Here is a 115,343-nt window from a genome sequence, read left to right as displayed (position 1 = left end):
GGGCACCGTGCGTCGAGTTGAAGTACTCGAGAACGGTCAGGCCTTCCTTGAAGTTCGAGATGATCGGCGTCTCGATGATCTCGCCGGACGGCTTGGCCATCAGGCCGCGCATGCCGGCCAGCTGCTTCATCTGGTTCTTCGAACCCCGGGCGCCGGAGTGGGCCATCATGTAGACCGAGTTGACCTCGGAGACCCGGCCGTCTTCGCCGATCGTGGTCTTGGAGATCTCGTCCATCATGGCGTCGGCCACGTTGTCCGTGCACTTCGCCCAGGCATCGACGACCTTGTTGTACTTCTCACCCTTGGTGATCAGGCCGTCGACATATTGCTGCTCATAGTCGGCGACGAGCGCACGGGTGGCGCCCACCAGGTCCGCCTTGGCATCCGGGATCAGCATGTCGTCCTTGCCGAAGGAGATGCCGGCCTTCGCCGCTTCCTTGAAACCCAGACCCATGATCTGGTCGCAGAAGATCACCGTCGCCTTCTGGCCGCAGTGGCGATAGACGTGGTCGATCAGGCCGCCGATCGCCTTCTTCGTCAGCAGTTCGCCGACGATTTCCGGCTGCATCTTGGCGTGCTTGGGCAAGAGGTCGATGATCATCTTCCGGCCCGGCGTGCATTCGATCACCTTCGTGATCGGCTCACCGTTCTCGTCGATGCCTTCCCAGCGCGCCTTGATCTTGGCGTGGAGCGAGACGACACCGCTTTCCAGCGCGGCTTCCATTTCCGCGCGGGACCCGAAGGCCATGCCCTCGCCCGGCTCGTTCGCATTCATGACCGACAGATAGTACAGGCCCAGAACGATATCCTGGGACGGTACGATGATCGGCTTGCCGTTGGCAGGCGAGAGGATGTTGTTGGTCGACATCATCAGCGTGCGCGCTTCCAGCTGGGCTTCCAGCGAGAGCGGCACGTGAACGGCCATCTGGTCACCGTCGAAGTCGGCGTTGAAGGCCGCGCAGACCAGCGGGTGCAGCTGGATGGCCTTGCCCTCGATCAGCTTCGGCTCAAAGGCCTGGATTCCCAGACGGTGCAGCGTCGGCGCCCGGTTCAGCATGACCGGGTGCTCGCGGATCACCTCGTCGAGCACGTCCCAGACTTCCGGACGCTCTTTCTCGACCAGCTTCTTGGATTGCTTGACCGTACCGGAAAGCCCCTTGGCGTCGAGACGCGCATAGATGAAGGGCTTGAACAGTTCGAGCGCCATCTTCTTCGGCAGGCCGCACTCGTGCAGCTTGAGGTCCGGACCGACCACGATGACCGAACGGCCGGAATAGTCGACGCGCTTGCCGAGCAGGTTCTGGCGGAAACGGCCCTGCTTGCCCTTCAGCATGTCGGACAGCGATTTCAGCGGACGCTTGTTGGCACCCGTGATGACGCGGCCGCGGCGGCCATTGTCGAACAGGGCGTCGACCGATTCCTGCAGCATCCGCTTTTCGTTACGGATGATGATGTCCGGTGCACGCAGCTCGATGAGGCGCTTCAGGCGATTGTTCCGGTTGATGACGCGGCGGTAGAGATCGTTCAGGTCCGACGTCGCGAAACGGCCGCCATCCAGCGGCACGAGCGGACGCAGTTCCGGCGGAATCACCGGAATGACCGTCATGATCATCCATTCCGGCCGATTGCCGGACGAGATGAAGTTTTCAAGCAGCTTGAGGCGCTTGGCATACTTCTTCAGCTTCAGTTCCGAGCCGGTCTCCTTCATGTCCTCACGGACCTTCGCGGCTTCCGCCTCGAGGTCCATGGCAATCAGGATTTCGCGGACGGCTTCAGCGCCGATGCCGGCGGTGAAGGCGTCTTCGCCATACTCGTCCTGCGCATCCATATACTCTTCTTCAGAGAGAAGCTGGAACGGCTGCAGCGGGGTCAGGCCGGGTTCGATAACGACATAGTTCTCGAAGTAGAGCACGCGCTCCACATCCTTCAGCGCCATGTCGAGGATCATCGCGATCCGCGACGGCAGCGACTTGAGGAACCAGATGTGGGCGACCGGTGCAGCGAGCTCGATGTGGCCCATGCGCTCGCGACGGACGCGGGCCAGGGTCACTTCAACGCCGCACTTCTCGCAGACGATGCCCTTGTACTTGATGCGCTTGTACTTGCCGCACAGGCACTCATAGTCCTTCACCGGGCCGAAAATGCGGGCGCAGAACAGGCCGTCGCGCTCCGGCTTGAAGGTCCGGTAGTTGATGGTTTCGGGCTTTTTGACCTCGCCGAAAGACCAGGAAAGGATCTTTTCCGGGCTCGCGAGGGCAATCCGGATCCGGTCGAAGGACGGGCCTTCGGCAGCCGGATTGAAGATGTTCATGACGTCGTGATTCATGTCGCCGTCTCCCAAAAGGGGCAAGCGGGACAGGGCCAGGCCTGTCCCGCGATATAAGGTTCGGCCTTAGCCGTTTTTCAGTTCGACATTGAGGCCGAGGGAACGCATTTCCTTCACGAGCACATTGAAGCTCTCCGGAACGCCGGCTTCGAAGGTGTCGTCGCCGCGCACGATGGCCTCATAGACCTTCGTCCGGCCGGCCACGTCGTCCGACTTCACCGTCAGCATTTCCTGCAGCGTGTATGCCGCACCATAGGCTTCCAGGGCCCACACTTCCATCTCACCGAAGCGCTGACCGCCGAACTGCGCCTTGCCGCCCAGCGGCTGCTGGGTCACGAGCGAGTACGGGCCGATCGAGCGGGCGTGGATCTTGTCGTCCACCAGGTGGTGCAGTTTCAGCAGGTGCTTCACACCCACCGTAACCTTTCGGCGGAAGGGCTCACCGGTCTGGCCGTCATACAGGGTGACCTGACCCGACGGATCGAAACCGGCCTTCTCCAGCATGGCGGACACGTCCGGCTCGCGGGCACCGTCGAAGACCGGAGTCGCGATCGGCACGCCATTGGCCAGGTTGCGGCCCAGCTCGGCGATGTCGGCATCCGTTTCCGGCAGCTCGTCGTCGCCGTAGACACGCTTCAGCTCGGACTTCAGCGCTTCGACCGAACCGTCGCGCTGATAGGCTTCGTACGCTTCGCCGATCTGGCGGCCCAGACCACGGCAGGCCCAACCAAGGTGGGTCTCCAGGATCTGGCCGACATTCATGCGCGACGGCACGCCCAGCGGGTTCAGCACGATGTCGACGGCTTCACCGTTTTCCAGGAAGGGCATGTCCTCGATCGGGTTGATCTTGGAGATAACACCCTTGTTGCCGTGACGGCCGGCCATCTTGTCGCCCGGCTGAAGCTTGCGCTTCACCGCAACGAACACCTTGACCATCTTCATCACGCCCGGCGGCATTTCGTCGCCCCGCTGCAGCTTGTCGACCTTGTCCTCGAAGCGGCGGTCCAGGCGGGCCTTGCTGTCGTCGTACTGCTTTTGCAGCGCTTCGACTTCGCCCATCGCCTTCTCGTCATCGAGACCGATGCGCCACCACTGCGAACGCGGGGTCTCGTCGAGGGCTTCCTGGGTCACCTTGCCCTTGGCGAAGCCGCGCGGACCGGAGACCGCCGTCTTGCCGAGCAGGAGATCGCCCAGACGCTGGTAGATGTTGCGCTCGAGAATGTGCAGCTCGTCGTCGCGGTCCTTGCCGAGACGTTCGATTTCCTCACGCTCGATCGAGATGGCGCGTTCGTCCTTGTCGACACCGTGGCGGTTGAACACACGGACTTCCACGACCGTACCGGTGGCACCGGACGGCATGCGCAGCGAGGTGTCGCGAACGTCGGACGCCTTCTCGCCGAAGATGGCGCGCAGAAGCTTTTCTTCCGGCGTCATCGGGCTTTCGCCCTTCGGCGTCACCTTGCCGACCAGGATATCGCCCGGACCGACCTCGGCGCCCACCGCCACGATACCGGCCTCGTCGAGATTGCGCAGGGCTTCCTCGCCGACATTCGGGATGTCGCGCGTGATTTCCTCCGGACCCAGCTTGGTGTCGCGGGCCGCGATCTCGAACTCTTCGAGGTGGATCGAGGTGAAGACGTCGTCGCGCACGATGCGCTCGGAGATCAGGATCGAGTCCTCGAAGTTGTAGCCGTTCCAGGGCATGAAGGCGACGACCACGTTCCGGCCGAGCGCGAGCTCGCCCAGATCGGTCGACGGACCGTCGGCGATGATGTCACCGGCCCTCACCTCGTCACCCACACGCACGATCGGGCGCTGGTTGATACAGGTGGACTGGTTGGAACGCTGGAACTTGGACAGGCGGTAGATGTCGACGCCCGACTTGGCGGCATCGAGATCTTCCGTGGCCCGGATAACGATACGGGTCGCATCGACCTGCTCGATCACACCGCCCCGGCGCGCCGCAATGGCAGCCCCGGAGTCGCGGGCCACGACGCCTTCCATGCCGGTGCCGACCAGCGGGGCTTCCGCCTTCACGAGCGGCACGGCCTGACGCTGCATGTTCGAGCCCATGAGGGCGCGGTTGGCGTCGTCGTTTTCCAGGAAGGGAATCAGCGCCGCAGCGACCGAAACCACCTGCTTCGGCGACACGTCGATATATTCCACGTCCTCACGCGGAACGAGCGTCACTTCACCGCCGATGCGGCAGTTCACGAACTCGTTGTCCAACTCGCCATTCTCGTTCACGTGTGCATTCGCCTGGGCGATTGCGTAGCGCGACTCCTGCATGGCGGAGAGATAGTCGACCGTGTCGGTCAGCTTGCCGTTCTCGACCCGGCGGTACGGGCTCTCGATGAAGCCGTACTTGTTGACGCGGGCATAGGTCGACAGCGAGTTGATCAGGCCGATATTCGGACCTTCCGGCGTCTCGATCGGGCAGATCCGGCCATAGTGGGTCGGGTGCACGTCGCGGACTTCGAAGCCGGCACGCTCACGGGTCAGACCTCCCGGGCCAAGCGCCGAGAGACGGCGCTTGTGCGTCACTTCGGACAGCGGGTTGGTCTGGTCCATGAATTGCGACAGCTGCGAGGAGCCGAAGAATTCGCGCACCGCGGCCGCGGCGGGCTTGGCGTTGACCAGGTCATGCGGCATGACCGTCTCGATATCGACCGAGGACATGCGCTCCTTGATCGCACGCTCCATGCGCAGAAGGCCGATGCGATACTGATTTTCCATCAGCTCGCCGACCGAACGCACACGGCGGTTGCCGAGATTGTCGATGTCGTCGATTTCGCCGCGGCCGTCGCGCAGATCCACGAGGGTCTTCAGAACGGCCAGGATGTCTTCCTTGCGCAGCGTGCGGACATCGTCCGGACAATCCAGGTCCAGACGCATGTTCATCTTCACGCGGCCCACGGCCGACAGGTCGTAGCGCTCCGGATCGAAGAACAGACCCTGGAACATGGCTTCGGCCGTTTCCGGCGTCGGCGGCTCGCCCGGACGCATGACGCGGTAGATATCGACCAGCGCCTGCTCGCGGCTTTCATTCTTGTCGACCGCCAGCGTGGTCCGGATGTAGGGACCGATACCCGTAGCCGGGTCGATGTCGAGCAGGTTGAGAACCTTGACGCCTGTTTCCTTCAGCGTGTCGAGAATTTCCTGAGTCAGCTCGTCGCCGGCTTCCGCGAAGATCTCGCCGGTTTCCAGATTGACCATGTCCTCGGCCAGATAGCCGGACAGCAGGAACTCGTCGGAAACCAGCAGGGCTTCCAGACCGTCCTCGGCCAGCTTGTTGGCCGCGCGCGCGGAAATCTTCTTGCCGGCCGGAGCGACGATGTCGCCCGTCTTGGCGTCGACCAGGTCGCGCACCGGCTTGGCGCCGCGCCAGCGTTCCTTCACGTAAGGAACGGTCCAGCCCTTCTTGGCGAACTTGTACTCGACCGTGTTGTAGAAGGTCGAGAGGATCTCTTCCTTGTCCAGGCCCAGCGCATAGAGCAGCGTCGTCGCCGGCAGCTTGCGGCGGCGGTCGAGGCGCATGTGGACCACGTCCTTGGCGTCGAACTCGAAGTCGAGCCAGGAGCCGCGATAGGGAATGATCCGCGCGGCAAACAGGTATTTGCCCGAGGCATGGGTCTTGCCCCGGTCATGGTCGAAGAAGACGCCCGGCGAACGGTGCATCTGGGAAACGATGACCCGCTCGGTGCCGTTGACGACGAAGGTGCCCTTGTCCGTCATGAGCGGGATATCACCCATATAGACGTCCTGCTCCTTGATGTCCTTGACCGAACGCGCGCCGGTTTCCTCGTCGACATCGAACACGATCAGACGCATCTTCACCTTCAGCGGTGCCGCGAAGGTCATGTCACGCTGCTGGCATTCCTCGACGTCGAACTTCGGCGCTTCGAATTCGTAGGACACGAAGTCCAGCACAGCACGCTCAGCGAAATCCTTGACGGGGAAGACCGACTTGAAGACGGCCTGCATACCCGTATCGCCCCGCTCGCTTGACGGGACTTCCTTCATCAGGAAGTGCTCATAGGAGCTTTTCTGAACTTCGATGAGGTTCGGCATCGCGACCGTTTCCGGAATGCGACCGAACGTCTTGCGAATCCGCTTCTTGCCGGTGAACGACAGACCCATGTCGGCTCCCTTCGCAGACAGCACTGCGCCATAGATGCGGGGTTCGTCCCCGCCCGGCCGCTCCTTTCGGTCCGGTCCGGCCTGCCCGTCTGGCAGATCGGACCGTTCCCGTTCTTGACGGCCCCGCCTGGAACGGCAGCGGAGGGACCGCGAAACGCAAAGACGGGCTAGCGGACGCGCAGGTTACCCCGCGCGCCCGCAGCACCGTTCAGGTCACGCCGGAGCGTGATTATTTCAGCTCGACCGTAGCGCCGGCTTCCTCGAGCTTCTTCTTGATCTCTTCGGCTTCGGCCTTCGGAGCACCTTCCTTGACCGCCTTCGGAGCGCCTTCGACCAGGTCCTTGGCTTCCTTCAGACCCAGGCCGGTGATGGCACGGACTTCCTTGATGACGTTGATCTTCTTGTCGCCAGCCGAAGCCAGGATAACGTCGAATTCGTCCTTCTCTTCGACAGCCGCACCACCGGCGTCGCCGCCGGCCGGACCGGCAACCGCGACAGCAGCCGCAGCCTTGATGCCTTTTTCTTCGAGGAGATCGTTCAGTTCCTTGGCTTCAAGGATGGTGAGCGAGAGAAGTTCTTCGCAGAGTTTAGCTACATCAGCCATTTGTTCAATTCCTTGTCGTGTTCAGTGTGTCAGTTCGTTAGCGGAGAATGACGTTACGCTTCGGCTTTTTCGCGGATGACCTCGATGGCGCCAGCCAGACCCTGGCCCGGGGCCATGATACGCTGGGCAACCTGCGAAGCCTGACCCGTGAGACGGGCCGCGATGGTGGCGATAAGCTCTTCGCGGGACGGCATCTTGGACAGGGCGTCGATGCCTTTGGCGTCGAACACTTCCTCTTCCATGAAGCCGCCGAGAATGACGAGCTTGTCGTTGGATTTCGCGTAGTCCACCAGCACCTTCGGCGCTGCAACAAAGTCTTCCGAGTACGCGATGGCGACCGGACCCGAGAACAGGTCGGAGGCGCCTTCACCCGGCTTGCCTTGCAGAGCGATCTTGGCGAGGCGGTTGCGAACCACCTTGAATGTGCCGCCGAGCTCGCGGAGCTTGGCACGCAGATTCGTCATTTCCGCAACGGTCATGCCCGTATAGTGGGCCATCACCACGGATCCAGCGTTCGAGAAGATGCCTTCCAGCTCTTCAACGGACGCTTCTTTTTGATTGCGATCCATTTAGCGGACTCCCTGTTTGAACCGTCCACCACGGACGGTCCGGTGAAAACGCCGTCGGGCGCCTTCCCCGTTTCAAGGGTTCGGGCGCGCCCACGGCGCGTCCTGTCCCAGGGCTTGAACCAACAGACCTTACGAACAAGGCCATATTGTTCATGCTCTGTCTCACACAGGGCCCGAACTGGATTAAGGCAGAACCTTGAAAAGGCCCCGCCCCCTGCGATCTCGGACAGGTCCGGTCTTCACCCACAACGCGTGGTGAAGAACCGGATCAGCCCGGCCGGATAAAGCCTGCCGGGCTGAAACTCAAGTGTCTTTTACGTCGAATTAGGCCGCAGAGGCTTCCGACGTGTCGATTTTCACGCCCGGCCCCATGGTCGAGGACAGCGCGATCCGGCGGATATAGGTGCCTTTGGCGCCCGACGGCTTCGACTTGACAATGGCGCCGATCAGGGCGCGAACATTCTCGACCAGCTGCGCTTCGGTGAAGCTCGCCTTGCCGACGCCGGCGTGCACGATGCCCGCCTTCTCGACACGGAACTCCACGGCACCGCCCTTGGACGCTGCAACAGCCTTGGTCACGTCCATGGTGACGGTACCGACCTTCGGGTTCGGCATCATGCCGCGCGGGCCGAGAACCTTACCGAGACGGCCGACGAGCGGCATCATGTCCGGGGTCGCGATGACCTTGTCGAAATTGATATTGCCGCCCTGGACCTGTTCCATCAGGTCTTCGGCGCCCACAACGTCGGCGCCGGCCTTCTTGGCTTCTTCGGCCTTCGGGCCCTTGGCGAACACCGCGACGCGGACCGTACGGCCCGTGCCGTTCGGCAGTTCGCAGACACCGCGGACCATCTGGTCGGCGTGACGCGGGTCGACACCCAGATTGACGGCCAGCTCGATCGTTTCGTCGAACTTTGCCTTGGCATTGGCCTTCACGTGCTTCACCGCTTCATCGACCGTGTAGAGGTGATCGCGGTCGATGGTTTCACGCGCAGACGCGAGACGTTTTCCGATAGTCGCCATGATCCCTACTCCGTCACTTCCAAACCCATGGAACGGGCCGAGCCGGCGATGATCTTCGTCGCCTGGTCGAGGTCGTTCGCATTAAGGTCCTTGAACTTGGCTTCCGCGATCTCGCGGCACTGCGCCATCGAGACGGAACCGGCCGAAGTCTGGCCCGGGGCCTGGCTGCCCTTCTGGATCTTCGCGGCCTTCTTCAGATAGAAGCTCGCCGGCGGCGTTGCGATCTCGAAGGTAAAGGACTTGTCCGAGAAGACCGTGATGGTCGTCGGGATCGGCATCCCTTTTTCCATCTCCTGGGTCTTCGCGTTGAAGGCCTTGCAGAATTCCATGATGTTCACGCCGCGCTGACCCAGGGCCGGGCCGATCGGCGGGGACGGGTTTGCAGCGCCGGCAGGCACTTGCAGCTTGATATAGCCGTCAATCTTCTTGGCCATGTCTCCACTCCATCAACAGGACGCGACCATCGCGTCCTCGGGGGTTTGCGGTACGGCCCGGCATGGACTTGGCGCCGGCACCTCCCGCACGTCACACGCGCTACTGGGTCTTTTCGACCTGCGCGTATTCCAGCTCGACCGGGGTCGCCCGGCCGAAAATGTTGATGGCCACCTTGAGGCGGCCGTTCTCGTCGTCGACTTCTTCCACGACGCCGTTGAAGCTGGCGAAGTGACCGTCGATGACATTCACTGTCTCACCGATCTCGTAATTGACCGTCGGACGCGGACGCTCTGCATCCTCTTCCATCTGGCCAAGGATCCGCTTCACCTCGTTCTCGGAAACCGGAATCGGCTTCTTGCCGGAACCGAGGAAGCCGGTGACCTTCGGCGTCGACGTGACCAGGTGATAGGCCTGATCCGTCATGTCCATCTTCACCAGGACGTAGCCCGGGAAATACTTGCGCTCGGCATTCACCTTGCGGCCCTTGCGGACCTCGACCACGTCCTCGGTCGGGACGAGAATCTCTTCGAACTTGTCTTCAAGCCCCTGGATCGCGGCTTCGGTCCGGATCGCCTCGGCGACCTTCTTCTCGAAGTTCGAATAGGCGTGCACGATATACCACTTGGCAGACATACAAGCCTCCTCCTACGAACCGAGCGACAGCAGGAACTGGACAGTTTCGCGGATCGCGAAGTCCACGCCCCAGAAGAACAGCATGGCAATGGCCGAAAGGATCAGCACGAGGATCGTCGAGACGATCAACTCCTGCCGCCCGGTCCAGGTCACCTTGCGGGCCTCCTGACGCACCTGCGCCAGATACTGGAACGGGCCGGCCCGGCGCTTTTTCGGCGCCGCCGCTTCCGCCTTGGCCTGCGCCGGCGTCTTGTTATTCGCGTTCCGCGTCATTCGCTTCCATCTGGCCCCTCGGGGCCCTGTTTGCAATCGGCGCCACGGTCATGCGGCGCAAAATTCCGTCAGAGCGGCATGGCAGGGGCGGAGGGACTCGAACCCCCGACCCTCGGTTTTGGAGACCGATGCTCTACCAACTGAGCTACACCCCTGTACCACGCGCGCGGAGTAGCACGGCGACCCAGTCACCGCCACATCCGAAGCGCAGCTGTCTACAATGCAGAGCGCCATAAGAAAACAGCTAAAACGCATATTGCTGCGCTTATTCGCAACCCGGCTTCAGGACACGGAGCCCCGCTGCGCATCGACGACCCATGCCAGCGCTCCGCTTTGCCCGGGAGCCTCCAGCACGGAAAGGGCCTCCACCGTCAGGCCCGCCGCTTCCAGACGCCCTATGACAGCGCGCATGTCGTCTTCGGACTGGGCGACGTCCAGCATCGAGTTCATGCGATACAGGAACGCTTCCGTGTCCGATTTCTGGCCCTTTATCCAGGTGGATACGTCGCCGGGAGCATAGTGGCCCAGTCGCGCCGCCAAAGTCTGGCAATCCGTCACCAGGCGAGCGACATGCTCGCGAGCGGGCCCCGGACTGGCAACCGCCAGAGCCTCACCTACGGCGTTGAGCGCGCTGCGCAGACGGTCGACGCATTCGCGCGCGCGGGTATCCGGTATGGTTCCGGCAGCAGCTTGCGGAATGGTCTCGGCATAGTTGGCCATTCGCCCGAAAAGACCGCTATCGATCACGGCGGACAGGAGCCCCGCCACGTCCCCGCACGCCCTCTCGACAACACCGCCACGACAATGAACAAGCGCGTGCAGCCTGCCACCCTCACCAATGACGCGAGCAGCCTCGAAAAATGCCGCCTGTCCTGCATATTCCAGCCCGTATTGGCTGACGGCGCAGAAGACAGCGGCATCCGCAAAGGGCAAAGCCGCACTGTCGGCAGCAACAGGCAGCGCGTTGAGAGCGCCCGAAGCCATGCCTACCGCCGCGGGAGCGATGTCGCAGCAGAACGCCTTTGGCGACTCCTCTGAGCGCTGTGCAAACACCTGATCGGCGAAACGCAGGACTTCGCCCTCGCCGCACGCCAGGTCGAGCAGGGACGGGACGCCGCCCTCTTCTATCCTGTCGGAGAAGTATTGGCACCAATGCGCTTCAAGCACTGCCGCAACCCCGGGGTCACGATAGCGATGCTCGTCGCCTCGCCTGCGTCCGGTCCAGAACTGCCTCCAGGCAGTCACTTCGCTCGATAGAGTGCAATCCCCCGACATTACGAGCATGTTAGGGATGCACTTCGCGAAGACAACTCCCGCACTGCGTCTGGTCGCAGGGCTAAACCCCAAAAGGAAAAGGGCGGGTCCGAAGACCCGCCCTTCCCGATTTGTATCAAGTCTGTCGACTAGAAGCGCAGGTTGGCGCCCAGGAACAGACGACGGCCGAACGGATCGTAGGTGGCCGGATAGGTGTTGGCCTGCTCGGACGAGGTGGAGGTCAGAACCGGCGGCTCTTCGTCCATCACGTTTTGCAGACCCAGCGAGACGCGGACGGTTTCGCTGACGTCGTAACCGAAGGTCACGTCGAAGTAGTTGTAGGAGTCGATCGACAGCTCGCGATCCGAAACGAAACCGGCGTAGGACGGCTCGATATCGACACCGCCAATGTGGCGCCAACGCAGAGAGGTCGTCAGGTTGCCCCAGTACCAGCTCGCCTGAGCGACGTGCTTGTATTCCGGGGTCGGCTCGCCGCACTGACCGGAGAACTGGCCTTCACAGGCGACGAAACCAGCGACTTCAGACGTCTGGTAGCCATTGCCGATGGTGAAGGTCGAGTAGTAGTTCACCGAGAAGGAGCCGAGGTCGGGCGACAGGCCCATTTGCTCGGCATCCCACATGTAGTCAACGCGGACGTCGACGCCTTCAGCTTCGAACACAGCGAGGTTCGAAGAGAACAGTTCCGGCATGTACGGGTTGGCCATTTCACCGGTGCTCGGGTTACGAGCGCCTGCGAAGAAGGCACAAGCCGACTGGATGTCCTGGCGATAGCACTCGTCCAGCAGATTCTGCAGGGACGGGGTCGCAATCGCGTCTTCGATTTCGATGTTGTAGTAGTCGACTTGCATCGTGAAGCCGCTGATGAAGTTCGGCTGCCACACAGCACCGATGGTGAAGGTGTCGGCAACTTCTTCGTCAACGTTGGCATTACCGCCAAACAGGGCTTCGATCTGCGCGTTCGACTGGAACGGCGTACCGACCGACGCTGCGGGAACGCCCGAAGCGATACAGTTGGCAACGATCACGTCACTGTCGAAGGAACCCAGACCGCCGGAGCACGGATCCGTCGCGCCCGGGAAGCCGTTGGTGGCCGGCGAGAACAGGTCACCCACGTTCGGCGCACGGACAGCGCGGTTGTACTGCGTACGGATACGCAGGCTGTCGACCGGTTCCCAGCCCAGGCCAGCGGCGTAGGTCTGGGTGTTACCGACCGTCGAGTAGTCCGACATCCGGAAGGCGCCGGTGAAGTTCAGGCTCTGGATGCCCGGACGGTCCGTGATGAGCGGGACGTCGACTTCGGTGAAGAATTCGTAGACGTCGAACGAACCTTCGATCGGCAGCGACTGGTTGAAGCCGCGAACGTCCGGACCCAGCACGGAGTCAGGGCGGATCGACGCGGAGTTTTCACGATACTCGACACCGAGCACGAGCGCCGGCGCAATGTTCGCCATCGGAGACGCCATGTTCGACAGCTCGCCGGACACGGAGGCCACAGCCTGCGTGGCTTCGATCACGTCGATCTGGGCGCCGGTACGGGCGATGTAGTCAGCCGCTTCTGCGGACACCGAGTTGGCACCGTTCCAGATATCCAGAGCCGGAGCCGTACAACCGCTTGCCACTGCCGTCGGGCCGCCATCGCAAAGGATAGCTTCCTGGAAGGCCGCAACAGAGATATTGCCCGACAGGATCTGCGAAACCGCCGAACGCGAGTAGTTGTAGAAGACGTCGTAGGACCAATCGTTGTTGATGTCGCCACGGAAGCCAAGAACGCCCTGGAAGGTGTTCGTGTCGCGCAGCGAGTTACGCGTATTGATCTCCTGCATACGGCGGGCGATACGCACCGTCGCCGTACCGTCGCCATTGTTGGAGCTGGCATCGTTGGCAAACAGGTCACGCAGCTCGGTCGACAGCAGCGGGTTGTCGAGATTCACGTCGATGGTCAGCGTGCCCGTCGGGGTCGGGGCGAGCTGGGAGTCGACGACGTTGTTCGCGTAGATGCCGCGAGCATACATCTCGATATTGTCATTGATCTCATAGGTGGCGAAAGCCGAGATCATGTGACGTTCCTGCGGCAGCTGCAGGTAGTTGGTCGGGGCGTAGTTATACACCTGACGCTCGGCGATAGCGCCGCCCGGCTGGGTCATCAGGAAGTACGGGTCGCCGCTGGAATCGACCGGGTTCGTGTCGAAGTAGTTGCCGGCGGCCGGACGAATCCAGGTTTCCGGAATGCTCGAGGAACCACCCGGGATGTACGGGTCGGTACCCGGGCCAGGCGACCAGTAGGCCACTTCCGAGAATTCGCGCGACGCCTGGAAGACAGCTTCACGATTGGTGTAGCCGAAGGACAGCACGGCGTTACCGCGACCGTTGTCGAAGTTGCCGCCCAGCGTGACGGAAACGTCGGAAATGGCCGCATCGCCTTCGTCCATGGAGAATTCGTGCGAGGTGGAAACTTCCACACCTTCGAAGTCGTCACGCAGGATGAAGTTCACAACACCGGCAACAGCGTCCGAACCGTAAACGGCCGATGCACCGCCGGTCACGACGTCAACGCGCTCGACCATGGCGGCCGGGATGTTGTTCAGGTCGACGACCTGGGCAGCGCCGGAGCCGACGAAACGGGTGCCGTCAACCAGGACCAGGGTCCGGGACGTGCCGAGACCGCGAAGCGACACCGTCGCCGTGCCGTCGCCCGGGTTGTTCGACGTGGCATCGAAAGCCGGGATCAGCTGCGGCAGGGTGTTCAGCAGGTCTTCGGTGTTGACCACGTTGTTCAGCTCGAACAGCTCTTCGTTAACCGAAGTGATCGGGCTCGGGGCCACCGTGTCGGTGCGTTGAATGCGCGAACCGGTGATGACGACCACGTCATCATCAGCGGCGCCTTCTTGTGCCATCGCCGGCGCGGCTACAGCCAGGCCACCGATGAGCGTGCTCGCCATGAGGCAAGCCTTCAAGGAAGTCGGTCTCACTCTAAATCCCTCCGAGTAAGGTTGTAATGGGAAACCCGCCCGCACTTGATTATTCAGGCAGCATCCCCCCGGCTCGGCGGAGCTCACGATTCCCCGCCTTATCTGCAAGGTACCCATGCAGAATGCGAAGGGTCAATGACACACGTCCGTCACATCCCCATGCCAAGCGTCATTCACGCTGCACTGTTGCGCATTTGCCGCAGACCTTTCGGCAAGACCTGATTTTACCAAGCCTTTTCGCGGGAATCGGGCGTCACAATACACCGTACAAATAGCTATTCCGGCAGCAGGTCGAAGGGTGCCGTCACGCGCACATCCTCGCTCTCGAACGGCTCGACACCGTGCCACATGTAGGAGGGGAAGAAGATTGCCGCGCCGGCCTCGGGACAGATATAGCGTTCAGCCGGCAGGTCGAGACCGGGCAGGCCCGGAGCCCCCAGACGCAGCCATCCGGCACGCTCGCCGCGCAGCACCGTCTCGGGAACATGGACATAATAACTGGCGCTGATCCATCCGGCTGGATGGATATGGTCGACATGACCGCCCCCCGAGCGCAGCCTGACGGACCAGGCGCCGGTCAGTTTCAGCCGGTCGGACTTGCGTGCGAGGAAGGGGTGCTCGGGATCGTCCGGCAGATCGGCGACAAAACGCTGTGCGGCGGCCTGCAGCGCCCGGGCAAGCGCCTGGATGACCGGATCGTCGCTATCCCACAGACGCCCCGGCGACTGGGTGCCGCCGAACAGGGTCTGCTCGATCGGCTGGGCCTGCGTGGCATGAAGTGCGGCGATCCGCTCGGCCAGGGCCTCGTTGAACGCGTCAAGCGATGTGTAGCCGGCGGGCGTATCGATGAACCGCTTCGCCGTCAGCCGGTCGTAGTCATACAGGCGCGTGTATCGATCGTCGCCCGCGCAGCGCCAGGCGGTCGCCTGCAGGGCGACATGCTTTTGCAGATGCTCCGCGGGCGGGTCGGCGCGAAGTGCGTCGACCGCCTCTTCGATGCGGCCGTGCGTCAGGCACGCCTCGACCAGCTGGTGACGGATCTCGAAATCGTCGCCACCGCTTGCAGCGAGGGCGGCACGCAGGTCGGCAAGCCCCGCCTCCCCATCGCCCTGCTTGCTCCGGATCTCCCCGCGCAGCGCCAGGGCCCGCGCATGTGCCGGCTCGCTCCCAAGTGCGACTTCAAGCGCTTCGAGCGCATCGTCAGGATAGCCGGTCCGCAACAGAACGCGGGCTTTGGTATAGGCCAGCTCAGGATCCGCCTGACTTGCCAGAACGGAGTCCAGGGCGGCAGTCGCACCGCGCCCCTCTCCCAGCTCCCAGAGCAAGCTCGCCAGGTCCCTGTGGATATCTGCCCGCAAGGGCGCACACCGCGACGCCTGCCAGTAGGCTTCCCGCGCCTCGGCGGTGCGCCCGAGCGTACGCAGCGTATGGCCGCGCTGGAAGTGGGCCTCTGCCTGGCCCGGCGACAGCCGGCAGGCCGTGTCGAGGTCCTGCAGGGAATCCGCAAGCCGATTGACCGACCGCAGCACGCTGCCCCGGTTGATGCGTGGCATCGCCGCCCGGGGAGTTGCATCGATGGCGCGTGAGTAGAAGTCCAGTGCGCCTGCCTCGTCGCCGGCCCGCGAGCGCAGATTGCCCAGCCCGTTGAGCGCAGCCGTACTGTCGGGCACGGCCTTGAGAACATCGCGGAAAGCGGCTTCCGCCTCCTCGCTGCGGCCCAGATCCGACAATGTGATGGCCAGATTGGTCATCGCGTCAGCGAAGTCCGGCTTGCGCGCCAGGGCGGCACGGTAAGCCTCTACAGCCCCGGCGAGATCCCCGGCCCTGCGCTTGAGATTTCCCAGATTGCCGAGGACGGCAAACGGCTGGTGGTGCCGCTCTAGAGCGGCCTCAAGATCGGCAATGCCGGCCGCAAACCGGCCCAACCGGCCGCGGACGACACCGCGCAGATGCAGCGCCTCGACATCATCCGGCCGCGTCGCGATCACGGCGTCCAGCCTGGCCTCCGCCTCCCCGGCCCGGCCGCTTTGCAGCAATTGCATCGCGAGCTGGAGATCGGCACTCATGACCGGTCCCGCGCACGGCGGCCCGACAGGACCCGCTGCATCAATCCGCCAAGCCCCGGCTTCGGGGCCGGCTGGTCCGGATCGGGGGCTGCATTGCCGTCGCATTCCACCCACATACCGGTTTCATTGTCGACACATTGGCGTGACAAAGCGGCATCGAACGGGCTCAGGAATGTCGCGTAGGGCGAGGTCGAGTCCAGGTGCTCCTTTGACGGCGGCCGCCGGACCTGGGTCGCACTGAACGTCATCACCGTGCGCTCGACATCGTAGTATTCGAGGCACTTCCGGCTCCAGCTCAAGCCGCACCGCGCGAGCACGAAACGCAGCCGCGCTTCGAAATCACCGACCAGCGCCTCGTACTGCAGGGGCGTGACATGATCGGGATAGGTCTCGGCCCAGTGCGCGCCCAGCCGCGCCTGAAGCGCGTAGTAATGCGCGATATCGTCGAGATCGTGCGCGAACGGCCACATGCGCGAGAAATTGCGCCGGAAGATCGAGAACGCCACCTCCACCGGCTTGCGGCGGATATGGATGACCGGCGCCTTGGGGAACATCTGTCGGATCAGGCCAACGGCCAGGAAGTTCGCCGGCTGTTTGTCGGTGACGTAGGGCGTGCCCGTGAGGCCGTATTCGCGATACTGCGACAGGTAGCGCTCGCGCCAGGGTGCCAGCACATCTTCGGGAATTTCGCCGCCAGACCAGCCGGTCTCCCGCGCCCAGCGGATGAAAGCCTCGAACAGGACCGGCATCATGCTGAGCTCGCCGCCGGCCTGGACGTCGTCATGGGCAGCGATGGCGGCCTCGATGAGTGTCGTGCCGGAGCGCGGCATGCCGACGATGAAGATGGGGGCCTGCTCAAGCGCCGGGGACGGCTTGGCGACCGGTCCGGCAAACACCTGTGTCAGCCATTCGGTGCGCCGCTCCTGCTCGGGGCGGTCATAGGCCGACACGACGGCGCCGTTATGCTGGAGTTTCTTGGTGTCATTGGCCCGTGACCAGGCCGCAAAAGCGGCCTCTCGCTGACCGCGCCGGTGCCGGGCATCGCCCAGCGCAAACAGGCCGATCGACAGTCTGTCGGCCGGCATGCCGGGCCGGGCCGCTTCGGTCTCCAGGCGTTCGACCTCTTCATCGGTCAGACGGCCCCCGGACACTTCGGAGAGCTGGCCATAGGCCTCGAAATTCCCCGGATCGATGGCCAGCGTCCGCCGGCACATCTCGATCGCCTTCTCCTGCTCGCCACGGAAAGTGTGGATGCGGGCGAGCCCGAAACAGGCTTCGGCACAATCGGGATCGAGCGACAATGCCTTGTCGAAGGCGGCGCGCGCGCCGTCGATATCGCGTGCGCCGAGGATCAGCCGGCCCAGCGCCGCCCAGTTGTCAGCGGTGTCCGGATCGGCGTCGACGACCGGCCGGTAGATCCGGATCGCCTTGCGGTAATAGCCCTGCTGCCCCAGCCCCATGGCCAGCGCGCCCCGTGCTTCCATGTCCTGCGGATCCAGCGCGTGCCAGGCTTCGGCGGCGGCGGTCAGCGCGGTGAAATCGCCGGCGAACCGGGCGAGATCCGAGCGCAGACGCAGCACATCCAGAGAACCGGCAAGCCCTTCGGCCTCGGCGATGTCCAGAGCGGCGGCGGCCGCATCGAGACGCTTGCATTCCAGCTCGGCCCCCGCCAGCCGCAGCGCGACATGCGGGCGGGCCGGATGACCGGCATCGGCGGTCGACAGCGCCTTGTCGAGCGCGCGTGCAGCCGTATCGAAATCTGCGGCCCGTCCGGCCAGGTCGCCATAGCGCCCCCAGACATCGAACCGCTCCGGCGACAGCTCGCTCGCCCGCTGCGCAGCGGCCAGAGCGGCGGGAAGATCTCCTTCCGCCTCGTGGAGAATGGACCGGTATAGCGGAACCAGGCCGAGACCGGGATCGGACGCTTCGGCCTTGTCGAGCCAGTCGCGGCCGCCGGCAAGGTCACCGGTCTCGACGGCACAGACACCCAGCAAGGCCATGGCCCCCGCATCGCCAGGCCGGTCGGCGAGCACGGCCTCGCACAGGGCGCGGGCCCCGGCGAAATCATTGGCCAGGCGCAATTGCCCGGCTTGAGCCAGCCGCGTGTCCTGCATCATGTTGTCCGGTAAGGCGGATCGTTCCGGAACCAGCCGGTAATCTGGTGCCGCGCACCGCCGGCGAAGGGCGACACCGCGCTGACCGAATGGATGCGCCGTCCGTCAAAGATCGACAGCACGTTGAAGCGCGGCAGGAAGGCACGGCTGATGTCCAGATTGTCGTCGAGCAGCATCAGGAGACCGCCCCAGTCGGGCTGCCAGTTGCGCGTGAAGCCCAGCGTGTAGGCCGCAACGCGTTCCTTGTCGTGGCCCTCGTCGATATGCCGCGTCAGGAAGTGGCCCCGCGCATAGCGGGTCGCCTGGGCATCGGCCTTGGTCACCAGCGGTGCCCCGGTCACGGTCTTGCCCAGTTCGAGAAACTCCGGCGAATTGATGAACTCGGTGAGCTGGTGGATCGGATGGCCCGCATCCCAGCCCGACGTATAGGCCTCGATCATCGGATAGCTGTCGTAGAGATAGCCGTAATTGTCGCGCGCCCGTTCCATGACATGGCCGATCTTGGCACCGATGGCCTGCCGCCCCATCGCGGCAATATCCTGCTGCGTCAGCTTGGAAACCCGTTCCCCGCCCGGTGCCGACGGATCGGCCTCGGCGAAGACCAGGCGCCAGTTCAGGGTACGCGCGAGAAGGGTTTCGATGTGCTCGGCCAGCGCCGGCTCGAACACGTCGGGGATCCGGACGAGCCGGTCGCGCGCATAGATCTCTGCCCATTTCTGCGCGTCGAGCGCCGGGTTCAGTCTCAGTTCGAGCGTTTCGGCCATGATCGCGGATACTTCCTCAGCCCAGGGCGAAAGTGGTACCGGCGGCCTCCGGGCGTGTCCATACGACGGCCTGTCATGCGACAGCGCACCGCAGTCCGGCACATCAGCCCGCAGCAATACAGGCACAAACGAAAACGGCGGACCCGAAGGCCCGCCGTTTCAGCATCGGTATGGATCGGGCGATTACTCGACGATCTTGGAGACGACGCCTGCGCCGACGGTACGGCCGCCTTCACGGATAGCGAAGCGCAGCTTCTCTTCCATGGCGATCGGCGTGATCAGCTCGACATTCATTTCCACATTGTCGCCCGGCATCACCATCTCGGTGCCTTCCTTCAGCGTCACGACGCCGGTCACGTCGGTCGTGCGGAAGTAGAATTGCGGACGGTAGTTCGTGAAGAACGGCGTGTGACGGCCACCCTCTTCCTTCGTCAGGATGTAGGCTTCGGCCACGAACTTCGAGTGCGGCTTGATCGAACCCGGCTTGCACAGAACCTGACCGCGCTCAACGCCTTCACGGTCGATACCGCGCAGCAGAACGCCGACATTGTCGCCGGCCTGGCCCTGGTCCAGCAGCTTGCGGAACATCTCCACGCCCGTGCACGTCGTCTTCTGCGTGTCACGGATGCCGACGATCTCGATTTCCTCGCCGACCTTCACAACACCGCGCTCGACACGCCCCGTCACAACCGTACCCCGGCCCGAGATCGAGAACACGTCCTCGATCGGCATCAGGAAGGGCTGGTCAATCGGACGGTCCGGCGTCGGGATGTATTCGTCCACAGCCGCCATCAGCTCGAGGATCTTCTCCTTGCCGATGTTCTCGTCACGGCCTTCAACAGCCGCCAGAGCCGAACCCGCAACGATCGGAATATCGTCGCCCGGGAAGTCGTAGGACGACAGAAGTTCGCGAACTTCCATCTCCACCAGCTCCAGGAGCTCCTCGTCGTCGACCTGGTCAACCTTGTTCAGGAACACAACCAGAGCCGGAACGCCAACCTGGCGGGCCAGCAGGATGTGTTCACGCGTCTGCGGCATCGGGCCGTCGGCCGCGTTCACAACCAGGATCGCGCCGTCCATCTGCGCTGCACCCGTGATCATGTTCTTCACATAGTCGGCGTGACCCGGGCAATCCACGTGCGCATAGTGACGGTTCGCCGTCTCGTACTCGACGTGGGCCGTCGAGATCGTGATGCCGCGCGCCTTCTCTTCCGGCGCAGCGTCAATCTCGTCATACTTCTTCGCCGTGCCGCCGCCCTGCTCGGCCAGCACCATCGTGATCGCTGCCGTCAGCGTCGTCTTGCCGTGGTCAACGTGACCAATCGTGCCAATGTTCGCGTGCGGCTTAGTGCGCTCAAACTTTTCCTTCGCCATCGTGTTTTCCTCTTGGACGCCGACCTAATCGCGAAGATGGGCTATCGACGTGGATGCAAGTGAAACTGTTCGGATACGGCCGTACCCGAAGGACCGGGCGCGGGATAGCGCCGGTTTTACCCAAAGGCAAGAGGCAAGCGCGGGATGATGCGGCTGTGCACGGCAGTCCCCGCACGCAGTCATGCCGGCATTTCGCGGACTGGCCGAAGATGCTTGCGTCGGGGCGGCTGGAGGAGAGCATGTCGCGGCCAGTGCCCCTGCGCCAAGGCTTCGGGCGACACCTCTTCGCCCCAAGTGCGCGCTGCGGGTGGCCTGCCACCCGAAGCCCGCAGGGCGAAGGGTGGAGCGGGTAGCGGGAATCGAACCCGCATCCTCAGCTTGGAAGGCTGCTGCACTACCATTGTGCTATACCCGCATCAGGGCGCTGGTGTTTACCGGTAACCGCGCCAAAGGTCGAGAGAGCAATTGAACACCGCTGCAGTGGCGGGCGCCAAACAGGTGAAGCCAGACGAACCGCTACGAACCCGAAGGGTTCGCAAGCGCGACCGCGCGCCGGGCGGTCAGCCCGCCCCATCGGAGGCGCGAGCGAAGCGAGTTGCCGTGAGATCAAACGACCAGCACCCGAAGCCCGCAGGGCGAAGGGTGGTGGAGGGGGCTGGATTCGAACCAGCGTACGCATAGCGGGCAGATTTACAGTCTGCTGGATTTAACCACTCTCCCACCCCTCCACAGGGTGCCTTCATGTCCGGAAATAACCGGCGGAAGGATGTCCTGCAACGAAGTCTCTCAGCTTGGCTTCAGCCGTGCTATGGCAGGCCTCACCGGGCGGAGCCCCGAAACAGGAGCGCGGACTATAGTGACGAAGAACCCAAGGCGCAACAGCCCCAAACGCCCCGATTACAGCCGCGGCTCCAGGCCTGCTGGCACTGGCGATTCGGGGTGGATCTGGGGGCGTCACGCAGTGCTCGCCGCTGTCGCAAATCCGCGCCGGAAAATCCTCGAGCTGCGTGTCACCCGCAATGCCGCGCGCGAACTGCCCGAAGGGACACAGGCCAACACCGTCGAACCGCGCGCACTCGACAATGACCTGCCGCCCGGTGCGGTGCACCAGGGCTTTGCTGCCCGTGCCGCCGCGCTCGACGCAGAGCCGGTCGCAGGCGTCACGGATCCCACCCATGGCGCCCTGCTGGTGCTCGACCAGATCACCGACCCGCACAATGTCGGCGCGATCCTTCGCTCGGCTGCGGCGTTTGGCGTGCGCGCCGTCGTGATGCAGGACCGCAAGGCCCCGCCCCTCTTCGGCACGGTCTGCAAAAGCGCTGTCGGTGCCGCCGAGCGGGTGGCGCACGTGCGCGTCACAAATATCGCCGACACGCTGACCGAGTTCCGCAAGGCCGGCCGCTTCGTGCTGGGTCTGGCCGGCGAAGGCGAGACAGAGCTGGCGGCCGCGCTGGCCGGGCCGGACGGCAAGGGGCATGGCCCGGGTATCGTGCTGGTGATGGGCTCGGAAGAGAAGGGATTGCGGCCGCGCGTGGCCGCGTCCTGCGATCAGCTGGTGCGCATCCCGATGACGCAGGCGGTGGAAAGCCTGAACGTGTCGAATGCGGCCGCGATCGCCCTGTACGAAGCTGCAAAATGGCGCCCGGCCCGGCCGTGAGGCCGGACCGGACCGGGACGCCACCTGCTGGAGCCTATTTGCTGCCGCCGGAGCGCAGCACGGTGCGGCCATTGCGGCGCCAGTCGACCGAGCCTTCGATCTCGGCAATCTCGACATCGCCGCCACCGCCTTCGCGGATGCGCACGTCGGTCGCCGTACCGCCGAAGCTGATATCGCCGGAGCCGTTGATATTCGCCTCGAAGGGCTGTGCCTGACCCCGGCGTACGATGATGTCGCCGGAACCGGCGATGCCGGCGTTGAAGGCACCGTCCATGCTGCCGACGGCCACGTCGCCGGAGCCCGATATATCGACATCGAGACCGGCAACACGCGCGAACTCGACGTCGCCGGAACCGTTGATGTCGACTTCGCCGTCGCCGGCAACCTCACGGGTTTCCACATCGCCCGACCCGTTGATCCCGACATGGATGCGGCCACCGATCGTACCGGTCACAACATCACCGGAACCATTGATGCCGATCTCGGCATCGCCGCCGATATCCCCGACGGTCACATCGCCGGAACCGTTGATGCGGATGTCGGCCTCGCCGGCAATCGCTCCGGCCTCGAAGCGGCCGCAGCTGTTCATCGACAGGTTCAGCGCGCCCAGATCGCCGGCCTCGCCGACAAAGGCGCTGTCATCGAGTTCGAAGGTGATCGTGTCCGGCGCCGTGATGACCAGGGTCGGATATTCGTCGATGGAATGCGAAGCGAAGCGCCGGCCGATGAGGATTTCGTTGTCGCGGGTGCGGCAGTTCAGATTGCGCACGCTCTGGCCGCCATCGATCGTCACGCCATTGCCGGCGCCGCTGGCGACCGGATCCCCGGCGACATCGCCCGGATTGCGGATCTCGACGCGGATGTCCGATCCGCCGGTGCGGATTTCCACCCGGCCGATGAAATTCTCGACGCGCACATGATCGCCGTCATAGCTCTGACCGCCGCCCGACTGGGCATTGGCCGCCATCGACAGCGCACCGATACCGGCCACCGTTGCCACGGCACCGGCCACGATTTTTCCGGTGATGGTTCTGTCAGTCATGGAACTCCCTCCAAATTCGCTTTCCCCCCTACGATGCACGGGAGGTCCCTGTCGGATGCAGTCTATGACAGTCCGCATCCTTCGGGCAGCTGAAGGCGGTGTGAAGCTCGCGTAATGTCGTGCCGCGTGTCAGCCCGGCCAGAACTCGAAGACGAGCGTCGCGATGGGCGTGCCGATGGCATAGCCCAGTACACCGACCAGAACCCCGGGCGTGACCAGATCCTTCCAGCCCTTCGCCGCCGCCAGGGCCGGCGCCGTCGTGGCGCCGAGAATGGCGGCATTGGACGCCGTGATCAGTTCCGGCAGGGACAGGCGCAAAAGGCTGCCCAGACCGAACAGCACAATGGCGTGCACCACCAGAAGAATGCCGATCAGCAGCATCAGGACCGGTGCGAGCTGCAGCAGCGACACCACATCGGCCCCCGCCGCGATCATCGCGAAGAAGACAAAGCTGAGCGCGATCCCGATCTCGTAGCCGCCGCGCAGGCGCCCCATCGTCTTCGGGAATGCCGTGGCCGGGATCAGCGAGAGCACCGAGATGATGGCGAACTTCCACTTGCGGCCGGCATCGTCCCAGACCTGGTCGAGAAGGTCGGCCACGAGGGAGCCGAGCGCGACCACCACCAGGGCATAGGCCATGGACAGGGTCAGCGAGGCCGGCGAGATCGGATCTTCCCCGGCAACCTCGATCTCGCCCTGGCTGTGATCGCGCTGGACGAAACGCGAGGCGATCCAGCTGACGCCGGGAATGATCGCCAGCAGCGCCAGGAAGAAGCCGGAATAGAGATTGTCGACAGCCGTCATCGCCGAGGCAAAGCTGGGGTCTGCAGCGCCGAGCCCGGTGGAGCTCATCAGCGCGCCGTAATTCACCGAGCCGCCGATATAGGTCGCCGTGAAGGCGCCGGCCGCGGCGGCCTGGCGCGATCCGTATTCCGCGGCCACAGCGCCGGCCTCGTAATCGCCGACATGGATCAGGGAGAAGGCGATGACCGCACCGATCACGGTCGCCGCCGAGGCGAGCATGAACGCCGCCGCCATGCGGGTGGTCTCGAAGAAGATGCGCTTGAGGTCCGCCTTCATCAGGAAGAGCGGGATCAGGACCGGGACGAAATAGGTCCAGACGAAATCATAGGCCGGGGCCGAGCTGGGTATGATGCGCAGATTGGCCGCCAGGATGGCGATGAAGATCGCCGAGACCGTGCCGGTGACCAGCGCGCCGATGCGGGTCTTCTCCAGAAGAAACGCCACCGCGGCGATCGTGAACAATGCGGCCATGACGGCCAGATGATTGTCTGCCGGAATCAGCGACATGCCTCACCCCTCCCCTTGATCGGCCCCCAACCTAGTGAGCCGGCCCGGCAGCGGCAATTCGCCAGCTGCCGAAGCCGGACACCGGTCTTGTGCCTATTCGCCTTCGGCAGGCGCCAGGATGTCCAGGGCGACACTGGTCATGGCTTCGGCCGCCTGGGTGATCGTGCCTTCCGGATCGTCGGGCGCGAAGAAGGGCGAGTGGTTGGACGGCGGCACCTGGCCGTTGGCGGTGTATTCGTCCAGCCGCGCCTGGGTCGTGCCGCCGACCCAGAACATGAAGGTCGGGATGTCGTGTTCGGTACGGTGGTATTGCGAGAAGTCCTCGCCGCCCATCACCGGATCGGTCTCCACGACGGCCTCATTGCCGAAACGGGCGCGCAGGGCGCCGACGGCGCGGCTGGCCAGATCCGGATTATTGTAGAGCGCCGGCGTATAGGTCTCCTCGATCTCGATGCGCGGATACTCCGCCTCGGTCAGCCCGTAGGCCTCGGCCTGGGCATTGGCGATGCGCTGGATACCCGTGAGCAGGTGATTGCGGGTCTCGTCGGAATAGGAGCGCACGGTAAGCTGCAGATGCGCCTCGTCGGAGATGATGTTGTGCTTGGCGCCGGCATTGAAGGCGCCGACCGTCACCACGCCCGGCTCGAGCGGCGACAGCTCGCGCGAGATCAGCGATTGCAGGCCGACCACGATCATCGAGGCCAGATAGATCGGATCCTTGGTGGTGTGCGGATAGGCGCCGTGGCCGCCACGGCCGCGCACATAGATGTCCACCGAATCGACATTCGCCATCGCATAGCCGGGCACATAGGTGATCGTGCCGGTCGGAATGGCCGAGAAGGTGTGGAAGGAGATGTTGAAGTCCGGCGTCGGGAAGCGTTCGAACAGACCGTCCTCGATCATGGCGATGGCGCCCTCGCCCAGCTCCTCGGCCGGCTGGCCGATCAGCACCAGCGTGCCCGACCAGTCATCGGTGCGCTCGACCAGCTGCCGCGCCGCGCCGACCAGGGCGGTCATGTGCGTGTCGTGGGCGCAGGCGTGCATGGTGGGATTCTCGACACCGCGATGATCGACGCCGGTATCGGTCGAGGCATAGGACAGGCCGGTCTGCTCGCGCACCGGCAGACCGTCCATGTCGGCCCGCATCATCAGCGTCGGCCCCTCGCCATTCTCCATCACGGCGACAATGCCCGTCCCGCCGACCTGTTCGGTGACCTCGAAGCCCAGCGCGCGCAGCTCCCCGGCGAGGCGCGCCGCGGTCTCCACCTCCTGGTGGGACAGTTCCGGATGGGCGTGGAAATGCTGGTAGAGCGCTTCCAGGTGCGCATCATAGTCCGCCGCGATCGCACGGCTGAGCGCATCCTCGCTCTGGGCCAGAACGGCCGGCTGGGCAGCGAGCGTCAGGCCGAGCACGGCCGTGGCGGCGAAAAGATGGCGTTTCATGACAGGCTTCCCCTCTGAGTGATTTTCGCCATTCGAACGGGGCCCAGCGCAAACGTCAATCGATGATCGTGCGGACAGGCTGGGTCTCGCCCTCCCCGGTCGTGCGGGATGGAGGTGCGGATTTTCCCCCTGTGCTGCTGGACAGGCGCCGGACAGTCTGGCCGGACTGGACAGGAGTCTCTGCCAAATGACCGAATTGCCCCTCGATATCCGCGGGCTTGCCAAGCGCTATGGCCGCGTCGATGCCGTGCGCCGGGTCGACCTCGCCGTGCCGCAAGGCGCGATCTACGGGTTTCTCGGTCCCAACGGGGCCGGCAAGACCACGACGATCCGCTGCCTGCTGGGCCTCATCCGGGCGGACGCCGGCACGGTGCGCGTTGACGGTCACGACATCCGGCGCAATCGCCGGGCCGCCCTGGCGCGCGTCGGGGCCGTCGTCGAGACACCGGCGCTTTATCCCAACCTCACCGGATACGAGAACCTGCAACTGGCCTGCCGCTATCTCGACCTGCCCAAAGCGCGCATCGGCGCCGTGCTGGAGACGGTCGAGATGACCCGCGATGCCCGGCGCAAGGTGGGCCAGTACTCGCTGGGCATGCGCCAGCGCCTCGGCCTGGCCCGCGCGCTGATCGGTGAACCCCGCCTGCTGATTCTGGACGAACCGACCAACGGGCTGGACCCGTCCGGCATGCGTGACATGCGCGCCCTCATCCGCGACCTGCCGGAGCGCACGGGTGCCACCGTCTTCATGTCCAGCCACCTCCTGTCCGAAGTCGAACAGATCGCCACCCATGTCGGCGTGATGCGCCAGGGCGAGACCGTGTTCGACGGTGCCATCGGCGCGCTCGCAGCCCGCACCGGCCAGCGCCTGGAAGTCCGGTGCGACAAGCCTGACGCGGCCATCGCACTGGCCGGCGCGCAGGGCTTCGCAGTGTTCAGCCGCGACGATGCGACGGGGTCATTCATCCTGTCAGGCGATGGCGATCCGGCCCGGCTCAACGCCGCCCTTGTCGGCGCCGGGATTGCCGTCAGCGCCCTCGCCCCGCTCCGCGCGGATCTGGAGAGCCTGTTCCTCGACCTGACGTCCGCACCCCGCAAGGAGGCCGCCGCATGATCCGCGCTATCGGATGTGAAATCCTCAAACTGCGCCGCTCGCTCGTCCTGCTCGTCGCGGCGACACCGGCCGTCATGGTGTATCTGCTCGGCGTGCTGGCCATGACCAGCGGCCATGGCGCCGGCGAGTGGACCGTACTGGTCATGTCGGGCTCGGCGATCTGGGCCTATTTCCTTCTGCCCATGACCACGATCGGCCTGGCTGCATTGATGGCCCAGACCGAACACGGTCCGGGCACCTGGTCCTGGTCGCTCGCCCTGCCGGTGCCGCGCTGGCAGATCTTCACCGCCAAGATCCTGGTCCTGCTGGGCACGATGGCGCTCGTCTCGGCCAGTGTGGCGCTGGCTGCCTTCGCCGCGGCGTGGACCGCGCTTCTGATCGATCCGGACCTTGTCATTGCAGGCGCGCCGGACTGGGCGCTGGCGTTTCGCCTGCACGGGCAGATGTGGATCGCCGGGATCTGCGTCGCCGCCGTGCAATGGGGCATCGCCCACCGTTTCCGCAGCTTTGCCGCCCCGGTAGCAATCGGTATCGGCGGCACCTTCGTGGCCGTCGCGGCGACGAGTTCCGAATACGGGATATTCTTCCCCTGGCTGATGCCGGTGAACATGCTGGCGGCGGATCCGGAACGCGCGCAGATCGCGCTCGCCCTGGGCGGCGGCGGTGGCGCGCTTCTCTTCGTCCTGCTGGTAATCTGGCTCAGCCGCCGCGACTGGGCATGAGGCCCGCAGCCGTCAGCTGGTGAACAAGGGCTCGTAGCGCGCCGCGACATGGCGCAGATCGATCTCGTTGAGGAAGGTCGAATAAGCCAGGTAGGACAGGAGATAACGCAGATCCGTCGCCCAGGGCGGCATGAAGGCCGGCTCGACGATCAGCCCGCCCTCGCGCAGCTGTTTCATCGCTTCCAGATCCATCAGGTCGATCTTGCCCACGAACAGGAGGCGGATCAGCGCGATATCGCCGGCCCGCACGGCCGTGCGCAGATAATTGTGCACTTCCAGAAGCCCGCCCAGATAGATCGAATCCTTGGTGAAGGGCGCGCCACCGCCCGCCACCCCGCCGCGCACCACGCGCCGCGCGCTCTCGAAGGCCTCGATCGGCGCGTCGCGATCATTGCGCTCGCGGAAGAAGCGGTAGAGCTCGATGAAATCGGCGCCCCGGGCCGCCATGTCGATGGCAATCACCCGGTCGGCAAGACGCCGGAAGCGCCGCGGGTCGAGCGCGCCGGAGATGAATTCGGCGAAGACCGCCAGGCCTTCCTGGGTGCGCGCATTGCCGGGATGGCTTTCCGCGAGCACCGGAAAGTGCGTCTGGCGCAGCCCGTTCTGGCTGGTCGCGATATGGATGAAGGCCTCGTGCTGCAGCAATTGCACCACGTCGAGGTCGGAAAAGGCCGCGTCTGCACGCAGCTTGATATAGTCGCGCCCGGCCGCGGCCTTGGCGGACACATCCAGCGTCACCTCGACCCGCGGCGCGACCGCACCGAAGGCGGCCGGCAGTTCGGCATCCAGCCGCGCCTTGAGATCGCCGGCCGTCAGCACCTCCGGCGGTTCGAGCCGCACCGCCGCGCCGTCGAAATCGGCGAGCACATCGTCCAGCCGGCGCGCCAGATCGAGCGCTGTGCGCTTGCCATCGGCAATCGGGCTGGCCGGCCCGCCATAGAGCCGGCTGGAATAGCGGTGAAAGTCTGCCGTCCCGACCGCCTCGAGCATGTGTGCGGTATCGGCGACCGTCTCGCTGAGGCGCAGCAGCCAGTCATGCACCGGGCTCGATCCGTCGATCAGGCGGCGCGCTTCAGCCACGCGCTCCAGCGAGGGCTCGGGATCGATGTGCGGATAGACCGGACGCGGCAGTTCGCGCTCGCCGCTCTCGAAGAAGGCATCGGCCAGCGACCGGTCCCAGGCAATGGTCTTGAGAACGGGCAGACGGTCTTCGGCTTCCAGCAACAGCGCCGCCGCCCGTTCCAGACAATCCAGTTCTGCCGCTGAAATATCCGGCTGCCCCATCACACGGCCTCGGCCTTGAAGGTCGCGATATCGCTTTCGGCATCCCCCAGCGTTCCCGCCAGCACATCGGCGTGCGAACTCGTCCGTGCGGCAAGCCAGACGCGGGCCTTCAGATCGGCCGGGTAGGTCCGGAAGCGGCGCGCCATGTGACCGATCGACAGAATGCAGGCATTGAGCACCCAGCGGTCGTCCGACCCCAGCGCGGCCTCGATCTCGGCAATGATATCGCCCGGTGCATCGGCGTGCAGCGCCGCGCCGATCATCGACAGGACAGTATCTTCGGTATCGCTCATCCGGCGCGCCTCACGGCCGCGGGCATGTGGCAGGCCTCGATCACGGCCGGCGGCGTTTCAAAGAAGAAGGGATGGGTGCGGTTGCGGCGGGCCGCCTTGGCGTCGTGGAAGGCCTGGCTGTCCGTGCGCATGATCTCGTAGGCGGGGCGAACGGCTTCGGGCAGGTCGGCCGCCACACGCACCGACAGGATCGTGTCCCGTTCAGCCGGGTCGGCGATCACGCCGGAATTCACCGCAGGGTCTCCACGGTGCAGCGCCTGCACATGCTCCATGCCGTCAATGACACGGCCGAAGACCGACATGATCCGATCGAGATGGCGCGGCCCCTGCCCGATGACGATATAGAATTCCACATCGCCACTGTCCGGCTCATTGCCGCGCGCCATGGCGACCGTGCCCGGGCAATGGATCGGCCAGACCTCGCTGCCCGCTTCGTTCATCGCCGCGGGAAAACCGTCGACATGGCCGACGGTCGGCGCATAGAGGTCGGCATCGGTCATCGGTGTGAAGGTGACGCTGCCGGCCGGCACGGTGAACTCGCCCGCCAGCGCCGGATATTGCGGCAGCTCGATCGAATCGGCTTCCTCTCCGCGACCCGCCTGGGCCACGAAGCCGTCGATCACGCGATAGAAGTCCCGCCCGTCGAAAAAGCCGTCACGCGCCGCCTGCCGCATGCGGGCGGCATGGTTCGGTGCGATCCAGCCGGCCAGTTCGATAGCGATCATGCCGTCCTCGACCTCGATGAGGAGCAGGTCTTCCGGGTCGACCGCACGCCAGTCGGAGCCGGTCTGGGCCATCGCGGCACCGGTCAGACACCCTGCCGTCACGAATGCCGCTGTGATGAGTGACTTCATCGCATCAAATGAGAGCGTGAAAACGCCCTCTCCCCCATTGATCTCTTGTCAGCCAGTGGGCCTCGGGACGAAAGGTTCGTCAAGGCCACCTTCGGTGCCGCAAAGCGGGTCTGCGCCTTGACGAAGCTTTCGTCCCGAGGCGAGGTCCCGGCAAGAGCACAATGGATGTCCGTGTCTGCAGGCAGACGCCGTCCCGGTCTAATCGTCAGAGCCCCCGAAACGCTCGGTCCATTCGGCGACCTGCGCATCCTCGATCTTGGCGAACAGCACGTCCGGCGGGGTCACAGCGTGGCCGTGCGGCAGCGCGTCCAGCAGGTCCGCGGCCGGGCCATCGAACGACCAGTAGCGCTTGTCGGCCGGAACACCGACAGCGTCGAGGATCTTCGCAGCCGCTTGCGGAATGAAAGGCTGGGCCAGAATGCCGAACAGCGCGACCAGGTTGAGCCCGGTCCGCACACCGACGGCTGCCGCATCGACATCGGTCTTGTACTTCACCCAGGGCTCGGCCCGGGTGAGATACTCATTGCCCGCCGCCCAGATGGCCCGCACTTCGGAGGCCGCCTTGCGGAACTCCATCGCTTCCATATTCGCCACCACCGCCGGCAGACGGGTCTCCAGCTCGGCCGCCATCCAGGCCTCGGCCTCGCCGGGCTCACCGGCAGACGGCACCTGTCCGTCGAACTTGGAGGCCGTGTATTTGGTGATCCGATTGACGAAATTGCCCAGCACATTGGCCAGGTCGGAATTGATCAGCGACTGGAAATGCTCCCAGGTGAAAGCCGAGTCCGAGCCTTCCGGCGCGTTCGCCGTGAGATACCAGCGCCAGTAATCGCCCGGCAGCAGATCGAGCGCCTGGTCCATGAAGACGCCGCGCTTTTCCGAAGTCGAGAACTTGCCGCCATACCAGGTCAGCCAGTTGAACGCTTTCAGCTTGTCCACCGTCTTCCAGGGCTCTTCGGACCCCAGAATGGTCGCCGGGAAGGACACCGTGTGGAAGGCGACATTGTCCTTGCCCATGAACTGGACATAGGTCACGTCGTCCGCGCCCTTGTCCGTGCGCCACCAGCTTTCCCAGTCCCCGCCCGTGGCGTCGGCCCATTCGACCGTCGCGCCGATATAGCCGATGGGCGCATCGAACCAGACATAGAAGACCTTGTTCTCGAAGCCCTCGCGCGGCACACCGTTTTTCGTCACCGGCACGCCCCATTTCAGGTCGCGCGTAATGGAACGGTCGCGCAGCCCCTCGTCCAGCCATTTATAGGCGATCGACTTGGCCAGGCTGGGCCATTCGGTGGAGGCGTCCACCCAGTCGCGGATCCTTGTTTCCATCTTCGTCTGCAGGAGATGGAGATGCTTGGTCTCGCGCACTTCCAGATTTTTCGAGCCGGAAATCTTGGAGTACGGCTCTTTAAGGTCCGTCGGCTCCAGCAGGCGGCCGCAATTATCGCACTGGTCGCCGCGCGCGCGCTCGAAACCGCAACGCGGACAGGTGCCCTCGACATAGCGGTCCGGCAGGAAGCGGTCATCGTCGATCGAGAAGACCTGGTGCTCGATACGTTCCTCGATCAGCCCCCTGGCCTCCAGCACTTCGGCGAAATGCTGGGTCAGGGTGATATTGGGCTGGCTGGAGGTACGGCCGAACACGTCATAGCTCAGGGAAAAACCGTCGCCGGCGCGCTTCTGGATCTCGTGCTGCTCGTCGCAGTATTCGCGCACGCTCTGCCCGGCCGTTGCTGCCGCCAGCTCGGCCGGCGTGCCGTGCTCGTCGGTGGCGCAGACATAGAGCACGTCATGACCCATCACCCGCTGGAAGCGCGCATAGACATCGGCGGGCAGCATCGAGCCCGCGAGATTGCCCAGATGCTTGACGCCATTGATGTAGGGCAGAGCGCTGGTGATCAGTATCCGGGCCATTTCGACTTTCTTCTCTTGCACGGCGATTGGAGTAGAATGTTCGCGTCAGGGGCGAGCCAAAGGGGACTCGTCCCGGGGCCGTGAGACATACAGGCCCTTCAATGGGGAGGAAACACCAAATGCCGCGAATTCTCGGGCTGAACCTTGTGGCACTCATCGTCGCCACGCTGGCCTTCTACGCTGTGGGCGCCGTCTGGTATGGCGCGCTTTTCGCCGAGCTCTGGACAGGGCTGTGGGGCTTCACCGACGCCCAGATGACCGCCGCCGAAGCGTCCGCCGGACCGGCCATGGCGATGGGCTTTGCCATCACGCTGGTCACCACGGCGTTTCTGGGCCTGGCCCTGAAGGCGCTGAAAGCCGGCGGCCTTGCCGGCGCCGTGAAATGGGCCGTCTTCCTGTGGGCCGGCTTCGTGGTGACCACCATGGCCTATGACATCGCCTACGCCATGCAGCCGATGATGCTGCTGGTGCTCGATGGCGCGCATACGCTGATCGGCTTCGTGATCGCCGCCGCCATCCTCACCGCGATGGACGGCGTCGCCGTCAAGGACTGATCCGCGACACGGCCGGCGGACGGGACAGTTCCGATTGCATCAGGGACTTGTCCCGCTCCCCGGCCCCGCGTATCAGGTCGCCCTTGGTTGCCGGCTTAGCTCAGCTGGTAGAGCACCTGATTTGTAATCAGGGGGTCGGGGGTTCGAGTCCCTCAGCCGGCACCAAATTTGTGTTTACTTACAACTTCATAGACCCAATCCATGGGCGCGGTGCTTTTTACCGATCAGAGTTGGAAGCATATTGGAAGCAGCGCAACACCCGCGGCGACACCTCCGTGTGTTACCGATTCTGCAAAGAGACTCGATGAAAGATGGGTGATCACGTCAGGGGGGCCATTCAGCCTGCCACACGGATGGTCGCGCGGGTCCTCAGAATCCGTCAAAGCACAACAGCTGAGGCTAAGCGCTCCCTAACTGGATCGTGAAAGCTTGGCGATCCGCGCGACAGCGGATCTGAGATCGAGGCGGTGCACCGGTTCGCTAAAGTCCGCTGTCTCGCCAGAGTGAACAACGAAGCGGTCTTCGATGTCGAGCGCCTCGCAGCCATTGTAGAAGCCCCTTTTGGCCTTTCGGTCGGGGCCAACCTTTAACTCAATTGCGACCAAGCGGCCTCCTTGAGATGGGAAGCGCAGGATAAGATCAATCTCGTCCTCGCCGTTATCCCCCTTCTCTCGATAGAAATACGCGTCACCCTGCCCTTCCGTAGCGAGAATGAGCGCTTCCGTCGCATAGCTTTCAAAACTCCCCCCGATGGCTTGGCTCGCTCGAAGTATGGTCAATGTCTCGATGCCCAGCGAAGCGTGGAGGAGGCCGGTATCCCGAACGAAAAGCTTTTGCTTCCGGTCCATGCTAGTATTGCTGCTAACTGGATAGGCGCGTAACCGCCGGATGAGGCCGAGTCGTTCTAGGACATAGACGGCGGATTTCAATTCCTGGCGCTTCGCAAACCCACAACTGTTCTCGTCCAGCTCCGCACTGTTTTGGTTCGAGAGCCAGCCAAACAGCTCGGCCAACGGGAAGGCACGCTCGATGCCCCACTCGGTGTAATTTCGCGCGAGGAGCCCATCGAGCATGCGACGACGCCACAGCAGGCTCTTTTGGTCGTCCTCGGCTAGCAGGCTGCCAGGGAAACCTCCCCGTAGCCAATGAAGGTTGGGGTCGGCAGTCGGAGCCGTTGCGGGGATTGCGGCAAACATCGCCACATGATCAGGACCAGATGCCATTTGATCCTGCCCCACCGCAGCGACAAGCTCCTCGAGCCGTACTGGTACAATTTCAACCGTTTCAACGATACCGGGCAACGTTGTGCGGAGCCGCTCGGCGGCAACCAGATCGTTAGGGGCCACCACCAGACGAGTGCGAGATTTCGCCTCCTCGGCCGCGCGGACAATGCGGATGATCTTGTCGATCTCGCAATCATCAACATGATCGAGAACGAAAACGCCTGGCTCTAGTCTGACATCTTCTATTTGGTGGCAGCGTATCGCGTCAGTTCGTCGATCTTTCCAATCATCAAGGAACCAAGAGCGACCAACGCGCGGCAGCCCCCTCAAGATCGTAACTTCACTCCGCTTCACCGCAGCATCGAGCTGAATCAAGGAGGACTCACGCCGGATCATGCGGGACGCGTGATATCTAGCACAAAGATTTCCGTCCGCCCCTCGCGTGTCGTCGCACTCTGCTCGGCAAGGGCAGTCTGCAATTGTTCGGCTGTTACAGGCGTATCGACACCAGAGGGAGGCTGTTTCAGCTTCTTGGCGGCCGTCAGGCCAAACCACAGGACAAGATAAATGCCTCGTTCTGCGCGCCAGTCGTTTGTGTAGAGTAGATCGAGTTGTCGGTCCGCCGCGGTCCAAAGGTCTTTGTGCCACTGCCCCTTGACCTCAATTGGAACCATAACGCCAGGAAGCGTACATTCGATGTCGCATCTCTTGTCATCGGCGAGATGGCCTTCCGGCGAGGCTTGGATGCCAAACGGAAGATTCCCGAACATTTTTAGAATGGTGTCGCGACAATCTTCTTCGCCCTTCGGTGCACCGCTCTCGTGGAAGAAGTCCTTGTACCAATCGCGTGGGTCTCCAGTGATCTTCGCCTGCACCAGCTTGAGTTCTTCGAGCATCACCGCTTGAAGCTGCGGCGCGGTGGTGGGCGCTAGGTCTGTGACAGCGGCGGCGAAGGTCGCGATATCAGGGGTGAACCATTCTGCCTCAACCCTCTTGCGCTTTTGCTCGGCCAACGCGACCCGCAGGTGATAGGTGTACCCGTCACGAGGAGCATCGCGCAAAGCGACCAACGCGGCGGTGGCATCTGCGGCAGTGTCGTCGCCAAGCCGATTGATTAACGCCACAAGATATTCAGTTGCCTCCCACTCGTTGCGGTCTCCCGTCCACCCACCTGTTGGGCGATCCGTATATGGAAATAGCGATCTGAACGTCTCGATTATCCAAGCTAGCTGAGTGGAGCTTAGCGAGCGGATCGGCTGTGTTGTTCCTCTGTCGCTAAGTCGCGCGCGCAGGTTCCAGAACAAATCCTGATCAACCGAGCCCGCTTGGCCTAGTCTGGCGCGCGTGGCCTCGAAATCGAGGATAATCCCAATTGCGTCCCATACGTGGCGCCGTTCTCTAGACATGCTTTCGACGAGACGTTTAGGTAGAAGCGCACGAAGCGTCCTCGAACCGACCGAGCTCGACAGCATCCGATCGACGATTTCCCTTTCGGCTTCATCAGACATCTGGGGAAATTTCGGCAACCACTCGGCGCATAGCTTATCCACCAATGCCCCGTCTTCTTCACTTCCAAGAAAGCTATATAATCCGGATACATGCCGACGACCGGCAACGAGCTGCGGTTCAAAGAGAAGCCGGAGTGTGGCTTCCCATTTCTCCCGTCTTCGCAACTCTTTCGCAAGCAGCGAATGAAGGGCGTCAATCTCGGCACGGTCGCGGATCGAGTTCAGGTAGAGTTCGACGTATCCCGCCATCACACAGTCATCCGCTAGATCGTCGAAGCCCCTCTCGACACGTACGCGCTCGGCAAGAGCGGCGACGATGACAAACGCAGCTTCCCAATGTCGACCTTCGGCATAACTCGTAGATATATCAGTGGCCGTAGGCTTTAGCGGCTGACGTTTGAGAAATGCCTCGAATCCTTCCAAGGCGGCATTCTTCAGCTCGGCCCCAAGCCATGCCTCGATGCGCTCCGGACCGTCCTTGGACTCATCTCGCATGTCTCCAAAAAGACCGAGATAGGCCTTCGCGGGATTTGCAATCAGCCGATACTCACCAGCCCGCAGGCCATCGATACTGGCTCCGAATTCTGTTCTGTGTCGTTCCCAATCCGCGGCCTTCCTAGAGGCACGCTCACGCTCCTGGCGCTCCTGTTTTATTTGCCATTCGGGGACGCGTGGCCTGGCAAGCTCGGCAAGCCAGTTCCTAGCCTCGTCGTTAGTCGCAAACCGTTCTGCCGCTGACCTGACCTTCGCCCCCTCTTCGGGACCATGCCTCGATAGATCAACAAGTTCCCGCCAGCGCGGATCGCTGTCCTCGATTTGGTTGAGGAGCCAGAGCAAATCGTCCTCATTCGGACTAAGGCCAGGTGCAGCCTCGCGCATTCGGAGAGTGCGCTGCCAGACATTCATGTCGTTTTGGAGCTCTAAAAGCACATGTCGTTGAACCGATTGGCGAAGTTCCTTGTCCGCCGCCAACGCCGTGGAGATCGCTTTGCGCGACTCGCGCTCCACGCCGCGGCTGAAGTCGAACGGACAGAGCCACGACCAGAGCTGGTCGGCGCGAGGGGGGGAGCCATCCAACCGCCTCGCTATAAGCGCGAACGCTAGGTCGGCGACCGCGTCGTTGATCCGAGGCTCAAGACTATCACCCAATGAATCCCTAAGCGCCGGGAGGCCATCAAGCAGCGTTTCTAGTCGGTCTTGGGGGAACTTGTGCTGAAGGCTGAAATAGACGCCAACTGTATGCTCTACCCGCACCAAATTGGACCGGATCATATCAAGGACGAGTGCATCGTCGAATTGCGCGTAGCCGAGTTTGTGCATCAGCTCGCTAGCCAGACGAGCGCTGCTTTCCCCCGCTTCGTCTACGAGATTGCGGACGATCTCAGGCCAGTCGGTCGCGCCTGTCACCTCAATCAGCCTGTCTCCGGCCTCGCTCCTGAGCGCAAAGATCGCGTCTTTGTCGAGTAGCAAGGCAAGCAGTTCAGCATGCAACAGCGGAGTAAGGTCGGATCCTTCTAGAGCCTGAAGGACAAGCAGGCGAAGGCCGAACTCGACACTCGCATCTCGCACGACGTCCCGAACCTCTGCGAGCATGCCCGCTTGAGCAAGACCTCTTACTCGGTACTCCGACCACCCCCGGAATCGCGGATTCTCATTCGAGAGTTCAAACAGCGCATTAAGCAGCGCGCGACCTTGCTGTGCGGTGAGCGTGTCCGCATCGCCATATTCGATGACACCCATCGGATCCGATGCGATGATCTTGTCGGCTAGAGCTGGCGAGTGCCAGGCAAGCCAAGCGTGAATCCCGCGCAAACTAGCTGGCACCAAAGAAGGGCTGTTTAGCAATTCGAGGATGCGTCGTTGCTTACGCGGCGTGTCTGCCTGCTCGGCCAGCCAACGTGCGCCAAGGAATTCACCAAGTGCACGATGCGCATATGTGAACCGATCAGGCGAACGCGCTTCGAATAGACGGGAATCCAATACGTCGTTCAACCGCGCCGCGGCTGGCAACGCAGAAGCTTCGGCAAGTGCGGTGTCAACGTCAGAAGGCGGGGTCTCTCGAGAAAGAGCCTCCTTACCAGCGACGATCAGGGTCGCGAAACCGGCACCGGCGGCGTCTAGCACTTCCTTCTCAGGCAAATTCGCCAAGGGGGTGACGGATTTTTCTTTGCGATGTTCGATGCGCAACAGTTTGGTTGCGTCTGAAAAAAGCTGCCCCTTAGAGTCGGGGAGCTGGCCTCGCTCTGCGACTTTTGAGACGAGTTCCAATGTCTGCGGATTGCGCCATAGCCCGCTCAGCCCCCGCTCTTCGAAGTGCTGGATCGCTCTTTCGGCCTCTTCGTTGCCAATCGAATGCGACAGGTACTCAATGGCATCAGCTCGATTCAGCGGATCGAGATGCAGTTCTAGCGGCGCGGAATCATAGATGTCGGCAATTCCTTGGATCGCGGTCGCGCTGCGCCAGTCTGAGACTCGGCAAGATAGGATAAACCGAGGTAGACCAAGTTCAGCGAGGCGTCGCAGCACCGAGTCGACCGCATCGCCTTCACGCTGAGCTGGGACTTCATCGAGCGCGTCGATGACCAAAGTGGTGGCGCTGCCCAGCAATGACTTTGGGTCAGGGGTAATGAGCAGCTTGCGCGCAGTGCACAGCGCGTAGCCTTCAACATCCTTGAGCTGCAACAAGAGGGTAGATTTACCCATTCCTGCTTCGCCGAGGACAACAAGCGACCGGCTCTCGGTTGTCAGAATATCTTGATCGACGACTGGTCGGTCGCGAAGATCCACATACCAGAGCCGACGACGGAGAGGAGACTCGTTCATGCGCGCAGTTTGCAGATTTCCCGAGAGCTATCCAGCTGCGTGTGCCCTTTCGTCCTGCGCAAGCGACCGGCCCAGAGGGATTGAGGTTGCCTCCAATACCATGCCCAATGTCCGCAATCGGAATCCTTTAGCCATACTTCGCTCGAGTGGCGCATCGTCTTTTTCGGAAAATCTCGGCCGGCGAGTCTCCGCACCGATTTAAAGCGTCCTTCAAATCAAAGCCGATTTGCTCCAGCATCGCAGGAATGTCGTCCTCCCCCAGGCCAAAGGCGCACATTTGAGAGAGGATCAGGCCGGTGGTCTGGCTGCCAATGGTGCAAAGGTATTCTGACCACAGAGCTTGCTTAATGGCCTCGACGTCCACGTTGGAGGTGTACGCCAACTCGATGGCAGCGAGTCGCGTCTGGCATGTTTGCCAAATCACCGCTGACGGCCACCGAGCGCGGTTGATATCCGGCTGGGGCACCGTAAGCCGAGTTTGGGCGGCGATCTTTTGAAAAGCCATGTTGGGAGCGGACGCGAAAGCCTCCCAAGTTTTTCGACGATACGTTTTTTCCAGAAAGTTTTTCCCGGCGCGGAATTCGAATCGCCAGATTGGAGAATTTTTCGAAAGGACGGTCTCCGCTTTGTCGGCCTTTTCCTTCCAAAGGTCCCACCAATAGCGTTTCTTTGTGTCGATAACTTCACGTCTTTTGTCGTAAACTACCACCTCGGAATTCGCCGCCGTTCCAATTCGGATGTAGCTAACGCGGTCGCCGCAATAATTCGCCGCGTATTCCCCATTGATCGATTTCTTTTTTTGCGAATGACAAACGAATTGTGAGGGATCGATTGAGAATTCCGGCAATAGGAAATCCAATGCGTAATCAATTCGCGAAAGGCGACGATCTATTTCGCTAAAGGTCATTCCTAAAGCGATTAGGAAACGATCCAGATCGGCCTTAACCGCCTCAATGCCTTTAATTGCCAAAGGAAGGGCGCGAGAGGAAACACGCGCGCCCCATGGATCGCGTGTACCTGGTTCTTTAAACCACCAGTTCGCGCCCATTATGCCGGTATCGACTGAAAAGGCATAGCCACCTGTGCCGCCGTGCCCGTTCACAAGAAATGTCTGGCCGCCGAACGTAAGCGGGATGGCGCGCCGTGCTTCGAGCGCCTCCGCTTTGGCAGCTAAGAGGCTCGTGTGCAGGCTTTGGGGGAGCGTCACACGGTAGGCCATATCCAGGTTGTCGAAGCCGCTGTGCAGTAGAAGTGGTTCGGTCATTGGATGCCCCGATGTATTTCTGTGAGGGGGTGTTACATGGACCCCCTCACAGGCCTCGAGTGTCACGCGGACTGTTCCTGGCGGCGTCGCCAGGTCGCCGATGCGACGTCGCCATCTTTGAAGACGGCGAAGTTGAGCGGATGGGGAAAGCTGGGATCGTCCAGCGTCACGGACAGGAATTGATCGCCCGCATTGGGGCCGCGATTGATGTCGCGTTTCCAGGCGCCGCCCAACTCCATCATTTCGCCTTCAGCGTCCCGAACATAGACGCGGTGCGTCGGTGCGTCCGGGTTGGCGGATGGGTCTGAGATAGCCGCGATCCGGATGTTGGCTTTGAAGCTCAACGTGCGGATATCGCCCCGTAGGTCGGACCAGAAATCGCCAGGTCCGGTCGGCTTTAAGTTTCCAATTTTGGACATTGCGTCCTCCAAGTTTCGAGTGGGTGAAGGTGCGCGCTTCGCGCTGAGACCCCTTTTTGTTTTTGGAGAGCGAGCGCACTTCTCCCGAGCGGGGCCGGGACAAGTCCCGGCCCCTTTTCGGGGAGCCATGCTCTCCAAAAATCCCCAGCGGTGGGGTCAGCCCCGCCGGGGCAAAAACTCAAAGTTCAAATGGAGACAGTCCGAGGTCAGAGGTGTTCCGGCGCGTGCGCTCGGCCGCCCAGTCCTCGATATCGGAAATCCGGTAACGGATGCAGCGAGCGGATACCCGAACGAAGCGGGGACCACCCCCACGGGTACGCCAGTTCCGGAGCGTTCTCTCCGAGATGGACAGTATGCGCGCCGCGTCCTTTTCCGTAACAAGTTGCGGCTGTCTCGACGTAGATTGGGTCAACGAAATCACCTCCTTTCAGGCTGGAAGCGGCCAAGAGCGGCCGTCTTGACTCCCAACCTGGCGAAAGCGGTGCGAACGGGCACGCCCCGGAACGCAAACTAAAAATTTTGGATTTCAGACGTTGACCTCAGCCGCGATTTCTGTTCGGCGCTGCGGCGTTAGCTGGCCCATCAGCTTCTTGATAGCGCCCGGTTTAACATCTGGATCGATGGCACCAACCAAAGCCAGAACAAGCCGCGTCGCCAGATTCGGCTCACCTGTGTTGATATTCTGGTAGTAGCTGAACTCACCGTGGCGCTCATCGTCCGGCAGCTTAAGCCAGAAGCGAAAGATGTTTTCGACAAGCTGACTGAGGCCGGGGTTATGTTGGTCGACCAGCCTTCCCGACCGATACTTTTTCGCGCGCTCGTCCAATGCATCTGCACAAGCTGCCAAATCGCGCATCACATCAGCTAGCGAAGCTGCCGAGGCAGACTCCGTTAGTCCGCTAGCGCCCATCTGCTTGACCACGGCGCGTCCCATAAGATCGTTGAAGCGCATATGGACGAATGCGGCGCCTGGCTGTCCTTCGTCTCCAAGCAGTAGTGCCAGTTTTCGGATTGCCCGTGACACCCGCTCCATCTCCTTTTTTCGCTGAGATGGGGTGGTTTCCTGAAGAATGGCGTTCGCTTGGCGATAACCAAATGCCGCGAGTTGGAGAAACTCGTAGAGGTCTTCCGTTGTCGAGACCCCGACCCGTTCATGAAGGGCCTCAAGATCTTCACATGAGATCTTGCAGTCGGGCTCGATATGCGGCGGACCATAGACGCATTGGGAGAGAATTATGGGCATCAGGATTATTCGACAACTCGCAGTTTGGGAGTGACTGCTTCGGCCGCCGCGGCCAATGCATTGCCTTCAGTCACAAACCCGCTGATCAATCCATCCACATCATCCGCCGCATTCCGCGTCACCGCGTCGGCCAGGTGGGCATACCGCGCCGTGGTCTGCGCCTGGGTGTGGCCTAGCAAATTCCCAATCATGTGCAGGGAATGCCCGGCCATGGCGGCAAGCGAAGCGTAGGTGTGGCGAAGATCGTGGATGCGCACATCGTCCAGGCCCGCTTCCTTACGAATGCGGCGCCAGGGTTTTTGCAGGTTGATGGCGTGTTGGCCCTCGACCGTGCCGACAACCACGAACGGGTTTTCGTCAACACATGGCAGATCGGCGAGAACTTCGCTCGCGGACTTGCTCAGCATAACCCGGCGGGGTCCGGTCTTCGCATCGGGCAGCCAGATCGTGTTGCCGCGCACATAGGACCATTGGAGGGTCTGGATTTCCGATAGGCGACAGCCGGTCAGCAGGAGGAGCTTGAAGGCTCCGGCGACGTGAATGGTCACATCGCCGGTCTCCACCATCCGGTCCAGAGTGACCCATAGGGTTTTCAGCTCGTCCGGCGAGAGAAAACGCTCGCGTTTCTTTTCAGCGAATTTTTGTACATGGCGCGCTGGGTTGGAGCCGTCCGGGCGAAGCCCCCAGACTTCAGCCAGATTAAACATTTTTGAGATCACCGCGAGCACCCGGTTCGCTTGATAGGGCTTCTCGCGAAGTTTGTGGTGGAGCCGCGCAATGTCGGTGCGGGTCACGTCCTGGACCTTCATGGCACCTAGATGGGGCCGAACATACTTGGCACAGGCGGTACCGTAATCACGCTGCGTCGTGGCCTTACACCGGGACGCCGCGTGCTCTTTAAGAAACCGGTCGCACAGAGCATTGACATTCGGCGCCCGGCGATCCCGCTCGCGCTCGCCCGCCGGGTCCTTGCCCTGGGCGACTTGGGCGAGGGTTTGTTGCGCGAGGCCGCGCGCCTCATCCGGCGTGATCGCGCCGTGAACGCCCAGGCTCACCCGCCTGGTTCGGCCGCCCTTTCGATACTGCACTGTGTAGGTCTTTCGCCCCTTCGGCGACACACGCACGCCGAAACCAGGCATTTGGGTATCCCAGTGAAAATAGTCCGACGCCTTCGGCGCGAGAACATCGACGGAACGTTTTGTGATCTTTGGCATGGGGCGTCACCGGATTTGGAAGCACATTGGAAGCATTTGGAAGCGCTTCACCGAGTATGGACGGTGACAACCAGAGTCGTTCAAGTCAATTGATATTCCTGATTTTGTTGACTAAATGGCGTCATAGCGCGCTTGAGAGCCAACGCGGGAAACAAGCCGAAAAGATTTTGTAATCAGGGGGTCGGGGGTTCGAGTCCCTCAGCCGGCACCATTTTCCTTTGTTCCCGCTCCGCTCGACCCGAGCCTGTCGCCGCAGTCAGTGTCGGGGTCGATGCTCACATGGAACGCGCTCAGGGCTGCGGGGTTTGAGGCTGGTCCGACCACCCGCACCAGAAAATCAATCCCTTTTAAAAATATCGATCCGCCCGTAAAGCGCTGCGAACCCCGGCTCACCTACGCTCTCTCGATCAGGCTTTCCGCTCGTCCTCGGACAAGGTCTGCAAACCTGCCCATCGCCAGGCGGGAATCGCGCGGCACGTCAAATTGCTTCACCACGACCTCCGCCATGCCCATTACGCTCTCCGACAGGGCGAGGACACGTCGGCGGATGTAGGGCTCGGACATGCCGGTTTCCTCTGCAAAGACCTTCCAGTCTGCCGGCCGGATTTCCTCAAGCGTCGTCCGCTTGGCGATCTTCATCGCCAGCCCCGGCGCAAGGTCGGGATAGGCCACGGTCGAAAGAAGGTCATAGAGCGGCGCCATCACGGTTTCGCCCGCCCGATAGAGAAGGCTGAAATTCTTGCTGTGCGCGTCGGCGTTTCCGACAATGAGATTGAAAATGGCCGCATCGAGCAGCTTCAGCAGTTCCCGGGCCGGACGCGTAGAGGTCGCTCGGAGTAGCTGGAAGCAATCGCGGAAGACCGGCCCGCCTTCCGCAGCATATTTGCGCTCCGGAAAACACCCCAGGGCCTGGCAGAAATCCTCCTGGTGAACCCGCCGCAAGCATCCATCCGGCGCCCGCTCGCGATCGTACCGCTCGACCAGAAGGAAACAATACCCTTCGGCCCATCCGATCTCGACCGGCGCGACATCGAGACCGGTCTCGGCGGCCAGGCGCATGATGAAAGCCTCGTTTTCAGTCGTATGGTCAAAGCGATGGATGGGAGGCTTCAGGATATGTGTCGTCGGCGCTCCGGGGGCAGGCAAGCCGATACCCTCCTCGTCCTTGATGACGGGAAGCTTGGATTGCGCGCCCGCCAGGGAGAGGCGCAGCTCGCCCTCACCGGCGAGCAGAGGCCGCACGGGCAGACGCTCAATGATGCGGGCCAGCTCGCCTTCGCTCAGGCGCTGCATCTTTCCGGGTGATGTGCCGTCTGGCGGTGGCTCTCCGACCGGCCAGAGTGTGAGGGCGCCCGCCACCTCGCCGCCGAGTTCTTCGAGCAGCTTGAAGTGATTGCCTTTCGACACTCCAAGTGCAGCCGCAACGGCGTCGCGCTGGCCCTCTTCAGGCAGTAGCCCGTCGAAGAAGGGCCGGGATTCGCGCTGCGTAAAAGGTGCCTCGCGAAGCGGCAGGGAGTGCGAGATCGGCAAAGCGCCGTCGCGGAAAAGCCACGTATCGAGATACTGGAACTGTGTATCGCCGCTGCTGTCAGTCGAAAGCACGCCGACTTGAACGCCTTCCCACCAGACCGCCAACCCCCTCACCGGATGCATCAACCAGCCTCCGGCGTCAGGATTTGCACTTTGCAGCCCAGCGCTGCGAGCACATCCAGCACTTTTCCGATCCGGGCCGTCGGCTTGCCGGCCTCCAGCTCAATCAGGAAGCGCAGCCCGACACCGGACGCCGCCGCAAGCTCGGCCTGCAACAGCCCTTGCCGCTTGCGCGTATCCCGTATCAGGGCGCCGATTTCGGTTGGTGTCATGATGCACCTCAAATTCCCGATCGGGAATATATGATCGCAAAACCGCGAAATCAAGCAAGACATTCCCGATCGGGCATATTACGATCGGACGCGATGAATCTCCGGGTTTTATTCCCGAACGGGAACATTGCCCTCAAGACTATAGCTGGACGAACTGCAAAACAGCCCAACTCGCCGCACACTCTTCCTCCAAGCTCCGACGCTGCCCCCAAAACTCCGTTCGTCGCACCGGATTGTGCCCTAACGGCACCACAAACACCGTGAACGCCGCATATCTGCGACAAACGCCATGATAAACCCGACGAACGACGAGCGCGCCGATTTGGGCGGCGCAGGGGCGCGACTAGGCTGGACGCATGTTCAGTGCACCGCCTCTCTCGCCGGCCCCGGACGCCTTCAGAAGCGACCGTCTCGCCGCACGCCACCTCGCCATCGCCCTCATCCTGTTCTGGTGCGTGATCGCCTTCTTCAACCTCGTGGCCGACTGGAACGAATTCGTTGCCCGTCCGGGGCTGCTGCCGCGGCTGGTGCCGGTTTCCACGGCAGGGGGATTGCTGTCCTTCATGCTGACGGACCTGATCCGCCGGACGCGCGAGCTGCCGGCTGTGCGCCGGTTCACCACCCTCATCATCGCCATCGCCGCGACCGCACTCGTCTTCTCCGTCGTCAACCTGCTGTTCACGGCGCGCGAGGGGACCGGCGGGATCGAACGGGACATGCTGACCCGGGTCGGCCAGCGCTGGATGATGGATGTCTGGGTGTTTGCCGGCTGGTGCGCGCTGACCTGGCGTCTCGACCAGAGCCGGCGGCCGGACCCGGCGCGCCAGCGCGGCCTGCAATCGCGGCTCAACCGGACGCTGGGATCGGCGAACCGGTTGCCGACGACGACCATCGACGGTGCCAATGACGGCATGCGGGCTGCAGTATTCTGGCGGATGCAGATCGTCTTCTGGACCTGCAATCTGCTGTTCACCGTCCTGACCAGCATCGCGATGATCGAGGACGTCTACAATCTCTGGCGCAATGTCGTCATCGAGGCGAGCGGGCTCGCCGCCACCACGCTGATCCACTATGCGGTGCTGCGCCCCACGCGGCAGCTCGACCTGTCGGCACGCTTTGCCCTGATCATGGGCAGCTCGATGCTGGCGACCTGCTTCTACATCGTGATGATGTGGCTGATGTGGTACGAGGTCTTCCCGACCGAATTCACCAACAGCCGCATGACGACGCGAGGCTGGGAAGGCCTGACCCACATCGCGCCGCGCTGGTTCGTCTTCAACATGCCCGCCTTCATTGCCTGGTCGGCGATCTATCTGGTGATCGAGGCTTTCGGCCGCATCCGCGCCCAGGAATGGCAGCTCTACGATTCCGCCGTGCTGGCCCAGGAAGCCCAGCTGAAAATGCTGCGCTTCCAGCTCAACCCGCATTTCCTGTTCAACACGATCAACGCCATCTCCTCGCTGGTCATCGACCGGCACAATGACGAGGCCGAGACCATGCTGGGCCGGCTCAGCGATTTCCTGCGCTTTGCGCTGCAGACCTCGCCGGACGAGCGTGTGCCGCTGGACGAGGAACTGGCCGCGCAGGATCTCTATCTCGGGATCGAGAAGGCCCGTTTCGACAGCCGGCTCGAGGTCGAGCGCGACATCGACCCGGCTGTCCGCAAGGCGCTCGTCCCCTCGCTGATCCTGCAGCCGGTGCTGGAGAATTCGGTGAAATACGCCGTCTCGAGGTCACGGGTGCAGGTGCATATCGCCATCCGGGCCCGGCGCGAGGGCGAGATGCTGGTGCTGGACATCACCGACAGCGGCGGGCCGGTCCCCGCCACGCCGCCGGAAGGCACGGGCGTCGGGCTGAACAATATCCGCGCCCGGCTGGAAGTCCTTTACGGCAGGCACGCCGATCTGGCGGCCGGCCCGGTCAAGGGCGGCGGCTTTGCCGTGCGTATCCGCCTGCCGCTTGAGGTCGGCGAACCGGTGACCGCCGCGGCGACCGAAACAGACACAGGACAGACCCAGGGAGGGAAGAAGGATGCGCATCCTGATCGTTGATGACGAGCGGCTGGCCTCGCGCCGGCTGGAAGTCCTGCTGGCCCGCCGGCCGCAATACGAAATCGCCGGTGTGGCGCGTGACGGCGACGAGGCGATGGAGATGATCGCGGCGCTGCGCCCGGACGTCGTGCTGCTCGACATTCACATGCCCGGCACGGACGGTCTGCTGGTCTCGCGCCAGCTCAACGGGCCCGATGCCCCGGCCGTGATCTTCGTTACCGCCTACAGTCATCACGCCGCCGAGGCCTTCGAGGAAGCCGCCGTCGACTACCTGCTCAAGCCGGTGAAGCCGGAACGGCTGGACACCGCCCTCGCCCGCGCGCGCAGCCTGCTGCGCCTGCAGGACGCCCAGTCACGCATCGGCGAGCTGGAAACGGTGATCGACGCCCTGCGCGGCAATGGCACCGGAGCCGACGATGCGCTCTGGGTGAAGGGCCGCGAAGGCATGGTGCGCGTGCCCAAGCGCACGATCGACTGGGTCGAGGCCGAGGGAGATTATGTCCGCCTGCACTGCCGCGACCGGTCCTGGCTGCACCGCGACACGCTGACGGCGATGGAAAGCCTGCTGGACGAGCGCATGTTCATGCGCGTGCACCGCTCGGCAATCGTCAACAAGCAGCGCATCACCATGTCCTCGACAACCGAGCATGGCGGCCGTCTCGTGCACCTGGACAATGGCCAGATCGTGCGTGTCGGCCGGTCCTATGAAGGCGCCCTGCGCACCGCGCTGAGCCAGATCGCCGACTGACCCTTCCCCCGTATTCAGCCATGAAAAAGGGCGGCGAACCCACCGGTTCGCCGCCCTTCCCCTGTCACGCAGCCCTGCCCGGCCAGAGACCGGGCAGGTGCGTCTCCCCTCACTAGTAACGCAGGGCGATCTGGCCGAACACACGGCGCCCGACGACGTCGTACAGCGACGGGTCGGTGCCCGACTGCACGTTCGGTGCGTATTCCGGCGGCTGTTCGTCGAACAGGTTGTTCACGCCGAGACGGATCGAGGCGTTGTCGGTGATGTTCCAGGTTCCGGCCACATCCCAGTACCAGACAGCGTCGGTACCGGTGAAGCTGGTCTCGACCGGGAAGATCACGCTGGCACGGTTGTCCATCGACGCGATGTACTGTGCGCGCACATCGAGATCGAAGTCCGCCACGGTCCAGCGCGTGTTCCAGACAGCCTTCCATTCCGGGAAGGAGGTGCCCAGACCTTCGCCGAAGAAGGACACCGTACCGGCATAGTCCAGATCCGGCAGGCTGTTGAGGTCCTGCTGTTTCCACTCCAGCAGATGCGTCAGCATCACGCTGGTGGTGACGCTGCCGGCCCAGGACGGCGCACCGAGCCATTCCGGCTCGAAGCCCCAGCCAAAGGCGATGTCGATACCGGAGGCCTGTTGCGAACCCCCGTTCAGACCCGGATAGAGCCCGTTCGGATCGTTGACATCGGCAACGCCGAAAATGTCACCGCCGCCGCGCACGATACCGGCACAGGAGTCCCGGTTCACATCATAGGTCGGATTGGTGCCGTAGTAGTTGTAGCAATCGGCAATCAGCTGGTTCACACCCGGCGCCAGGATCGGCGACGAGATGTCGATGCGCCAGTAGTCGATCGTGCCCTGGAAACGGTCCAGCCAGCGGTTGGAGACCGGCGACTGGAACACCGCACCGATGGTGAAAGTGTCAGCCGATTCCGGATCGAGATCCGTATTGCCGGTCGTGGTCACAGACGCCTGGGTACCCGGCGTCTGGACATAGGCATCCGGAGAGGCCACGCCCGTTGCCGCGCACAAGGCCCGCATCTGCACCGAATCGGGTCCGGAGCGCTGGACACCGGTGATCGAGCACGGATCGAAGTATTGCGGCGCAGAACCGCCACCGCCGAACAGCTCGCCGAAGTTCGGCGCGCGCACGGAGTGCTGGTAGGACGCCCGGAAGCGTGCATAGTCCAGCGGCTCCCAGCTCAGCTCGGCCTTGTAGGCCGGATCGTTCGAGCCACCCGTATCACCGGTGATACCGTCGCGGAATTCGCTGCGCGAGACGCGATAGCCCAGGCTCAGATCGATCGCGCCGAACGGTGCGTCGTCGCCCGCCAGCGGAATCAGCGCCTCACCGAACAGGTCTTCGAACGAGTTCGTGCCCGAGTTCGGGTTTTGCGCATTGAAGCCGGAGATGGGGCCGCCGCCCGAACCGGGATCGAAGTCGAACTCGAAGCCGCGATATTCGGCACCCAGCACCATCGACACCGGACCGGCCGGCATGTTGAAGGCGTCGCCGGCAACATAGAGCTGACCGACCGTCTGGGAGAACTCCGTCGACGCGGTCGAGGACACCTCGAGATAGTCGATACATTCCGCAGACAGCGGCTGGCGGCCGAACGGATTGAAACCGCCGGAGCAGATGCTGTCACCGCCATCGGCGGCCTCCAGCAGGATCTGCAGGCGATCGGTATCGATATTGCCTTGCTGGTTGCGGTCGATTTCGGTGTCACCGCGCGAGACATAGGCATGCCAGGTCCAGCCGCTGGAACCGATCGGGCCTTCGGCACCGAAGGTGTAGCTGGTCACGGTGTTCTCGAAGTTCGACTGGCGCAGACCGGCGGACAGGGTCCGCTGGCGCATCAGGAACGGCTCCAGGGCACCGGCACCGACAAGGTTCGGATCATCGCCGGTCCGGCTCGCCAGGATGGCCGCCAGATCGGTCGGGATGAACGGGTTGGTGACCGGAATGATCAGCTGGTTCGACACGGTACGGCCCGGCTCGACCAGGGCCGAAACGGCCTGAATGGTCGAGTTCTCACCCGGCGCGCGCGTCTGCACGGTCGGGATCGGGGTCGGCGCCAGGGCCTGGGCGGAAGAATATTGAGCCCAGGAGATATTGCCGAAGATGTTGACGCCATTGTCGAGATCATAGTCTGCCCGGGCCATGAAGCTGTCGCGCTCCATCGGCAGGGTGAGCAGGTTCACGAAGTCGAAATTGTAGGAATAGGCATCCGGGAAGATGTTCTGGTTGACGTTGCCGTCGATATCATACCGGAAGTTTTCCACGTCGGACGGGTGGTTGAAGATACCCGCCGAGAACAGCGTGCCATCCAGGTTGAAACCGAAGCGGTTGCCGACGCTGACATTGGCCGGGTCGACACCGTAGCCGGCGAAGACCGCATCGATCGAGGCTTCGGTCGGGCGGTTGGCCGCACCGAAGAGCAGCGAGCCGGCCGGGAAGAAGCTGGTCGTCGCCGTCGCCTGTTCGGCGAAAGGACGCTGGCTCTTGATCATGCCCTCGCGCACGGAGCGGTCGAATGCGATCACGGCATTGCCGCGGCCGTCATCGATATTGCCGCCGATCACCAGCGACACGCCATACTCCTGGGCATCCCAGTATTCGGTGGAGTTCTCGTAGGTCGCGCGGAAATCGACGCCCTCGAAATCGTCCTGCAGGATGACGTTGACCGCACCGGCCACGGCGTCGGCACCGTACACGGCACCGGCACCGCCGGTTGCGACCTCGATCCGGTCGATCAGGGCGGCCGGAATGGTGTTGAGGTCAACCGTCAGCCCCGCGCTGGACGGCATCGCACGGCGGCCGTCGATCAGAACGATGTTCCGGTTGGCGCCGAAACCGCGCAGGTCGACATTCGCCTGACCGCCATTGCCCGGATTGTTGGACGTGGTGGTGCCGGCCGGGTTCACCTGCGGCAGCGTGTTGAGATAGGTATCGATCGTGATGTCCGCATTGGCGACGACCTGGTCGCCGGTCACGGAGACCAGCGGGCTGTCGGCGACATAGTCCTGGCGCGCAATCCGCGAGCCGGTGATCACGATCACCTCGTCGTCCCCGGCCGTATCCTCTTGCGCGAAGGCCGGTGCCGACACGGCCGCAAGGCCTGCCAGCATCGTCGCGCCCAGCAAAGCGGATCGTCCCAGACCGCTGCCGAATGACCTGAATGCTTGATTTTTCATGCCGATTTACTCCCCGGCTTGGATATCCCCTCACATGCGGTGACCCGCATGCACGTTTGAATGCGCACGAGCGCATCGAATGGGGTTACGGGGAGGCCGGACCGGCCGACAGCGGAATTCGGCCTGCGCCAAACCTGGTCGGCGAATGACAGAATGCCGGTGAATGGCGGATTTTGCGGGGCGGATGACAGCCAGCCTGTCTGGCAAGGTCGGCCGCCGCCTTTCGCATCGATTTCCCGGCCGTTTGTCGCACTGATGCGCGTTCGCAACGCCGGGCCGCAACCTGGATCATCGGACTGTCAGTGTGTCCGGCCATTTCGGCCTTCTCCCCTCAAGCGCCCGGAATCGCGGGCGCCTTCCGGTGTTCCGGCGCGTCGTCAGACGCCCGGAATAGCGGACTTCAACATACGAGACCGTCGCCTTCTGGACGGCGGTCCAGCTCCTTGAGGGGATTACATGAGCAAAGACGATTTCAAGACGCGAATCCTTCGATCGACCGTGATCGCGGGTTTCGCTGCCACCGGCCTGGCGATGTCGCCGGCCTTCGCCCAAGACGACACGGACGAAAGCACTGACGAGCAGGACGTGGTCGTTGTCACTGGGTCGCGCATCGCCCGTGACGAGTTTTCTTCGTCGTCGCCGGTCCAGGTGATCACGCGCGAAGAAGCCACCATCGCCGGCCTGACCGGTCTGGACGACATCCTCCAGGACAGCACGATCGCGATGGGTTCAACCCAGATCAACGACTTCTTCGCCGGTTTCGTCACCGATGGCGGTCCGGGCACGAATACGGTCTCGCTGCGCGGCCTGGGCGCCACGCGCACCCTGGTCCTGCTCAATGGCCGCCGACTGAACCCGGCGGGGACCCGGGGTACGGTTGCCGCGGTTGACCTGAACGTCATTCCGTCCGCCATCGTTCAGCGCGTGGAAATCCTCAAGGACGGCGCGTCCTCGGTCTACGGTTCCGACGCTGTGGCCGGCGTGGTGAACATCATCACCAATTCCGAGTTCGACGGCGTCACCCTGAATGCCAGCACGTCGCACACGTTCGAAGGCGGCGGCAATGTCTACGGCTTCAACGCCTCTATGGGTGAGCAATTCGACCGTGGCTCCTTCCTGGCGACCGTATCCTACGAGGAATACCAGGAATTGACCGCTGGCGACCGTCCGAACTGGGCGCTCTGCCAGGAGCAGCGCTATTTTGACGATGCAGGCAACCGCACCGACGTCATCGATCCGGCGACGGGCGAGTTCAAATGCTTCAACACGCCGATCTATGCGATCGACCGTGAAACCAACACCCGCTACACGCCGGATCCGACGGCCTCTGACGACGGGTTTGCCGGCTGGCGCAATGTCCAGACGTCCCTCGCCGGGCGCCGCTGGTTTGCCAACGGGATCGAAGAGACCGCGTCGATCATCCAGCCGTCGCGCCGTCTGTCCTTTGCAACCTTCGCCGACTATCAGCTGACGCCGTCGATCGAGGCCTATAGCGAAGTCCTGTTCACGAACCGCAACTCGTCCTCGAACGGCCTGCGCCAGTTCTTCCCGGACATTCCGGGCGACCACCCGGGCAACCCGTTCGGTCATCGCGCCACGGCCCTGACGCCGGTGGAATCGGACAGCTCGCAGGAAGTCAACACGCTGCGGACCCTGGTGGGCCTGCGGGGCGACCTTTCCGTATTCGGCGATTTCTTCTCCGAATGGAACTGGGACGTCTACTATTCCTACGGGCACTCCAATGGCCGCTATGGCTATGACATCTGGAACTCCGAGCACGTGGAAGATGCGATCGATCTCGTCGAGACCTCGCCGGGCGTCTATGACTGCCGCGTCAATGTCGAAGGCAATCGCGGTGCCGAAGGCTCCCGGGCCTGCGTACCGTGGCTGGACCCGTTCAACCCCGCCTTCCTCGATGGCTATATCGATCCGGCGGCCCGTGCCTACATGCAGACCTACGAGTACGGCACGACGACCTTCGACCAGCACCTGTTCAACGGCTATATCTCCGGCCCGCTCTTCCAGCTGCCGGCCGGCCCGCTCGGCGTGGCACTGGGCTTTGAATGGCGGAAGGACACCATCGACGATCAACCCGGTCCGGCATCTGCCGGCGGGTTCAGCTGGGGCTTCACCAGCGCGGGCCGCACGGCCGGCGATGACGAGGTCTCGGAAATCTACGCCGAGTTCGATATCCCGCTGCTGTCGGGTGCACCGCTGGCCCGGTCTCTGGACCTGAATATTTCCGCGCGTACCACGGAATATGAGTCCGGCCACTCGGGCGAAACCTGGAAAGTCGGCCTCTACTGGCAGCCGATCGAGCAGGTCACCCTGCGTGCCACGCAAGGCACGTCCTTCCGCGCACCGGCTCTGTATGAGCTCTATCTGGGCGGACAGACCTCGTTCTACTCCGGCTCGGATCCGTGCGACACGTCGACGGGCGCACTGACGCCGGTTGTCGCTGCCAACTGTGCAGCCGATGGTCTCGACACCACCCCGCTGACGGGCTTCCAGGGCTATAACAACACCCCTGAAACCGTCACGCTGGGCAATGGAACGGGTCGCCTGGAAGCGGAAACCTCTACCGCCACCACGATCGGCCTGGTTGTGCAGCCGGATTGGGACCTGCCGGTCCTCAACCTGCTGGACGGCCTGTCTGTCGCCGTGGAGTACTTCCGCTACGACATTGAAGACCAGGTCAACCGTCTCGGCGCATCGGGCATCCTGACGCAGTGCTATCAGGATCCGCTGTTCCGCACACCGGGCACCATCTGTGACTTCGTGCCGGAGCGCGACGCCGTCGGGAACTTCAACGGCCGGCTCAACGACTCCTATTTCAACATCTCCACCCAGGTGCAGGATGGCTTCGATGTCACCTTGCGCTACCAGCGCGAACTGCCCTTCGCCGACATGGTGGTCAACTGGTCCACGACCTTCACCGAGATGGACGAGTTCCGCCTCACCGAGGATTCGGTTCCGGTCGACAATAACGGCACGATCGGCGATCCGAGCCATGTCTCGCAGCTGGACTTCAGCTTCTACCGTGGCGACGCGACCTATTATTTCGGGGTCAACTACATCCCGAAAATGTCGGACAACTCGCTCTACGGCCTGAATGTGGCTGACTATGGCTATGATGTTGTAACGGAAGCCTACACCACGTTCGATGGCTCCGTGCGCTATGACGCGGACGACTGGTCGCTGACCGTGGGTATCCGGAACCTGCTCGACGAGCAGCCGCCGACGGTGTCTTACGAGTACAGCTCCACGCAGGGCTCGGCCGCATTCGCGACCCAGTTCGATCGTCGGGGTCGTACGGCCTTCATCGACATCACCAAGAACTTCTGATCACCGAGGGGGCCGGGGGGCCCCGGGGGCCGCTTGTTCCGAGCGGACCCCTTTCGGAAGTGGGGAGGCGGCCTGGACCTTGTCCGGGCCGCCTTCTTTTTGTGCAGCCGGTGGCAGTCTGTCGCACCCCGCAGCGGGCGGATTGCGCTATATGGGGTTCCAGCGTTTTGGAGAACTGGAGGATTCCGGCATGCTGCGCAGTCTCGTTCCACTTGCAGGCGCCCTGATTATCGCGGCCTGCGGCGGTGAAACCGGCGATACCGCCGATGCGGCTCCGGCCGTGTACAACGAAGCCGCGGCGCCCGCCGCCGAACCGTCTGCATCAACCCCCTCCGCTGCAGCGGGCGCATCCGGCGGCCAGGCCGAAGAAGCCGAGGACGGCGATGCCGGGGCGATCCTCGCTGCCCTGGGCGGCGACTACGCCAATGCCGACCTGACCAATGGTGCACGCCAGTTCCGGCGCTGTCAGTCCTGCCACACGCTGAATGAAGGCGGCCGTCACACGGTCGGCCCCAATCTGCATGGCATTGTCGGGCGCGCAGCAGCCTCGGCCGAGGGCTTCAACTATTCCCCCCAGCTGACGGAGGCCGGCCTGACCTGGGACGTCGAGACCCTGGACGCCTGGATCGAGAATCCGCGCGCCATGGTGCCCGGCAACCGCATGAGCTTTGTCGGCCTGCGCGATGCTGCCGACCGGCGCGATGTGATCGGCTACCTCGCTGTCGAGACGGCTGATTAGAGCATTTTCAGCAAAAGTGGGTACCGGTTTTGCGGTTCGAAAATGCGGTCGCTAAGGATCCGGCATTTTCAGCAAAAGTGGGGACCGGTTTTGCGGTTCGAAAATGCGACCGCAAAAAGCAGAGCGATTTCATCGACCATAATTGCGATGAAATCGCTCGGGCCCTAGAAGCGCCGCCAGACCGACAGGAAGATTGCCCGCTCGTCCAGCGTATTGCGGCCGGCGGGCGTGAAATACACGCCGGCATGGTATTCCATGCCGGCGATTTCACGGCCGAGCGAGAGCTGCAGCTTGTGCTGGCTGAAGGCCGGGCGGATCGGGCTCGCCGCTTCCGCATTCCAGACCGACAGGGACTGGACGATGACCTGCCAGCGCGGCGCCGGGCGCCAGCCGGCGCTGATATCCAGCCTCACCTCGTCCAGATCCGGTTCCGCCCGCCAGCGATGCGCCAGCTGGATGTCCGCAAACCGGTCGTTTCCGAACGACTGGCCCCATAGCGCGCGCACTTCCCACGCCTCGCCGCCGGCGCCGAGCGGCTGGTTTGACACATTCTCGCCGGCGCCGGGCAGGAGCGCCGTCACCTGCAGTGTCGCGATCCGGCCCGCATCCTGCCACACGCCCGCGCGCAGACCGATCTCGCTCGCGGACAGTCCCTGCGCCGCGTCATGGATCGCGCCCTGACGGCGCTCGACGGATTGCCAGGCGATCCGCGCCACCGCCGTCAGCCGCGCCGTGATGCCGTATTCGGCATAGAGTGCCGTCTCGTCCTTGTAGAAATAGCCGTCATCGATCCGGTCGCCGCCGGCATCGAAACGCTGCTCGGCCCGGTCGGCCAGCGTCGTGACGATCGCCAGCCCCTCGCCCCTGCGCTGCAACCAGGCACCGGCCTCGGCCGGCCCGGGCGTGAGCGCGATCGACATGATGGCCAGCAAGCTTGCGGCGCATGGCCGGTGGCAAGACTGTTTTCGCCATCCCATCGGGCATCCTTCCCGATTGCGGCCGCGGCTGCACAGACGCCCCGGCGGTCAGGGACAGCGAATATACCCGCAAAACGGGTTCTTGCAAATAAATACTACCAGTAATTGTCTTCTCTGAGTGGAACAGAAAACGCCCGGCAGACAATCATCCGCCGGGCGCGACCTTGTTCGCTCAGCTGTCGAAGCCGGGGCTTTCGCGACGGACACGATCCAGAACCGCCGCCCAGGCGATTTCCTTGAACAGATCGTTCGAGGCAATCTCGGAGGACTGGCCGAAAACGCGATCCTGCATCTTCTCGTCCCACTCGATCAGCTCCCCGCCGGCCTGCGCCTTGATCTGGATGCGGCAGGCCTTTTCCAGGAGGTAAATCCGCACATAGGCCGAGAACGGGTGATCCCCGACCGCCAGCGTGCCGTGATTGCGCAGGATCATCAGGTTCTTCTCGCCCAGATCGGCGACGAGGCGTTCGCGCTCGTCATGATCGAGCGCGATACCCTCGTATTCGTGATAACTCACATCATTGTAGACATTCATCGCCAGCTGCGAGATCGGCAGCAGGCCGCGCTTCTGGGCGGCCACCGCAACACCGTCGTCGGAATGCAGGTGCAGGGCGACCTTCACATCCGGACGCGCCGCGTGAATGGCGGAGTGGATCGTGAAGCCGGCCGGATTGATGCCGTAGCGCGAGGGCGGCAGGACATTGCCGTCCAGATCGACCTTGACCATGTTCGACGCCGTGACGTCTTCATAAAGCAGGCCGAACGGATTGAGCAGGAAATGCTCGTCCGGTCCGGGCACACGCATCGAGATGTGGGTGAAGAAGAGATCGTCCCAGCCGTGCATGCGCACCAGCCGGTACAGCGCCGCCAGATCGCAGCGCGCCTTCCATTCTTCCTCGGAGACCTGGTCCTTGACCGAGAGGTTTGCTTGATCGTCCATATTTGAACTCCCCGGGGTTTTCTTTATCGCCAACCCGTCAAGTATTGGCCCTCGCCCCGGCGCCGTCAAACCCTTCCGCGGCAAGGTAAAAGGGGGCAGAAACGCGGCCCAGGACCATACATCCTGTGCTTGCTTTTTACTCTGCATCTACCAGTAGAGAGCACCCAATACAGGGTTAATCAAGTCTTTGAAATCACCCGCAAATTGTTGTCAGCGCCGATTAACAAGTTTTCAAGGCGTTTCTGACTTAATGGCAGGCAACGACAATCAAGAAGCTGCGTCTCCATGCCTGCCAATACCGCGGAAACTCTCAATGTCCTGGCCAAGATGAAGGACCCCGGCAAGCGCCGGGAACTGGCCATGGGTGTCGTGGATCTGTGCCTGGCACAGCCCCTCAGCCCGACCGCCGATCCGGTCGCCGGGGAGCTGCTCGTCACCCTTTCGGCCAGGAGCGACACCGAGACCAAGGCGGAAATTGCCGCCAGGCTCGCACCGTGCGACTGGGCCCCTCACGACATCATCCGTTTCCTGGCCTTCGAACCGATCGAAGTCTCGGCGGTGATCATCGAGAAGAGCTCGAAACTGACGCAGAAAGACATGATCGAGCTGGCGGAGACCGGCACGACCGAGCACCGCAAGGTGCTCGCCATGCGGGCCAATCTCTGTCTCGCCGTCAGCGACACGCTGGCCCGCCCCGGCGAAGCCATCGTGCTGCGCGCCCTGGCAAACAATTCGACCGCCGAGATTTCCGAGAACACGCTGGATATCTGCCTGACGGTCGCGCGCGACAATCCCAAACTGCGCGAGGCCCTGGCCCGCCGCCACGACCTGACGACCGATTTCGCGACCCAGCTTTGCATCATGCTGCCGGAGAACTGGCGCGAGGAACTCTATCGCCGCTTCGGCCTGGACAAGGACAAGGTGGAGGCGCTTGCTGTCGAGACGGCCCTCTCCGCGACCCCGGAAGATGTCGACAAGGAAGCCGCCAAACGTGTCAATGACGCGGCCAAGGACGGCAAGCTGGACGGCAAGTATGCGCTGGATGCGCTGGTGCGCGGCGAGGAAGCCGTGTTCGATCATGCCATTGCGCATCTGTGCGGCATCAAGGTGTCCCAGTGGCGGATTGCCCTGGCCATGGGCGGTGTCCGCGCCGCGGCGATGGCCTGCCAGGCCGCCAATCTGGAACGCACCGCCTATCCGGTGATCCACAAGGCACTGCAGCGTTCAGGCCGCATGCACCAGGCGCTGGAAGGCGACGCCATGTCGGCCGCGGCGAACGTGTTCCGCATGTACGGCCCGGAGAAGGCTGCGAAGGTCTTGCGTCAGATGGGTTCCAGGGGTTGAATAAAGACGTGTTCGGTAACGTCTTTTTCCCAGAGCCCCGCGATCTCCGATTCATTTGCCTTCCTGGCCAGTCCCAGGCCTGAAGCCAAGGCTGCCAAAGCACGCCTTGAAGAGCTGTATGGCTGCGTCCCGCTGGACGAGGCCGACACCATCATCGCCCTGGGCGGCGACGGGCTCATGCTCGACGCGCTGCACACCTCGATCAAGACCGGGGCCCGCGTCTACGGCATGAATTTCGGCTCCGTCGGCTTTCTGATGAACGAATTCCGGCCGGACGGTCTGCGCGAACGCATCGCGACAGCCGAGCATGTGCGCATCCATCCACTGCGTGCCTGGGGCGAGGATGTGAACTGCCGGCCCTTCGAGGCCCTGGCGATCAACGAGGTCTCTCTGCTGCGCGAAACCCGCCAGACTGCCAAGATCAAGATCACGATCGACGGTCGCGACCGGATGGGCGAGCTGCAGGCCGATGGCGTTCTGGTCGCCACACCGGCCGGATCCACCGCCTATAACCTGTCGGCCCATGGTCCTATCCTGCCGCTCAATTCCAAGGTCCTCGCCCTCACCCCGATCAGCGCCTTCCGCCCGCGCCGCTGGCGCGGGGCGCTGCTGCCGCACACCGTGCGGGTGGGTTTCGAGATCGTCGAGCCGCGCCTGCGGCCCGTCTCGGCCGTGGCCGACAATCGCGAATTCCGTGAGGTTGCGCGCGTGGATATCGTCGAGGCAAATGACGTCACCCTCACCCTGCTGTACGATAAGGGGCGTGACCTGGCCGAACGCATCCTGATCGAGCAGTTCGAAAGCTGACCGGTTTAGGCTGACGTTAAGCAAGCCCGGCTAGTATTCGAGTCGAATTGACCCGAACCGGATTCGCCGACGCCATGACTGCACCCGAACTGCCCACCGATCTGCGCCGCCTGCGCGTGCTGCTGGTCGACGACAACGCAGCCCTGCGCGGCGCGCTGCGGGTGTCCCTGAATGCGTTCGGCTGTGCCCAGGTCATCGAGGCCGACACGGTGGACCGCGCCCTCGATGTGCTCGCCAGCCGTCCGGTCGATCTCGTCATTACCGACTGGAAGATGCAGCCGCGCGACGGGCTGGACTTCGTGCGCACCCTGCGCCGCAAGCCCGCCAGTCCGACCGCCTTCATCCCGGTCATCATGCTGAGCGGTTATTCCGATCGCCAGCGCATCGCCGAGGCCACCGCCGCCGGCGTCGACACCTTCCTGGTCAAGCCCTTCACCGCGGCCTCCCTGGCCGGCGCGCTGGACGAGACCCTGAGCCGTTTTTCCGGGCATGCCGATGCTGGCCATGCCGCCCATTCCCCCGCGAACTGAGAGGGATAAGACCATGGCCAAAACCAACGATGCTGAAGTGATTTCGGTGCCCAACCTGCTGCAGGCCAAGGTGGGCGGCCCGATCAGCCAGGCCGACATGCACATGATCGAGAAGGCCGAAGAGGCCCTGAAGGATCTGCGCGCCGATTTCGGCCAATGGCTGGAAGAGGAAGTCGGCAAGCTGGAAGCCGCCGCCAAGGTGGTCAAGACGGCCGGCCTCGCCGGTCCGGAAGGCGAAGAACTCTTCGTGCGGGCCCATGACCTGCGCGGTCTCGGTTCGACCTATGAATTCCCGATCGTCACGCGCCTGGCCGGCTCTCTGACCAAGATGATCGACATGCAGGAGAAGCGTGACAAGGCCCCGCTGGCCCTCGCCCTCGCCCATGTCGGTGCGATCCGGGCCGCGCTGTCGCAGAACATCCGCAATGACGAGGATGCCGTGGCCTCCGAACTCGCCGGCGAGCTGGAAAAACAGTCCGCCGCCTTCGCCGAGCCCTGGAAGGACTGATCCCTTCCGCATTGCCAGACACAAGAAAGGCCGCCTCTCCGGGCGGCCTTTTTCTTTTCACGTCCGCAAGGACAGGAAAAACTAGCCAGCCCGGGCCAGCTGTTCGTCGTCATCCTCGAAGCGGGACAGGATGTAGTCGAGATCGTCCTCGGGGATGCCCTGGAAGCGGGTGATGGCGCGTTCGGCAAGGGCGCGGCGGAAGCGTTCGCGGCCGGCCGTGTCGTGCGGGACTTCCATCGCGTGCAGCACGTCGAAACAGGCCCGGATCGCCGGATAGAGGCGCGAGGGCATGCCGGTGCGGTCGTAGACCGCACGCAGGCCCAGCGGCCCGGCATCGTGGACCAGCAGCCAGGCCTTGGCATGGGTGATACCGGCCAGTTCCGCAAAGGCGTGCTCGACAAAGGCGACATGGCCGCGCAGCAGGGCGCGCAGGATGAGCGAGGGCGTCAGGCGCGCATTGAGGCGCAATTGCTGCACGAAATGCTTGGGATCGTGCGCCAGGCCGGCCTGGTCGACCAGGTCGAGCGTCGCGCGCTCGCGGGCGCCCTCGGCGATCTCCACGGCGACTTGCGGCGGCAGGGCGTGGTGCGAGACCAGGCGCTGCAGCGCGGTGTCGGAAATGTGCGAGATCAGGCGTTCGGTCACATCCAGCGGCAATTGCGAGCGGGCGACGAAAGCGTCCATCACCACCGGGTTCTCGCAGAATTCGGCGAAGGCGCGCTGATAGGCTGCGTCGTCGAACCGGGCGCCGTCATTGGCGGCGGCGATCGACACGGCCCGCTCGTCGCGGCTGTCGAGCAGTTCGTGCACGATGATCGGCGCGACATGCGGCCGGCCGGCAATGGCACAGCGCTTGCCGCTGCCGGCATGTTCGAGCACGCGCAGCAGGTCCTCGTCTTCCAGGACCGGGGAGCTTTCCAGAACCGGCAAGGCCACCGCATCGACATCCATCGCCAGTTTCACGGCGATATCGCGCGGCAGGTTGCGGGACTGTTTGAGGGTGACGGCCATCGCCCGGCGCACCAGTTCGGCGGCATCGCGGGCGATCAGGTCGAGAATGTCACGGGCTGCACCGCGCTCGGCATCGGTCAGATTGGCCGCATCCATGCGGCGGCAGATCTTCTGCGCGGCCGAGGCGCGGACTTCCTCGTTCTCGCCCTTTACCAGACGGCGGATATCGTCCTGGGTCAGTCGATTGCGCAGCGCGACGACGCTCATGGCAGGTCCATCATGTTGAATGTATCGACCCTGTTTCTAGGCCCGGTATGCTTAACGAAAGCTTGCAACCCGTTTCGCAGGTTTACGAATTGCGGGCGCGTCCGGCCGAGCGCGGGGCGTCCAGCGAGGCCAGGATTTCCACCAGTGCCGGCGACAGCTCGCCATTGCCGACCCGGTGGCTGCCCGGCGCGACAGGCGAGGTGTTGCGGGCCGGCGTATAGCTGCCGGCGAGGCGGATATTGCCGCTGTCATCGAGATCGGGCGAGGCCGCAGCGGCGCGGTTCGCGGATGCCGGGATCTGCGGCGCCGGGCGGTCCCCGGTCAGCGAGGCCAGGACTTCGCTTGTCGAGCGGGCGCGGCCGTCCTCGTAGAAGATGGCGCGGTTGGCGCGGGCAGCCGCCGGGAAGAGCTGGTCGGCGCGGCCCTGCGGATTGTTCTCGGCGGCCTCGATCAGGCTGGCAGCCCCCTGGGCGCCCAGGAAGTGGGCGGCATAGAGCTCGCCGCCGGAGGCCGGCCGGCCGATCCGCGTCTGGATGACGGCGGCGTTCTCCGCAGCCAGCTCGCCGGCCATGCGGGCGGAGGCCTCGGCATCGAAACGCAGGTCGAGAATGCGCTGGCGCTGCACCGGATCCTCGACGACATAGCGGCCGTTGGCATCGCGGCTGATCGCGGCAGCGGCGTCTTCATAGCCGTGCTCGGCGCCGCGGCGCTGCATCACGCCCAGCCAGGTCTGCTCGATGAACTGGAACAGACCGGTCGCCGAAGACGTCGAGGCCTCGGCGCGCACATCGAAATTGCTTTCCCGTGCAGCGGTGCGCAGCAGGAAGTTGAAATCCGTGCCGGTCTCCTGCGCGGCCTGGCGCAGGGTGCGGGTCATGAAGTCCTGGTTGTTGGCGTCGACGGGGCTGACCAAGGCGGGCTCCGGAGAATCGGTTGCTGCGAATCGACGCCCAGACTCGCGCCTCATGGCTAATCCGGCGTTAACGATGCGGCGCCGTGCCGCCGGGAGGACGGTTGACGGCACCCCGCAGAGCGCCGATATCCTTGCGGGAGCGAGGGATCCTTTGAACGGATGCATAAAGGATACGCCATGACACGCCTGACATTCGCACGCCTGACATTCGCCGGTACCGCCGCGCCGCTGATGGCCGCGGCCGGAGCGCTGGCCCTGATGGCGGCGCCGGCCGCCACCGCCCAGGATATCGATCCGGAGGCCGTTGCGGCGGCTGAAGCCTATCCGCTGGAACCGGCCACCGACCGGATCCGCGTGGTCAATATCAACGGCTATTCGGTGATCGACCGCGAGCACCTCGTGCTCAATGGCGGGGCCCGCCGCCACTATCTCGTCACGCTGCGCCATCCCTGCCCCGAGCTGCGCTCGGGCATACAGATCGGCACCAGTTTCGGCGACACGGCCACGCTCTACCCGCCGCTGGTGGAGTATATCCATGTCGGCGAGCCTGAAATGCGCTGCTCGATCTACACGGTCGAGGAAATCGACAGTGTCGAGACGGCCCGCGCCCTCGTCCAGCGCCGCAATGCGGCGGAAGAGGCGGCGGACGGGGACGACACGCCCAGCCAGCGCTGATCGCCACGCCTCAGTCATCGCCCCGCAGGGCACCGGACAGCCAGTCGGCGATCCGGTCCGGTGCCTGCATCGGGGCGAGATGGCCCAGATCGTCCATGCGCGTCAGCCTGGCCCCGTAGCGGGTCAGCGCGCGCGGGCGCATCAGGGTCGAGCCGTGCCCCGCCTGCAGCACGTGCGCGCGCCCGGCAACCTGCCGGGCGGCGGCGTCGGGATTGTGGGCCTGGGCCTCGTAATTCGCAGCCTCCCAGGCGGGGTCGCAGGCGAGGACAAGTTTTTCTTGCCCCTCGCCCTTCCCGGCCCCGGCCGCCTTCAGGCCACCCTCCAGATAATCCTCCAGAACGCCCGGCGCCCAGCGGGCAAAACCGGGGTGTTTGGCATAGCGCTGCCGGGCCGCCTCGCGGTCCGGCCAGCCATTGCGGCGGCGGCGCGCCTGGCGGGCGATCGGCATGCGATTGCGGTTGAGCGCGAAGAAGGGCGAGCGGGCAAGCCAGTAGACCGGGCGCGGCAGGATCACCGGTTCGATCAGGGCCAGAACGGGGACAGGCTTGCCCTCGCGAGCCAGGCGGGCTGCGGTCATCAGGGCCGTGGTGGCGCCCATGGAATGGCCCGCCAGCGCATCCGGAACGAAGCCCAACTGCCCCCACAAGGCCATCATATCGGTAACATAGATGCCCCATGAGCGGTGCATGTCTGCGTCGGCCGGCAGCGTTGTGGCGCCGTGACCGCGCAGATCCGGGGCCCAGATCTCGTAGTCTCCGGCCAGTTTCTCGAACACCTGGCGATAGGCCGAGGCGCAGAAACCATTGGCGTGCAGGAAAGCCAGGCGCGGCTTGCCGGGATTGGACCAGACGCGCAGCGACACCGTCCCGCCCGGCAGGGATACCGTCTGCACCGTCAAATCCGGACCCGTTCCGTCCATTGCATCCGCCTCCTGCCGGCTCTGCGGCCAGCTCTGCCAACCGGCGCCAGCCTAACCCGATCCCCCATTATCGCACGGGCCGCAGGGCAGTGGATAAGTTGATGGCGGAAATACACGGCCGGAGGGGGAAGCGGACGCGCGGGCGTGACAACAACTACTCTTGATTGTATATTGTCACCAGCACACGGAAACCGCATGCCGGTCAGCAGCAGGGACATTATCCGGCGCCTTGAGAAGGCGGGATGGGTGAAGATTGCCCAGAAGGGCAGCCATACCCAATGGAAGCATCCCGACCGCCCCGGACGTGTCACCGTGCCTCATCCCCGCCGCACGCTTGCCGCGGGAACGCTGAAATCGATCTGCCGTCAGGCGGGCTGGGACAAGCTGTAGTCTCCCATCGGCCGTGATCGTCACCAGCCGCAATGCCCACCGATTGAGAAATACACACTCAGTGTGTATATTGTCGCCGAGCCGGAATGCCAGCCCCGGACAGGAGACGCGGATCATGTATGTCGCCCTGGTCCACAAGGACCCCCAGTCGGATTTCAGCGTGTCCTTTCCGGACCTGCCGGGATGCGTGTCGGCGGGAGAGACCGTCGAGGCTGCGCTCGAGGAGGCGCGAACCGCCCTCGCCCTGCATCTGGAGGGGATGAAACAGGATGGCGAGACCGTCCCCGCTCCGCGGGCGATCGGGGCGCTGCTTGCGGATCCGGAGTTTCTGGAGGACCGGCGGGACGCCGTCCTCACCCCGCTGATCGCGCCCGCCATCACCAGCGGCCGCACCACCCGCATCAACCTCTCCATCGACACCGGCCAGCTCGCCCTGATCGACCAGGCCGCCACCCGCGCCGGCATGAGCCGGTCGGCCTTCATGGTGTCCGCGGCTGTGGGGCGGGCGGGGGTTTAGGGGGAAGAGCCACTTTCCGAAGAGGATTCACTACTCTCAGCCGCGGGCGGCGAATCCTGAGCGGAAGGCTCCATCGGTGCATCGTGTGCTCCGGATACAGTCGCGGCTTTGATTACGATAAACACGGTTCGATAAATATCGTGAAGGACAAGCCCATTAATTATCGTCACCTCGACGGCAACAGCGTGAACGAACGCGACGACGTGATCGTTGTCATCAAATTGCCCCTTCACAACGAGCGATATAGCGCACACGACGAACGCCCAGAACAATAACCAAGCGCTTGAGTTAAGATCGGCGCGAAGCGGCTCCGCATACTCTTTATCCACCACCGCACGGCGCTCGGGCGAAGTCACGAGACGTTCGATTGTGCGAGCAAGAGAAAGGTGCAGGTTAGCAACCGAGGCAAATGTGATCGTAAGTACAACGATCAAAAAAGCCATGATTTCGTGTGATACAAATGAATCTAGAAATGAATTCTCTGACAACCAAGCTGGACGGCAAATAGCTGCGGAACCTAGAAGCGCAGAACTCACAAATATCAGACCAAGACGATAAATTTTCATCGATCGAATAGCCTCGAAATTACCCGGTTCAGAAAGCTCGGATTCTGCACATCAGGCATATCTTCCTCTGGCACCTCTTCGACGATGCGCCCATTTTTTGAAGAGTATAAGATCCTGCCTTTCTCAGCATATAACTCTTTCTCCCCAGCGCCCTTCTCCGCAACTTCAGCGCTTGCCTTCATCATCGGGCCATCCAATTTGAGTTTACCGGGCGGAGCCTTGAAGGTCTCCTCAAGCGTCTCGTTCTGGGCCTCATTCTGAATCGCCGTATAGAATTTCTGCGCCAAGGCATCCCCTTCAAAAGCATTGGGAGGTACGAAACGGAATGTCACCTTGGCAATTCGAGAGCGATGCCGTTCTACCGCTTCCCAATAGCTTTCAGGGTTCTCGAAATGCCGGACAAAAGCTTGCCAATCTGAAAGTGGGCCATTTACGTCCAACCCGCCAAAAAAAGCCTCTAAGACTGACCTTGGCGAGCCAACGGCTCGGTTATGCTCCATCCAAACAATCTGATCGCGATCCATAGAAAGAATGAACAACGAGAGTTCGAAATTCTCTGCCATGTATTCTGTGAAGTCTTCATGCATCAGAAGCGCGGGGCTTTCCTTCGCAAAGAAGCCAGCGACGAAACCCTCGCGAACAGACTCCAATGGAGTATAAACGATCCGTCGCCTTCCTCGCCCCAGAAACATGCGACGCTCGCCGAACACTCGCGCAAGAAAATCCGACCGGGACAGATGACTGTCGGGAATTCCCGCGCTCTCAAAGAGTTCGCCCGGCCTCGAACGATGAAGCGATATTCTCAGCTTTTCAAACTTTGGCATTGCACCCCCCTGCAACACTTCTTGAGCGTGTAGTGCCACAATGCGCAGGGCAGATCAAACAAGCGGCTCCCTACTCAGAGGTTTCCAGCAACCACTTCCTAGGGCGACGCAGAACTTACCGCTCTCGCTTCTTCCTGTGCAGAGAGTCTGAAGCGCCACTGATGCGAAAGAAAGAGAAGGAAAAATGGTACCGCCTCCCTGGTTTGAACAGGGGACCTCTAGATCCACAATCTAGCGCTCTAACCAACTGAGCTAAGGCGGCACTCGGGTGTCACGGTCCGCAAAGGGGGCGTGAGGCGCGGGAAACTAGCGTCCCTCCCGCGCGCTGGCAACTGCTTCGTCAGGCGATTTGCAGGCCGCTGTGCGGGCGGGCTGCGGCGGGCGGGAAAGGGCTGATCCCGAGCGCTTGCCGGTCCTTCCCCTTGATGGGGAAGGTAGGCCCTCCGCAGCCTTGGCGAAGGAGGGGTCGGAGGGGGGGAATCCCGGTGCTGGCCACGGCGCACACCGGGATTCACACCCTCCGTCCGGCTGTCGCAGCGGCCCTTCGTCGCGTCGAACAGTCCCCCGGACTGTTCTTGGGCTCCTCAGCCCCCATCAAGGGCGAGGATGGCGCTCTACCCGTCCCGCCAAATTCCTTACACCCCTAAGAGATATACCCCCGCGCCCGCATGTGCTGGCGCATGGCGGCGATGCGGTTGGCGTCGGAGGGGTGGGTGGAGCCGAATTCGGCGGTCTGGCGCTGGTTCATGGCGGCCATGCCCATCCAGAAGTCGAGCGCGTCCTGGGGATTGTATCCGGCGCGCACCATGTAATCGACGCCGATCCGGTCGGCCTCGTATTCGTGCTCACGCGAATAGGGCAGGATGATGCCGTAGGTGGCGCCCATGCCCAGCGCGGCGCCGATCTCCTGGCTGTACTGGCTGTACTGGCTGTTGCCCAGCGCGCCGGTGACCAGGGAGATGCCGACCTGGGAGGCGAGCTGCTGGCTGGCGCGCTCGGCCGAGTGGCGGCCGGCGATATGGGCGATTTCGTGACCCAGCACGGTGGCGATATGCCCGTCGCCCTCCATCAGGTCCATCAGGCCCTTGTAGAAGGCGACCTTGCCATTGGGCAGGACCCAGGCATTGCGTTCGTCGCTGTCGAAGACGACGTATTCCCAGTCATACCGGGTGAGGCCGGAGGCCGGGACGATGCGCGCGCCGACCCGTTCCAGCCGGCGCTGATAGCTGGGATCGCGCAGCACGCGCTCCTCGCGCAGCGTATCGTGCCAGGCCTGGTTCGACATCTGCGCCAGCTGGCCGTCGGAGACCAGCATCAGCTGGGAGCGGCCCAGCGCGGCATTGTCGGCACAGCCCGCGGCCAGCGGCAGCACGGTGCCGGCGGCCAGGCCGATGATGAGTTCGCGGCGGCGCACAAGGCCGCTGGCGGATGCGGTGCGGTTGCAGCAGGTGTCCGGCATACCCTTCCCCTTTGGTTTTCCGACACATTCTCCTTTACAATAACGCACAGCCGCCTGCCCGTCTTGCCAAGAAAGCGACAATCGCAGGTGCTAGTGTGCGTCCGAATCCTTTTGGAGCCTGTCCCCCATGAAACGCCTCGGCCTCATCCTTCTTGTCCTCGTCGCCCTCGTCGTGGGCGCCGCCTTCATTCTGCCCGCCGTGATCCCGGCCTCGGCCTATCGCGACCGCGTGGAGGCCGCCGCCGGCGACGCGCTGAACCGGCCGGTCGCGCTGGCCGGCGATGTCAGCCTGACCATCCTGCCGCGGGTGCAGGTGGTGGCGCGCGACGTCACCATCGCCAATGCCGAGGGCTTCTCGAACGAGCCCTTCGCGCAGATGGGCGAGATGCGGGTCGGCCTGGAACTGATCCCGCTGCTGTCGCGCCGGGTGGAGATCACCGAGTTCGTGCTGGTCGACCCGGTGATCCGGCTGGAACAGCGCGCCGGCGGCAATAACTGGACCTTTGCCGATCTCGACGCCGCCCCTGCCCCGGCCGCACCGGCGGGCGACGGTTTCGTGCGCCAGCCCGGCGCCCTGCCGATCGATGCCAGTTTCGGCGATGTGCGCATCGAGAACGCCTCGATCTTCTACAGCGATGGCAGCCAGAGCCGCGAGATCACCGGTCTGGACCTGGCCATCGCCCTGCCCTCGCTGGACGCGCCGACCGCGATCGACGGCTCGCTCTCGGCCGATGGCGAGGCGATGACCTTCGATGCCGAGCTGGGCTCGATCCGCGACTTCTTCGAGGGCCGCGCCACGCCGCTCACCCTGTCGCTGGGCGGAAACCTGGTCGATGTCAGCTTCGACGGGGAAATCCCGGCCTCCCAGGATATCGAGTTTGCCGGCGACTTCTCGGCCGATATCCCGTCCATCCGCGCGCTCGCCGCCTTTGCCGGCAGCCCGCTGCCGCCGGGCGAGAACCTGCAGCGCTTTGCCGCGCAGGGCCGGATCGAGGGCACGACTTCGCGCCTGGGCCTGACGGCCCGTTCGATCCGTTTCGACGAGATCCGCGGCTCGGGCAATCTGGCCGCCGACCTGTCGGGCAGCCGGCCGCGCCTGACCGGCCGTCTGGATCTGGACGAGCTGAATGTGAACCCCTATCTGCCCGCCCCCGCCGAGGATGCCGCCCCGGCGGCCGGCGGCGGCATCCCGCCCTGGAGCGAGGAAGCGATCGATTTCGCCGGCCTGGGTATTGCCGATGCCGATCTGTCCCTGAATATCGGCCGGCTGCAGGTGCGCGATATCGAGGTGACCGATGCGGCCCTGCGGGCCGTGGTCGAGAACCGCCGCCTGCAGGCCGTGCTGGAGCGGATCTCGCTGTATGAAGGCCAGGGCAATGTCACCATCGTGGCCAATGCCCGCACGGCGACGCCCTCCTTCTCGCTGGATGCCAGCCTGGCCGGGCTGGACGCCCTGCCCTTCCTGGACGCGGCGGCCGGGTTCGACCGGCTGGCCGGGACCGGCGCCATGACGCTGTCGCTGGCCACCTCCGGCAACAGCCAGGCGGCAATGATGCGCAATCTGGGCGGTAATGGCGAGTTCAACTTCGCCGACGGCGCCATTGTCGGCATCAATATCGCCGAGACGATCCGCAATGTGTCCGGCTTCCTCGACCGCGCCGGCGGTGCACAGGCGGCCGAGACCAGCGAGGACGACAGCGAACAGGCCAGTGTCGGCGAGCGCCAGGAGACCGACTTCTCCAGCCTGGGCGGCACATTCGCCATCGCCAATGGCCGGCTGACGAACAACGACCTCCTGATGCTCTCCCCGCTCCTGCGCGTGGAAGGCCAGGGCTGGGTCGATCTGCCCGGCCAGACGCTGGACTATCGCCTGCGTCCGCGGGCCGTTGCCTCGATCGAGGGCCAGGGCGGTGCGACCGACCTGCAGGGCATTGTCGTGCCGATCCGCTTCCGCGGCGATTTCAACAATGTCGGTTATGGCGTCGATACCGAGGCCGTCACGCGCGCCCTGCTGCAGGGGGCGCTGAGCAATACCATCGGCGGCGACCGCAACCAGTCGCCCGAGGATGCCGCCCGCGACGCGCTGCGCAATGCGCTGGGCCTGGGCAATAAGGACAGCGAGGACACGGCCGGCGAAGAGGGCCAGACCGACGAGGAAGAGGTCGATCCGGCCGAGCAATTGCTGCGCGGCCTGTTCAACCAGCGCCGCGACCGCTCGCAGTCCGAAGAGACGGACGACAATTCCGGCGATCCCAACTAGGTTCGCCATCGACACCGGCACCGCCCGGCGGTGCCCGAAAGGGGGATGCGGCTGCGGGCCGCGCCCGGGCCATGAACCGCGCATGAACCTGTCGCTTCGCTCGGGTTCAGGCTGGCTCTGGCAGGGTGAAGCTCGCACCGCATTGGCAAGAGGGAGAGAACCCATGTCCATCCGTACCGCCACGCTGGGCGCCGCGCTGCTCGCCGCAGCCTGGCTGCCCGCCGCCGCACCGGCCCATGCCCAGGAAATCATCCTGTATGACGGTCCGAACTATACCGGCCAGCAGGTCCGCGTGACCGGCGCCGACCGCAATCTGTCGAGCCGCCGTTTCAACGACCGCACCTCCTCCTTCCGGATCGTCTCCGGCGAGTGGGACGTGTGCCAGCACGACGATTACAACGGCACCTGCGAGACCCATCGCAACGACCAGCCCTCGCTGGGCCGGATGGACAACCAGATCACGTCCGTTCGCCCGGCCTATCTGGGCCGCCCCGATCCGGGCTATCCGGGCCGTCCGGGACGCCCCGGCGAAAGCTCGATCACGCTCTATTCGGGCTATAACTATACCGGCCGCTCGGTGACGATCACCGATACGGTGAGCAATCTCCAGCAGCTCGGCTTCAACGACCAGGCGCGCTCGATCCGCCATTCCGGCCGCCGCTCCTGGCGCGTCTGCCAGCACGCCAATTTCGACGGCGCCTGCATGGAAGTGGATCGCGACATCCCCTCGATCGGCGGCGGCATGGCGGCGCAGATCTCCTCGGTCGAACCGGATTACGGCAGCCGTCCGGGCCGCCCCGGCCGGCCGGGACGTCCGGGCAGCGACAACCGCCCGCGCAGCGGCGTCTTCCTCTATGACGGCCCCGACTTCACCGGCCAGCGCGTCGATGTGAGCTGGGATGTCGCCAACCTGGCCAGCCAGGGCTTCAACGACCGGGTCGACAGCCTCGTCGTCGCCCGCGGCGAGACCTGGCTGATCTGCCAGCACGATGATTTCGGCGGCCGCTGCGAGCGCGTGCAGGGCGAGGTCAACGATCTGGGCCGTTACGGCATGCGCAACGAGATCACCTCCCTGCGCCGCATCGACAACGGCTATGGCGGCGGTGGCGGCTGGGACAATGGCGGCTATCCCGGCGGCGGCTGGGACCGCCGCGGCGAGATCATCCTGTACGACCAGTTCAGCCAGCGCGGCCGTTCGGTGCGTATCGAGCACGAGATCGACAATCTGGAACGCCTCGGCTTCAACGACCGGGCCCTGAGCCTGGACGTGCGCGGCTATGACCGCTGGCTGGTGTGCGAGGATGCCGGCTTCCGCGGCCGTTGCGAGGAAGTCTCCGGCGAGGTGGACAATCTGCACCTGCTCAACCGGGAAATCTCCTCGGTGCGCCGGCTGGGCCGCTACTGAGCGGACCGGCAGAGCCACACTGAAAGCGGGCCGTCCGGACACGCCGGGCGGCCCTTTTTCATGGGGGCTGACGGGGTGCATGACAAAGTCTGCACGCGCCTCTTGGGTGAAGCGCCGATCAGGCGTATATTTAGTTACAAATGAAACTAGTTACACGCCGGATGACCCGTCATGCCTGTCAATGACCCGATCGTGGCGGAACAGACCCCCGCCGCCGACTTTACCATCGACCAGAAATGGGACCGCTACACGTCCGAGGAACACGCCATCTGGACGACGCTCTACGAGCGCCAGATGGAGGTGCTGAAGGGCCGCGCGGCGCCGGAACACTTCAAGGGTCTCGAACTGCTCAATCTCAATGAGGGCGGCATTCCCGATTTCCGGCGCGTCAACGAGAAGCTGGAAAAGCTGACCGGCTGGACCGTGGTCACCGTGCCCGGCCTGATCCCGGAAAGGGATTTCTACGAACACCTGGCCAATCGCCGCTTCGTCTCCGGCCGCTTCATCCGCGACGGGGAGAAGCTGGACTATCTGCCCGAGCCCGACATCTTCCACGATGTGTTCGGCCATGTGCCGCTGCTCACCCAGCCGGTGTTTGCCGACTATATGCAGGCCTATGGCCGCGGCGGGCTGCGCTCGCTGGAGTTCGACGCCATCAAGCACATGGCGCGGCTCTACTGGTACACGGTGGAATTCGGCCTGATCAACACGCCGGAAGGCCGCCGCATCTACGGCGCCGGCATCGTCTCCTCGAAAGCCGAATCGATCTTCTCGCTGGAGGCGCGCTCGCCCAACCGGATCCATTTCGATCTGGAACGCATCATGCGCACCGACTACCGCTATGACGATTTCCAGCAGACCTATTTCGTCATCGACAGCTATGACGAGCTGATGGAAGCGACCTATGAGGATTTCGCGCCGATCTATGCCCGCCTGCCCGGCATGGACGAGCTGAAACCCTCCGACACGGTCGAGGGCGACAGGATCTATACCAGGGGAACGCAGGAATACGCCCGGGCCGGCGGCCTGCCGGCAAAGGCCGAAGCGCTCTAGGCCGCGGCGCTGTCCGCGGGGCGCAGGTGCAGTTCGCCGGTCTGGCGGTCTTCTTCCAGGCACACCGCGCCGAGCCCGGCGATCATGCCGGCGAAATTCTCGCGGGTGACCGGCTTGACGATATAGAAGCTGGATCCGGCCTCCCGGCACTTCGCTTCCATCTCCGGATTGCGCGCACCGGAATAGACACCGACCGCACCGCCGCCCAGCAGCGGCTGGACCGAGGCGATGAAGTCCAGCGCATTCGCGCCGGCCAGGGAAAGATCGGTGAAGACAACGGCCGGACCGTCGCCATTGTCGCGCAGATGAGCGAGCGCGTCTTCGGGGCGGGTGAACGCCGCAAAACGGAACCGAACGCCGGCGTCTTCCAGATCCGCCTGGAACAGGAAGTGCTCGTCCGGGTCATCGTCAACCAGAATGACGGAAACGCTCTGGCTCTCGCTCAACTTCTGCTCCCCACGATCAGACGGGGCGAAACCTATCATGATTTGCCGGTTTGAATAGTAGGAAGCGAACGTCTCGCAAAAACGCGGTTAAGCAAGCCTAGCCCCACTGGAAGGGGTAGTAGTCCCCACCGAGACCGAGAATCCCGGTCAGCGCGTCCAGCGCCTCGCGGCTCTCGCGCAGCAAGGCCGGGTCGGCCAGATCATTCGGCTCCAGCCGGTCGCGGTAGTGCTTGCCCGCCCAGGCCACCAGCGTGTCATAGAGCGTGTCCGACATCAGCGCCTGCGGCGCCACCGCGGCGCGTTCCTCGTCCGTCAGCACAACACGCAGGCGCAGGCAGGCCGGTCCGCCGCCATTGCGCATGGACTGGCGCACCTCGACGAACTCCACCCGCCCGATCGGGCCATTGCCCGCCGTCATCGCCGCGCAGTAGGCGCGCGTCGTTGCGGTTTCCTCGGTCTCCTTCGGCGCGATCAGCACCAGGCGGTCCTCGCCGGGCCATTCCAGCAATTGGGAATTGAACAGATAGCTGGTGATGGCATCGCCGACGGGCACCTCGGCCTCGGGCACCTCCACGAAGTCCGGCTCGAACAGGCCTTCGGCCGCCTTGCGGATATCGGCCAGGGCAGCCTCGCGGTCGGCAAAGGCCAGTTCGTGGAAGAAAAGCGTGGTGCGCGTGCCGACGCAGACGACGTCATTGTGGAAGGCACCGGCGGCGATCGCCTCGGACGACTGGCGGATGAAGACGGTGCGTTTCGGGTCGAGCCCGTGCGAGCGGGCCACGGCCTGGCAGGCTTCCAGCGTCTGGCGTGCCGGAAACCTGCCGCTCCACGCCTCGCCGGCCTCGCGGCCATAGACGAAGATCTCGACACCCGGCCCGCCCTGCTCGGCGCACAGGCGCACATGATTGGCCGCGCCCTCATCGGCAAAGTCAGGCTGCATGGGCAAAACGTCGTGCACGGCGAAACGGGCCGCGTCCGGGAAGGCCCATTGCAGGGCCCGGCGGGTCTGCTCGCCCTCGATGGAACGGTGCAGCGTGGTCAGCAGATTGGCCGGAGTGAGATGCAGGCGGCTGTCGGCCGTATCGGCCGACGGCGACACGGTCGCGGCATTGGCAGCCCACATGGGCGAGGCCGAGCAGGCCTTGCGCAACAGGCCCGGCGCCGTCTTCCAGGCCGCCTCGACCACCGCCGCGTCGGACCCGGAAAAACCGGCCCGGCGCAGCAGCGGCAGATAGGGGCGCTCGTGCGGCGGCAGCAGGCCCTGCACCAGGCCGCTATCGGCCAGGCGTTTCATCTTGGCGAGGCCTTCCAGCACGCCCTGGCGCGGCGAGGAGACCAGACCCTCATTCCTGGCGCTGGCCAGATTGCCTTCGGACAGGCCGCCATAATTATGCGTCGGGCCGACCAGCCCGTCGAAATTCGCCTCGACCGCGCGCGCCATCAATCCACTCCCTTGACCGGCATGCGCTCGGCCTTCGACTGGGCCTGCGTGGCGACCGGATAGGCGCAATAGTCGGCGGCATAGAAGGCGCTGGGCCGCAGATTGCCCGACTGGCCCGGCCCGCCGAAGGGCATGTTGGAGGCCGCACCGCAGGTCGGCCGGTTCCAGTTGACGATACCGGCGCGGGCTTCCACCCAGAAACGCTCCCAGAGGGCTTCATCGTCCGAGACCAGCCCGGCCGAGAGGCCATAGGCGGTATCGTTCGCAGCCGCGATGGCATCGTCGAAGGAGGCAACGCGCACGATCTGGATCAGCGGGCCGAAGACTTCCTCGTCCGGCACATCCACACCGGTGACGTCGATCAGGCCGGGACGCAGGAAGGCCTCGCCCAGTTCCGCGACGGTCACGGCCTTGCGGATCGCTTTCGCGCCGCGCGACAGGAGATCGTCCTGGGCGGCCAGTACGCCGCGCGCAGCCTGGGCGGAGACCAGCGGTCCGATAAAGGGTTCCGGGTCGGCATCCCAGCGGCCGATGCTCAGCTGGCCCGCGATGCGGTCGATCGCCTCGACCACGGCATCGCCGGCTGCGCCCTCGGGCAGGATCAGGCGGCGCGCACAGGAACAGCGCTGACCGGCCGTGATATAGGCGGAATGCACCGCCACCCGCGCAGCCGCTTCGGCATCGGCGGCATCCCAGATAACGAGCGGGTTATTACCGCCCATTTCCAGCGCCAGCTGGATACCGGTGCGGCCCGCGAACTTCTCGTGGATGAACTTGCCCGTGCCCCAGGACCCGGTGAACAGCACACCATCCAGATCGGCATGATCCAGCGCAGCGGCGCCCGTCTCGCGCGCGCCCTGGACCAGGTTCAGCACGCCCTTGGGCAGACCGGCGGCCTCCCAGGCCTTCGCCATGAACTCGCCCACGGCCGGGGTCATCTCGGACGGTTTGAAGACGATCGTATTGCCCGCCAGCAACGCCGGCACGATATGGCCGTTCGGCAGATGGCCGGGGAAATTGTAGGGCCCGAGCACGAACATCACGCCCAGCGGTTTGTGCGCCAGGGCGGCATATCCGAAAGCGGTGTCCGACGCGTGTTCGCCCGTACGCTCGGCATAGGCGGTCTTGGAGATCGCGATCTTGCCGATCATCGCGCCGGCTTCGGCCAGGCCTTCCCAGCGCGGCTTGCCGGTTTCTCGCGAGATCAGCTCGGCCAGCGCGTCCTTGTTCGCCTCGAGATAGGCCTGGTAGGCCTCGACGATGGCCACACGCTCGGGATAGAGGCAGCGCCCCCAGGCCGGGAAAGCCGCCCGCGCGGCCTTGAAGGCGGCGTCGACATCGTCCGCCGTGGCGGCCTTGCCGCTCCACACGCGGCTGCCATCGGCCGGGTTTTCCGAGTGCATGTCAGCGCCCTTGCCTGCGCGCCATTGGCCATCGATCAGCAGCATGAAATCACCTCATTCGTCGCCAGAAGCGGGCGCGATCGCCTTCGGCCAGATCGAGCGCCTGCATGGTTTCGTAGGAAATGCCCAGAATGTCGCCATCATCGACGACCTGGGCGTGACAGGTCCGGAAATCCGGGAAGCGGTCGGTCGACAGGATGCCGTCGACACCGCCCGTCGTCGTCGCCGCCCGCACGGTCACCTCGCGGCTCTCGCGCAGGGTGCGGATATTCTCGGTCCAGGTGGAGACCAGCGGCCCGCCATCGAAAATGTCGACATAGCGGTCATAGTGGAACCCCTCCCAGAGCAGGAGGTTGTAGGCCCCCTCCCCGTGCGGATGCGGCTTGCCGATCACCTCGCGCACCGATTGCGGCAGCAGGTCGATATAGATCAGGTGCTGCGGGCCCAGATCGAGGATGAACTGGTTGTCGGTCGATGCGGACAGCCGGTCGGCATCGTCGAAATCCATCCGGAAGAAGGGGCGGGAGACCGCATCGAAGAAGGGCGAGGACCCGTCGTCATGGACCACACCGCGCAGCTCGGCCAGCACACGCTCGCCAAAGCGCGACCGGTCGGCCGCCATCATCAGATAGCGCGACTGGGCGACAAGCCGTCCCGCGCCGGTACCGCGTCCGGCCTCGGAGACGAACAGCGTGCCGACTTCCGAGGCCCCCGCGAAGTCATTGACCAGCAGCATGGCATCCATGTCGAAGCGGCGGTCAGCTTCCAGCGAATGCTGGGCCAGGGTGATGATCTTGAAATCCCAATAGGGTTTCGACACACCCACCATCGCCTTGATGGCCGAACAGCCGACGATCCGGCCGGTCCCGGTGTCCTCCAGCATCAGCTGGTAGGCGTCCTCGGTCTGGCCCGGTTCCGGCGTGGAAAAGATCGCTTCGGACTTCTCCAGGCGCGCCGCCAGCACATCCGCCGGCACAGCCAGGGATGTGAAACCGGTTCCCGCTTCCTGCGCCAGACGCACAAGGGCGTCCGTGTCGGTGCGTTTGGCCGCACGTACAATCAGCATGCTCTTCCCCCGATCATGCCTGTGTCTATTGGGTCCTTGCCAGGGCGCGCGCTTCCTTGGCGTTGAATTCGCCCCGGGCAAACTTCATCAGCATCACCGCCGACAGCTTGGCCCGTTCGGCAAAGCTCGACAGTTTGACGATCTCGCGATCGGAATGGATATCGGCGCCGCGCACGCCCAGCGTATCGACATTGGGGCAGCCGGCCGCCCACAGATTATTGCCCTCGCACACGCCGCCCGTGTCCTGCCAGCGGATGTCCAGGCCCAGCGCACCGCCCGCCGCCTTCGTCCATTCGAACATGCGGGCATTGGCCGGGCTCATGGGTTTGGGCGGGCGGGTGAAGCCGCCATGCAGCTCGGCCGCGATGCCGTCGCGCACGCGGATCTCGTCGAGAAGGCGTTCCAGCTCGGCCTCCACCCAGGTGCGGTCATTCTCGGTCTTCACGCGCACATTGAAACGCGCCACCGCATTGTCCGGCACGACATTCGGCGGGCCGCCGCCATCGATGCGGGCCAGGTTGAAGGTGACGCCCTCGCGCCGGCCGTTGAGCTCGTCCAGCCCCAGCCCGAACTGGCAGGCTGCGGCCAGGGCGTTGCGGCCCAGATGATGTTCGCGCCCGGCATGGGCCGCGCGGCCGGAGACTTTCAGCGACCAGTTGCCCGAACCCTTGCGAGCCCCCGCCAGCGAACCGTCGGCCAGGGCGGGCTCGTAGGTCATGCCGATATCGGCACCGGCGCCCAGATCGGCAAGGATCGGGCCGGAGCCCAGCGAGCCGATTTCCTCGTCCGGACTGATCAGCACATCGACGCCGATCTCGTCCTTCCAGGGCGAGCGCTCGAGGCCGAGAAGCCCGTGCAGCATCACCAGAATGCCGCCCTTCATGTCGGCGACGCCGGGACCGTTCAGCGTGTCGGCATCCCACAGCTCGGTCGACTGGAAATGACTGTCCGCCGGGAAGACCGTGTCGTGATGACCGGTCATGACGATGCGGATCGGCGCCTGCGGCCGCAGCCGGCAGTGGAAGGAGGGCGTGAATGCCTGCTCGCGCACCGTTCCGTCGGGATCGACAATCGTCGTCGGCGGCAGATCGATGGCGGATATCTCGCCGCCCAACTCGCCGAACGCGGTTTCCAGACAGGCGCGCATGCGCTCCAGACCGTCCGCGTTGCGGCTGCCGGAATTGATCGCCGACCACGCCTTGACCGTGTCGATCATGTGATCGGCGCGGCTGTCGATCCAGTCGAGCACGGCGCGCTCGTCGGGGTTGAGATCGAGTTTGTCCTGCATGTCCCAGTGATAGCCGTTTAAACGGACGGGTCTACCCCCGCGCGGCAGAGACCGCGCGGGGATGGTGCGAGACGGTTCGGGATCAGGCGTGTTCGAGCGCCTGCTTCAGGTCGGCGATCAGATCGTCCGGGTTCTCGATACCGACCGAGATGCGCACCAGGCCGTCGGAGAAGCCCTGGCGCTTGCGCAGTTCCGGATCGACACCGCGGTGAGTGGTGGAGCCCGGGTGGCAGATCAGGGTTTCGGTACCGCCGAGGCTGACTGCCAGCTTCATCACCTGCAGCGCGTTGAGCATGCGGAAGGCTGCGGCCTCGCTCTCCAGATCGAAGGCAAAGGTGGAGCCGGCCGAGGAGGACTGGGCCTTGAAGACATCGCCGTCGCGCGTGCCCTCTTCCAGAAAGCCCAGATAGCGCACCCGGTTGACCTTGGGATGATCGCGCAGGAATTCGGCGACCTTGCGGGCACCGAGAGCGGCCGCTTCCATGCGCAGTTTCACGGTTTCCAGCGAGCGCAGCAGCATCCAGCAGGTGTGCGGGTCCAGATTGGTGCCCAGATAACCGCGCAGGCCGCGGATCTGCGCCATGGCTTCGGTCGTGCCGGAGGCCGAACCGGCGATCAGGTCGGAATGGCCGCCGATATATTTGGTCAGCGAGTAGACGACCACGTCGGCACCAAGCTCCATCGGCTTCTGGCCGACCGGGCCGAGGAAGGTGTTGTCGACGACGAGATAGGGGCGCTTGCCCTGCTTTTTCTCGATCAGGTCGACGAGGCGGCGGCAGACATTCAGATCGACCTGGTCATTGGTCGGATTGGTCGGCGTCTCGGTGTAGATGACCGAGACCTCGCCCTTGGCCAGCGCCTCGTCGGCGGCGGCATGGATCTCGTCCTCATGCGCACCGGCAAAGAAGTCGACCGACTGGATGCCGTAATTCGGCAGGAATTTGCGGATCAGGCTTTCCGTCCCGCCATAGAGCGGCGTCGACTGGAGGATCACCGAGCCGGAATGCGCCAGGCCCATCAGCGTGGTGGAGATGGCCGCCATGCCGGAGGAGAAGACGCAGCATTCCTCGGCACCGTCATAGAGGGCGAGCCGGTCTTCCAGCACTTCCATATTGGGATTGTTGAAGCGCGAATACATCAGGCCTGCGGCTTCCGGATCGCCCTCCTCGGCCTGGCCGAGCGTGACGCGGAAAAAGGCAGCGCCGTGCTCGGCACTTTCAAAGGCAAAGGTCGAGGTCAGGAAGATCGGCGGCTTGATCGACATTTCCGAGAGCTTCGGATCATAGCCGTAGCTCATCATCTGGGTTTCCGGGCTCAGCGTGTGCCCGGCGATCTCGCGCTTGCGATACGGCTTGTCCGGCTTGCTCATGGAAGTTCTCCCTTGTCTGCAGGTGCGGTCAGGCCCCTGCCGCCGCGTTGCATCCGGTGTGAACCGGCGCTTCGAACGGGTCAAGCGCAGCCTCAGCAGGACGGAAAAAGCGACCAGATCGCCCCCGAAACAGCCCGCTCCGTGCACTATTTTGCCAAAACCGCGACACCGGGCCGGAACCGGCCTTCAGGCAAAAGAAAAGCGGCCCGGCAGATGCCGGGCCGCAATCCTTCGATCCATCAGATCCGGACCTAGTCCAGAACGATGACCACTTCCGAACGACGGTTCAGCGGTTCGCGAACACCGTCAGCGGTCTGCACCGCCGGGCGGGTTTCGCCATACGCTTCCATCGAGATCGTGCTCGCCGGAACGCCGAGGCGGACCAGCTCGTCGCGGACGACGCGGGCACGGCGCTCGGACAGACCGACATTGTAGGCAGCAGCGCCCGAACGGTCGGCGTGGCCGGCGACGGACACGCGGGTCACACCGCAATTGCCGCGCTGGTTGGCAGCCTGGGCGATCACGGCCCGGGCCTGATCCGTCAGATCCGCGCGATCCCACTCGAAGTAGACCGGGAAGCTCACGTCATCGCACGACGGCGGCGGCGGAGGCGGCGGCGGAGGCGGCGGGGGCGGCGGGGGCGGAGGCGGCGGCGGCGGGGGCGGCGGCGGAGGCGGCGGAGCCGCGAAGGAATACCGCAGTCCGATCCAGGCCTCGTGACCGGCCAGAGCGTCAACGCTCACGCCCGGGGCGTAGTCCGTGCTGGAAGCCGAGAAGTAACGATACTCGGTGTCCAGGGTCAGCTGTTCGGTGAGGTCCCAACCGATACCGGCGAGGATTTGCCACACGAACGGATTGTCGCTGTCCTGAGCGACAACATAATCGGCCGGCGTCGGGTTCGGCGGCATGGTGCCGGCCGAGAAGCCCGTCAGGGTGCCGGACACATCGCCCAGACCCAGACCGACACCGATATACGGGTGGTAGGCGCCATCCGGATTGAAGTCGAAGATGGCGTTGGCCATCAGGGACCAGATCTGGAAGTCGCTCAGGCTGTGCTCGAAGCCGCCGACCGCACCGGTGTCATTGTAACGGTGAGCCAGTTCGCCTTCGAGGCGGAAGCCGTCAGCCCATTCATAGCCAAGAGCTGCCGCTTCGCGCCAATTGCCCTTGCCGTTGATTTCACCATTCAGCGAGCCGGAAACGTCGGTGTCGCCCGGGCCGCCGTAACCGACTGCACCACGGACATACCAGCCTTCGTCAGCGAACGCGGGACCCGCTGCCAAGAAGGCCCCAACGGCGACCGCCGTAAAAAGCCGTTTTTTCATCATTCCCCCTCCAGAGGCTCGCGCCTCCTTGGTGTGACTGACCATGCCCGGCACGGTGCCGGGCGCGAAGAATCGTCCTGACGGACGCTCCTAGTACGACCCCTACTACAATTACATCGCGAGCGCCATAGGCCAGACAGGTAAAGCCCCGATAAGACCCGAATATTTTGTCGCGTTGCAGCAAGGATACAGTGCGTCCCGGGACCGGGCCACACATCCCCGTACAACCGGACAACGCAGAAGCCTCACGATCGGTTCCCGCTTTTTTTTGGAGAATGCCGAAACTCCTAATCAGCGCAGGGCTGCAGTCGTGTCGAACACCCCTGCCCGGCCGGTGTCACCCGCTGCGGTTGCCGTCGCGAACGCCTGCGCATACGCAGCAACCAGCCGCCCGTCACGGCGGTAGAGGTCGTGCAGGTAGCGCACCGAACCGTCCGCCTCCCCGACGACCGTCCAGTAGGCGATATGGACCGGGATGCGCCGGTCCAGCCAGACCACGGTCGGGGTATTTCCGGACACCACCTCGTCGATCCGCGCCCGCGACCAGTCCGCCTGGCCCGCCAGCACCCATTCGGCGAGGGCGAGCGGATCCTGCACGCGGATGCAGCCGGCCGAGAAATCCCGGCGCGTGCGCACGAAGCGGTCACGCTCGGTCGTGTCGTGAATGTAGATATTGTGCCGGTTGGGGAAGATGAATTTCACCTCGCCCATCGGATTGGTCGGCCCGGGCGGCTGCGACAGCCGGTAGGGCCAGCGGTCATTCCAGCGGCTCCAGTCGACCTCGTAGACCGAAACCGGCTCGCCGGCCGAATTGTAGATGCGGAAGCCGTGCGAATTCACGATACCCGGATTGCGCCGGATCGAGGCGAAGCGCGAGCGCGCCGAGCTGGATGGCAGCCCCCACCAGGGATTGAGGACGATGTATTGCATCTCCTCGGAGAATTCCGGTGTCGAGGAGGTCTGGCCGCCGATCATCACCTCGTGCTCGCGCGCCAGCCGGCCGTTCTCCCAGACTTCGAGGTGGAAGTCCGCAAGATTGACCCAGATATGCCGCTCGCCCAGCTGCCGGGTCCGCCAGCGCCGCTGTTCGAGATTGGCGCGCAATTGCGCGATGCGTTCCTCAGGTGTGATGTTCAGCTGGCGCAGGGTCGGCCGGTCGAGACGCCCGGTCGGCGAGAGGTTCACCCGCCCCTGATAGCGCCGCAGCGCGGTTTCCAGCCGCATGTCGAACGCATCGCCGCTCGCCCAGCCCGGCGCCAGGAGCCCCTCGGCCGCCAGCCGCGCACGCAACTGGTCGACCCGCACCCCGGCATCGCCGAGCGTCAGCGTATCACCGCCCCCGATCTGCGGCCAGATCGGGCGCAGCGTCATCAGGCGCAGCATTTCCCGGCGCAGGATATCGTAATCGCGCACGGCCGGCAGGCTTTCCGTAATCGCCTGTTCGATATGCCCCGTGTCCAGCGCGGTCACGAGGCGTGCGACCAGCCGGGACGCCTCATTGTCCGTCAGCAGGCGCAGCGTCAGCGTGTCCTGGTCGATCAGCCCGTATTCCAGCCAGGCGGTGTATTGCAGCGCCGCCCGCGACGCTGCCGCAGCCCGCGGTTCGAACGCCACATCCGGATCGAGCAGATAGTCGGCAATCCCGTCCAGCGCCGGCAGTCCGTGCCCGGGTGCCTCGTAGAGAAAGCCGGCCAGTTCGGCGACCGATTGCGGCGTCCAGCCGGTGACCTGCAGCGCCCAGCGGTCGAGATCGGCCGTCCGCACGGGCTGAGGCTCTTCGGGGATCTCCGATGCAATCACCGGCTCGTCGTCAGACGCAGCAGTGGCCACGCCTGGCAGCACGGCCAGCAGAATTGCCAGAAGAAAACGTCCCAAGCTTGTCCCCGAGTCGAAAGCGGGCCGACATTAACCATTAAGGATGCCGGACGAAACCGTGTTTCGGTCGCCGGTGCCGCTCAGGACAGCGGGTCGCGCTCGTCTTCCGGATCGGGTTCGCCGACATCCTCGGCCATCAGCTCGGCCAGCGACACGACGCGCGACCGCGCCCGCTCGATATAGGCCTCATTGTCGAAGACATCGATCTCGGAATCCCAGACCTCGAACAATTGCCGCAGGCTTTCCTCGTCATGATGGGCAAAGGCCTTCGCCTTCTTCTCGGCACGTTCACGCGTCTCGCCGAGCACTTCGAGCGACTGGGTCGCCGCCTCGAGGGAGGAGCCGAACATCTCGCGCACCGCACTGTCCGCGCCGGCCGCACGCAGCTGGTAGACATGTTCGCGGCTGGCGGCGCGGGCGATGACGTGCACATGCGGGTAGCGCTGCTTCACATGCTGGACGAGTTCGACGGCCCGCTCGCGATTATCGGTGCACACGACCAGCAGCTTGGCGCGGGCGATGCCCGCGGCTTCCAGCAGCCCCGGCCGCAGGGCGTTGCCGTAATAGACCTGGATGCCGAACTTGCGCAGCCCGTCGATATGCTCGGCCGAATTGTCCAGAACGATCGGCTTGTAGCCGTCCATCACCAGGAGGCGATGCACGATCTGGCCGAACCGCCCCATGCCGGCGATGATGACGGGCCCCTCCTCCTCGATCGTGTCCTCGTCGCGCTCATGCCCCGCCTTCCGGCCGACCCGCGGCGAGACAAAGCGCTCGAAGGCGATCATCAAAAGCGGCGTCGCCATCATCGACAGGGCCACCACCAGCGAGGCGACGGCGGCGATCTCGTCGGGGATGACGTGCAGGCTGGTCGAGAAGGCGAGCAGCACGAAGCCGAACTCGCCGCTCTGGGCGAGGGCGAAGGTGAACAGCCAGCGGGCCCGCCCCTTCATCCGGAACAGGGTCGCCAGCGCCAGCAGGATCGCGCCCTTCACCAGGATCAGGCTGAGCGTGAGGCCGATGATGAGGCCGAATTCCTCGCCCAGGAGGGCAAACTCCATGCCTGCACCGACCGTGATGAAGAAGACGCCGAGCAACAGGCCCTTGAAGGGTTCCAGATCCGAGACCAGCTCGTGGCGGTATTCGCTTTCAGCCAGCAGCACACCGGCGAGGAATGTCCCCAGCGCCGGCGACAGGCCGACCATGCTCATCAGCACGGCGATGCCGACAATCAGGACCAGCGCCGCGGTAAAGAAAAGTTCGTGCAGGCCGGTGCGCGCGATGATGCGGAAGGCGGGTCGTGTGAGATAGCGGCCGCCCAGGATCACGCCGGCGACGACGGCCAGCGTCATCAGCCCCTGGGCCCAGGCCGGCCAGGCTGCGAACGGCGCCGGGCCGCCATGGGCACCGCCGCCATGCGCCGCACCGGCGTCTACCCCCGCTATCGCCAGGAAGGGCAGAAGGGCCAGCATCGGGATGACGGCGATGTCCTGGAACAGGAGGACCGAGAAGGCCGATTGCCCGCCCTCGGTGCGCAGCCAGCCCTTTTCGCCCAGCGTCTGCAGGACGATGGCGGTCGAGGACAGCGCCATGATCAGGCCGAGTGCCAGCGCCAGCCGCCAGTCCAGCCCGAAGCCCAGGCACGCCACCGCGACCACCAGCGCCGTCACCGCCACCTGCAGCCCGCCCAGCCCGAACAGGCGCATGCGCATGTCCCACAACAGGCGTGGCTGGAGTTCCAGGCCGATCAGGAAGAGCATCATCACCACGCCGAACTCGGCGAAGGTCTGGACGTTCTCCGGGTCCGACCCCATCCAGTCGAGCAGCGGGGCGATGGCTACGCCGGCCAGCAGATAGCCCAGCACCGATCCCAGCCCGAGGCGGTGTGCGATCGGCACCGCAATCACGCCGGCGCCGAGATAGATCACCGCCTGCAGGAGAAGCTCGTTCATGGTCGGGCCGCCGAATCAAAGACGCGTTGAAGGGATGGACGGCACCAGAATAGCGCGCGGCGCCCCCAGCGCCATGCCCTGGCCAGAACTTCCTTCAAGCGGCTTGGCCCGCCTCAACAATCCATGCCGTTCTCGAAAGCCTGCGCGATGGCGGGCTGTCGGCGCATGATCCCGGCCGCCACCGCGCAACGCCCGGACGGCTGCAGACGGGTGTCGGCCGCAAGATCGGCGGCGATTGCGGCCGGTGTGTCCCGCCCGGTCATGACTTCCGGACCGCCGTCCGCCGGCGTGTCGAACCGCATCAGCCGGGCCGTCTCGCCCCAGCGCGGCCACTCCGGACCGGCGCCACCGCCCGTGCCGGGCTCGCCCGTATGGGCAAACTGCCCCCAGTAACCGCCCATTGCATCGGCGAGCGCCGCGCGGCCTTGCGCATTGCGGTCATTGAACAGGACGCGATCGAACGGGCCGAACAGCTCGAAATGGTTGAAGACGAACGGGATCTCCATGGCGTGCGAGGCCCCGAGCAGAATGCCGGTATCGGTCAGCAGAACCTTGCCGCCCTCGTCCCAGTCGAACCGGTAGGCCCACAAATCCTCATGGCCGGCGGACCGCAGACGGTCGAGCAGGTCATCGACCGCCCCGACGCGCCAGCTGCGGCTGGGATATTCGACCGCGGCCTGGTAACGCGCCACGTCGCGCGGCCAGACCAGCGGTCCCAGGCGCCGCGTCAACTGCGGATCGAAGGCGGTGTAAAGCTTCATCTCGTCCCGATTGGCGCCGGTGATCAGCGGCACGGGCGCGAAACCGCCCGGCCGTGCCGCCGCGCCCAGTATGCCGTCCTCGGGCAGGCTCACCCCGTCCTCGATCATGCGCGGCAGGGAGGTGAAGGCACCGCTTTCGTCGCGATAGACCGCGTAGACATCCTCCAGCGGCACCGCCCGCATCGCCGCCCCGTCCGCATCGGGCCCCGCAAAGGCAGCCACGGCTTCCAGGGCGGGATGAAGATCGTTTCCGCCGCCGTTTTCGGCCACCTCGCGGCTGTTCGTGCCCGTGCCGCCGCTCTGCATGATGGCCGCATCGAACCGGCCGCGCGCCGGTTCGGACGCCATCAGGGCGGCAATATTGAAGGCGCCGGCGCTTTCCCCGAAGATCGTGATCCGGTCGGCATCGCCGCCGAAAGCGGTGATATTGGCGTCCACCCAGTCCAGCGCGGCGACGAGATCGAGCAGCGCGAAGTTCGCCGCCTCGTCCAGCGGGTGTCCGGCACTTTCGCGCAAGGCCGGATGCGACAGGAAGCCGAGCGGACCGAGACGGTATTGCACGGCGACCACCACGACATCGCGCTCGGCCGCCAGCTGCGATCCGTCATAGGCCGAGGACGAACCCCAGACATTCGCCCCGCCATGGATCCACACCATGACCGGAAGCCCGGCCTCGGGCGCGGCCTCGCGCGGGGCGTAAATATCGAGTGTGAGACAGTCTTCCTCGCCGATCAGCACGCCGGCCTCGACACCGGCCGCCCGGGCGGAAAGTTCATTGGTCACCTGGGGGCAGACCGGACCGTGTTCGATGGCCTCGAGCCGGCCGTCGTCAAAGGCCAGCGCCGGCCGCGGTGCCCGCCAGCGCAGATCGCCTTCAGGCGGTGCGGCATAGGGTATGGCCAGCCAGGCCGAGGCCGCCTCGCCGGAATGAAAGCCGACAATCTCGCCCTGGGCCAGCGTGCGCTGGGTCTCCGGCGCCGGTTCGATGCGGACCTGCGTCTCCTCGGCCCCGTTACACCCCGCCAGTGTGAGCAGCGCTGCAGCGGCTGCCAGGCACACACATCTCTTCATCGGCCCCTCCCGTTTACGCGGGAAGGTTTGGCTGCGGCGGCGGCAAGGTCAAGCGGAAGGCGTGATCCGCGCCGGAAAACGGCTGCGGAACCCCGGATACGCAACGATGATGCTGGAGATGAATTGGTGAGCCGACAGGGATTCGAACCCTGGACCTACTGATTAAAAGTCAGTTGCTCTACCAGCTGAGCTATCGGCTCCCCTCACGAGGAGCGCGGAACCTATACGGGCGATTCCGGAGGGTCAATGCGGCTTTGACGGCGGATATCAGCATTTCGGCCAAGATTTTTCCGCAATCGCCGGTAAACTCGCCGGCATGACGAACAGGGTCCTGATTCCAGCCATGGTTTGCTTCGCGGTGGCGCTGTCCGCCGGAGCATGCTCGTCCACCCGCCAGAATGCCGGCGAAACCGCCAGCATGGCCCGGGTCGAAACCACCGACGCGCTGGAAGACGCGGTCGGCCTGCCGCGCGAGCGGCCGGGCCCGATCATGGTCGACGAGGGCGACGACACCGTGCCGACCCCCTATGGCGGCGAAGGCTCGCGCCGGCGCTGTTCCACCGTGGCGCGCGATGTCGCGCGGCTGACCGTGGTGCTGGGTCCCGATATCGAGGAAGAGGAACGCCAGGCGGAGGAAGAGGCCCGGGAGGAGCGAAGCTGGTTCGACCGGGGCACAGGACTGGCCGCCCAGGCCCCCGATGCGGCCGCCGACGGCGCGCGCAGCCTGTATCACTCAACGATTGTAGGCCTGAACCCGGTACGCCCGGTGATCCGTTTCATCGGCGGCGCCGGCCGGATCGAGGACGAAGCGCGCGAGCGCCGCGAGATGGCCCAGCGCCGCCGCGCCTATCTGCGTGGTTTGTATGACGGTTTCGGCTGTCCGGCACAGCAGATGCGGCGTGCGTTCGAGGCCTATGGCCTGGTCGAACCGGCCACCGAAGACTGAGCCTTACCGCATTACATTCCTGTAAACTTCGCAACTTTTCGTGGCGGCTGTCCGTTTCGGGTCCGGATGGCAGGCACAGAGCTGTCCCCGGCTGAAGCCGGCAGATGGAGCAAGACAGGAGGCAGACATGAAACGCCTTACTACCCTGACGACTGCAACCGCTGCTTCGGCGTTTGCCTGCGCAACGACCGCGCTGGCCGGCGCTGCGGCCCTGGCCCAGGACGATCTTCACCAGGACGAAAAGCCCGTGGTGGACGAGCAGATGACCGTAGAAGGCCAGGCTCACGCCCCGGCGCCGAACGAGACGATCCAGGACAATGACCTGCTGCGCGAGACCGCAGAGGCCTGGGACAATTCGGACCTCGACCGCGCGCCCTATACCGATGACCACCACTGGATCGACCTGCGGGTTGAATCCGAGGATGGCGGCGAGCTCGGCGAGATCGAGCGTGTCCGTCTCGGCACGGAAGGCGATGTCGAAGCCATCGTCGTCGAGAGCGGCGGGACGCTGGACATCGGTGGCCGCGAGGTGCTGATCGACGCCGACGAGGTGAGCTTTGCGCCCGAGGGTGACCGCCCAGTCGCCGTGATCGAGCACACCCGTGCGGAATTCGAGGCCATGCCGGACTTCAACGAGGATGCGGCAACCGAGTATCCGCTGTCGGATGACGACTATGGCGACAATGAAAACGATATGGAGCTCGATGACGGCCCGGCTGATCCCAGCCGGTAGGCCGGACATCTGAAGGCCCTGCTTCAGGTCCCTCCCCGCACCTGAAGCCCCTGAGCGGCGCTTCCGCCTCCCGGAAGCGCCGCTTCTGTATCTGCAGTTCAGCCGGGGAAGTTGTCGCCGCTCTCGATGGCGGCGCGGCCCTCTTCCCATTTCGCACGGAAGTCGCGGCGGAAGGCGTCGAACGTGCCCGCGGCAATCGCCGCCCGCATCCGCGCCGTCAGGTCCTCGAAATAGGCGATATTGTGCCAGGACAGGAGCATGGCCGAGAGGTATTCGCCCGAGCGGAACAGGTGGTTGAGATAGGCGCGGGAATAATCCCGGCTGGCCGGGCAGTCGATCGCCGGGTTGAGCGGACGCTCGTCCTCGATGAATTCGGCGCGCTTGATATTGATCGGGCCATAATCCGACCAGGCCTGGCCGTGACGCCCGGACCGCGTCGGCAGGACGCAGTCGAACATGTCGACACCGCGCGCCACGGATTCCACCAGATCGATCGGCTTGCCCACACCCATCAGATAGCGCGGGCGTTCGTGAGGCAGGTGCGGCGTGGTGAAGTCGAGCACCTCGCACATCGTCTCGAAGCCCTCGCCCACGGCCAGCCCGCCGATCGCATAACCGTCATAGCCGGTCCCGATCAGGCGCTCGGCGCTTTCCCGGCGCAGATCCTCGAACACCGAACCCTGCACGATGCCGAACAGGTTCTGGGCCTCGCGCGCGCCGAACGCCGTCTTCGACCGTTCGCCCCAGCGCACGGACAGATCCATCGAGGCTTTCGCCTCGGCCTTCGAACAGCCAAAGGCAGTACACTCGTCCAGCTGCATCGAGATGTCGGCGCCCAGGAGGTCGGCCTGGATCTCGATCGAGCGTTCCGGCGAGAGCTTGTGCTCCGAGCCGTCGATATGGGAGCGGAAGGTCACTCCGTCCTCGGTCATCTTGCGCAGCTTGGACAGGGACCAGACCTGGAAACCGCCGCTGTCGGTCAGGATCGGGCCCTGCCAGGTGGAGAATTTGTGCAGTCCGCCCAGCCGTTTCACGCGCTCCGCGCCCGGGCGCAGCATCAGGTGATAGGTATTGCCCAGGATGATATCGGCCCCGGTATCGCGCACCTGGTCCATGTAGAGCGCCTTCACCGTGCCGGCCGTGCCCACGGGCATGAAGGCCGGCGTGCGGATCTCGCCGCGCGGGGTTTTCAGCACGCCGGTGCGCGCCGCCCCGTCGGTGGCGTGGATGTCGAAGGGGAAACCGGTCATGCGCTCCGCTCGATCAGGCTGGCATCGCCGTAGGAATAGAAACGGTAGCCCGAGCGGATGGCGTGCGCATAGGCCCGCTTCATCACGTCCAGTCCCGCCAGCGCACTGACCAGCATGAACAGGGTCGAGCGCGGCAGATGGAAATTCGTCATCAGCGCATCGGTGATGCGGAAGTCATAGCCCGGCGTGATGAAGATGTCGGTGTCGCGGCTGCCCGCCTCGATCACGCCGGGCCGGGAGGCCAGGCTCTCGATCGTGCGCAGCGCCGTCGTGCCGACGGGGATCACCCGGCGGCCCTCGGCCTTGGCGGTGTTGATCGCATCGGCTGCCGCGGCAGACACGGTGCACCATTCGGCATGCATGCGGTGATCGGCGAGATCGTCGGCCTTGACCGGCAGGAACGTGCCCGCCCCGACATGCAGCGTCACATGCGTGCGCTGCACGCCGCGATCGGCCAGCGCCGTCAGCAGGCGTTCGGTGAAGTGCAGGCCGGCCGTCGGCGCCGCAACCGACCCGTCCTGCTTGGCGAACAGGGTCTGGTAATCCTCGACATCCTGCGCGTCGACCTCGCGCTTGCGGGCGATATAGGGCGGCAGGGGCGGCACGCCGGTCGCGGCAATCGCCTCGTCCAGCGCCGCACCGGTGCGGTTGAAGACCAGCCGCGTATCGCCGCCCTCGGACTTGCCGGTCACCTCGGCCGACAGGTCCTGCGAGAAGGCGATCACATCGCCGACGCGCAGGCGCTTGGCCGGGCGCACAAACGCGCGCCAGCCGCTGGCATCGAGACGCTTGTGCAGATTGACCTCGACATCGACCGGCCCGCCGCCACCGGCACTGCGCGCCGGACGCACACCGGTCAGCGCGGCGGGAATGACGCGGGTGTCGTTGAACACCATCAGATCGCCCTCGCGCAGGAGTTCGGGCAGGTCGGACACGCCGCGATCGGCGAACACGCCATTGCCGGCGATGTGCAGCAGCCGCGCCGCATCGCGCGGACGCGCGGGACGCAGGGCAATACGCTCCTCGGGGAGCTCGAAGTCGAAATCGGATACGCGCATGGCGCTGGGGTCTATCCGGCAGCTTGCAGCTGCGCAATCTCTGCTGTGTAGTGGCCGCACACCCATCGCACCCGGACGATCCTGCCTTGCGTCTTTCCAGTCTCGTGTTTCTTCCGCTTGCCGGCCTCGCCGGGGTCGCTGCTGCATTGTGGCTGGCACCGGTCTGGCGCGGCTTCGACGCCTTCCGCCAGCTCTGGCCTCTCTGGGCGGTGCTCGCCCTGATCGCGCTGGCCGCGATTGTCCTGATACGCCACCGCACGGCCCCCGGGCCGATGGCCATTATCGCCCTGCTGATCTGGCTGCCCGGACTGGGAGAGCCGGTGCGCCGGCTGACGGCAGAGCGGGCCGCGCCCTCGGACACCGCCCTCACCCTGCGCGTGGCGACGCAGAATATGTGGGTCAGGAACACCGCGCCGGACGCCACCGCCGGTACACTGCTGGCACTCGATGCCGATATTCTGACACTGCAGGAGGCTGGGGCGAATGCGCAGCCTGCCCGGGACCGGCTGGAACAGGCCTATCCTTTCGTGGCCCGCTGCCGCTCGACCCGGATACTCAGCCGGCTGGAAATCCTGGAGAGCGGCTGCGTGCTCCCGCCGGATCCGGCGGTGTTCCGGAGCGCCATTCCCTGCGACCGGGAAGTGCCGCCCGCCAGCTGGGCCCGTATCCGCCTGCCAGACGGTTCGGACACCCTGGTCGCATCGGTCCACCTGACCTGGCCCTTTCCCGGCGCGACACAGGACTGCCAGCGCGGCGGCCTGGCGCGTTTCCTGGGCGCGCTGCCGGCAGAGCGGATGATCGTGATGGGGGATTTCAACGCGGCGGCCCCGTCCTATGCGCTGTCACGGCTGGAGCGCGATCTCGGCCTCGACCGGCGCACGCTCGCCCTGCCGAGCTTTCCCTCCGGCCGGCTGGTCCCGGAGCCCGTGCTGGGGATTGACCACATCTTCGCCGGCGAGGCCTGGCAGACCGTCTCGGTGGAAACCGGCCCGCAGACCGGCTCCGACCACCGCCCGGTCGTGGCGACATTGCAGCTGCGCTAGCGCATCCAGGCGATCAGATTGCCCAGCAGGCGCAGCACGCCCAGCCCGCCGAACAGCGCGACCGCGCCGATAAAGAATGCGTCGGACCAGCTTTCCTCGGCCAGGCCGAAGAAGAAAGCGCCCATGGTCACGGCCAGAAAAAGCACGATCCAGAACAGCGGCAGAACGAAGAAAGTCGTGCCGAACAGGCTCATCGGCCCCATGCGGACGGTGCGCTCACCGACCCGGGCCGACATGACGAGCCGGCTCCAGGCGAGCCAGCCGGTGCGCAATTCGACCTCGGTACCGCCGGGTGCGATCTCGAGGGCGGCATCCACCGCCGCGGGCAGGATGAGGCCGGAGACGGTCCGGTCACCGATCTCGATCGCGTGCCGCTTGATCAGCGGCATCTGCGTCACCGTATGACCGGCACTGATCGATCCGATAACACCCTTGAACGTCGCCATCTCCTGCCCTCCTCGCCTGCAGGCCGGCAGACTTAAGGGGGCGAGATGAACCCAATATGAAAAACCTGGGTTAACCCGCTGATCCAAATTGGTTTTGTGCAGCATTCGAGTTGCAGAAAACGCCCAAATGAAAAGGGCCGCCCCATGAGGGCAGCCCTTCTCCTGTCTCTGCAGCGGTACGCCGGGCTTACGCCTCGACGACGCTCGCCTTGACGATCTTGCCCGGCTTGGCCGGCGGCTCGCCCTTGGGCAGCGCGTCGACATGTTCCATGCCGGACACGACTTCGCCCCAGACCGTGTACTGGTTGTCCAGATAGGGCACGTCGTCCAGGCAGATGAAGAACTGGCTGGAGGCCGAATCCGGATCGGCCGCGCGGGCCATCGACATCGTGCCGCGCTGATGCGGCTCGGCGGAGAATTCGGCCGGGATATTGGTGCCGGAACCGCCCATGCCATTGCCGTTCGGGCAACCGCCCTGGGCAACGAAACCGTCGATGACACGGTGGAAGGTCAGCCCGTCGTAGAAGCCGTCCCTGGCCAGCTTGGTGATCTGTTCGACGTGTTTGGGCGCCAGGTCCGGACGCAGCTTGATGACGACATCGCCACCTTCGAGCGTGAATACGAGTTGTTCTTCAGCCATGTGTCTTTCTACTCCGCAATTCGGGACGGCACGGTGATTTCGCAGATGTCGGGCAGATTGCCCTGGGCATTGCGCAGCGTGTCGAGATAGCCCGCAAAGGCCTCGCTGTCCGTGTCGACGACTTCAATCTCGATCTGGTCTTCGGCCGGCAGCTCGCTGCCGATACGCATGGAGCGGATCACGTCCGGACGGAAATCCGGGTCTTCCATCGCCGAGCCGACCGCGATCCGGTCGACGGCATCCATGCCATGGCGCACCCGGCCCCAGACCGTGTAGGTCGCATTGAGGTGATCGGGGCTGCCGGTGGTGATGTAGAACTGGCTGCGGGCCGAGTTCGGATCGCTGGTGCGCGCCATGGCGGCAGCGCCGCGGCAATGCAGCAGCCAGGACTGGACCATGCCGTCTCCGGTGATACCGGCCAGCGCGGCGGTCTGGGTGCCGGCATGGAAGCCGTTCCAGAAACCGGCCTTCGCCATCTGCGGGATCTGGCCCGGATTGACGACGCGGTCCTGCAGCTCGCTGACAGCCGGCTCGCCGGCGCGGCGGATGGTGAATTCGGCTTCCATCGGCGGCTTGTCGGCAGCGTGGCCCGGATTGGCGCGTGCGCCACCACCCTGCGCCATGAAACCGTCGATCACCCGGTGCCAGACCAGGAAGTCGTAGAAGCGCTCGCCGACCAGCTCGCGCAGGCGTGCGACGTGGTTCGGCGCAAATTCCGGCGCCAGCTCGACCACCACCATGCCGTGATCGGTATCGATGTAGAGCAGGCGGTCCTGATCGACCGTGCGCCAGGCCTCGGCGGGGAAATCATAGGCCGGTTCCGCAGCCGCGGGCTCTGCCTGGGTGGCGACGGCCGCCGTGCTGGCGGCAGAGGCCGCGACCTCGGCATCGGCTTCGGTTGCCGCTTCGCGGCCGCAGGCAGCGGCCGTCAGGGCCAGGGCGAAAGTGGCGGAAAGTGTCAGTCGCATGATCACGCAAGTCGCTCCTTGAGGCGGGCTTCCACGGCGGGCGGCACGAAATCGGAGATGCGTCCGCCCAGGGAAGCGATTTCCTTGACCAGGCGCGAGGCAATCGCCTGGTGACGCGGGTCGGCCATCAGGAAGACGGTCTCGATCTCGTCATTGAGGCGCTGGTTCATCGCCACCATCTGGAATTCGTACTCGAAATCCGACACGGCGCGAAGACCGCGAATGATCGACTCCGCGCCGATCTCCTCGGCAAAATGCATCAGGAGGCCGTCGAAGGGCCGGACCTCGATGGCGGCACCGGCCTCGAACTTCTCGACCTCGGCACGCACCATCTCGACGCGTTCCTCCAGCGAGAACAAGGGCTTCTTGGCCTCGTTGATGGCAACGCCGATCACCAGCTTGTCGACCAGTTTCACGGCCCGGCCGATGATATCGAGATGGCCGTTGGTGATCGGGTCGAACGTCCCGGGATAGAGGGCGGTTCGGGTCATGTCGGTCTCCTGGCCGGCTGCCGCCGCTGCTTGTAGCGGGATTGCGAGCGCCTTCAAAGCGTTTCGGGATCAGGCCTCGCTGTCATCCGCGGCGCCGGGCGTGTCGTCCGGAGCGGCGTCGGGGGCCTCGCCGGCCGGGCCTTCGCCTGTCTCCGGCGCCTCGCCATCCTCGTCCACGGCATCATCCCCGGCATCGGGGATGCGGACCACGGCGACGACATTCTCGCCGTCATTGAGACGGATGAGGCGCACACCGCGCGACGAGCGGCTGGCGATACGCACGGTATCGACCGGGAAGCGGATCAGCTGACCGCCGTCGGTGACCGCCATGATCTGGTCGGCATCCTCGACGGGGAAGCTGGCAGCGAGCGGGATTTCGCGCTTCACATCGGTGGCGGCGACGCCCTGGTTGCCGCGGCCCATGACCCGGAAATCATAGGCGGAGGAACGCTTGCCCATGCCGTCGGAGCCGACGGTCAGCACGAACTCCTCGGCAGCCCCCAGCTCGGCGAGGCGCTCGGTCGTCAGGGCCGCCTCGTCATCGCTGCCGTCCTCGTCGGCCTCGAGCACCGGTGCATCGGCCTCCTCGTCATCGCCCAGCGCGCGGCGCATGGCGGTGGCGTGTTTCATGTAGGCGCGGGCTTCCGGCGAGGTCACGTCGACATGGCGCAGGATCGCCATGGAAATCAGCGTGTCGCCCTCGGCGAGGCGGATACCCCGCACGCCGACAGAATTCCGGCCGGCAAAGACCCGCACATCGGTGGCCGGGAAGCGGATCGCGCGCCCCTTCTCGGTCGTCAGGAAGACATCGTCGTCCTCGGTGCACAGCACGACATTGACGATGCGGTCGTCCTCGCCTTCCAGCTTCATCGCGATCTTGCCATTGCGATTGACCTGGACGAAATCGGACAGCTTGTTGCGGCGGACGGTGCCCTTGTTGGTGGCGAACATGACGTCCATTTCCGCCCAGACGCTCTCGTCCTCGGGCAGCGCCATGATCGAGGTGATCGTCTCGCCCTGCTCCAGCGGCAGCATGTTGACCAGCGCCTTGCCGCGCGTGTTCGGCGCGCCCATCGGCAGACGCCAGGTCTTGGTCTTGTAGACCATGCCGCGATTGGAGAAAAAGAGCAGCGGCGCGTGGGTGGAGGCGACGAAGAGCGTGGACACGAAGTCCTCATCCTTCATCGACATGCCCGAACGGCCCTTGCCGCCGCGGCGCTGGGCCCGGTAGTCGGACAGGGCCGTACGCTTGACGTAGCCGCCATGCGTGACGGTGACGACCATGTCCTCGCGCGGGATCAGATCCTCGTCCTCGAAGTCCAGCTCGGCGTCGATGAATTCGGAGCGGCGCGGCGTGGCGTAGTTCTCGCGAACCTCGCGCATCTCGTCGCGGATGATGTCGAGCACGCGATCGCGCGAACGCAGGATGTCGAGGAGATCGGCAATTTGCTCGGCCAGCGTCCTGGCCTCATTGCCCAGTTCCTCGCGGCCCAGACCGGTCAGGCGGTTCAGGCGCAGTTCCAGGATGGCGCGGGCCTGTTCGTCGGTCAGGCGCAGCGTGTTGCCATCGGTCAGCACGGAGCGCGGATCGGCCACCAGTTCGACCAGCGGCGCCACGTCGAGAGCCGGCCAGTCGCGCGACATCAGTTCCTCGCGGGCGGCAGCCGGGTTCGGCGCGCGGCGGATCAGGGCGATCACCTCGTCGATATTCGCCACGGCGAGCGCCAGGCCGACGATGACATGCGCCCGGTCGCGCGCCTTGTTCAGCTCGAACTTGCAGCGGCGGGCCACGACTTCCTCGCGGAAGCGCAGGAATTCCTTGAGGATATCCAGCGCACCCAGCAATTGCGGACGGCCGCCGACCAGCGACAGCATGTTGGCGCCGAAGCTCGTCTGCATCGGCGACCAGCGATAGAGCTGGTTCAGGATCACATCGGCATTGGCGTCGCGCTTCAGCTCGATCACCACGCGCAGACCCGTCCGGTCGCTTTCGTCGCGCAGATCGCCGATCCCCTCGATCTTCTTGTCGCGGACGAGTTCCGCGATCTTCTCGATCATCGAGGCCTTGTTCACCTGGTAGGGGATTTCATGGACGATGATCGCCAGGCGGCCATTGCGCACTTCCTCGATCGAGGTGCGCGAGCGCATCATGATCGAACCGCGCCCCGTCGCCAGCGCGTTGCGCGCGCCGGTGCGGCCCAGGATCAGACCGCCGGTCGGAAAGTCGGGCCCCGGAATGTATTCCAGGAGCTCGGTGTCGGTCATCGCTGGATTGTCCATCAGCGCCAGCGTGCCGTCGATCACCTCGCCCAGATTGTGCGGCGGGATATTGGTCGCCATGCCGACGGCGATACCGCCGGCGCCGTTGACCAGAAGGTTCGGGAAGCGGGCCGGCAGGACAACCGGTTCCCGGCGCTCGGCCGAATAATTGTCGACGAAATTGACCGTGTCCTTGTCGATATCGGCCAGCAGTGACTGGGCCACCTTCTCCATCCGCGCCTCGGTGTAACGATAGGCTGCGGGCGGATCGCCGTCGATCGAGCCGAAATTGCCCTGGCCGTCGATCAGCGGCACGCGCATCGACCAGTGCTGGGCCAGGCGCACAAGGGCGTCATAGACCGCCTGGTCGCCGTGCGGGTGATAGCGGCCCATCACGTCACCGACGGCGGTGGCGCACTTGCGGTAGGATTTTTCGTGCGTCTGGCCGTTCTCGTGCATCGTGTAGAGGATGCGCCGGTGCACGGGCTTGAGACCGTCGCGCGCGTCCGGGATCGCGCGGCTGACGATGACGCTCATCGCATAGTCGAGATAGGAGGAGCGCATCTCCTCCTCGATCGAGATATTGCCGATACCCTCGGGAAGGCCGGCATTGTCGCCAACCGGCGGAAGCTCGTCGTCGTGATCGCTCAAGGCGGTCCTCATGTGCTGGTTTCGCGGGCCCCGGCCGCCCCGGCCGGCATCCACGAAAAACGCCGCCGTCACGCCGCTGATGGCCGAAGCCGGAAAAGCGCGTGAATCAGGCGGCAGGCCTGTCGCCAAGTCTTAACAATCGGGGGGGGCTGGCGCAAACACCAGCGTCGGTTGGCCGCGGCGCAATTGACAGGCGCTGTCTTCCGTTTGTGACAATCCCCGCTTACACCCGTGCCAGCTTCATCTCGTGTTGGGGAACCCGATATGCGTCTTGCCGCCTTTGCCACCCTCGCCGCCACGGCCCTGCTGGCCGCCTGCAGCCACGTTCCGTCGCAGGCACCGCAGGACGATCCGATCGTGCTGATGATCGGCCTGGACGGCCTGCGCTATGACGCGATCGACCGCTGGGACGCGCCGAACCTGCAGGCGCTCGCCGAACGCGGCACGCGGCCGGAGCGCATGATTCCCGTCATGCCGTCGAAGACCTTCGTGAATTTCTACTCGATCGCCACGGGCCTGTACCCCGAGCATCACGGCATGATTTCCAACTCGCCCTGGGACGCGGCCGCCGAGCGCCATTTCAACAATGCCGAAGGCAGCCCGCAGGACCCCTTCTGGTGGCAGGGCGAGCCGGTCTGGATCACGGCGGAACGCCAGGGCCTGCGCAGCCACATCATGTTCTGGCTGGGTTCGGAAAGCCCGGTCGATGGCGACATGGCCAGCGTCTGGCATCCGTATGAGCACAACAAGCCCTATGACGAGCGCGTCGACGAGGTTCTCGCCTGGTTCGACGCCCCGGCCGGCGAGCAGCCGCGTTTTGCCGCCGTCTATTTCGACCATGTCGACACGGTCACCCACCGCGCCGGCCCGTTCACGCCGGAAGAAGGCCAGGCCGTCGCCGAAGTCGACCGCCTGGTCGGCGAGATCGTCGACGGTCTCGAAGAACGCGGCCTGCTGGACCGGACCAATATCATCATCGTGTCCGACCACGGCATGTCGGCCGTCTCGACCGAGCGCGTCATCCGCATCGACGAACTGGCCGATCTCGACGGCATCCTGTTCGAGGAGGGCATGGGCTCCTACGGCATGGGGCTCGAGCCCTTCCTGATGGGCTATGGCAGCGAGGAAGACGTGAACCGTGTCTACCAGGCGCTGCAGGGCGCCGATCCGCGCATCATGGCCTATCGCCGCCAGGACTATCCGGATCACTGGCATTTCGACCACCCGGATCGCGGCCCCGACCTCTTCATCCTGGCCCAGCCCGACTGGCTGATCACCACGTCGAGCACCGATCTGAGCAATCCCTACCACGCCTCGCTGCACGGCATGCACGGCTATGACAATCGCGCCGAAAGCATGGGCGCGACCTTCATCGGCGCCGGCCCGGTCTTCCCGCAGGGCACCCGTCCGACGGCGTTCGAGAACGTCAATGTGTACGGCATCATCGCCTGTGCCCTCGACCTGGAACCGGCACAAACCGATGGCGATCCGGCCGAGATCGCCCGCATCACCGGCGGCAACTGCCCCGCCGAATAGTCCGCACGGGACTGGCCAATCCGCGTCGTATCCGGTTCACTTCTCCCGCCATTCGGGAGAGACGCATGAACACGCTGACACGACGCGGATTTGTCTCCGCCAGCCTGGCCGCAGGGCTCGTCCCGCCGGCCCTTGCCCGGACATCTGCCGGGACGTCGTCATGGATACCGGCCGCGTCGCTGCCGGTGCGCACCCAGGAAATCTACCCGGCCGTGCTGCACGGTCGCATCTATCTGGCCGGCGGGCTGTCGCCCGATGCCGAGGTAACGCAGGGCGGCATGGGCATTCTCGACCGTGTCTTCTGCTGGTCACCGGGCCCGCACCCGGGCGGGAGCTGGACCGAGATCGCCGCCCTGCCCGAACCGCGCCACCACCCCAATCTGGCCGGTCATGACGATGCCGTCTTCGCGATCGGCGGCTTTCGTGCGGCCCAGGGCGGTGCCTGGCACATGCTCTCCACCAACACCCGCTACGATCCCGATGCCGACACCTGGCAGGAGGTCGCGCCCCTGCCCGAGCCCTTTGCCGAGACCTGCGCCGTCTCGCTGCCTTCGGGCATTCATGTCGCCACCGGCCGTCAGCCCGCGGGCGAAGCCAATGCCAACTGGCCCGACCACACCGACAGCGGCGCCCATTTCGTCTACGACGCCGCAGAGGATCGCTGGCGCCGGGCCGCACCCAATCCGAACCCGCGCAACTCGGCGGCCGGCGTCGCCCTGGACGGCCGCTTCCACGTGATCGGCGGCCGCCGCGTCGGCGCGGGCAATGAAACCCGTCACGAGGCCTATGACCCGCAGACCGACACCTGGCACACGCTCGCCCCGCTGCCGCAGGGCCAGGGCGGGCTCGCGGCGGCGGTTGCCCATGGCCGGATCCACGCCTTTGGCGGCGAGTGGTTCGGCGATGATGGCGGCGGTGTCTATCCGCAGATGTGGATCTACGACCCGGCCGCCGATGCCTGGCAGGCCGGTCCGCCCATGCGCACACCGCGCCACGGGCTGGGCGGTGTCGCCATCGACAATCGCATTTTCGCCATTGCCGGCGCGACCGGTCCGAGTGCCCGCGGAACGACCGGCGGGGTGGAAGTGTACGCTCCGGTCGCCTAACTAGAGGGTGAAGCCTCCCGGAGCCCGCCATGCTTGCCCGTACCCTCCTGGCATTTGCCCTCACCGCCCTGGCGCCCGCCGCCATGGCGCAGACACCGGATGCGTCATCTGAAAATGCACCGGCGACGGTCCGCGTGCCGATCAGCGGGCACAATGGCGAAGCCCTGTCGGGACTGGCCGTGTTTACCGAAGGGCCGCAAGGAGTGCTGATCCGGCTGCGCGTCAACGACCTGCCGGTCCAGGCGCGCGGCCAGTGGCATGCCGTGCACCTGCACGAGACGGCTGACTGTTCCGGCCGCGGCTTCACCGCATCGGGCAGCCACATCAATCCTGACAGCGTGGCACACGGCCTGCTCAACCCGATGGGTCCCGCCCCCGCCGATCTGCCGAATATCTGGGCCGATGCCGCGGGCAATATCCACGCCGAGCTCTACGCCACCGGCATCACGGTCACGGATGCACCGGGCCGGGTGTCCCTGCTCGACAGCGACGGCTCCGCCATCGTCATCCATGCCGGTCCGGACGACCACCACTCCCAGCCGATCGGCGGTGCCGGCACGCGCATCGCCTGCGGCGCGATCACGGCTGAATAGACGTCAGAAGCCCGGCTTCGTGATCATCAGGACGAAAATCCCGATGAGCGCGGCAAAGGCCGGCCAGCCGAGTACGAACCAGATCCGCATCAGCCGGTGAACCTCCGGCGGGGCGGCCTCGCCCTCTTCCGCCACGAGCCGGTCGCGCACGCGATACTGTATCCAGACCACCGGCAGCCAGCAGGCCCCGATAAAGCCGTAGAGCCCGTAGCTGGCCAGCAGCCAGGGCGCCGTCAGCGGCCATCCGGCCAGATGCGCCAGGGCGATGCCGGACAGGGGCTGGATGACGACCGCACTCGCCGTGAACAGCCAGTCGGCCAGCACTACGTGGCGCGCCACGAGCGCAAAGCCGGCCCGCCCGCCGGATCGCCAGGCCATCAGCATGAAGAAGGCAATCGCCGCACCCGATCCGAACAGCACGCAGGCCGAGAGGATGTGGACGAGCCGGGCGATCACATAGAGGTCCATCAGCGTTCATCCTCCGTCGCCGCCACCAGCAGCGCCAGCGCCATCGCGGGAAATACCTTGATCACCGGGCCCAGCGGATCGGTCCACAGGTCCGGCGCCAGCCAGCTGATCCCGGCGACATAGCCTGCACTCCCCGCAATCATCAGCGTCGCAACACTGCGCACACGCCATTTGGCGAGCATGGCGAGCCCCACCGCGATGTCGAACAGAGAGGTGAGCCAGAAAACAAGTGCGCCTGCCGTGCCAGTCAGCCCCGCTCCCGCCAGCACATCCATCGCGCCGGACCGGGCGACGGTCAGCGTCAGAAGCCCGGTCACCAGCCAGAACAGGCCCAGCACCCAGCGCGCCAGCGGCCGCGCAAAGCCCAACCGCGCCTGCCAGCGATCCTGCACACCGGCGGGATGGGCTGCGAGCCAGTCGTGAAAGCCGCGCGGCCGGGCACCGGTGGCCGCGATCCAGGACGCCGGATCGCCCTCAACATCGAAGTCGAGCTGTTTGAGCGCATTGCTGCGCAGGGGCGTGCGCACGCCCAGCCATCCCAGAAGATCACCGGCCCGGAAGGCCGGCGCTGCCAGCCAGCGCGGTACCGGCCAGATGCGGGTCTCGCCAAAACCGAGCCAGCGGCGATAGCCGCGTGCCGCATCGGCCAGGCTGACCCGTTCCGGGCCCGCCAGATCGAAGCTCTGCCGGCACGGCGCATCCGGCCGGACAAGATCGGCGACCGCGGCACACAGATCATCCATGCCGATCGGCCGGAAGACCTGCTCACCGCCGACCAGCGGCGTGATCCAGGGAATGCCGCACAGCGCGCGCAGAAGGGCCGTTCCGCCATAGACATTGCGGGCGATCACCAGTGAGGGGCGCAGGATCAGCCAGTCGAGATCGCGGACCTTCAGCGCCGCCTCCCCCGCCAGCTTGTCCCGCGCATAGCTGGACCCGGCCGCCGCATCGACCCCGACCGCCGAGATGTGTAGCACACGCCGGACACCGGCCTGCTCGCATGCCGCGAACAGGGCGTCGGCGCCGGCAACATGGACGGCCCGGCTGTCGTCTCCGAGTCCGTCCTGCAGCACGCCGACACAGTTCACCACCGCATCGACGCCCGCCAGGCGCGCCGCCCAGTCTTCAACACGGTCATGCCGGAAATCGCAGGCGACCCAGTCCAGCCAGGGCGCTCGCCGCCGGGCGGTTTCCACGCCACGGGCGGCCGCCACCACGGCGTGTCCGGCGGCATGAAGATGTGCCGCGACATGGGACCCGATAAAGCCGGACGCCCCGGCAATGAGTATCTTCAAGACAGCGCCCCTCCGGCCGAATCTGCAGCCAGTCTACAGCGCAGGGGCGCCGCCGGAAGATCAGTCCTGGCGCTGGTAGTGCGACAGGGCGTTTTCCAGCCGCAGGGTCAGGCCGGTCGCCTCGCCCAGGGCATTGCGATGGAATTCGATCTCCCAGATGCCCATCGTGTCGGCCATGTCGGCCAGAACAAAGCGCGTCGGCGAGAGCGGGGTGAGCGGGCTGTAGCGATCGCCGCCGGCCCGGCCGATTTCCAGCTGGCCGTCCTGGACGCGCACCGCCAGCGGCAGTTCGAAAAACCCGCCGCTCATCTGCTCACGCAGATCGACCGGGAAGCCGGCATCGACGGCATAGGTGCCGGAAAAATCCGCCAGCACGGCCGGATCGAGCCTCAGCTCCGGTGCGATAACCGGCGCATTGACCGGCCAGTCCATCGTGTCGGCAACCGCATTGCGGATCTCGTCGATCAGGGACCGCCCCCGGGCGCCATTGGTCAGGATGACCAGGCCGTCGCCCGTGGCCGGATGGCCCTCGATCCAGGCGCGATAGGAGTTGTTCGTGCCGCCATGGTGGAAGACAAAGCTGTCGCCACTGCCGGTCACGCGCGGTCCCAGCCCGTGCTCGCCGGGCGCGATACGGGTCATCATGGCGAGGGCGGCAGACTGCGACAGCGGCCCCGCCTCGCCGCGATAGCTGTCGATCAGCCCGGCCACCAGCGCACCGAGATCATGGGCGCTGGTCCACAGACCCGACGCCGCCATTTCCGGCATGGCCTCATAGCCGCGCGGCAGGGCGACCGGTTCACCGCCGCCATTGTGGGCGCGCGCGATATTGCCGTGCTCGGGCGGCAGCGGATTGGTGTAGGTGCTGCGCGTCAGCCCCAGCGGCGCGAACAGCTGATCCCGCGCCACGGTCTCGAAGGGTGCGCCCATCACATCGCTGACCAGCAATTGCGCCAGCGTGTAGCCGCCGCCGGAATACCGGTAGCCGGTCCCCGTGCGGAAATCGCGCGCCAGCGGCTCGCCGCTGGCCGGGGCCGCACCGTTCAGCGTTGCGATCACATCCGGCAGGGCCTCGCCCGGCTGGAAGTCGGCAAAACCGTGAATGTTGAAGCCGGACGTGTGCGAGAGAATGGCCCGCAGATTGACCGGCTCACCGGCGAAGGCATCGCGTTCGGCCGGCAGCTGCCAGGACGAGACCGTGTCCAGCACATCAGCGTCCAGATCGAGATAGCCGGTATCCGCCAGCCGCAGGATCAGCGTCGCCGTGACGACCTTGCTGACCGAGCCGGCGGAAAACACGGTGTGCGCATCGACCGGCGTGTCGCCGCCTGCCTGCAGCACGCCGAAACCGGCTTCATAGACCACCGCACCATCATCGATCACCGCGACAGCAACACCGGGCACCGCGTAGTGCGCCATGCGCTCTTCGAGCGTCCAGCTTTGCGGCGCTCCGGCCTGCTGGATGCGCGGCCGCAGATGATCGGCAAAGCCGGCGGCGCGCTGATCGGGGCTCCGGGCCTGGGCTGCCAGGACGATTGTGGTGGTGGCAGCAACGGCCAGACAGGCGCCCAGCACAAAGGGTTTCGCCAGGCTGGCGAAAGAGGATTTCGTCATCGGTGTCTCCGGAAAGTGTGATCCCGCCGCCGCGCCCTGAATGGCTGGCGGCGGGTATGGCAGCTGAGGCTAGCGGCCCGTCGGGGCCTGATGCGTGGCGCCGTGCGCCTCAAGCCAGCGCACCATGTCGCGATGACCGTTGCGACGCGCTTCGCTCAGTGGCGAGCGGTATTCCTCGCGGCCGTCGCTGCGGATATTGGCGAGCACGGTCAGCGACAGGTCGGCGCCGGCCTCGGCCAGGCGTTCGGCGACATCGACATGACCGCCCTGGGCGGCATTGATCAGCGGTGTCTCGTCGCCGCGGACATAGGCATCGGGGTCGGCACCGGCTTCCAGCAGCAGATCGACGACATCGACACGGCCGCGCAGTGCTGCGGCGATCAGGGCATTGCCGTCACCGGAATAGGCCTCGTCCACATCGGCGCCATAGGACAGCAGCAATTCCACCATCTCACGATCGCCGCGAGCAGCCGCTGCGATCAGCGGATTGCCGTCACCGCGCACGCCCAGGTCCGGATCGGCACCGGCCGCCAGCAGGATGCGGGCAGCCTCTTGCTCGCCATTGCGCACGGCGGCTGTCAGCGCCGTGCCGTCGCCGGAAAAACGCACATCGGGATTGGCGCCATCAGCCAGCAGGGCCGAGACCTCGCCGGTGCGGCCGCGGCGCGCGGCATGAAAGAGGCGCGCATCGCGATCCAGCGCCTCGTCCAGCGAGCGCGGCGCGGCGGCCGGCGCGTCCAGGGTGGCACCGACGCTCGGCGTCAGGATGAGGCTTCCGGCAGCCAGCACGGGGAGGATGAGGGCAAAACGCATGACACTGTCCTTTCGATCGAGCGCACCGGGCGCTGTGAGATGGCCGATACGGCGGGCCAGACCACTGCGGGTCGGCGCGGCCGCAAGAGCCAGGGAGGGCGTTTTCACGGCCGCTGCCGCGCTATCGAGCAGGGCCATGGCCAGGGCGCGGGGCTGACCGGTGATCCGGGCCGCCTGGCGGTCGCACAGGGCTTCGCGGGAGCGGTCCAGCACCGGCAGGACCCAGCGCAGTGGCAGCGCCCACCAGAACACGGCCATCACGGCCCGCACGCCCAGCGCGGCCCAGGTATCGCCGCGGCGCACATGGGCAATCTCGTGCTCGATCACGGGCCGGGCCGAGGCGTCCAAGACAAAGCCGCGCGGCACCAGGATCAGCGGCGCGGTGAAGCCGGCCACCATGGGGCAGCTTACCGCGTCACTTTCGGCCACCGGCAGGGCGAACGACATCGCCAGTTCAGCCGGCGGCACGGTGCAGCGCGCCCGCGCTTTCAGACGCTGCAGCGCAACCAGATCGGCGCCGAGGCGCAGCAGCATCACCAGGGTGACAGCCGCCCAGATTGCCAGTCCGATGCCGGCAATCAGGTCCGGCGAGACCGGCAGGCCGTCCATCAGGCCGGCCGTCTCGATATCGGGCAGTTCGGGCAGGCGCTCCTGCGTCTTGGCAGGCGTGTCCGCGATATCCACCGCAACCGGCGTTTCGATATAGACCGGCAGGGCTTGCTGCTGCGGCGCCGGCCGCGGCAGGACCGCGACAAGAAAGACCAGGGGGACGGTCAGGATGGCGGCGAGCGCCAGATCGTGGCGCTCGCGCAGCCAGGCCTGCGGCGCGAACCGGTCGAAAACGGCAATGCCGGCCGCCAGCACCGCCGCCGCTGTCAGCGCGAAACCGGCAGACTGGATCAGGGCCGCGATCATGGCTCGCCCTCCCCGCCGCTCTTGCGCAGCACTTCGGCACGCAGCGCCTCGATGTCTTCCAGCGTCAGCTGGTCGTCCTTTACCAGGTGCTGGGCCAGGCTCTGTGCAGATCCGCCGAACAGGGATTTCACCAGCGATCCCAGTGCCGAGGCCTGGGCGCCTTCACGCGACAACAGCGCATGATAGATGTGGGCGCGTCCGTCCTTGCGGAAACCGACATAGCCCTTGTCGGCCATGATGCGCACCGTCGTCAGGACCGTGGTGTAGGCCAGGCCGTGATCCGGTGCGAGCACATCGGTGATCTCGCGCACGCTTGCCTCATCGCGATCCCACAGGACCGCCATGATGCGCTGCTCGGCATCGGTAAGCTGGGGAGAGGCGGGACGAGCCATCTACGAATTCCTTAGTTGATAAAGCCAACCTATCCCGGCCGGCGACGCGTTCAACTAAAAAATTAGTTATGGACTGCAAACGGAAGCGGGATTGGCGCTGGGCGCGTCCCCCGGGGCCTATCGGAATGGCTCGACAGGCCTGGGCGAACCGCCACCGGGAGGAACGCCCTTTCCCCAATACGTCATCCCCCGGCTTGTCCGGGGGACCTCATCCATCGGGTTGGAATATTGCGAAAGAACGGGCCCCCTCAGACGGGACAGCCTGGATCCCCCGGACAAGCCGGGGGATGACGGCCGATGCTCCGGTGCCAGATTACATCCCGACAAGACGACTAGAACGGGATCTCGTCGTCCAGGTCGGCGTTGGAGAAGTCTTCCTTCGGGCCTTCCATCGGGCGCGAACCGCCGCCGGAGGAGCCGAAACTGTTGTCATAGCCGCCGCCGGAGGAACCCTGGAAGGAACCGCCGCCCTCGCCCTTGCCGTCGAGCATCTGCAACTCGCCGCGGAAACGCTGCAGCACGACTTCCGTGGAGTATTTCTCCTGGCCGTTCTGGTCGGTCCACTTGCGGGTCTGAAGCTGACCCTCGATGTAAACCTTCATGCCCTTTTTCAGGTAATTCTCGGCGACCTTGGCCAGCTGATCATTGAAGATCACGACACGGTGCCATTCGGTCTTCTCGCGGCGCTCGCCGGAATTCTTGTCGCGCCACTGTTCGGACGTGGCGACCGAGAGGTTGACCACCGGGTCGCCGTTATTCATGCGGCGCACTTCCGGGTCGCGGCCCAGATTGCCCACCAGGATTACCTTGTTGACGCTTCCCGCCATCGCCCTTGCTCCGTCTTGTCGCGGCCGCCCTTTACGGACAACCCATTTGTTCACATTATGTTCCGCAGGTCAACGCGGCCCACGAGTCGCGCCGATTTGAAAGGAGGGGCTGGCGAGAGTCCAGAGAGGTCGGAAGCGAAGACGCAGCCGATCGTGAAGCCGGCCATCACGAATGAGCGCAAACGGTTTTGAAGGCGAAAGCAGCAGCGCCGGGCCAGCGGCGCATCAGGGAGGATAGGCCACCCGGACCGTAGCCCCCTCTGTTTCTGCTTTTAGGGGCCTCGCTTTCAAACTGGAGACGATGGTATGGGATTTCTTCCGCTTATCATCGCCCTGGACATGAAAAAGACCCGGACCACCTGGCAAGTACGAATCCGGGTCCTATTCATTCTATAGGGAAACGAGGGCGGGCCCAGAGGTCCGTCCTCACTCCAGAAATATAACACGCTTTCGGTGGATCGCAACGAGGCTACGAGACGGGACATCCCGGTGCGGGCCTGATCCCGAAGCGCACTCCAGGCGCGTGCCCGGCCCGTATCACGCCCGCCTCGCCCGGACACTCAGCCACCAGTCGTCCGGCCGTCCCATGCAGCGGCGGACTTCCTCGACCGCCCAGCCAGCCTCGGTCAACGCTGCACGCAAGGCAGGCTCGCGCCAGTAGGTCTCGGAATAGCGCCGGGAGACCGCCCCACTTCCACGCACGGATACGTCTTCGCCATCGCCGTCCCTGACAGAGACGTGCAGCCGGCCACCGGGCCGGGTCGCGCCGGCGAGCCGACCGAGAACGGTGCCGAAATCCGCGCGTGCGGCATGGATCAGGCAGGCACAGGCCCAGACCCCGTCATAGGGCACACCGGGGCGCTGCGGATCGGCAAGATCGTCGGTCAGCGGATCCAGCAGATCGGCCTCGAAACCTTGCGCGTGAAGCAAGCTGACAAAGCCCCTGGAAACATCGGTGCGGCGTACGCTGATCCCGCGCGCCTCGAAGTCGAGCGCATCCCGGCCGCCGCCGCTGCCGATCTCCAGCACCCGGCCCGCGCCGCCCAGCCCGGCCACGAAGGCCTCGATCTCCGACGCCACCCATTCGGGCATCGCTGCCGCTTCGGCCGCATATTCTGCCGCCGCAGCGTCGTAGGACTGCACAGTGTCCCTGTCAGTGCTCATGACGGTTCTCCCTCGGAGAAACAAGAGACCCCAAAGCGCATTGTCCCGTCCACCCCTTGCCGATCCACCCCTCCTGCCTACGTACTGTCAGGAGGCTGCCACGCCGAACTGGACGCCACCGCGCGCGTTCTCTAATTGTTCAACGCTTCTGACTTCGCTTCTGACTTCTCCGGGGACTTCGCTGAATGGCGCTCGACAAAATCCGCGTGCAGGGTGCACGCGAGCACAATCTGAAGAATGTTTCCGTCGAGCTGCCGCGTGACAGCCTGATCGTGTTCACGGGCCTGTCCGGCTCGGGCAAGTCCTCGCTCGCTTTCGACACGATCTATGCCGAGGGCCAGCGGCGCTATGTGGAAAGCCTGTCGGCCTATGCGCGGCAATTCCTGGAGCTGATGGCCAAGCCGGACATGGACTCGATCGAAGGCCTCTCCCCGGCGATCTCCATCGAGCAGAAGACGACCTCGAAAAACCCGCGCTCCACCGTCGGCACGGTGACCGAGATCTACGACTATATGCGCCTGTTGTGGGCCCGCGTCGGCGTGCCCTATTCGCCGGCCACCGGCCTGCCCATCGAGAGCCAGACGGTGAGCCAGATGGTCGACCGGCTGATGGCGCTGGACGAGGGCAGCCGGCTCTACCTGCTGGCGCCCGTCGTGCGCGGCCGCAAGGGCGAATACCGCAAGGAATTCGCCGAATGGCTGAAGGCCGGCTTCCAGCGCGTGAAGGTGGATGGCGAGTTCTATACGCTCGAGGAGGTCCCCGCGCTCGACAAGAAGTTCAAGCACGATATCGACGTCGTGGTGGACCGCGTGGTGATCAAGGAAGGCCTTGAAAGCCGCCTCGCCGACAGTCTGGAAACGGCGCTGCGCCTGGCCGACGGCATCGCCGTGGCCGAGTCGGCCGACCGCACCGACGACAAGGGGAAGGCCGAGCGCATGATCTTCTCGGAGAAGTTCGCCTGCCCGGTCTCCGGTTTCACCATCGAGGAGATCGAGCCGCGCCTCTTCTCCTTCAACAATCCGGTCGGCGCCTGCCCCACCTGCGACGGGCTCGGCCAGTCGCTGAAATTCGACGAGAACCTGGTCGTGCCGGACGGCGACAAGCCGCTCTCCGACGGTGCCATCGCGCCCTGGAGCCGGGCCACGTCGAAACTCTACCAGCAGACCCTGCAGGCGCTGGCCGAGCATTTCGGCGGCGACATGTTCCAGCCCTGGCGTGACCTGCCGGAGGAATTCCGCAAGGTCGTGCTGTGGGGCACGAAGGAGAAGGTCACCTTTGTCTATGAGGACGGGCTGAGAAAATTCGAGACGCAGAAACCCTTCGAAGGCGTCATACCCAATCTCCAGCGGCGCTGGCGCGAGACGGACAGTAGCTGGGTGCGCGAGGATCTCGCCCGCTTCCAGTCCTCCCAGCCCTGCGAGACCTGCGGCGGCCGGCGTCTGAAGCCGGAAGCGCTGAGCGTGAAGATCGACGGCCAGGACATTTCCGACGCCTCGAAGCTCTCGATCCGCACGGCCGAGGAATGGTTCTCCACCGTCTATGAAACCCTGTCGCCGAAGGACAAGCAGATTGCCGAGCGCATTCTCAAGGAGATCCGCGAACGGCTGAAATTCCTGGTCGATGTGGGTCTGGACTATCTCACCCTCGACCGGGCCTCGGGCACGCTGTCGGGCGGGGAAAGCCAGCGTATCCGCCTGGCCAGCCAGATCGGCTCGGGCCTGACGGGCGTGCTCTACGTGCTCGACGAGCCCTCCATCGGCCTGCACCAGCGCGACAATACCCGCCTCTTGGAAAGCCTGCAGGGGCTGCGCGATCTGGGCAATACGGTCATCGTCGTCGAGCATGACGAGGAAGCCATCCTGACCGCCGATTATGTCGTCGATCTGGGTCCCGCGGCCGGTGTGCATGGCGGCGAAGTCGTTGCCGAGGGCACGCCACAGGAAGTGATGGCCAATCCGAAAAGCCTGACCGGCCAGTATCTCGCCGGCACGCGCCGCATCGAGGTGCCGGAAAAGCGCCGCAAGATCGACCCGAAGCGCACGGTGAAAGTCGTCGGCGCAACGGGCAATAACCTCAAGGGCGTCGATGCGGAATTCCCGCTCGGCGTGATGACCTGCGTGACCGGCGTGTCCGGCGGCGGCAAGTCCACCCTCACCATCGAGACCTTCTACAAGGCCGCTGCCCGCAAGCTTCAGAAAGCCCAGCAGGTTCCCGCCCCGCACGACCGCGTCGAAGGGCTCGACCGGCTCGACAAGGTGATCGATATCGACCAGTCGCCGATCGGCCGCACACCGCGCTCCAATCCGGCAACCTATACCGGCGCCTTCACCCCGATCCGGGAATGGTTCGCGCAACTGCCCGAAGCCAAGACCCGCGGCTACAAGCCCGGCCGTTTCTCCTTCAATGTGAAGGGCGGGCGCTGCGAGGCCTGCCAGGGCGATGGCGTGGTGAAGATCGAGATGCACTTCCTGCCCGACGTCTTCGTCCCCTGCGATGTGTGCCACGGCAAGCGCTTCAACCGCGAGACGCTGGAAGTGCAGTTCAAGGGCAAGTCGATCGCCGACGTGCTGGACATGACGGTCGAGGAAGGCGCGGACTTCTTCAAGGCCGTGCCGGCCGTACGCGACAAGATGGAAACGCTCAAACGCGTCGGTCTGGGCTATGTGAAGATCGGCCAGCCGGCCACCCAGCTCTCCGGCGGCGAGGCCCAGCGGGTCAAGCTTTCCAAGGAGCTCTCCAAGCGCGCCACCGGCAAGACGCTCTACATTCTCGACGAACCCACGACGGGCCTGCATTTCGAGGATGTCCGCAAACTGCTCGAAGTGTTGCACGAACTCGTCGATGCCGGCAATTCCGTCGTGGTGATCGAGCACAATCTCGACGTCATCAAGACCGCCGACTGGCTGCTCGATCTGGGCCCGGAAGGCGGCGATGGCGGCGGCGAGATCGTCGCCCAGGGCACGCCGGAAGATGTCGCCAGGGTCGAAGCCAGCTGGACCGGCCGCTACCTCGCCCCGATGCTGGAACGCGACAAGGAATTGCGGGCAAAGGCGGGCTGATCGCCCGCCCCGCCCTACTCCTCTGCGTCGCCGGCGCGTTTGCGGCCGGTGATCATGGCACGGACCAGGTTTTCGGCGTGGGCCAGGCTTGAAGCGATCACGCCGAGCACGTGCAGGGCGACAAGGCCGAGGGTGAGATAGACGAAGAATTTGTGCAGGCTTTCCAGCAGATCGCCGCCGCCTTCATGCTCGCCGTCCTCATGACCCTCGCTCTCGTGATCGTCGTCATCGTCTTCACGATACGCCGTGGCGGCCGGCGCTGCGTGGACGAGCGGCTGCATGTCGGCGCCGTCCATTGTCTCCACCGCCGGCGCGATCAGGCCGGCCAGGGGGCCGCGCCCCTCTTCGACCGCATAGAGCGACATGCCGGTCAGCGTCGTACCCGCCAGACTGGCGATCAGGACCAGGATCATCAGGCCGCCGGCGGGATTGTGCCCGAGATGGCGGCGCGCCTTGCCGCTGGCCATGCCGCGCAGATAGGCAAAAGCCGCGCCCGGCCCGCGCACAAAGTCGGTGAAGCGCGCATGCCGGCTGCCCACCACGCCCCAGACGATCCGCCAGGCAATGATTGCAGCGACCGTATAGCCCGCCCAGACATGCACCGTCTGGGCATCGTCGCCGGCGATATAGGCGGTGAAGAAGGCGGCCACCAGCAGCCAGTGGCCGATCCGGACCAGCGGGTCCCAGACCCGGACCTGCCCGTTCGTGCGCCCCGCCGCGCCTGCGCCCTGCGCCCTTGTGTCATGCTTGTCCATTGCCGGTCTCCGCGTCTTAACTGGACACCGATGTCGCGCGCCGCACCCGCGGCCGCCATACGTCATCCGACAGAAGGGCCCCGACAGCCCTTGCCCAGCAGGAGCGCTCGCCATGCATGAGGATCACGGCACGAACCGCCGCACACACGGCGCGGCTGCACTCTTCGCCCTCATCGCCGTGCTGATTGCCGGCGATCTGGTGACCGATCGCGGCGAAGGCGCGAGCCTGCTGCACCTGGCCGTGGAGACCCTGGTGCTTGTCGCCGCGGCGGCCGGTGCGGCGATCCTGTGGCGGCGGGTCGGCAGGGCGCGGCTGGATCTCGCTGCGGCGCAGGCCGAGGCCGACCGCTGGCGCGCGGAGAACCGCGCGCTGGTGCGCGGTCTGGGAGACGCCATCCTGCAGCAGTTCGAGCGCTGGCACCTGACGGCGGCGGAGAGCGAGATCGGCCTGTTCCTGCTCAAGGGGCTGAGCCTGAAGGAGATCGCCGCCCTGCGCGATACCAGCGAACGGACGGTGCGCGAGCAGGCGCGTGCACTCTACCGCAAGGCGGACCTGGAGGGGCGTCATGCGCTGTCGGCCTTTTTCCTCGAAGACCTGCTGCCAGCTGCCGGGGCCGAAAACGCCGCCGAGGCCGAAAACGCCGCCTGAGCCCGGCCTACCCCACAATCAGCCAGACCGCCCACAAGGCGCTGGCCGAGGCGATGGCGCCCAGCACCAGGACCAGACCGTCGCGCACGGTCAGGCCGGCGGCCATGATGATGATGCCCAGGGCGGGGATGACCACGCCGCCCGGCACGATCGAAGCGGCGAACATGGCCAGCGACATCGCCACGCACAGCGCGGCGAACCCCATCGTCCAGGGCCAGTCGAACAGGATGTGAAAGCGCGGCTCGATCACCTGGTCGACCCGGCGCAGCCAGGGCCGCACCCCCTCGACGCCGCGCCGGAAGGCGTTGGCGGATATCTCGAACCGCCGGACGCGCTGCGGCAGCCAGAGGCGGCGGGAATTGGCGAGGAAGTGCAGCGAGATCAGCAGGGTCAGCCCGGACATCGCCCAGGTGACGCCCGGCAGCATGCCGATGACCGGCATGATCGAGACCAGGGTCGGCAGGAGGAGGAGCGGCCCGAAGGAGCGCTTCTCCAGGGCATCGAGGATTTCGCCCAGCGTGATGGAGGTGCCATCGGCGGCGGCCGCGAGCTCGTTGAACAGGGCTTCCAGCTTCTGCGGGCCGTCCGCATCGCCGTCTGCCGTGCTGCCGGAAGAGCCGGATTGTTCCGTGTCTGTCATTCAGCCTCGCCTTGCATCCTGCTGCCGGTCCGCGCGCGGCGGCCGGGGTCAGGATGCCGCGACGTCGCGCATACGCAAGAGCGCGTCATCAGCCACGGGCTCGCGCACCTGCAGCGTATCCCAGCGCGCGATACAGGCGGAATAGCCATATGAGACGATGCTGGCGGCGAGCGAGAACACGATCATCAGGGTCCATCGCAGCATGCCGGCCGAATCCGGCGACAGCCAGAGCACGGTGACCGCACCCAGATCGCTCGGTCCGATCAGGTCGAACCGCTTGGTGACACTGCTGAACGGCGCCAGCTCGGTCATGGCAGCGACAATCACCAGCGCGAGCAGGGCGGGCCAGAAGATGCCCCGCGTCACCGGCCAGACGTCTGTCCCCCAGACACGCCTGTCACGGATGGTGAGCGCCGGCAGGGCCCACAGCCTGACACTTACCCAGGCGAACACCGCCAGCAGGACCGCACTGGCGGCTGCGTCAGGAAGCGCAATGTCCGATGCGAACTCGACCAGAGAGATCATTGCCCACACCGACAGAGCGGCAACGACAAGGACGGCCCCCAGGATCAGCGCGTGGATAATCAGGCTCAGCGTCAGCCGCCCTTCATCGGCGCCCAGCCGGAAAGGAAAGGCATGGATCTCTCCGCGAACCAGAAACCGCAGCCAGGCCGCGCTGATCGAGATATAGCCCGCCCACACAGCCAGGATCAGGCACAGCGCGATGGCGGTATCGGCCACGCGCAGGTCTTCCATCCGCTGCGGGAGGCCGGATGCGCCGTAGACGGTGAACACCCCGCCAGCCAGCAGCGTTGCGAGCAGAGCGCTGGCCAGGAACAGAAGGGTCGCCGCCACAGGCCGGCGCACCATCTGCAAGGGGCCGTAGAACGCGGCGGCAAACGGGTTGAAGGCCTTCGAGGTCACGCTGTCAGCTCCGAACATCCTGAGCGAGAATGATTCCGGAAAACAATCTATCAGCGCAAACCCTCGGCCGCTAGCCTTCGCGGGGCGAGGCGCCCATCGGGTGATCGCGCTCGAGTACGGTACGATCGTCCGCGCTGCCCTCTTCGCCGACGCGCTGGGCGTTGTAGGCGGCAACGCCGTGCCACATGCCTTCCCAGACAATCTGCATCAGATAACTGAGCACGAAGCCCAGCCCGATCATGCCCATCGTGACCGGATTGGCGAAGATGTTCGAGATTGCGTCGATCACCTGCTGCGGGTCGGCCTTGGCGCCCGACGCCTCGAGCGTGATGAATTCCATCAGCACCGGCCAGAGCGCGCCGAGGAAAGCCAGCTGGATGAAGCCGCCGATGATGGAGGACAGGATGAAGGCCATCACCGCCACCGCGATATAGGAGACCAGCATGTGCCAGAAGACACCGCGCGTCGCTGTCCAGCTCTCGAAGAAGCGGAAGCGCGACTGGTGCACCGTCAGCGCCGGCGCGCAGGCCATGCGCACCGCGATCACCAGCACCGCGATCAGCAGCACCAGCACGATGAGCGCGACAATCAGACCGCCGGCCGCGCCGGTGAAGACGTTCGCGTCCCGCCCGCCGGCCGCCACACCGGCCCCGACGACCGAGATCGCGAAAAAGGTCATGAAGCCGAAATAGATCACCACGCCCAGGACCCAGTAGAGGATGTTCACGCCCAGCAGGCGGAACTCGTCGCCGCCCAGGCGGAAGGGCAGGCCCGGCTTGACCTCGCCGCGGGTGAGAAAACGCAGCCAGGCCGCCTGGCTCATCAGCGCCAGCGCGATCCCTGCCAGCGCGATAAACGGCATGAAGCCCATGATCGGCATCAGCATGCCGAAGACGCGGCGCACGGCCTCTTCGTCGCTGAGCTGTCCGGCGTCGTCGAGAATGATGAGCTGGGAGAGATTGTCCCAGACAGGCACGAACAGGGCCACGCCCGCCGCGGCGAGCAGCCCCACCAGCACGGTCTGGCAGATCATGATCCACAGCGCGCCGCCGGGATTCTCGCCGAAGCGCTTGAAGAAATGGAAGATGGCATTGCCGATATCGAATGATCGTACGGTCATGAAGGCCCCCTGCTGGCCGCTTCCCTGTCCCTTGCCATCATGACGGATCGCAGGGAACAGGCCAGAGGGAAAACGCCCGCCATTGTCCCGGAGGCAACGACCTAAGCTGCCGGCGTGCGGGTGCGCTTCTGGTAGAGATAGGCGTAGAGCCCCGACATCACCGGGTAATTCACCGCCGCGAACAGGCCGAGCCAGAGCCCGTATTCGCGCGCCCGCGCTACACCGGGCGTGCCGGACAGGTCGGCCGAAATCAGTGCCGACACGTCGATCAGGCGATGACCCAGCACGGTGCTGAGGAGTTCGTAGAGCGCCAGTTCGCACAGGGTCAGCGGCAGGCCGGCCAGCACCAGGGCGGCCGCGATCCGCCAGCCATTGCCGTCGCTCAGCGGCCAGGCCTTCATCACCTGGATGCGCTTCGACGCGATCGTCGCCGGCAGGGCCAGCACCAGGCGTGCCGACAGCCAGGTTACGATGGCGAGACCGGCGAGGCCGGCCGCGACGACGACAACCCAGTCCGACGCGCCCATGTATTGCGTCGCACCCGCGACATCGAAGCCGGACGCTTCCGGGTCGATCCCGGCGCGCTCCAGCGCCCCCATGGTCACCGTCCCGAACAGCGTGCCCCAGAACAGGAAGACCAGCACGAAGACGATCACGATCAGGAGGCTGATCAGGATGTAGACCGCGAAGACCCGCAATTCCTCATGGCCCAGCTGCAGGCCCAGCCAGCCGGGCATCTCGCCGCGCACGGCCAGGCGCAGCGACGCCGCCGAGAGCGCCACGCTCGCCACGACGGTCGCCAGCGACAGCAGTGCCACGACCAGGTCCAGCGCCGACGGCTCGCTGCTGGCAGCCGTCATCGGCATCAGGGCGAGTTGCGCCGCATAGGCCGCCGTGTAGGGGATCGCCGCAATCAGGATCTTGCGCCAGTGCACCAGGAAGAAGGCATAGGCGGCAAACACGCTGCGCAGGACGGGGACGGCGGGTGGGGTCATGAGGCTCTCCGGACGTTCGCGCCAGAGATACAAGCCCCACCGCAAGGATCAAGCGCGGCAGGCGGTCGCGCTAGCGCGCTATGCGAAAGTCGAAGCGGGTTTCCACATTCTCGCGCGACACCGGTTCTCCATCGCGGGTCGCCGGCGCATAGCGCCAGTTGCGGACGGCCCGGATGGATGCCTGATCAAACACTCCCGGCGGAAAGGCGCCGATCACCTCGACATTGTCCGTCCGGCCTTCAGCCGTCACGTCAAAGCGCACATAGACCACCCCATCCAGATCCGACCACAAAGCGT

Annotated in this window: 95 protein-coding genes and 6 tRNA genes (2 of these 101 cut by a window edge); 27 read left to right on the top strand and 74 right to left on the bottom strand. The window is 64.8% G+C overall.

Annotation, left to right across the window (positions count from 1 at the left end; translation table 11 throughout):
- From rpoC to PKE71_RS02050, 17 genes are all read right to left on the bottom strand, one after another.
- Positions 1-2,326, bottom strand: the 5' portion of a protein-coding gene (gene rpoC / locus PKE71_RS02130) for a DNA-directed RNA polymerase subunit beta' (protein WP_271185304.1). The gene continues 1,889 nt to the left of window position 1, outside the view; 2,326 of the gene's 4,215 nt are visible here — the first part of the coding sequence; its start codon is at positions 2,324-2,326; the stop codon falls past the left edge of the window.
- A 66-nt stretch (positions 2,327-2,392) separates the two neighbouring features.
- The gene (gene rpoB, locus PKE71_RS02125) at positions 2,393-6,466 is read right to left on the bottom strand and encodes a DNA-directed RNA polymerase subunit beta (RefSeq protein WP_271185303.1); all 4,074 of its coding nucleotides are present in this window, start codon (positions 6,464-6,466) and stop codon (positions 2,393-2,395) included.
- 229 nt (positions 6,467-6,695) lie between these two features.
- Complete coding sequence (gene rplL, locus PKE71_RS02120) at positions 6,696-7,070, bottom strand: 50S ribosomal protein L7/L12 (protein WP_271185302.1); 375 nt, start codon at positions 7,068-7,070, stop codon at positions 6,696-6,698.
- A gap of 53 nt (positions 7,071-7,123) precedes the next feature.
- A complete protein-coding gene (gene rplJ, locus PKE71_RS02115; protein WP_271185301.1) occupies positions 7,124-7,639 on the bottom strand; it encodes a 50S ribosomal protein L10 in 516 nt (171 codons plus the stop codon).
- A gap of 324 nt (positions 7,640-7,963) precedes the next feature.
- Entirely contained in the window at positions 7,964-8,662 is a 699-nt protein-coding gene (rplA, locus tag PKE71_RS02110; RefSeq protein WP_271185300.1) for a 50S ribosomal protein L1, read from the bottom strand.
- A 5-nt stretch (positions 8,663-8,667) separates the two neighbouring features.
- The gene (rplK, locus tag PKE71_RS02105) at positions 8,668-9,096 is read right to left on the bottom strand and encodes a 50S ribosomal protein L11 (RefSeq protein WP_271185299.1); all 429 of its coding nucleotides are present in this window, start codon (positions 9,094-9,096) and stop codon (positions 8,668-8,670) included.
- A 100-nt stretch (positions 9,097-9,196) separates the two neighbouring features.
- Entirely contained in the window at positions 9,197-9,730 is a 534-nt protein-coding gene (nusG, locus tag PKE71_RS02100) for a transcription termination/antitermination protein NusG (RefSeq protein ID WP_271185298.1), read from the bottom strand.
- Positions 9,731-9,742: 12 nt separating this feature from the next.
- Positions 9,743-10,003: a preprotein translocase subunit SecE gene (gene secE, locus PKE71_RS02095; RefSeq protein WP_271185297.1), complete on the bottom strand. Its 261-nt coding sequence runs from the start codon at positions 10,001-10,003 to the stop codon at positions 9,743-9,745.
- A 79-nt stretch (positions 10,004-10,082) separates the two neighbouring features.
- Positions 10,083-10,158 (bottom strand) — tRNA-Trp (locus PKE71_RS02090).
- A gap of 127 nt (positions 10,159-10,285) precedes the next feature.
- Positions 10,286-11,170 (bottom strand): class I SAM-dependent methyltransferase, encoded by an 885-nt coding sequence (locus PKE71_RS02085; RefSeq protein ID WP_271185296.1) that lies wholly within the window; start codon positions 11,168-11,170, stop codon positions 10,286-10,288.
- Between the two features lie 236 nt (positions 11,171-11,406).
- Positions 11,407-14,217 carry a TonB-dependent receptor plug domain-containing protein gene (locus PKE71_RS02080; protein WP_271185295.1) on the bottom strand — a complete coding sequence of 937 codons (2,811 nt, stop codon included), beginning with the start codon at positions 14,215-14,217 and terminating at the stop codon, positions 11,407-11,409.
- Between the two features lie 305 nt (positions 14,218-14,522).
- Positions 14,523-16,313, bottom strand: a complete 1,791-nt coding sequence (locus tag PKE71_RS02075; protein ID WP_271185294.1) for a tetratricopeptide repeat protein — start codon at positions 16,311-16,313, stop codon at positions 14,523-14,525.
- Positions 16,310-18,430 (bottom strand): tetratricopeptide repeat-containing sulfotransferase family protein, encoded by a 2,121-nt coding sequence (locus tag PKE71_RS02070; RefSeq protein ID WP_271185293.1) that lies wholly within the window; start codon positions 18,428-18,430, stop codon positions 16,310-16,312. Before PKE71_RS02070 ends, PKE71_RS02075 begins: the two co-directional genes overlap by 4 nt.
- Complete coding sequence (locus PKE71_RS02065; protein ID WP_271185292.1) at positions 18,427-19,191, bottom strand: 2OG-Fe(II) oxygenase; 765 nt, start codon at positions 19,189-19,191, stop codon at positions 18,427-18,429. Before PKE71_RS02065 ends, PKE71_RS02070 begins: the two co-directional genes overlap by 4 nt.
- 183 nt (positions 19,192-19,374) lie before the next feature.
- Positions 19,375-20,565, bottom strand: a complete 1,191-nt coding sequence (tuf, locus tag PKE71_RS02060) for an elongation factor Tu (protein ID WP_271185291.1) — start codon at positions 20,563-20,565, stop codon at positions 19,375-19,377.
- Between the two features lie 341 nt (positions 20,566-20,906).
- Positions 20,907-20,980, bottom strand: a tRNA-Gly gene (locus PKE71_RS02055).
- Between the two features lie 228 nt (positions 20,981-21,208).
- A tRNA-Tyr gene (locus PKE71_RS02050) sits at positions 21,209-21,293 on the bottom strand.
- Between the two features lie 80 nt (positions 21,294-21,373).
- On the opposite strand from PKE71_RS02050, the gene rlmB reads away from it, so the two are divergent.
- Positions 21,374-22,222: a 23S rRNA (guanosine(2251)-2'-O)-methyltransferase RlmB gene (gene rlmB, locus PKE71_RS02045; protein WP_271185290.1), complete on the top strand. Its 849-nt coding sequence runs from the start codon at positions 21,374-21,376 to the stop codon at positions 22,220-22,222.
- A 34-nt stretch (positions 22,223-22,256) separates the two neighbouring features.
- Here rlmB and PKE71_RS02040 read toward each other — a convergent pair whose 3' ends face one another.
- The 3 genes from PKE71_RS02040 to PKE71_RS02030 form a co-directional block, all read right to left on the bottom strand.
- Positions 22,257-23,264, bottom strand: coding sequence for a GIN domain-containing protein (locus PKE71_RS02040; RefSeq protein WP_271185289.1), 1,008 nt, complete (start codon positions 23,262-23,264; stop codon positions 22,257-22,259).
- A gap of 129 nt (positions 23,265-23,393) precedes the next feature.
- Positions 23,394-24,575: a DUF819 family protein gene (locus tag PKE71_RS02035; RefSeq protein ID WP_271185288.1), complete on the bottom strand. Its 1,182-nt coding sequence runs from the start codon at positions 24,573-24,575 to the stop codon at positions 23,394-23,396.
- 93 nt (positions 24,576-24,668) lie between these two features.
- Entirely contained in the window at positions 24,669-26,018 is a 1,350-nt protein-coding gene (locus PKE71_RS02030; protein ID WP_271185287.1) for a M20 metallopeptidase family protein, read from the bottom strand.
- A 187-nt stretch (positions 26,019-26,205) separates the two neighbouring features.
- Between PKE71_RS02030 and PKE71_RS02025 the strand changes: the two genes are divergently transcribed.
- Together PKE71_RS02025 and PKE71_RS02020 are read left to right on the top strand one after the other, a co-directional pair.
- Complete coding sequence (locus PKE71_RS02025; RefSeq protein WP_271185286.1) at positions 26,206-27,132, top strand: ABC transporter ATP-binding protein; 927 nt, start codon at positions 26,206-26,208, stop codon at positions 27,130-27,132.
- The gene (locus PKE71_RS02020) at positions 27,129-27,854 is read left to right on the top strand and encodes an ABC transporter permease (RefSeq protein WP_271185285.1); all 726 of its coding nucleotides are present in this window, start codon (positions 27,129-27,131) and stop codon (positions 27,852-27,854) included. Before PKE71_RS02025 ends, PKE71_RS02020 begins: the two co-directional genes overlap by 4 nt.
- 12 nt (positions 27,855-27,866) lie before the next feature.
- On the opposite strand, the gene PKE71_RS02015 is transcribed toward PKE71_RS02020, so the two are convergent.
- From PKE71_RS02015 to metG, 4 genes are all read right to left on the bottom strand, one after another.
- Entirely contained in the window at positions 27,867-29,138 is a 1,272-nt protein-coding gene (locus PKE71_RS02015) for a flavohemoglobin expression-modulating QEGLA motif protein (RefSeq protein WP_271185284.1), read from the bottom strand.
- Positions 29,138-29,431 (bottom strand): hypothetical protein, encoded by a 294-nt coding sequence (locus PKE71_RS02010; RefSeq protein ID WP_271185283.1) that lies wholly within the window; start codon positions 29,429-29,431, stop codon positions 29,138-29,140. Before PKE71_RS02010 ends, PKE71_RS02015 begins: the two co-directional genes overlap by 1 nt.
- On the bottom strand, positions 29,428-30,285 hold the full coding sequence (locus tag PKE71_RS02005; protein ID WP_271185282.1) for a peptidylprolyl isomerase: 858 nt from the start codon (positions 30,283-30,285) through the stop codon (positions 29,428-29,430). The genes PKE71_RS02010 and PKE71_RS02005 overlap by 4 nt, the downstream gene beginning before the upstream one ends.
- 198 nt (positions 30,286-30,483) lie before the next feature.
- On the bottom strand, positions 30,484-32,199 hold the full coding sequence (metG, locus tag PKE71_RS02000) for a methionine--tRNA ligase (RefSeq protein ID WP_271185281.1): 1,716 nt from the start codon (positions 32,197-32,199) through the stop codon (positions 30,484-30,486).
- 119 nt (positions 32,200-32,318) lie between these two features.
- Between metG and PKE71_RS01995 the strand changes: the two genes are divergently transcribed.
- Both PKE71_RS01995 and PKE71_RS01990 read left to right on the top strand, forming a co-directional pair.
- Positions 32,319-32,753 (top strand): DUF1761 domain-containing protein, encoded by a 435-nt coding sequence (locus tag PKE71_RS01995; RefSeq protein ID WP_271185280.1) that lies wholly within the window; start codon positions 32,319-32,321, stop codon positions 32,751-32,753.
- Positions 32,754-32,842: 89 nt separating this feature from the next.
- Positions 32,843-32,918, top strand: a tRNA-Thr gene (locus PKE71_RS01990).
- 245 nt (positions 32,919-33,163) lie between these two features.
- Here the strand turns inward: PKE71_RS01990 and PKE71_RS01985 are convergent.
- The 9 genes from PKE71_RS01985 to PKE71_RS01945 form a co-directional block, all read right to left on the bottom strand.
- Positions 33,164-34,351 (bottom strand): DUF4143 domain-containing protein, encoded by a 1,188-nt coding sequence (locus PKE71_RS01985; protein ID WP_271185279.1) that lies wholly within the window; start codon positions 34,349-34,351, stop codon positions 33,164-33,166.
- A gap of 17 nt (positions 34,352-34,368) precedes the next feature.
- On the bottom strand, positions 34,369-38,307 hold the full coding sequence (locus PKE71_RS01980) for an NACHT domain-containing protein (protein ID WP_271185278.1): 3,939 nt from the start codon (positions 38,305-38,307) through the stop codon (positions 34,369-34,371).
- Positions 38,308-38,434: 127 nt separating this feature from the next.
- Positions 38,435-39,571: a hypothetical protein gene (locus PKE71_RS01975; protein ID WP_271185277.1), complete on the bottom strand. Its 1,137-nt coding sequence runs from the start codon at positions 39,569-39,571 to the stop codon at positions 38,435-38,437.
- Between the two features lie 62 nt (positions 39,572-39,633).
- Complete coding sequence (locus PKE71_RS01970; RefSeq protein ID WP_271185276.1) at positions 39,634-39,990, bottom strand: DUF736 domain-containing protein; 357 nt, start codon at positions 39,988-39,990, stop codon at positions 39,634-39,636.
- Positions 39,991-40,168: 178 nt separating this feature from the next.
- Entirely contained in the window at positions 40,169-40,411 is a 243-nt protein-coding gene (locus PKE71_RS01965) for a helix-turn-helix transcriptional regulator (protein ID WP_271185275.1), read from the bottom strand.
- A gap of 105 nt (positions 40,412-40,516) precedes the next feature.
- A complete protein-coding gene (locus PKE71_RS01960) occupies positions 40,517-41,233 on the bottom strand; it encodes a hypothetical protein (RefSeq protein ID WP_271185274.1) in 717 nt (238 codons plus the stop codon).
- 5 nt (positions 41,234-41,238) lie between these two features.
- Complete coding sequence (locus PKE71_RS01955) at positions 41,239-42,447, bottom strand: tyrosine-type recombinase/integrase (protein WP_271185273.1); 1,209 nt, start codon at positions 42,445-42,447, stop codon at positions 41,239-41,241.
- A gap of 393 nt (positions 42,448-42,840) precedes the next feature.
- Entirely contained in the window at positions 42,841-44,100 is a 1,260-nt protein-coding gene (locus PKE71_RS01950; RefSeq protein ID WP_271185272.1) for a type II toxin-antitoxin system HipA family toxin, read from the bottom strand.
- On the bottom strand, positions 44,100-44,309 hold the full coding sequence (locus PKE71_RS01945; RefSeq protein ID WP_271185271.1) for a helix-turn-helix transcriptional regulator: 210 nt from the start codon (positions 44,307-44,309) through the stop codon (positions 44,100-44,102). The genes PKE71_RS01950 and PKE71_RS01945 overlap by 1 nt, the downstream gene beginning before the upstream one ends.
- 356 nt (positions 44,310-44,665) lie before the next feature.
- Between PKE71_RS01945 and PKE71_RS01940 the strand changes: the two genes are divergently transcribed.
- Positions 44,666-46,360 (top strand): sensor histidine kinase, encoded by a 1,695-nt coding sequence (locus PKE71_RS01940; RefSeq protein WP_271185270.1) that lies wholly within the window; start codon positions 44,666-44,668, stop codon positions 46,358-46,360.
- Positions 46,341-47,108, top strand: coding sequence for a LytR/AlgR family response regulator transcription factor (locus tag PKE71_RS01935; RefSeq protein WP_271185269.1), 768 nt, complete (start codon positions 46,341-46,343; stop codon positions 47,106-47,108). Before PKE71_RS01940 ends, PKE71_RS01935 begins: the two co-directional genes overlap by 20 nt.
- Positions 47,109-47,220: 112 nt before the next feature.
- On the opposite strand, the gene PKE71_RS01930 is transcribed toward PKE71_RS01935, so the two are convergent.
- Positions 47,221-50,310, bottom strand: coding sequence for a TonB-dependent receptor domain-containing protein (locus PKE71_RS01930; protein WP_271185268.1), 3,090 nt, complete (start codon positions 50,308-50,310; stop codon positions 47,221-47,223).
- Between the two features lie 456 nt (positions 50,311-50,766).
- On the opposite strand from PKE71_RS01930, the gene PKE71_RS01925 reads away from it, so the two are divergent.
- Entirely contained in the window at positions 50,767-53,655 is a 2,889-nt protein-coding gene (locus tag PKE71_RS01925) for a TonB-dependent receptor domain-containing protein (RefSeq protein WP_271185267.1), read from the top strand.
- 190 nt (positions 53,656-53,845) lie between these two features.
- Positions 53,846-54,394, top strand: coding sequence for a c-type cytochrome (locus PKE71_RS01920; protein WP_271185266.1), 549 nt, complete (start codon positions 53,846-53,848; stop codon positions 54,392-54,394).
- A gap of 164 nt (positions 54,395-54,558) precedes the next feature.
- On the opposite strand, the gene PKE71_RS01915 is transcribed toward PKE71_RS01920, so the two are convergent.
- Together PKE71_RS01915 and PKE71_RS01910 are read right to left on the bottom strand one after the other, a co-directional pair.
- Entirely contained in the window at positions 54,559-55,314 is a 756-nt protein-coding gene (locus PKE71_RS01915) for a hypothetical protein (RefSeq protein WP_271185265.1), read from the bottom strand.
- A gap of 229 nt (positions 55,315-55,543) precedes the next feature.
- Positions 55,544-56,311, bottom strand: coding sequence for a class II aldolase/adducin family protein (locus PKE71_RS01910; RefSeq protein WP_271185264.1), 768 nt, complete (start codon positions 56,309-56,311; stop codon positions 55,544-55,546).
- 285 nt (positions 56,312-56,596) lie between these two features.
- Between PKE71_RS01910 and PKE71_RS01905 the strand changes: the two genes are divergently transcribed.
- From PKE71_RS01905 to PKE71_RS01890, 4 genes are all read left to right on the top strand, one after another.
- Positions 56,597-57,655, top strand: a complete 1,059-nt coding sequence (locus tag PKE71_RS01905; protein ID WP_271185263.1) for a DUF2336 domain-containing protein — start codon at positions 56,597-56,599, stop codon at positions 57,653-57,655.
- A 42-nt stretch (positions 57,656-57,697) separates the two neighbouring features.
- Positions 57,698-58,462: an NAD kinase gene (locus tag PKE71_RS01900; RefSeq protein ID WP_271185544.1), complete on the top strand. Its 765-nt coding sequence runs from the start codon at positions 57,698-57,700 to the stop codon at positions 58,460-58,462.
- A 74-nt stretch (positions 58,463-58,536) separates the two neighbouring features.
- Positions 58,537-58,992: a response regulator gene (locus tag PKE71_RS01895; protein WP_271185262.1), complete on the top strand. Its 456-nt coding sequence runs from the start codon at positions 58,537-58,539 to the stop codon at positions 58,990-58,992.
- A 13-nt stretch (positions 58,993-59,005) separates the two neighbouring features.
- Complete coding sequence (locus PKE71_RS01890) at positions 59,006-59,500, top strand: Hpt domain-containing protein (RefSeq protein WP_271185261.1); 495 nt, start codon at positions 59,006-59,008, stop codon at positions 59,498-59,500.
- Positions 59,501-59,581: 81 nt separating this feature from the next.
- Here PKE71_RS01890 and PKE71_RS01885 read toward each other — a convergent pair whose 3' ends face one another.
- Together PKE71_RS01885 and PKE71_RS01880 are read right to left on the bottom strand one after the other, a co-directional pair.
- A complete protein-coding gene (locus PKE71_RS01885; RefSeq protein WP_271185260.1) occupies positions 59,582-60,718 on the bottom strand; it encodes a DUF2336 domain-containing protein in 1,137 nt (378 codons plus the stop codon).
- Positions 60,719-60,800: 82 nt separating this feature from the next.
- Complete coding sequence (locus PKE71_RS01880; protein ID WP_271185259.1) at positions 60,801-61,631, bottom strand: hypothetical protein; 831 nt, start codon at positions 61,629-61,631, stop codon at positions 60,801-60,803.
- 177 nt (positions 61,632-61,808) lie between these two features.
- On the opposite strand from PKE71_RS01880, the gene PKE71_RS01875 reads away from it, so the two are divergent.
- Positions 61,809-62,306, top strand: coding sequence for a DUF6491 family protein (locus PKE71_RS01875; RefSeq protein ID WP_271185258.1), 498 nt, complete (start codon positions 61,809-61,811; stop codon positions 62,304-62,306).
- 10 nt (positions 62,307-62,316) lie between these two features.
- Here PKE71_RS01875 and PKE71_RS01870 read toward each other — a convergent pair whose 3' ends face one another.
- Positions 62,317-63,225: an alpha/beta hydrolase gene (locus PKE71_RS01870; protein WP_271185257.1), complete on the bottom strand. Its 909-nt coding sequence runs from the start codon at positions 63,223-63,225 to the stop codon at positions 62,317-62,319.
- 195 nt (positions 63,226-63,420) lie between these two features.
- Between PKE71_RS01870 and PKE71_RS01865 the strand changes: the two genes are divergently transcribed.
- Complete coding sequence (locus PKE71_RS01865) at positions 63,421-63,615, top strand: type II toxin-antitoxin system HicA family toxin (RefSeq protein ID WP_271185256.1); 195 nt, start codon at positions 63,421-63,423, stop codon at positions 63,613-63,615.
- A gap of 115 nt (positions 63,616-63,730) precedes the next feature.
- Positions 63,731-64,132: a type II toxin-antitoxin system HicB family antitoxin gene (locus PKE71_RS01860; RefSeq protein ID WP_271185255.1), complete on the top strand. Its 402-nt coding sequence runs from the start codon at positions 63,731-63,733 to the stop codon at positions 64,130-64,132.
- Here the strand turns inward: PKE71_RS01860 and PKE71_RS01855 are convergent.
- The 4 genes from PKE71_RS01855 to PKE71_RS01840 form a co-directional block, all read right to left on the bottom strand.
- Positions 64,129-64,698, bottom strand: a complete 570-nt coding sequence (locus PKE71_RS01855) for a hypothetical protein (protein WP_271185254.1) — start codon at positions 64,696-64,698, stop codon at positions 64,129-64,131. The genes PKE71_RS01860 and PKE71_RS01855 overlap by 4 nt on opposite strands.
- On the bottom strand, positions 64,695-65,522 hold the full coding sequence (locus tag PKE71_RS01850; protein WP_271185253.1) for a hypothetical protein: 828 nt from the start codon (positions 65,520-65,522) through the stop codon (positions 64,695-64,697). Before PKE71_RS01850 ends, PKE71_RS01855 begins: the two co-directional genes overlap by 4 nt.
- Positions 65,523-65,707: 185 nt before the next feature.
- Positions 65,708-65,784 (bottom strand) — tRNA-His (locus PKE71_RS01845).
- Between the two features lie 381 nt (positions 65,785-66,165).
- Positions 66,166-66,981, bottom strand: a complete 816-nt coding sequence (locus tag PKE71_RS01840; RefSeq protein ID WP_271185252.1) for a M48 family metallopeptidase — start codon at positions 66,979-66,981, stop codon at positions 66,166-66,168.
- Positions 66,982-67,108: 127 nt separating this feature from the next.
- On the opposite strand from PKE71_RS01840, the gene PKE71_RS01835 reads away from it, so the two are divergent.
- From PKE71_RS01835 to phhA, 3 genes are all read left to right on the top strand, one after another.
- Positions 67,109-69,241: an AsmA family protein gene (locus PKE71_RS01835; protein ID WP_271185251.1), complete on the top strand. Its 2,133-nt coding sequence runs from the start codon at positions 67,109-67,111 to the stop codon at positions 69,239-69,241.
- A gap of 163 nt (positions 69,242-69,404) precedes the next feature.
- Positions 69,405-70,646 (top strand): beta/gamma crystallin-related protein, encoded by a 1,242-nt coding sequence (locus tag PKE71_RS01830; RefSeq protein WP_271185250.1) that lies wholly within the window; start codon positions 69,405-69,407, stop codon positions 70,644-70,646.
- Between the two features lie 171 nt (positions 70,647-70,817).
- Positions 70,818-71,699, top strand: coding sequence for a phenylalanine 4-monooxygenase (phhA, locus tag PKE71_RS01825; RefSeq protein ID WP_271185249.1), 882 nt, complete (start codon positions 70,818-70,820; stop codon positions 71,697-71,699).
- Here the strand turns inward: phhA and PKE71_RS01820 are convergent.
- The 11 genes from PKE71_RS01820 to PKE71_RS01770 form a co-directional block, all read right to left on the bottom strand.
- Positions 71,696-72,145 carry a response regulator gene (locus PKE71_RS01820; RefSeq protein ID WP_271185248.1) on the bottom strand — a complete coding sequence of 150 codons (450 nt, stop codon included), beginning with the start codon at positions 72,143-72,145 and terminating at the stop codon, positions 71,696-71,698. The two genes, phhA and PKE71_RS01820, sit on opposite strands and share 4 nt — an antisense overlap.
- A gap of 97 nt (positions 72,146-72,242) precedes the next feature.
- Positions 72,243-73,586, bottom strand: a complete 1,344-nt coding sequence (astB, locus tag PKE71_RS01815; protein ID WP_271185247.1) for an N-succinylarginine dihydrolase — start codon at positions 73,584-73,586, stop codon at positions 72,243-72,245.
- Positions 73,586-75,034 (bottom strand): succinylglutamate-semialdehyde dehydrogenase, encoded by a 1,449-nt coding sequence (gene astD / locus PKE71_RS01810; RefSeq protein WP_271185246.1) that lies wholly within the window; start codon positions 75,032-75,034, stop codon positions 73,586-73,588. Before astD ends, astB begins: the two co-directional genes overlap by 1 nt.
- A gap of 4 nt (positions 75,035-75,038) precedes the next feature.
- Positions 75,039-76,055 (bottom strand): arginine N-succinyltransferase, encoded by a 1,017-nt coding sequence (locus PKE71_RS01805; RefSeq protein ID WP_271185245.1) that lies wholly within the window; start codon positions 76,053-76,055, stop codon positions 75,039-75,041.
- Between the two features lie 25 nt (positions 76,056-76,080).
- The gene (locus PKE71_RS01800; protein WP_271185244.1) at positions 76,081-77,343 is read right to left on the bottom strand and encodes a hydrolase; all 1,263 of its coding nucleotides are present in this window, start codon (positions 77,341-77,343) and stop codon (positions 76,081-76,083) included.
- A gap of 82 nt (positions 77,344-77,425) precedes the next feature.
- Positions 77,426-78,712, bottom strand: a complete 1,287-nt coding sequence (locus tag PKE71_RS01795) for a cystathionine gamma-synthase family protein (RefSeq protein ID WP_271185243.1) — start codon at positions 78,710-78,712, stop codon at positions 77,426-77,428.
- Positions 78,713-78,963: 251 nt separating this feature from the next.
- Positions 78,964-80,037, bottom strand: coding sequence for an OmpA family protein (locus PKE71_RS01790; protein WP_271185242.1), 1,074 nt, complete (start codon positions 80,035-80,037; stop codon positions 78,964-78,966).
- 291 nt (positions 80,038-80,328) lie between these two features.
- Entirely contained in the window at positions 80,329-81,912 is a 1,584-nt protein-coding gene (locus PKE71_RS01785) for a L,D-transpeptidase family protein (RefSeq protein WP_271185241.1), read from the bottom strand.
- Between the two features lie 80 nt (positions 81,913-81,992).
- Positions 81,993-83,864 carry a monovalent cation:proton antiporter-2 (CPA2) family protein gene (locus PKE71_RS01780; protein ID WP_271185240.1) on the bottom strand — a complete coding sequence of 624 codons (1,872 nt, stop codon included), beginning with the start codon at positions 83,862-83,864 and terminating at the stop codon, positions 81,993-81,995.
- Between the two features lie 113 nt (positions 83,865-83,977).
- Positions 83,978-85,696, bottom strand: coding sequence for a carboxylesterase/lipase family protein (locus tag PKE71_RS01775; RefSeq protein WP_271185239.1), 1,719 nt, complete (start codon positions 85,694-85,696; stop codon positions 83,978-83,980).
- 124 nt (positions 85,697-85,820) lie between these two features.
- A tRNA-Lys gene (locus PKE71_RS01770) sits at positions 85,821-85,896 on the bottom strand.
- Between the two features lie 143 nt (positions 85,897-86,039).
- Between PKE71_RS01770 and PKE71_RS01765 the strand changes: the two genes are divergently transcribed.
- The gene (locus PKE71_RS01765; RefSeq protein ID WP_271185238.1) at positions 86,040-86,642 is read left to right on the top strand and encodes a hypothetical protein; all 603 of its coding nucleotides are present in this window, start codon (positions 86,040-86,042) and stop codon (positions 86,640-86,642) included.
- Positions 86,643-86,769: 127 nt separating this feature from the next.
- Positions 86,770-87,375: a PRC-barrel domain-containing protein gene (locus PKE71_RS01760; protein WP_271185237.1), complete on the top strand. Its 606-nt coding sequence runs from the start codon at positions 86,770-86,772 to the stop codon at positions 87,373-87,375.
- Between the two features lie 98 nt (positions 87,376-87,473).
- Here PKE71_RS01760 and tgt read toward each other — a convergent pair whose 3' ends face one another.
- Together tgt and queA are read right to left on the bottom strand one after the other, a co-directional pair.
- Positions 87,474-88,625, bottom strand: coding sequence for a tRNA guanosine(34) transglycosylase Tgt (tgt, locus tag PKE71_RS01755; RefSeq protein WP_271185236.1), 1,152 nt, complete (start codon positions 88,623-88,625; stop codon positions 87,474-87,476).
- A complete protein-coding gene (gene queA, locus PKE71_RS01750) occupies positions 88,622-89,683 on the bottom strand; it encodes a tRNA preQ1(34) S-adenosylmethionine ribosyltransferase-isomerase QueA (protein ID WP_271185235.1) in 1,062 nt (353 codons plus the stop codon). Before queA ends, tgt begins: the two co-directional genes overlap by 4 nt.
- Before the next feature lie 86 nt (positions 89,684-89,769).
- Here queA and PKE71_RS01745 point away from each other — a divergent pair, with 86 nt between their 5' ends.
- Positions 89,770-90,726: an endonuclease/exonuclease/phosphatase family protein gene (locus PKE71_RS01745; RefSeq protein ID WP_271185234.1), complete on the top strand. Its 957-nt coding sequence runs from the start codon at positions 89,770-89,772 to the stop codon at positions 90,724-90,726.
- Here the strand turns inward: PKE71_RS01745 and PKE71_RS01740 are convergent.
- From PKE71_RS01740 to gyrA, 5 genes are all read right to left on the bottom strand, one after another.
- Positions 90,723-91,172 carry a hypothetical protein gene (locus PKE71_RS01740; protein WP_271185233.1) on the bottom strand — a complete coding sequence of 150 codons (450 nt, stop codon included), beginning with the start codon at positions 91,170-91,172 and terminating at the stop codon, positions 90,723-90,725. The two genes, PKE71_RS01745 and PKE71_RS01740, sit on opposite strands and share 4 nt — an antisense overlap.
- 187 nt (positions 91,173-91,359) lie before the next feature.
- Complete coding sequence (locus PKE71_RS01735) at positions 91,360-91,812, bottom strand: peptidylprolyl isomerase (RefSeq protein ID WP_271185232.1); 453 nt, start codon at positions 91,810-91,812, stop codon at positions 91,360-91,362.
- A gap of 8 nt (positions 91,813-91,820) precedes the next feature.
- Positions 91,821-92,780, bottom strand: a complete 960-nt coding sequence (locus PKE71_RS01730; RefSeq protein WP_271185231.1) for a peptidylprolyl isomerase — start codon at positions 92,778-92,780, stop codon at positions 91,821-91,823.
- A gap of 2 nt (positions 92,781-92,782) precedes the next feature.
- Positions 92,783-93,271: a pantetheine-phosphate adenylyltransferase gene (gene coaD / locus PKE71_RS01725; protein WP_271185230.1), complete on the bottom strand. Its 489-nt coding sequence runs from the start codon at positions 93,269-93,271 to the stop codon at positions 92,783-92,785.
- A 69-nt stretch (positions 93,272-93,340) separates the two neighbouring features.
- Positions 93,341-96,193: a DNA gyrase subunit A gene (gyrA, locus tag PKE71_RS01720; RefSeq protein ID WP_373878780.1), complete on the bottom strand. Its 2,853-nt coding sequence runs from the start codon at positions 96,191-96,193 to the stop codon at positions 93,341-93,343.
- Positions 96,194-96,445: 252 nt separating this feature from the next.
- On the opposite strand from gyrA, the gene PKE71_RS01715 reads away from it, so the two are divergent.
- The 3 genes from PKE71_RS01715 to PKE71_RS01705 all read left to right on the top strand — a co-directional run bounded on the left by PKE71_RS01715 (position 96,446) and on the right by PKE71_RS01705 (position 99,416).
- Positions 96,446-97,717 carry a nucleotide pyrophosphatase/phosphodiesterase family protein gene (locus PKE71_RS01715; protein ID WP_271185228.1) on the top strand — a complete coding sequence of 424 codons (1,272 nt, stop codon included), beginning with the start codon at positions 96,446-96,448 and terminating at the stop codon, positions 97,715-97,717.
- 65 nt (positions 97,718-97,782) lie between these two features.
- Positions 97,783-98,823, top strand: coding sequence for a Kelch repeat-containing protein (locus tag PKE71_RS01710; RefSeq protein WP_271185227.1), 1,041 nt, complete (start codon positions 97,783-97,785; stop codon positions 98,821-98,823).
- 29 nt (positions 98,824-98,852) lie between these two features.
- A complete protein-coding gene (locus tag PKE71_RS01705; RefSeq protein WP_271185226.1) occupies positions 98,853-99,416 on the top strand; it encodes a superoxide dismutase family protein in 564 nt (187 codons plus the stop codon).
- Between the two features lie 3 nt (positions 99,417-99,419).
- On the opposite strand, the gene PKE71_RS01700 is transcribed toward PKE71_RS01705, so the two are convergent.
- From PKE71_RS01700 to PKE71_RS01670, 7 genes are all read right to left on the bottom strand, one after another.
- Complete coding sequence (locus PKE71_RS01700; protein WP_271185225.1) at positions 99,420-99,884, bottom strand: DUF2269 family protein; 465 nt, start codon at positions 99,882-99,884, stop codon at positions 99,420-99,422.
- Complete coding sequence (locus PKE71_RS01695) at positions 99,884-101,179, bottom strand: SDR family oxidoreductase (protein ID WP_271185224.1); 1,296 nt, start codon at positions 101,177-101,179, stop codon at positions 99,884-99,886. Before PKE71_RS01695 ends, PKE71_RS01700 begins: the two co-directional genes overlap by 1 nt.
- A 60-nt stretch (positions 101,180-101,239) precedes the next feature.
- On the bottom strand, positions 101,240-102,793 hold the full coding sequence (locus PKE71_RS01690; RefSeq protein ID WP_271185223.1) for a serine hydrolase domain-containing protein: 1,554 nt from the start codon (positions 102,791-102,793) through the stop codon (positions 101,240-101,242).
- A gap of 69 nt (positions 102,794-102,862) precedes the next feature.
- Complete coding sequence (locus tag PKE71_RS01685) at positions 102,863-104,521, bottom strand: ankyrin repeat domain-containing protein (protein ID WP_271185222.1); 1,659 nt, start codon at positions 104,519-104,521, stop codon at positions 102,863-102,865.
- The gene (locus tag PKE71_RS01680; protein WP_271185221.1) at positions 104,518-104,913 is read right to left on the bottom strand and encodes a BlaI/MecI/CopY family transcriptional regulator; all 396 of its coding nucleotides are present in this window, start codon (positions 104,911-104,913) and stop codon (positions 104,518-104,520) included. The genes PKE71_RS01685 and PKE71_RS01680 overlap by 4 nt, the downstream gene beginning before the upstream one ends.
- 332 nt (positions 104,914-105,245) lie before the next feature.
- Positions 105,246-105,740, bottom strand: a complete 495-nt coding sequence (ssb, locus tag PKE71_RS01675; protein WP_271185220.1) for a single-stranded DNA-binding protein — start codon at positions 105,738-105,740, stop codon at positions 105,246-105,248.
- 537 nt (positions 105,741-106,277) lie between these two features.
- Positions 106,278-106,904 (bottom strand): class I SAM-dependent methyltransferase, encoded by a 627-nt coding sequence (locus tag PKE71_RS01670; protein ID WP_271185219.1) that lies wholly within the window; start codon positions 106,902-106,904, stop codon positions 106,278-106,280.
- 185 nt (positions 106,905-107,089) lie between these two features.
- On the opposite strand from PKE71_RS01670, the gene uvrA reads away from it, so the two are divergent.
- Positions 107,090-109,963, top strand: coding sequence for an excinuclease ABC subunit UvrA (gene uvrA, locus PKE71_RS01665; protein ID WP_271185218.1), 2,874 nt, complete (start codon positions 107,090-107,092; stop codon positions 109,961-109,963).
- Between the two features lie 14 nt (positions 109,964-109,977).
- Here the strand turns inward: uvrA and PKE71_RS01660 are convergent, their stop codons facing one another.
- Positions 109,978-110,718: a cytochrome b/b6 domain-containing protein gene (locus PKE71_RS01660; RefSeq protein WP_271185217.1), complete on the bottom strand. Its 741-nt coding sequence runs from the start codon at positions 110,716-110,718 to the stop codon at positions 109,978-109,980.
- 112 nt (positions 110,719-110,830) lie between these two features.
- Here PKE71_RS01660 and PKE71_RS01655 point away from each other — a divergent pair, with 112 nt between their 5' ends.
- Positions 110,831-111,367 carry a helix-turn-helix transcriptional regulator gene (locus PKE71_RS01655; RefSeq protein ID WP_271185216.1) on the top strand — a complete coding sequence of 179 codons (537 nt, stop codon included), beginning with the start codon at positions 110,831-110,833 and terminating at the stop codon, positions 111,365-111,367.
- A gap of 7 nt (positions 111,368-111,374) precedes the next feature.
- Here PKE71_RS01655 and PKE71_RS01650 read toward each other — a convergent pair whose 3' ends face one another.
- The 5 genes from PKE71_RS01650 to PKE71_RS01630 all read right to left on the bottom strand — a co-directional run.
- Complete coding sequence (locus PKE71_RS01650) at positions 111,375-112,007, bottom strand: exopolysaccharide biosynthesis protein (protein ID WP_271185215.1); 633 nt, start codon at positions 112,005-112,007, stop codon at positions 111,375-111,377.
- Positions 112,008-112,055: 48 nt separating this feature from the next.
- Entirely contained in the window at positions 112,056-112,931 is an 876-nt protein-coding gene (locus tag PKE71_RS01645) for a hypothetical protein (protein WP_271185214.1), read from the bottom strand.
- Positions 112,932-113,001: 70 nt separating this feature from the next.
- Positions 113,002-114,051: a hypothetical protein gene (locus tag PKE71_RS01640; RefSeq protein WP_271185213.1), complete on the bottom strand. Its 1,050-nt coding sequence runs from the start codon at positions 114,049-114,051 to the stop codon at positions 113,002-113,004.
- Positions 114,052-114,152: 101 nt separating this feature from the next.
- Positions 114,153-115,046: a hypothetical protein gene (locus tag PKE71_RS01635; protein ID WP_271185212.1), complete on the bottom strand. Its 894-nt coding sequence runs from the start codon at positions 115,044-115,046 to the stop codon at positions 114,153-114,155.
- Positions 115,047-115,116: 70 nt separating this feature from the next.
- Positions 115,117-115,343, bottom strand: the end of a protein-coding gene (locus PKE71_RS01630) for an energy transducer TonB (protein ID WP_271185211.1). 904 nt of this gene lie beyond the right edge of the window; the window shows 227 of its 1,131 coding nt (coding positions 905-1,131); its start codon lies beyond the right edge, outside the window; it ends in the stop codon at positions 115,117-115,119.

Source organism: Maricaulis virginensis (assembly GCF_027922185.1).
In the GTDB taxonomy this organism is placed as follows: Bacteria; Pseudomonadota; Alphaproteobacteria; order Caulobacterales; family Maricaulaceae; genus Maricaulis; species Maricaulis virginensis.
Note: the sequence above shows the minus strand (reverse complement) of the source record. Positions and strands in the feature narration are given on the sequence as shown.

Excerpts from the sequence above, each read along its gene's own strand:
- rpoB (WP_271185303.1), bottom strand. The coding sequence starts at position 6,466 with ATGGGTCTGTCGTTCACCGGCAAGAAGCGGATTCGCAAGACGTTCGGT.
- rplL (WP_271185302.1), bottom strand. The coding sequence starts at position 7,070 with ATGGCTGATGTAGCTAAACTCTGCGAAGAACTTCTCTCGCTCACCATC.
- rplJ (WP_271185301.1), bottom strand. The coding sequence starts at position 7,639 with ATGGATCGCAATCAAAAAGAAGCGTCCGTTGAAGAGCTGGAAGGCATC.
- rplA (WP_271185300.1), bottom strand. The coding sequence starts at position 8,662 with ATGGCGACTATCGGAAAACGTCTCGCGTCTGCGCGTGAAACCATCGAC.
- rplK (WP_271185299.1), bottom strand. The coding sequence starts at position 9,096 with ATGGCCAAGAAGATTGACGGCTATATCAAGCTGCAAGTGCCTGCCGGC.
- nusG (WP_271185298.1), bottom strand. The coding sequence starts at position 9,730 with ATGTCTGCCAAGTGGTATATCGTGCACGCCTATTCGAACTTCGAGAAG.
- secE (WP_271185297.1), bottom strand. The coding sequence starts at position 10,003 with ATGACGCGGAACGCGAATAACAAGACGCCGGCGCAGGCCAAGGCGGAA.
- PKE71_RS02080 (WP_271185295.1), bottom strand. The coding sequence starts at position 14,217 with ATGGCGAGCACGCTCATCGGTGGCCTGGCTGTAGCCGCGCCGGCGATG.
- PKE71_RS02075 (WP_271185294.1), bottom strand. The coding sequence starts at position 16,313 with ATGAGTGCCGATCTCCAGCTCGCGATGCAATTGCTGCAAAGCGGCCGG.
- PKE71_RS02070 (WP_271185293.1), bottom strand. The coding sequence starts at position 18,430 with ATGATGCAGGACACGCGGCTGGCTCAAGCCGGGCAATTGCGCCTGGCC.
- PKE71_RS02065 (WP_271185292.1), bottom strand. The coding sequence starts at position 19,191 with ATGGCCGAAACGCTCGAACTGAGACTGAACCCGGCGCTCGACGCGCAG.
- tuf (WP_271185291.1), bottom strand. The coding sequence starts at position 20,565 with ATGGCGAAGGAAAAGTTTGAGCGCACTAAGCCGCACGCGAACATTGGC.
- rlmB (WP_271185290.1), top strand. The coding sequence starts at position 21,374 with ATGGCAGGCCTCACCGGGCGGAGCCCCGAAACAGGAGCGCGGACTATA.
- PKE71_RS02040 (WP_271185289.1), bottom strand. The coding sequence starts at position 23,264 with ATGACTGACAGAACCATCACCGGAAAAATCGTGGCCGGTGCCGTGGCA.
- PKE71_RS02035 (WP_271185288.1), bottom strand. The coding sequence starts at position 24,575 with ATGTCGCTGATTCCGGCAGACAATCATCTGGCCGTCATGGCCGCATTG.
- PKE71_RS02030 (WP_271185287.1), bottom strand. The coding sequence starts at position 26,018 with ATGAAACGCCATCTTTTCGCCGCCACGGCCGTGCTCGGCCTGACGCTC.
- PKE71_RS02025 (WP_271185286.1), top strand. The coding sequence starts at position 26,206 with ATGACCGAATTGCCCCTCGATATCCGCGGGCTTGCCAAGCGCTATGGC.
- PKE71_RS02020 (WP_271185285.1), top strand. The coding sequence starts at position 27,129 with ATGATCCGCGCTATCGGATGTGAAATCCTCAAACTGCGCCGCTCGCTC.
- PKE71_RS02015 (WP_271185284.1), bottom strand. The coding sequence starts at position 29,138 with ATGGGGCAGCCGGATATTTCAGCGGCAGAACTGGATTGTCTGGAACGG.
- PKE71_RS02010 (WP_271185283.1), bottom strand. The coding sequence starts at position 29,431 with ATGAGCGATACCGAAGATACTGTCCTGTCGATGATCGGCGCGGCGCTG.
- PKE71_RS02005 (WP_271185282.1), bottom strand. The coding sequence starts at position 30,285 with ATGAAGTCACTCATCACAGCGGCATTCGTGACGGCAGGGTGTCTGACC.
- metG (WP_271185281.1), bottom strand. The coding sequence starts at position 32,199 with ATGGCCCGGATACTGATCACCAGCGCTCTGCCCTACATCAATGGCGTC.
- PKE71_RS01995 (WP_271185280.1), top strand. The coding sequence starts at position 32,319 with ATGCCGCGAATTCTCGGGCTGAACCTTGTGGCACTCATCGTCGCCACG.
- PKE71_RS01980 (WP_271185278.1), bottom strand. The coding sequence starts at position 38,307 with ATGAACGAGTCTCCTCTCCGTCGTCGGCTCTGGTATGTGGATCTTCGC.
- PKE71_RS01975 (WP_271185277.1), bottom strand. The coding sequence starts at position 39,571 with ATGACCGAACCACTTCTACTGCACAGCGGCTTCGACAACCTGGATATG.
- PKE71_RS01970 (WP_271185276.1), bottom strand. The coding sequence starts at position 39,990 with ATGTCCAAAATTGGAAACTTAAAGCCGACCGGACCTGGCGATTTCTGG.
- PKE71_RS01960 (WP_271185274.1), bottom strand. The coding sequence starts at position 41,233 with ATGCCCATAATTCTCTCCCAATGCGTCTATGGTCCGCCGCATATCGAG.
- PKE71_RS01955 (WP_271185273.1), bottom strand. The coding sequence starts at position 42,447 with ATGCCAAAGATCACAAAACGTTCCGTCGATGTTCTCGCGCCGAAGGCG.
- PKE71_RS01950 (WP_271185272.1), bottom strand. The coding sequence starts at position 44,100 with ATGCATCCGGTGAGGGGGTTGGCGGTCTGGTGGGAAGGCGTTCAAGTC.
- PKE71_RS01945 (WP_271185271.1), bottom strand. The coding sequence starts at position 44,309 with ATGACACCAACCGAAATCGGCGCCCTGATACGGGATACGCGCAAGCGG.
- PKE71_RS01940 (WP_271185270.1), top strand. The coding sequence starts at position 44,666 with ATGTTCAGTGCACCGCCTCTCTCGCCGGCCCCGGACGCCTTCAGAAGC.
- PKE71_RS01935 (WP_271185269.1), top strand. The coding sequence starts at position 46,341 with ATGCGCATCCTGATCGTTGATGACGAGCGGCTGGCCTCGCGCCGGCTG.
- PKE71_RS01930 (WP_271185268.1), bottom strand. The coding sequence starts at position 50,310 with ATGAAAAATCAAGCATTCAGGTCATTCGGCAGCGGTCTGGGACGATCC.
- PKE71_RS01925 (WP_271185267.1), top strand. The coding sequence starts at position 50,767 with ATGAGCAAAGACGATTTCAAGACGCGAATCCTTCGATCGACCGTGATC.
- PKE71_RS01920 (WP_271185266.1), top strand. The coding sequence starts at position 53,846 with ATGCTGCGCAGTCTCGTTCCACTTGCAGGCGCCCTGATTATCGCGGCC.
- PKE71_RS01915 (WP_271185265.1), bottom strand. The coding sequence starts at position 55,314 with ATGTCGATCGCGCTCACGCCCGGGCCGGCCGAGGCCGGTGCCTGGTTG.
- PKE71_RS01910 (WP_271185264.1), bottom strand. The coding sequence starts at position 56,311 with ATGGACGATCAAGCAAACCTCTCGGTCAAGGACCAGGTCTCCGAGGAA.
- PKE71_RS01905 (WP_271185263.1), top strand. The coding sequence starts at position 56,597 with ATGCCTGCCAATACCGCGGAAACTCTCAATGTCCTGGCCAAGATGAAG.
- PKE71_RS01895 (WP_271185262.1), top strand. The coding sequence starts at position 58,537 with ATGACTGCACCCGAACTGCCCACCGATCTGCGCCGCCTGCGCGTGCTG.
- PKE71_RS01890 (WP_271185261.1), top strand. The coding sequence starts at position 59,006 with ATGGCCAAAACCAACGATGCTGAAGTGATTTCGGTGCCCAACCTGCTG.
- PKE71_RS01885 (WP_271185260.1), bottom strand. The coding sequence starts at position 60,718 with ATGAGCGTCGTCGCGCTGCGCAATCGACTGACCCAGGACGATATCCGC.
- PKE71_RS01875 (WP_271185258.1), top strand. The coding sequence starts at position 61,809 with ATGACACGCCTGACATTCGCACGCCTGACATTCGCCGGTACCGCCGCG.
- PKE71_RS01870 (WP_271185257.1), bottom strand. The coding sequence starts at position 63,225 with ATGGACGGAACGGGTCCGGATTTGACGGTGCAGACGGTATCCCTGCCG.
- PKE71_RS01865 (WP_271185256.1), top strand. The coding sequence starts at position 63,421 with ATGCCGGTCAGCAGCAGGGACATTATCCGGCGCCTTGAGAAGGCGGGA.
- PKE71_RS01860 (WP_271185255.1), top strand. The coding sequence starts at position 63,731 with ATGTATGTCGCCCTGGTCCACAAGGACCCCCAGTCGGATTTCAGCGTG.
- PKE71_RS01855 (WP_271185254.1), bottom strand. The coding sequence starts at position 64,698 with ATGAAAATTTATCGTCTTGGTCTGATATTTGTGAGTTCTGCGCTTCTA.
- PKE71_RS01850 (WP_271185253.1), bottom strand. The coding sequence starts at position 65,522 with ATGCCAAAGTTTGAAAAGCTGAGAATATCGCTTCATCGTTCGAGGCCG.
- PKE71_RS01840 (WP_271185252.1), bottom strand. The coding sequence starts at position 66,981 with ATGCCGGACACCTGCTGCAACCGCACCGCATCCGCCAGCGGCCTTGTG.
- PKE71_RS01835 (WP_271185251.1), top strand. The coding sequence starts at position 67,109 with ATGAAACGCCTCGGCCTCATCCTTCTTGTCCTCGTCGCCCTCGTCGTG.
- PKE71_RS01830 (WP_271185250.1), top strand. The coding sequence starts at position 69,405 with ATGTCCATCCGTACCGCCACGCTGGGCGCCGCGCTGCTCGCCGCAGCC.
- phhA (WP_271185249.1), top strand. The coding sequence starts at position 70,818 with ATGCCTGTCAATGACCCGATCGTGGCGGAACAGACCCCCGCCGCCGAC.
- astB (WP_271185247.1), bottom strand. The coding sequence starts at position 73,586 with ATGGCGCGCGCGGTCGAGGCGAATTTCGACGGGCTGGTCGGCCCGACG.
- astD (WP_271185246.1), bottom strand. The coding sequence starts at position 75,034 with ATGCTGCTGATCGATGGCCAATGGCGCGCAGGCAAGGGCGCTGACATG.
- PKE71_RS01805 (WP_271185245.1), bottom strand. The coding sequence starts at position 76,055 with ATGCTGATTGTACGTGCGGCCAAACGCACCGACACGGACGCCCTTGTG.
- PKE71_RS01800 (WP_271185244.1), bottom strand. The coding sequence starts at position 77,343 with ATGCAGGACAAACTCGATCTCAACCCCGACGAGCGCGCCGTGCTCGAC.
- PKE71_RS01795 (WP_271185243.1), bottom strand. The coding sequence starts at position 78,712 with ATGAGCAAGCCGGACAAGCCGTATCGCAAGCGCGAGATCGCCGGGCAC.
- PKE71_RS01790 (WP_271185242.1), bottom strand. The coding sequence starts at position 80,037 with ATGAAAAAACGGCTTTTTACGGCGGTCGCCGTTGGGGCCTTCTTGGCA.
- PKE71_RS01780 (WP_271185240.1), bottom strand. The coding sequence starts at position 83,864 with ATGAACGAGCTTCTCCTGCAGGCGGTGATCTATCTCGGCGCCGGCGTG.
- PKE71_RS01775 (WP_271185239.1), bottom strand. The coding sequence starts at position 85,696 with ATGAAGAGATGTGTGTGCCTGGCAGCCGCTGCAGCGCTGCTCACACTG.
- PKE71_RS01765 (WP_271185238.1), top strand. The coding sequence starts at position 86,040 with ATGGTTTGCTTCGCGGTGGCGCTGTCCGCCGGAGCATGCTCGTCCACC.
- PKE71_RS01760 (WP_271185237.1), top strand. The coding sequence starts at position 86,770 with ATGAAACGCCTTACTACCCTGACGACTGCAACCGCTGCTTCGGCGTTT.
- tgt (WP_271185236.1), bottom strand. The coding sequence starts at position 88,625 with ATGACCGGTTTCCCCTTCGACATCCACGCCACCGACGGGGCGGCGCGC.
- queA (WP_271185235.1), bottom strand. The coding sequence starts at position 89,683 with ATGCGCGTATCCGATTTCGACTTCGAGCTCCCCGAGGAGCGTATTGCC.
- PKE71_RS01740 (WP_271185233.1), bottom strand. The coding sequence starts at position 91,172 with ATGGCGACGTTCAAGGGTGTTATCGGATCGATCAGTGCCGGTCATACG.
- PKE71_RS01735 (WP_271185232.1), bottom strand. The coding sequence starts at position 91,812 with ATGGCTGAAGAACAACTCGTATTCACGCTCGAAGGTGGCGATGTCGTC.
- PKE71_RS01730 (WP_271185231.1), bottom strand. The coding sequence starts at position 92,780 with ATGCGACTGACACTTTCCGCCACTTTCGCCCTGGCCCTGACGGCCGCT.
- coaD (WP_271185230.1), bottom strand. The coding sequence starts at position 93,271 with ATGACCCGAACCGCCCTCTATCCCGGGACGTTCGACCCGATCACCAAC.
- gyrA (WP_373878780.1), bottom strand. The coding sequence starts at position 96,193 with ATGAGGACCGCCTTGAGCGATCACGACGACGAGCTTCCGCCGGTTGGC.
- PKE71_RS01715 (WP_271185228.1), top strand. The coding sequence starts at position 96,446 with ATGCGTCTTGCCGCCTTTGCCACCCTCGCCGCCACGGCCCTGCTGGCC.
- PKE71_RS01710 (WP_271185227.1), top strand. The coding sequence starts at position 97,783 with ATGAACACGCTGACACGACGCGGATTTGTCTCCGCCAGCCTGGCCGCA.
- PKE71_RS01705 (WP_271185226.1), top strand. The coding sequence starts at position 98,853 with ATGCTTGCCCGTACCCTCCTGGCATTTGCCCTCACCGCCCTGGCGCCC.
- PKE71_RS01700 (WP_271185225.1), bottom strand. The coding sequence starts at position 99,884 with ATGGACCTCTATGTGATCGCCCGGCTCGTCCACATCCTCTCGGCCTGC.
- PKE71_RS01690 (WP_271185223.1), bottom strand. The coding sequence starts at position 102,793 with ATGACGAAATCCTCTTTCGCCAGCCTGGCGAAACCCTTTGTGCTGGGC.
- PKE71_RS01685 (WP_271185222.1), bottom strand. The coding sequence starts at position 104,521 with ATGATCGCGGCCCTGATCCAGTCTGCCGGTTTCGCGCTGACAGCGGCG.
- PKE71_RS01680 (WP_271185221.1), bottom strand. The coding sequence starts at position 104,913 with ATGGCTCGTCCCGCCTCTCCCCAGCTTACCGATGCCGAGCAGCGCATC.
- ssb (WP_271185220.1), bottom strand. The coding sequence starts at position 105,740 with ATGGCGGGAAGCGTCAACAAGGTAATCCTGGTGGGCAATCTGGGCCGC.
- PKE71_RS01670 (WP_271185219.1), bottom strand. The coding sequence starts at position 106,904 with ATGAGCACTGACAGGGACACTGTGCAGTCCTACGACGCTGCGGCGGCA.
- uvrA (WP_271185218.1), top strand. The coding sequence starts at position 107,090 with ATGGCGCTCGACAAAATCCGCGTGCAGGGTGCACGCGAGCACAATCTG.
- PKE71_RS01660 (WP_271185217.1), bottom strand. The coding sequence starts at position 110,718 with ATGGACAAGCATGACACAAGGGCGCAGGGCGCAGGCGCGGCGGGGCGC.
- PKE71_RS01655 (WP_271185216.1), top strand. The coding sequence starts at position 110,831 with ATGCATGAGGATCACGGCACGAACCGCCGCACACACGGCGCGGCTGCA.
- PKE71_RS01650 (WP_271185215.1), bottom strand. The coding sequence starts at position 112,007 with ATGACAGACACGGAACAATCCGGCTCTTCCGGCAGCACGGCAGACGGC.
- PKE71_RS01640 (WP_271185213.1), bottom strand. The coding sequence starts at position 114,051 with ATGACCGTACGATCATTCGATATCGGCAATGCCATCTTCCATTTCTTC.
- PKE71_RS01635 (WP_271185212.1), bottom strand. The coding sequence starts at position 115,046 with ATGACCCCACCCGCCGTCCCCGTCCTGCGCAGCGTGTTTGCCGCCTAT.